We start from the raw sequence: 115,343 nt of genomic DNA, 5'->3' as shown, positions 1-115,343 counted from the left end.
CGCCGGCGAGCAAGCCGCCCAGCGACAACCCGAGATCGCCGTACAGGCTGGTCGCCAGCGCGAGCCCGACGATGCCGTTGTTGCCGCGGAAGGCGCCCTGGACGTAAACGCCGCGGTCGATCCGCGGTACCCGCCACCGCGCCCATCCCCAGATCAGAAAGAAGCCCGCCACATTGGCCAGCAGGAAATAGCCCAGCAAGGCCGGCTGCAAGGCCGTCTCCAGATCGGCGTTGTAGATCGACAGGAAGAGCAGCGCCGGCATGGTGGCGTTGAACACCAGGCTCGACGCCGTATTGATGAAGGCCACATCGATCGCGCCGAGCCGTTTCAGCACCATGCCCAGCAGCAGCATGGCGAAGACGGGCGTGGTGACGCTGAGGGTCTGGACAACTAGGGCAAGCATGGACGGCTCGGCAGACGGCTCGGCCGCACATGGTAAGAGAAAAAGCCGCCGGGTGAGCTCAGCCCGACCGCCGATCGCCGCGTATCGCCGAGGCGCCGATCAGCGCCGCACGGGGCGCTTCTGCAGCTTGCGCTGCAGCGTTCGGCGGTGCATTCCCAGCGCGCGAGCCGTCGCCGAGATATTGCCGTCGTGCTCGGCGAGCACGCGCTGGATGTGCTCCCACTGGAGCCGATCGACCGACATCGGATTCTCCGGCACCAGCGTCTCGAGATCGGCGTGCTTGGATAGCAACGCGGCCAGCACGTCATCGGCGTCCGCCGGCTTGCAGAGGTAATTGCAGGCTCCGCGCTTGATCGCTTCGACCGCCGTGGCGATGCTCGAATAGCCGGTCAGGATGACGACGCGCATCTCCGGATCCAGCTCCAGCAGCTTGGGCAGCAGCACCAGTCCCGAGTCGCCGTCCATCTTCAGGTCGAGCACGGCATAGTCGGGGGTGTCCTGCCTGGCCAGCACGAGGCCCTCTTCGGCCGAGCCGGCGATGCTCACGCGCAGACCGCGCCGGTCCATCGCGCGCGCCATCACGCGGGTGAAGGTCGCATCGTCGTCGACCAGCAGCAGATGGGGATGCTCTTCGCCGTCTATCAGGTGTTCGTCGCTCATTTCCGCTCCTCGCGTATCGATCAGGGACGCGTGGCCCCGTGGGGAAGCCGCAGCTCGGTCAGCGTGCCGCCATCCTCGTGGTTGTACAACTTAACGGTGCCGCCGGCGCGGGTCACGCTCGCCTGGCTGAGGAACAGGCCCAGGCCGAATCCCTTGCCCTTGGTCGTGAAGAACGGCCGCCCGATCTGCTCGGCAATCGCCAGCGGCACGCCGGGGCCATTGTCGCGGATGGTGACAGTGATCCACTGCGCGTCCCACTCCAGGCGGATGTTCAGGTTGTCAGGCGAGGCGTCCGTGGCGTTGTTGAGCAGGTTCAGCAGGGACTGGCTGAGGTCGGCCGGCGGCATCATGCGCGGCGCGCTGCCGCGCCCCTGGCACTCGAAGCGATAGGTCGCCTCGGGCCGCATGAGGTGCCAGCGCTTGAGCACCGATTCGACCCATTCGCGGGCCGTCTGCTCGAGAATCGCCTGGCGTCGATCCGCCTCGGCCGCGCGGACCAGGTGTTGCAGGCTCTCCTTGCACAGCTGGACCTGCGATTGCAGCAGGCCGAGGTCTTCGAGCAGGTGCGGATCCTGGTGCGTCTGGCGCAGCTCCTTGAGCAGCACGCTCATGGTCGCCAGGGGTGTGCCGAGCTCATGGGCGGCGCCGGCCGCCTGGGTCGCGACCGCCAGCAACTGCTGGTCGCGCATGCTCTCCTCGCGGCGCTGGGCCTGGAACTGCTCCTGTCGGCGCAGCTCTTCGGCCATGCGCGCGACGAAGAAGGTGATCAGCCCGGCGGCCAGCGCGAAGCTCAGCCACATGCCGTAGATCTGCAAGGTCGCGCGGTAGGAGCCGGGCAGGAACAGCGGGTCGTAGAGGAACAGCAGGAGCGTGTAGCCCGCCAGCGCCAACCCGCTCAGCACCACCGAGTACAGCCAGGGCAGGGTTGCCGCGGCGATGGTCAGCGGCACCAGGTAGTAGGACACGAACGGGTTGGTCGATCCGCCGGTGTAGTACAGCAGCACGCTGTGCACGATCAGGTCGACGGCCAGGTGCGCGGCGTATTCCAGTTCGGTGACGGGCCACGGGCCGCGCAGGCGCAGCGCGGTCGCCAGGCACAGCGCGCCGGACACGGCGAGGGTGACGCAGAGCGCAAGCCAGGGCAGCGGCAACAGGTGCGTCGCATAGGCCAGCCCGACCGAGCCGGCCTGCGCCGCCAGCACGAGAATGCGAATGAGCGTCAGGCGACGCAGGTTCTGACGACTCGCCGACAGCAGCTGGACAGGTGCGTACATGGGGGCTCCAAATGGTTCGGCGAGTATAACCAAGGCGCCCCGGACCCTATTGACATGTGGCAACGGGACGCAGAGAAAGACGGCTCCGGCATGCCGCCGAGGGCTCGCGCCCGTTCACGACCAGCAAAGGATTCGACCATGCTTTCATACCGCCTGTTGCCCAGCTGCCTGCTCGGGCTGGCCCTTTCGATCGCCGGAACCGCCGCCATGGCGGACGATGCGCTGCGCTACAACCAGGTGTCTCTGCACGCCGATGCCAGCACCGAAGTCGTCCAGGACCGCATGCACGTCACCCTCTACAGTGAAGCGCAGCAGGAGGATCCGGCCCAGCTCGCCGCGCAGACCACGCAGACGCTGAACGCGGCCTTGCAGAAGGCCCGCGCCCAGAAAGGCGTCACGGTCAGCCTTGGCAGCCGCCACAGCTACCCGGTCTACGGCGAAGACGGCGAGCGCATCGTCGCCTGGCGCGAGCGCGCCGAAATCCGCCTGGAAAGCACCGATTTCGCCGCCCTCTCCACCCTGACCGCCGAGTTGCTGAAAACGCTGAAGATGGGCGAGATGCACTTCAGCGTCTCCGAGGCCATCCGCAAGCAGAACGAAGAAGCCCTGATGAAGGATGCCGTGGCGGCCTTCCGCGCCCGCGCGCAACTGGCGACCGAGGCCCTCGGCGGTAGCGGCTACAAGCTGGTCAGCCTGAACCTGGGCAGCGAAGGCGGCATGCATCCGGTCAACCGCGGCTATGCCATGAAGTCCCTGATGGAAGCCGCACCGGTACCGGAAATAGAAGCCGGCACCCAGACCATCACCCTCAATGCCGACGGCGTCATCGAAGTCCAGATGCCGTGACCGCCGCCGGTGCCCGGTTCCGCCGGGCACCGCGTCCAGGGAGGCGCCAAGCCCAGCCCTGAAACGAAAAACTCCGCCGATCAGGCTGCGCAGAAACGTAGCGAGCAACGGCCAGGCAAGGACTGCACGTCCTCGCAAGCAGGCCTGGAAGCGAACTGCGCTCGCGTCCAAGCCTGTCTCGGCGCGGCCTAACCGAGCACAGTAGGTTTCACACAGCCTGCGAAGCGGGGCTTTCCTTGCAGCCTATCGGCCTTAGATGTAGTACGCCTTCAGCGGCGGGAAGCCGTTGAATTCCACCGCGCTGTAGCTGGTGGTATAGGCGCCCGTGGAGAACCAGTACAGGCGGTCGCCGCTGGCCAGGTTCAAGGGCAGGCCGTACTTGTAGTGCTCGTACATGATGTCGGCGCTGTCACAGGTCGGGCCGGCGATGACCACTTCCTCCATCTCGCCTTTCTTCTCGGTCCAGATCGGAAACTTGATGGACTCGTCCATGGTTTCGATCAGGCCGCTGAACTTGCCCACGTCGGTGAACACCCAGCGCTCGACCGCGGTGCGCGACTTGCGCGACACCAGCACCACTTCGGAGACCAGCACGCCGGCGTTGGCGATCAGCGAGCGGCCAGGCTCGAGGATGATCTCGGGCAGCTCGTCGCCGAAGTCGTCCTTCAGGAAGCGGATGATCTCGTCGGCGTAGGTGGTCAGGTCATTGGTCTTGGCAATGTAGTTGGCCGGGAAGCCGCCGCCCATGTTGATCATCTTCAGGACGATGCCGTCCTCTTCCTTCAGGCGCTCGAAGATCACCTTGACCTTGGCGATGGCGGCGTCCCAGACGTCGATGTCGCGCTGCTGCGAACCCACGTGAAAGGACACGCCGTAAGGCTCCAGGCCCAACTGCTTGGCGAGGATCAAGAGGTCCAGCGCCATATCGGTCTGGCAGCCGAACTTGCGCGACAGCGGCCAATCGGCGGTGTTGGAACCCTCGGTGAGGATCCGCACGTAGACCTTCGAGCCCGGCGCGGCCTTGGCGATGTTGCGCAGGTCGGCTTCGGAGTCGGTGGCGAACATGCGCACGCCCTTCTCGTAGAAGTAGCGGATGTCCTTGGATTTCTTGATGGTGTTGCCGTAGCTGATGCGCTCCGGGCCGACACCGGTGGCCATCACCTTGTCCAGCTCGTAGATCGAGGCGATATCGAAGTTCGAGCCCTTGTCGCGCAAAAGCTCGGTGATCTCGGTGGCCGGGTTGGCCTTGACGGCGTAGTAGATCTTGGCGAACGGGAAGTTGCCGACGAGCTGGTCGTACGAATCGCTGATGATCTTCGTGTCGATGACGACGAACGGGGTTTCACGCTCATCGGCGAACGCCTTCATCTTCTGGAAGGTTTCGCGCGGGTAGTAGTCTTCGATCTTGATCGACATGCAAGGCTCCAGTTGGCGGAACGGAAGAGTGAGCACGGGGTGGCGCGAGGCCGCGAACGTCTGACAGTTTCCCCATTTTGGTTCGCCTACTTCCCAAGGCACGTCGCCGAGCATCACCGGCCCCGGCGAACCCTGCGAGCCACGCTCTTCAGGTTCGAAAACCGGCAACCTCTCGTCGTCAGTACTTGAGCCGGATGGATCGTTTCCAGCATGGACGTTCGGGCGCGAACTTTAGAGCCACCGCCCCCTGAGATCAATTGAATCCAGGACAACGCCTGCAATTTCGCGGGACGAGCGAACCCCTTCTGTTGTAACCGACCGAGATGACCGCCTGATGTTCCGGTGGTCCGCCCGCCGGCACCCGCCGCCCTTCGGCCGTCGGGGACGGGCCGGGGGGCTTTGCTCTATAATCGCCGGCTTTTTTCCGACACGCATTCCAACCGGGACCGCCATGACCACCCAGGCCGCCGAAGTCGCGAAACGCCGCACGTTCGCCATCATTTCCCACCCCGACGCGGGCAAGACCACCATCACCGAGAAACTGCTGCTGATGGGCCAGGCGATCGCCGTGGCCGGCACGGTCAAGTCGCGCAAATCCGACCGTCATGCCACCTCCGACTGGATGGAAATGGAAAAGCAGCGCGGCATCTCCATCACCACCTCGGTGATGCAGTTCCCCTACCGCGAGCACATGATCAACCTGCTCGACACCCCCGGCCACGAAGACTTCTCGGAAGACACCTACCGCACCCTGACCGCCGTGGACAGCGCACTGATGGTGCTCGACGGCGGCAAGGGCGTCGAGCCGCGGACCATCGCCCTGATGGACGTCTGCCGCCTGCGCGACACGCCCATCGTGAGCTTCATCAACAAGCTCGACCGCGACATCCGCGACCCCATCGAGCTGCTCGACGAGATCGAGGCGGTGCTCAAGATCAAGGCCGCGCCCATCACCTGGCCGATCGGCTCGTACCGCGACTTCAAGGGCGTGTACCACCTCGCCGACGACAGGATTTACGTCTACACCCCCGGCCACGGTCACGAGCGCATCGCGACCAAGGTGATCGAAAAGCTCGATTCTGACGAAGCCCGCACGCACCTGGGCGACCTGTACGACCGCTTCGTCGATGAGCTGGAGCTGGTCCAGGGCGCCTGCCACGCATTCGACAAGGACGCCTTCCTCAACGGCGAAATGACCCCGGTGTTCTTCGGCACCGCGCTCGGCAACTTCGGCGTCGACCACGTGCTCGATGCGATTGCCGACTGGGCCCCGCGGCCGCTCTCGCGGGTCGCCAACGAGCGCAGCGTCGAGCCCACCGAGGAGAAGTTCACCGGCTTCGTGTTCAAGATCCAGGCGAACATGGACCCGAAACACCGCGACCGCATCGCCTTCATGCGCATCTGCTCGGGCAAGTACGAAAAGGGCATGAAACTGCGCCATGTGCGCACGAAGAAAGACCTGAAGATCGCCGACGCCCTGACCTTCTTCTCCAGCGAACGCGAAATGCTCGAAGAAGCCTGGGCCGGCGACATCATCGGCCTGCACAACCACGGCACCATCCAGATCGGGGACACCTTCACCGAAGGGGAAACGCTGGGCTTCACCGGCATTCCGCACTTCGCACCGGAGCTGTTCCGCCGCGTGCGCCTGAAGGACCCGCTCAAGTCCAAGCAGCTGCGCCAGGGCCTGCAGGAACTGGCCGAGGAAGGCGCGACCCAGGTGTTCTTCCCCGAGCGCAACAACGACATCATCCTCGGCGCGGTCGGGGTGCTGCAGTTCGACGTCGTCGCCAGCCGGCTGAAAGAGGAATACAAGGTCGAGTGCGCCTACGAGGCGATCAACGTCTGGTCGGCCCGCTGGATCGAGTGCAGCGACGAAAAGAAACTCAAGGAATTCAAGGACAAGGCCTACGAAAACCTCGCCGTGGACGGCGGCGGCCACCTCACCTACCTGGCCCCGACGCGGGTCAACCTCAGCCTGATGGAAGAGCGCTGGCCCGAGGTGAAATTCCGGGCGACGCGCGAGACGCATTAAGCAGGCGGGGTCCCGGTTCGCTTTCGTAGGAGCCCGCTTGCGGGCGATTGTGCACTGCGCCAAAAAAGCGATCGCCCGCAAGCGGGCTCCTACGCCATCCCCCTGCCGCGAGAACTGGAATGGATGCCAGCACTATCGCCCACCACGGTCGCGCCCTGCGCGCCGGCCGGTTCTCCGAACCCGGCCGCACCTATCTGCTGACCGCTGTGACACAGCATCGCCGGCCGCTGTTTCATGACGGGCGCCTGGCGCGCTCGCTTATCGCAGAAATGCGTCGCTTGCATGAGCAACGCGCCGGCCTTTCCCTCGCCTGGGTCGTGATGCCCGACCATCTGCATTGGCTGGTACAACTGGACAACATGCCGCTGTCCAGACTGGTGCTACAGCTCAAATCGCGTAGCGCCATCGCAATCAATCGAATCCACGGCACCAGCGGCCGGGTCTGGCAGAAGGGATTTCACGATCGCGCGCTACGCCACGATGAAGACGTGCTTACGGTTGCCCGCTACATCGTAGCCAACCCCCTACGCGCCGGCCTGGTCAACCGTATTGGCGACTACCCCTGGTGGGATGCGGCCTGGCTCTGAACCAGATGGATGCGCGTCCGGGCGCGCGGCGAGGCCCCATCGCCGGCAAGCCGGCTCCTACAAAAACCGCCCTGCCCACCGATAACACACACGCCGCTCAGCAGGCCCCCGCACAAAGACCAGCCATTCCCGCGCACCTTGTAAGAGCCCGCTTGCGGGCGATCAACGGCCAAACCGGCACGAACGTTCGGCGAGCGGGCCGAGCCCATCGCCGGCAAGCCGGCTCTTACAAAAACCGCCCTGCCCACCGATAACACACACGCCGCTCAGCAGGCCCCCGCACAAACACCTGTCATTCCCGCGCCTTTGTAGGAGCCCGCTTGCGGGCGATCAAAGGCCAAACCGGCACGAACGTTCGGCGAGCGGGCCGGGGCCCATCGCCGGCAAGCCGGCTCCTACAAAAACCGCCCTGCCCACCGCACCGGACCCAGCCACACTCCCTGTAGGAGCCCGCTTGCGGGCGATCAAAGGCCACGCCGATGCACGAGGCGCCTACACCGACCCACCCTGCGCCGCCCCGACTGCCAGCGGGTCGGCCTCGTTTCGCTTGATCATGGCGTAGATCACGCCGGTCAGCAGACTCCCCGCGGCGATGGCCAGCAGGTAGAGCAATGCGTGGTTGATCGCGTTGGGGATCAGCAGCACGAACAGCCCGCCGTGCGGCGCGAGGAGCTTGGCGCCGAAGGCCATCGACAGCGCACCGGTGAGCGCGCCGCCGGCGATGCTGGCCGGAATCACCCGCAGCGGGTCCTTCGCCGCGAACGGGATGGCACCTTCGGAGATGAAGCAGCAGCCCAGCACCAGCGCCGCCTTGCCGGCCTCGCGCTCGCTCTGGGCGAACTTGCGGCGAGCGAGCAGGCTGGCGATGCCCATGCCGATCGGCGGCACCATGCCGGCGGCCATGGTCGCGGCCATCGGCGCGTAGCTTTGCGACGCCAGCAGGCCCACCGAGAACGCATAGGCGGCCTTGTTGACCGGGCCGCCGAGGTCGATGCACATCATCGCGCCGAGCAGCAGCCCGAGGAGGATGGCATTCGAGGTGCCCATGGTGTCGAGGAATGTCGTGAGACCCGCCAGCATCTGCGCCACCGGCGCGCCGACGACGTAGATCATCACCAGTCCGGTGAACAGACTGGCGAGCAGCGGAATGATCAGGATCGGCTTGAGCGACTCGACGCTGGCCGGCAGCTTGACCCAGCGCACCACGGCCAGCGCCGAGTAGCCCGCCAGAAAGCCCGCGATGATGCCGCCGATGAAGCCGGCCCCGAGCGTGCCGGCCAACAGCCCGCCGATCATGCCGGGCGCCAGTCCCGGTCGGTCGGCGATGGAATAGGCGATGTAACCGGCCAGCAGCGGCACCATCAGTTTGAAGGCCGTCTCGCCGCCGATCATCATCAAGGCGGCTGCCAGCGTGCCTTCTTCCTTGAACGCCTCGATGCCGAAGACGAACGACAGCGCGATCAGCAAGCCGCCCGCCACCACCATCGGCAGCATGTAGGACACGCCCGTCAGCAGGTGCTTGTAGACGCCGGTTTTCTCCGGCTTGCGCTCGCTGTTGGCCGGAGCGCCGGCGCCCGCGAGAACGGCGGCCTCCTCCAGGGTTCGCTTGAGCGTCGCCTCCGGCTGCTTCAGCGCGACACCGGTACCGCAGCGATAGACCCGCTTGCCGGCAAAGGGCGTCACGTCGACCTCGATGTCGGTGGCCAGCAGCACGGCGTCCGCCTCGGCGATGGCTTGGGCGTCGAGCTGATTGCGCGCGCCGACCGAGCCGCGGGTTTCCACCTTGAGGTCGTAGCCGAGCTTGATCGCCGCCTGCTGCAAGGCCTCCGCGGCCATGAAGGTGTGGGCGACGCCCGTCGGGCAGGCCGTGACGGCCACTAGTCTGGGTTTGTCAGCGGGCGCGGTGGCAACCGGGGCATCAACGGCGCCGGCGTAGGGCTCGGCCGTCTGTTGCGCCTCGCGCAGGAAGGCCTCCGGGTCACGCAGGGCCTGCGCCGGCGTCGACTGGACCAGGCGTTTGCCGACGAAGCGATCCAACGCGAGCGGGCCGGTCTTGACCACCACCACCAGCTCCGCCTCGGCAATGTCGCGCTCGCTGAGCGGCGAGCCGATCGCCTGCGGGTCGTGCACTTCGACGCGCATCGACCAGCCGAGCCGATGCGCCGCCGCCTCCAGCAACCGGGAGGTCAGTACGCTGGTCACCATGCCGTTGGGGCAGGCGGTCACGATAAGAAGGTTCATGTCGGTTATCCCTTGTTCTTGTTCGGGCCAAGCGCCTGCACGGCGGTGGCGGCGTCGAGGTCGGCGAGGCCGGCGCGATCGGTGATGCCGAAGTCGATCTGCGCAACGGCCTGCGCGGCGATGGCGGTGGCCTGTCGCAGCGTGCGTTCGGGCGGCCAGCCTTCGAGCAGGCCGTGCAGCATGCCGGCGAGCAGCGAATCCCCGGCACCGACCGTGCTGACGACCTGCACCCGCGGGGGCGTCGAACGCCACTGACCTTCGGCGCCGAACCAGCTGACGCCGTCGGCACCGCGCGACACCACCAGGTGCGTCACGCCGGCGGCGAGCAGCCGGCCCGCCTCGTCGGCCAGCACCGCCTCGTCATCGAGCGCCCGGCCCGACACCTCGGCCAACTCGTCGAGATTGGGCTTGGCGAGCCACGGCCGCGTGCGCAACCCCGCGGCCAGCGCCGGGCCGCTGGTATCCAGTGCGACGGGCACGCCGTGACGCGCGATGCGCCCCAGCAGGTGGCCGAACCACAGGTGGTCGATCCCGCGCGGCAGGCTGCCGGCGACCACCACCGCGGCGTGGCCGGGCACGGTGGCATCGAGCCGCGCCAGCAGGGCGTCGCAGGCGGCCGGATCGATCATCAGGCCCGGCCCGTTGATATCGGTGACGCGCCCGTCGGCCTCGGCGAGCTTGAGGTTGCTGCGCGTCTGCCCAGGCACGCGGATGAAGCGGTCGTCGAACCCGCGCGCGGCGAACAGCGCCTCGAAGGGCTGCGGGTTGTCGGCCCCGAGAAAGCCCGTCACGGTCAGCGCATGCCCAAGATCGGCCAGCACCTGGGCCACGTTCAGCCCCTTGCCGGCCGCCTGCACGTGCAGCGCCTCGCCGCGGTTCACCTCGCCCGGCCGCAACGCCGGCAGCCGCACCGTGAGATCCCGTGCCGGGTTGAGCGTGACGGTCAGAATCTTCGCCATGCCTCAGCCCTCCAGCACATGGGCGCGGACTTCACGCGGCCCGGCCAGCGACAGCGCTTCGCGCGCCAGCACCTGACACCGGGCCAGTTCGAGTTCGCGCACCCGCGCCTTGACCAGCGCAATGCTGCGCGCCGAGACGCTCAGCTCATCGACGCCCAGGCCGACGAGCAATGGCACCGCGGCGGCGTCGGCCGCCAGCTCGCCACAGACGCCGACCCACTTGCCGTGGGCGTGCGCCGCCTCGACGGTCATCTGGATCAGCCGCAGCACCGCCGGGTGAAGCCCGTCGGCCTGGGCGGACAGCGTCGGATGGCCGCGGTCGATGGCCAGGGTGTACTGGGTCAGGTCATTGGTGCCGACGCTGAAGAAGTCGACTTCGGCCGCCAGCACCGGCGCCAGCAGCGCGGCGCTCGGCACCTCGACCATGATGCCGACCTGCAGATCGGGCACGGCGTACTCAGGCAGCAGCCGGTCGACCATGGCGCGGGCCTCGCGCCACTCCTCCACCGTGCCGACCATCGGGAACATGATCCGCAACGGGCGGGTGCCGGCCGAGGCCAGCAGCGCCCGCAACTGGGTCTCCAGCAGGGCCGGACGCTGCAGGCTCAGGCGAATGCCGCGCACGCCGAGGAAGGGGTTTTCTTCGGCCGGCATCGGCAGGTAGGGCAGTGGCTTGTCGCCGCCGACATCGAGCGTGCGCACCACCAGCGGGCGACCTTCGAGCGCATCGAGTACACGCCGGTATTCGGCTTCCTGGGTGGATTGGTCGGGGGCCTGCGCGTGGTCCATGAACACCAGTTCGGTGCGCAGCAGGCCGATGCCTTCGGCGCCCCGCTCGACGGCCTCCGCGGTCTCGCCGCTGGCGCCGATGTTGGCGACCACCTCGACACGATGGCCGTCGCGCGTACGCGCCGGTTCGAGCCGGCACTCATCGGCCAGCCGCTGGCGCTCGGCGCGCTGCGTCCGCAGGGCCAGGGCCCGCTCGAGCGCCGCATCGTCGGGCGACACCTGCAACTCGCCGCGATCACCGTCGAGCAGCAACGGCGTGCGCGAAGCCAGCGCCAGCACCTGCTCGCCCGCGCCGACCAGGGCCGGGATGCCGAGTGCGCGGGCGATGATCGCGCTGTGCGAGGTCGGCCCGCCGCGTGCGGTCAGGATGCCGGCGACGCGCTGCCGGTTGAGGGTGGCGACATCGGACGGCGCGACTTCGTCCATCACCAGGATGTAGGGCTCGTCCGGCGCCTGCTCGGACTCGGCGCCGACCAGGCAGGCCAGGACCCGGCGGCCGACATCGCGCAGGTCCGCGGCGCGCTCGGCCAGCAAGGCGTCATGCAGCGCCTCCTGCTGGCGGGCCGCCGCCTCGACCTCCGCCGCCCACGCCGCCTCGGCGCTCGCCCCGGTCTGCAAACGGACGGTGACGTCCTCGCGCAAAGCAGGGTCGCGCAGCATGGCCTGGTGGGTGGTGAAAATGTCGCGGATGCTGTCGATCTCCGCCTCGGCGATGAGCGCGCCGATCTCGTGGAAGACCTGCTCCAGCGCCGCATCCAGGCGCTTGAGCTCGACGTCCGGCGCCTCGCCACGCTCCGGGTAATGCAGGGCGACCGGCTTGCGCACCAGCGCCGGGCCGATGGCGATGCCGGGCGAGGCCGCGGTGGCTTGCAGGCGCGTGCCTGCCGCCGGCGGGCGCACGGCCGAGTCGAGCGGCGCGGCCGGCGGCTGCTCGGCCAGCGGCTCGCCACTGTCTTCGGGCAGCGGGTCCACCGCTTCGCCCAGTCCGTCACGTACCGCCGCCACGAGCGCCGGCAGGGCGCTCTCGGCGATCGCCGGCTCGGCGAGAAATTCCAGCACCTGGCCACGCTGGGCGCCCAGCGCCAGCAGTTTGCTTAGGCTCTTGGCCGACACGCCCGGCGCATCGGCGCCCGGCGCATCGGTATCGGCCATGCGCAGCCGGATCTCGCCATCGAACTGCTGCGCCAACTCCGTCAGCACCTTGGCCGGCCGAGCATGCAGCCCATGTGCGTTGGCCAACGGTACGCGCGCGCTCGGCCAGTCGACCGGCAGCTGGCCGCCGAGCGCCTGAACCACCGCGCGACTGGAGGTCGCCTGGCTGAGCTCGCCGGCCCGGCCCTGGATGAGCAGATCGCACAGCCGCTCGAGCATCGCCCGGTGCGCTTCGCCGAGGCTGGCCAGGCAGAACAGGCCCTCGACGGGCTGATCCTGATGAACCAGCGGACGCGCCGGGGTGACGAAGGCCAGCCCCGGTCGCTGCACCGCCTGGTCGCTGCTGAGCCACCACAGGCCCTGGCCCAGCGGCAGCGCCTCGTCGATCGGGAGCTGCTGACCGAAGCCCTGCGCCACGCAGTCGGCACGCTTGAGCAGGCGCACGCCCTGCCAGGCCAGTTCGTCGAAATCCTCGGCTTCAGTGTTCAGCGCGACCAGCTGGCCATCGAGGGCCAGTTCCTGCGGCGCGCCCTTGAGCAGGTCGATGATCTGGTCGGCGGTCTGTGCGTCGCGCAGCGCCTGGCTGAGGTCGCTCTCGCCCAAGGCGCGGGTCAGCAATTGCAGCAGCCGCAGGTGTTCATCCGAGCGCGCGGCGATGCCGATCGCCAGGTAGACGACCTGCCCGTCGCCCCAGTCGACGCCGCCGGGGACGTGCAGCAGCCGCACGCCAGTGCTGTGGACCTGATCGCGCGTCTCGGGCGTGCCATGCGGGATGGCGATCCCCTGGCCGAGGTAGGTCGAGCCCTGCGCCTCCCGTGCCTGAAGCCCGGCCAGGTAACCGGCTGCGACCAGACCGTCGGCGCTCAGCGCCTGGGCAATCTGCTCGAGCGCGGCGGGCTTGTCGGGGGCGGACTGGTGCATGCGGATGTGCTGCGCATTCAACTCGAGCATGGAATTCTCCTGTGCCCGGCGGGCGCGACCGGGGCCGGGCCTGGCGGCCTCGCGGGTCGGCGCCGGGTGTCTTGTTGTCGCCGGAGCGTTGCTGAAACGTTTCACCAAGACTGGCACGGTACTCAATCCTGAGCGATTCTTGAAGCCCCACGACTCAGCGACTTCGCAGGACGACCCTTGAAACTGACCGACATCGCCCGGCTCGCCGGAGTTTCCGTTACCACCGCCAGTTATGTGGTCAACGGTCAGGCGGCCCGACGACGCATCAGCCAGGCGACCGTCGATCGCGTGCTGGAGATCGTGCGTCAGCAGGGCTACCAGCCCGACCAGCAGGCCGCCGGCCTGCGCCGCGGCCAGTCGCGCACCCTCGGCTTCATCGTTCCGGACCTGGAGAACCCCAGTTACGCGCGCCTGGCCAAGTGCCTGGAGCGGATGGCCCGGCAACGTGGCTACCAGCTGCTGATCGCCAGCTCCGACGACGACCCGGACACGGAACGCCAGGTGCTGCGGGTCCTGCGCTCGCGTCGCTGCGATGCGCTGATCGTCGCCAGTTGCCTGCCGATGGGCGACGACACCTACCAGCGCCTGCTCAAGGCCGGCCTGCCGGTGGTCGCGGTGGACCGGGCGCTCGATCCGGCGGCATTCCATTCGGTGGTCAGCGACGACCGCGCCGCCGGCCGCGCCCTGACGGCCTCGCTGCTCGGCCGGCGGCCAAACCACATCGCCCTGATCAGCGCCCGGCCGGAGCTGCCCATCAGCCAGGCACGCGAGCAAGGGTTTCGCGAAGCACTGGAAGGTTTCGATGGGCGGGTCAGCGTCCTGCAAGCGGCCGAATTCAGCCGTGCCTGCGGCCGCGAGCAAGCCCTGGCCCTGCTCGACGCCCCGCTGCCGGATGCGCTGATCACCACCGCCTATGTGCTGCTCGAAGGCGTCTTCGACGCCCTCCACGAGCGCGCGCAGCTGTGGCCGGACGAGCTTCAACTGGCGACCTTTGGCGACGCCCAGTTGCTCGACTTCCTGCCGGTGCCCGTCAACGCCATCTCTCAGCAGCACGAGGCGATCGCCCGGCGCGTACTCGACGCGGCGCTGGCGGCGGTCGAGCAGGGCGAGTACCGGCCCGGCATCGAGGCCATCGAGCGTCTGTTGAAGCGGCGGCAGTCCGCGCTGGCGCCGGAGGCCGCACGCTTGCCCACATCGGTGTCCTGACGGAAGCTAGCCGCCCTCCCCGTCCTTGCGAGCCACGCATGAACCTCGACGCCATCACCCGCCGCCTTCACGCCATCCGCGACCGCAACGACTGGCAGCGCTTCCACAGCCCGAAGAACCTGGCGATGGCCGCCAGCGTCGAGATGGCCGAGCTGGTCGAAATCTTCCAGTGGCTGAACGAGGACGAGTCGCGCCGGCTGCCGGCCGAGGCGCTCGCGCATGCGGGGCAAGAGGTTGGCGACATCCTGATGTACCTGGTGCTGCTATGCGGCGAGCTGGGCATCGACATGGAACAGGCGCTGCTCACCAAGCTGGCCGACAACGAGCGGCGGTTCGCCCGATGAGCGACCGGCATTTCGACGCGCTGGCGGCCCGCTTTGCCGAGAAGATCTACGGCGGCGCCAAGGGGGCGATCCGCCTGGCCGTGTTGCAGGCCGATCTCAGCGAGGTGCTGCCGGCCCGACCACTGCGGGTGCTCGACATCGGCGCCGGGCTCGGGCACATGAGCCTGTGGCTGGCGCAGCAGGGCCACCGGGTCACCCTGACCGAGCCCGCCGTGCCGATGATCGAGGGCGCGCGCGAACGCTTTGCCGAGGCCGGCTGCGAGGCGACCTTCATTCAGGCGCCCTGGCAGGAACTGGACGAGGCGCTCGAGGGCACCTTCGATCTGGTGGTCTGCCACGCGGTGCTCGAGTGGCTGGCCGAGCCGCAGGCGATCCTGTCGCTCTTGCGGCGCGCGACCGCCGATGACGGCTGGCTGTCGCTGGCCTTCTACAACCGCGATGCGCTGGTCTATCGCAACCTGCTCAAGGGCCATTTCCGCAAGCTGCGCAGCGGCCGGCTGGCCGGCGAACGACAGAGCCTCACACCGCAGGAACCGCTCGATCCGCGCGAGCTGGCGGCGCAACTCGACCCGGCCTGGCGGGTCGAACGTACCAGCGGGGTTCGGGTGTTCCATGACTACATGCCGCCGGACTTCCAGGCGCGCACCGAGCCGGCCGATCTGCTGGAGATGGAGCTGGCGTACCGTCGCCACCCGGCCTTCGCCGGACTCGGGCGTTATCTGCATTGGTTGTGCCGGCCACGCTGAGCCGGCTCGGAGGACGCATGCTGCCTCGTCGCGCACACGGGTTGACGGCGCTGATGGCCGGGGCGCTGGCCGGCTGTCAGGGCGCCAACCCTTATACCGATCAGTCGGCGCCGCTACCGCCGGCCCCGGCAAATCCGCCAGCCGTCAGTACGACCTATCCGGCGGCGCCGCTCGACTATTCAAGCTATCGACACTGGACCTGGCGCACCCCGCCAGCGGGCACCGGCCCCATCAGCGCCAACACGGTGCAGGAGATCGTCGCCAGCGAACTGGACCAGCGCGGCTTGCGCCCCGCGCCCGAAGGTCGCGACGCGGGGCTCGCCGTCAGCGCGCAGCTCGCCACCGAGACGCGCATCCGCCAGGTCTACGACGACTACGGCGGGTACGGCGATTACGGCTATGGCTACGGCGGGTACGGACGCGGGCATTCCAGCATCGGCTTGTGGGGCAGCCCGAGGCCTCGTCTGCGCCAGTACGAGGAACAGGTTGCCGTGGTGCGCCTGAATTTCTACGACGCCGCCACCGGCCAGCAGGTCTGGAGCAATGGCGCCGAAGTGCGCGCCGGCGACAGCCAGGCCGAGCAGCGGGAGGCCTTGCGCGAGGCCGTCGAGAAGGCGCTGTCCAGCTATCCGCCTCGTTGAGCGAGGCCATGAGAGGAATCCGACGATGAAGCGACTTGCCCTGATCGGTCTCGCCGTCCTGCTGGCGGCCTGCCAAACCACCCAGGTCGAACGCGACTTCGACCCCAGCCGCGACTTTTCCAGCTACCGGCAATGGAGCTGGCGTGAGCCGGCGGTGCGCTACCAGCCCGACGACCCGCGCCTCAAGAGCGACCTGACCGAGCAGCGCATCCGCGACGCCGTCAGCCAGCAGCTCGACCAGCGCGGCCTGCGCCCGGCACCGGCGGGTAGCGAGGGCGATCTCGAGGTGCAGACCTGGATGATCGTCGACGACCGCGAGCAGCAGGTGACGACGCACTACAACAGCATGATCGGCCCCTGGTACGGCTACTGGGGCGGCCCCGGCATCGTCGAGTCGCGCACGCTCGACTACCAGGTCGGCACGCTGCAGATCGACCTGTACGACAGCCGCGACGGCAAGCTGGTGTGGCGCGGCAGCACCAGCCGCATCCTGCCGGCCGATCGGCCCGGCCCGCGTGCCCGTGCCGAGGCGATCAACCAGACCGTCGCCGAGGTGCTTTCGCAGTACCCGCCGAAGTGAGCACCTGGCGGTAGGGGCGCAGGCGCTCCGACCGCGTCGGGATGCCGAGCGCGCAGCGCCGGGTCATCGCCCGCCACGGCCGGGTGGCCTACACTGCGCGCCTTTCCCCGATCCCGACTACGGAGAACCCCATGCCCGCGATGCCCTGGTGGCTGCTCGCCCTGCCCTTCGCTGCCGGCGCCTGCCTGTCGTTGCAGGCCGGTATCAACGGACAGCTGGCCCGCCACCTGTCCAGCGTCATGGCCGCCTCGCTGATTTCCTTCGCGGTCGGCACCCTGCTGCTGTTCGCCGTCACCGCTGCGCAGCGGGAGCTGCCCGCGGTCGGCGCCTTCCGCGGCCTGCACTGGTGGCACTGGATTGGCGGTTTTCTGGGCGCGTTCTTTATCTTCACCGCGACGCTCGCCGGGCCGCGTATCGGCGCGCTGCTGTTCATGGCGCTGGTGCTGGCCGGTCAACTGTCGGCGGCCACGGTGCTGGATCACTTCGGCTGGGCCGGTTTTCGGCAGTCACCGATCAGTCTCGGCAAGGTCGCCGGGCTGCTGCTGATCTTCGGCGGCGTGTGGATGATTCGCCGCGGCTGAGCGCTCAGTCCTCGCGGACGAACCGGTAGAACAGGTTCGGTTCGCTGACCACGTACAGCCGGCCCTGATCGTCCAGCGTCAGCCCTTCGGCTTGCGGCACGCGATCGGCGAGGCCGGCAAAGCCGCCCCAGAGCGAGCGGTAGCTGACGAGTCGACCCTCGCCGTCCAGCTCCATCATCAGCCGGGACTCGTCGCTGAGCAGAAGCAGGTGGCCGCTCGCGGCGTCGTGATGAACCGACGACAGATCGCGCGCCATGTCATGGTCATCGAGCCAGGCCGAGCGGTCGGTGAGGGTGATCGCCGTGGCGCCGGTCGTCAGGCTGCGCCTGAGGCCGGCCACTTCCAGCAACTGGCGCGGCGAGTGCTCCTTGACCAGGAACAGCCGATCGCCCGCCGCGTCGTAATCGGCGCCCTCCAGGCCAGCGTTGCCAGCCAGTCCAAGCGCCAGCGAGAAGACCGCCGCCTCGGCCCGCAGCGGTGCCTCGGCCGTCGGGACCGGCACGACCACCAGCTTCTGGCTGCGCTCCTCGACCAGCAGCAGCCGGTCGTCACCCAGATAGGCCACGGCCTCGACATCGGTGAAACCGTCCAGCGGATAGCGGGCAAGCGTCTCGCCCTCCGGCGAGAGCGCCAGCAGCGTTTCAGGATTGTTCACCACGGCCCAGAGCTGATTGCGGTCGGCATCGGTGGCGGCAGCATGGCGGCGTCAGGTTGCAATCGGATGACCGCGCATCCCCAGAGCCGGGGTCGCCGTGATGGCACGCACCCCGCCGAACCCTGCCGTCCGGCAGACCGAATCACCCACGCAGGCCCTGTAGGAGCCGGCTTGCCGGCGATCGGGGCTGGGTACAGCCCTGCTATCCGCCGAATCGCCCGCAAGCGGGCTCCTACAGGTAAGCGCCACGGTTTGGGATTCTTCGTAGGAGCGAGCTTGCTCGCGAACCGGCGCGCGACCGCTGGTCCCGTAGGGTGCATTCGCGAAGCAATGCACCAGCCTCGCATCGGTGGTGCGCCGGCGGATTGTTCGCTGCGCTCCTGAATCCGCCCTACGGTTTGGCGTCGCCGGGTGGTCTGATCGCCCGCAAGCGGGCTCCTACAGAAAGCAGTGCGCCCGATGCTAAAAACCGGGCGCCGCGATGACGTAACCGTAGAGCGGTGCGACCGGCGTCCCGGAGCCGGGATCGCCGTGATAGCGCGCACCCCGCCGACCCTGTCGTCCGGCAGGCCGAAATCACGCACGCCGACCCTGTAGGAGCCGGCTTGCCGGCGATCGGGGCTGGGTTACAGCCCTGCGATCCACCGGATCGCCCGCAAGCGGGCATCTACAGGTAAGCGCCACGGTTTGGGCTTCTTCGTAGGAGCGAGCTTGCTCGCGAACCGGCGCGCGACCGCTGGTCCCGTAGGGTGCATTCGCGAAGCAATGCACCGGCCTCGCATCGGTGGTGCGCCGGCGGATTGTTCGCTGCGCTCCTGAATCCGCCCTACGGCTTGGCGTCGCCGGGTGATCTGATCGCCCGCAAGCGGGCTCCTTCAGAAGCAGTGCGCCCGGTGCTGGAAACCGGGCGTCGCGATGGCTTAATCGTGGAGCGGTGCGACCGGCGGTGCCGCGGTGCCGCGATGGACGGCCATCGCGAAGCGCCGCGGCCGGCGGCTCCGGTGTGGCGATCAGAGCCGGAAGCTGCCCATCTGGCGGCTCAGGTCGTCGGCCAGCGCGCTCAGCGCCTGGCAGTTCTCCAGGCAGCTCTGCACTTCACCGGCGGTGGCATGCGCCAGATCGGCGATGCCCTGCACGTTGCGAGTGATCTCCTCGGTCACCGACGACTGTTCCTCGGTCGCGGTCGCGACCTGGATGTTCATGTCGCTGATGCGCTCGACCTGATCGGTGATGGCCGCCAGCGACTGGCCGGTGCGCTGGCTGGATTCGACACCCGTAACGGTCGCGCTCTGCCCGGCCTGCATCGAGGTCACGGCGGTATCGGCGCCCTGCTTGAGTCGCGAGATCATCTTCTGGATTTCGTCGGTGGACGCCTGCGTGCGACTGGCGAGCGTGCGCACTTCATCGGCGACCACCGCGAAGCCGCGCCCCATTTCGCCGGCGCGCGCCGCTTCGATCGCGGCGTTGAGCGCGAGCAGGTTGGTCTGCTCGGAAATGCTGCGGATCACCGCCAGCACCTGGTCGATCGAGGCGACCTCGTCCGCCAGCTGGCCGACCGCCCCCGCCGCCTGGCCGATCTCGCCGGACATGCGTTCGATGTGCTGCACCGACTGGCCGACCACCTGCCGCGCCTGCGCCGCTTCTTCGCGGGCCAGCCGCGAGGCTTCGGCCGCCTGGCTGGCGTTGCGGGCGATCTCCTGGACGGTCAGGCCCATTTCGTTGACGGCCGTGGCGACCATGTCGGTCATGTCGTTCTGCCGGCCGGCGCGGTCGGCGGTGTTGTCGACCACCTGCGCCACTTCCTTGACCGCGACGCGCAGGCGTTCGCTGGTCGAGAGCACGTCACCGATCAGGCCGCGCAGGCTGCCGAGGAAGCGGTTGAAGCCACGCGCCAGGTCGCCGAGTTCGTCCGCACGACTCTCGTCGAGTCGACGCGTGAGGTCGCCGCCGCCCCCGCCGATTTCGACCAGTGCCGCGGTGACCTGCCGGATCGGCCGGGCCAGCCCGCGCGCCAGCAGGGCGACGAGGCCAAGGAAGAACAGGGCGATGGCGATGCCGACCGCGCAGGTCATCCACAGGGTGCGACGCGCCTCGGCGTAGATCTCGGCTTCCGGCACTTCGCTGACCAGCGTCCAGCCGAGCGTTTCGAGCGGCTGGGCGATCGCCAGGAATGTCTCGCCGTCTCGCTCGAAGGAAACCGCCTCGCTGCTACCCGACATCAGGCTCGCGGCGGCCTGATCGCCGGCCAGCCGGGTCAGCGGCGTCGCGCCGTTATGCTCGGCGTTGGGATGGACCTTGACCTGGCCCTTCCCGTCGACCAGATACACCTGGCCACGCTCGCCGAAACGGAAGTCGCGGATCATCTCCGACATGCTCGCCAGGCTGTAGCCGAGGCCGGCGATGCCCAGGGTGCGGCCGCCGGCGCTGATGCGCTGGTTGATGAAGAGCGTCGGCTGGCGCGTGGCCTTGTCGATGTCGATGTCGATGCGCCGCTCGATGCCGCTGTCGACCATGCCGTAGAACCAGGCATCGCGCGGGTTGCCACGCTCGAGCGTACGGGCGAGCCCCGCCTCGCTGTAATAGTTGCCGCTCTCGAGCACCGCGATGGAGGTCGTCAGGGCCTTCTGCTCCTGCTTCACCCCGGCGAGATACCGCGTGAAGGCGTCGGCCTGGTCGGAGCGCTCGCCCTCGACGAGCCAGTCCTGCACCAGGCTGTTGCTCGCGATCGAAGACGCGGCGGTCAGGGGGGCGGTCAGGGTGCGCTCGAGGTCGTTGCGAATCGAGGCGATGTTGGCCGGGAGCGCCTGTCCGACCAGGTAGCGCTCGGTCAGGCGGCTCACCACGCTCGAATAGATGGCGACCACGATGAGAATGCTGGTGAGCAGGGCCGCGCCCATGCTCCACGTCAATTGCCGCTGGATGCTGCGTTTCCAGAAATGCATGGGCTGACTCCGATCACTGCAAGGATTTTTCGTGTTGTATACAAAACTTTGTTACATGGAATTCATTTCGGCGGGCCCTTCATTTTCTTGAAGCATTTCGTCGACCACCGCACACCTCGTCATCCACGCCGCTGCGCCGCACGTCGGGAACTCGGCGCGGCGGCCGGCAGCCCAAGCAGCGAGGGTCGTGCGATGCGTACGCCATTTCTTTCTGAAGGAACGCAACATGCAGGTCGAAGGTTTTTTCGAATGGCTCGGCGCCGCACTGGGCACGGTGATCCGCTTTATCGTCGATGCGCTCGGCGGCTTCTTCGGCCTGCTGGCCGCGGCCGGCCACAACTTCCTGGAAGGTCTGTCGCGCACGCTGGGCATCGACCAGTCGCTGATCAGCCTGGCCGCCCTGGTGATCGGGCTGCTGTTGTTGATCGCGGCGGTGCGGGCCTTTTTCCGCCGCGCCATCGTCAGCGGCCTGATCCTGCTGCTGCTCGGTCTCTGGCTGTTGAGCTGGCTAATCCACTGAACCCGCGCGGCGGCCGGGTCGCCTGACGCGCAGCGGAACGGCGCCGTATAGTGGCCGCCGTTTTCCGACGCTGCGAACGACTGCCCCGTGATGACCGCTCTGCGCGATACCCTCCAGCATCGCCCGACCCACCGCCAGGTATGGTCGCTGGCGGCGCCGATGATGCTCTCCAACCTGTCGATCCCGCTGGTGGCGCTGGTCGACAGCGCCGTGGTCGGGCACCTGCCGCATGCCCACCAGCTCGGCGCAGCGGCGGTGGGTGCGGCGCTCTATGGTGTGATGGTCGGCAGTCTCGGCTTCCTGCGCATGGGCACCACCGGCTTCGCCGCGCAGGCAGCCGGCCGCGGTGATGGCGGCGCGCTGCGGGCGGTTCTGCTGCAAAGCCTGCTGCTCGGCCTGGGTCTGGCGGTCCTGCTCGGGGTGCTGGCCCTGCCGCTGAGCGAGCTGGCCCTGCGTGGCATGGCGCCGTCGCCGGCACTGGCCGGGCTGGCACGGGATTACTTCGGCATTCGCCTGCTCGGGCTGCCGGCTGCCCTGGCGAGCTATGCGCTGGTGGGCTGGTTTCTCGGCACGCAGAACGCGCGGGCCCCGCTCGCCCTGCTGCTGCTCACCAACCTCGTGAATGTCACGCTCGATCTATGGTTCGTGCTCGGCCTTGGCTGGGGCGTGGCGGGCGCGGCCTGGGCCTCGGTCATCGCCGAGTGGAGCGGCGCGTTGCTCGGGCTTGCGCTGGCCCGGCGGGTGCTGGCGCGTCATGCCGGTCGGCTGGCGGCGGACGCTTTGCGTCACTGGCGCAACTGGCGACCGCTGCTGGCGGTGAATCGCGACATCTTCATCCGCTCGCTGTTGCTGCAGGGCGTGTTCTTCCTGATCGCCTTCCAGGGCGCCCGGCTGGGCGACAGCACGGTCGCGGCCAATGCCCTGCTGCTCAATGGCCTGATGCTGACGGCCTACGCGCTGGATGGCCTCGCGCATGCGACCGAGGCGCTGTGCGGCCATGCGATCGGCGCCCGGGACCGCTGTGCGCTCGGTCGCGGGCTGGTGGTCGGCGGGCTGTGGTCCGGGGTGGTGGCGGCGCTGTTCAGCGGCGCCTTCGTGTTTGCCGGCGAAGCTTTCGTCGCGCTGCAAACCGACATCGAGGCCGTGCGCCGCGAGGCCCTGGCGCACCTGCCCTACCTGGCCGCCTTGCCGCTGATCGCGGTGGTGAGCTACCTGCTCGACGGTCTGTTCATCGGTGCCACGCGCGCCCGTGAAATGCGCGACAGCATGCTGCTGGCGGTGGCGTTGACCCTGCCGCTCGGCTGGCTGTTGCGCGGGCTCGGCAACGATGGCCTGTGGCTCGCGTTCCTGCTGTTCATGGCCTTGCGCGGCCTGTGCCTGGCCGTGCTGGCCTGGCGCCTGCATCGCCGCGATGCCTGGATGAACGGCGCGCACGCAGCGGCCGGGTGATTCCAAATTCCCGGCGAATCAGCCAGCATTGCCGTTCTTGCCACCTGCCCGGTCGCACCGGCCCGACGAAGGAATCCGACATGGCCTATGCCATCGCCGCCTACCTCCACTTTCTCGCCATCTTCGTGCTGTTCGCGCTGCTGGTGCTCGAACACCAGCTGTTCCGCCCGTCGCTGAGCTTCGAGCGCGCCCGCAGCCTGTTCCGCATCGACGTCGCCTTCGGTATCGCCGCCGCGCTGGTGCTGGCGACCGGCTTGGCGCGCGTCATCTGGTTCGGCAAGGGGCTGGAGTATTACCTGCAGAACAGCGCCTTCCACGCCAAGGTCGGGCTGTTCGTGCTGGTCGCCCTGCTGTCGATCTACCCAACCGTGACGTTCCTCGGCTGGCGGCGCCACCTCAAGGCCGGCCAGGCGCCGGCGCTGAGCGACGCGCGCGCACGCTGGGTGAAGATGACGATCCGCCTCGAGCTGCTGCTGTTTCTCTTCATCCCGCTGGCGGCAGCCCTGATGGCGCGAGGCATCGGCGTCATCGCCCGCTGACCGGCGGAATCTGACACCTGGCCGTCATGCGTGGCATCCTGCGCGTTCATGACGCAGCCTGGTGACGCCCTGCATGCCCGCTCCGCATCCTCATCGCACGCTGGAATTGCCAGCCGAGACCTACCGGGACCTGGTCAACGCCGTCGTCGATTACGCCATTTTCATGCTCGACCCCGAAGGCCACGTGGTCAGCTGGAATCTCGGCGCGGAGCGCATCAACGGCTACAGCCGCGAGGAAATCCTCGGCCAGCATTTCTCGGTCTTCTTCACGCCCGAGGCGCAGGCAGCCGGCATACCGGAAAAGGCACTGGCCAAGGCGCTCCGCGAGGGCCGTCATCAGGACGAAGGCTGGCGCCTGCGCAAGGACGGCACGCCGTTCTGGGCGCTGACGGCACTCGATGCGGTACGTGACGAGCGCGGCGAGCTGATCGGCCTAGCCAAGATCACCCGTGACATGACCGAACAGCGCCTGGCCCAGCAGGCCCTGCGCGACAGCGAGCGCAACTTCCGGCTGCTGGTCGACGGCGTGACCGACTATGCCATCTACCGGCTCGATACCGAGGGCCGTATCAGCAGCTGGAACAGCGGCGCCGAGCGCATCAAGGGCTACCGCGCCGACGAGGTGATCGGGGCGCACTTCTCGCTGTTCTTCGCCCCCGAGGACCGCGCCGCCGACGTACCAGGCCGCGCCTTGCGTGCTGCGCTCGAGCAGGGCCGCTTCAGCGCGGAGGGCTGGCGGGTACGCAAGAACGGGGAGCGATTCTGGGCGAGCGTGGTGGTCGACCCGTTACGCGACGAAGCGGGCCGGCACATCGGCTTCGCCAAGGTCACGCGGGACGTCACCGAGCGGCGGCTTGCCGAGGAGCGCCTCGAACAGGCCCGCCAGCAACTGCTGCAGTCGCAGAAGCTCGAAGCCCTCGGTCAGTTCACCGGCGGCCTGGCGCATGATTTCAACAACCTGCTGACGATCATCCGCGGCGCCGCGGATCTGGCCCGCCGACTCACCGAGGACCCGCGCCTGCTGCGTCAGATCGAATCGATTGGCCAAGCTGCGGAGCGCGGCGGCGACATCACCCGGCAGTTGCTGACCTTCGCTCGTCGTCAGCCGCTCAAGGCGCAGGTCATCGACCCCGGCGAGGCGCTGCGATCCTGCCTGCCGCTGCTCAAACAGTCGCTCCCACGCACGGTCACGCTCGCCTTGCAGGTGCCGGACGATCTGCCGCTGATCGAGGTCGATCCTGTCCAGCTCGAGCTAGCGCTACTCAACCTGACACTCAACGCCCGGGATGCCGTCGGCGATCCCGGCCGACTGACCCTCGATGCCGAATCCTGCACGCTGTCCGGCGCGCCCGACGGGCTCATGGGTCGCTTCGTCGCGATCCGCCTCGAGGACAACGGCAAGGGCATGTCCGAGGAGATTCGCGCCCGCGTGTTCGAACCCTTCTTCACGACCAAGGCGTTCGGCAAGGGATCGGGGCTCGGGTTGAGCCAAGTGCACGGTTTCGCCCGCCAGTCGGGCGGCACCGTTACCCTCGATTCACAGCCGGACCAGGGCACGACCGTCACGCTTTACCTACCGGTGCACGACGCCAGTACGACCGCCGACGAAACGACTGGTCGCAACAAGCGCGTGCTGCTGCTGGAGGACGACCGGAACGTCGCGGAGGTCGCGCAAGGCATGCTCGAAGCGATGGGCTACGACGTGCTGGTGGCGCACGAGCCCGACGAGGCGCTGAACGTGATGGACCGCGTGGCGCGTATCGACCTGCTGTTCAGCGACGTCGTGATGCCCGGCGGCATCAGCGGCCTCGAACTGGCCAACCGGCTGCGCGAGCGAATGCCCGAGCTGCCGGTGCTACTCACCACCGGCTACAGCGAAGTGGCACAGGGCAGCAACTACCCGCTGCTGCCCAAGCCGTACACCTACGAAAGCCTGGCTCGTGCGATCGAGGCGCTGGTCTGAGGCTCAGGGCGTCAGGTAGGACGAACGCGTCAGGCCGAGCCGAAGGGCGTCGATGTACTGCGTCCGCTCCTTGGGGCTGAGCCGGGCGCTCGCCACCTTGTCGCGGTAGTAGGTCATCAGCTCCTCCGGCGACAGGTGCACGTAGCGCAGCATGTCCTCGATGGTGTCGTGCGTCTCGATGCCGGCGTGGTAGAAGCTGCCGTCATCGCGCTGATAGACGTTCACCGAATCGGTATCGCCGAACAGGTTGTGCATGTCGCCGAGGATTTCCTGGTACGCGCCGACCAGGAACACGCCGAGAAAGTACTCTTCGCCCGGCGCGATCTCGTGCACCGGCATGCTGCTCTCGATGCTCTGTTCGTCGACGTAATGCTTGATCTTGCCGTCCGAGTCGCAGGTCAGGTCCTGCAGCACGGCGCGCCGCACGGGCTCTTCGGTCAGGCGCTGCAACGGCACGATCGGCAGGATCTGGTTGATCGCCCAGGTGTCCGGCAGGCTCTGGAACACCGAGAAATTGCAGATGTACTTGTCGGCCAGCTTGTCGTTGAGCTCGTCGAGCACCGCGCGATGCGACCGCTGGCGCGCCTTGAGCTGGTTGTACAGGCGGCGGCAGATGGCGAAGTAGCTCTGCTCGGCCAGCGCCTTCTGCGCCAGGGTCAGCTTGCCCGAGGCGTACTGCGCGGCCGCCTCGCTCATGTAGTGCGTCGCACGCCAGTAGGTCTCGGTGACCATCTCGGGATCAGTCGGGCCGAGCAGGTCGGCCAGCGCCTGGACGATGTCCGGCAGCTCGTCATGGTTCTCGATGTCGGGCGCGCGATCGTTGTGCCGCTCGAAGTCGGTGACCTGCATGACCAGCACGGCATGGTGCGCGGTCATCGCCCGGCCGCTCTCGGAGAAGATGTGCGGGTGCGGCAGTTCCTGCCGATCGCAGAACTCCTTGAGCATGCCGACCACCGTGCCGGCGTACTCGTCGATGTCATAGTTGATCGAACTGGCGTTGCGCGAATGGGTGCCGTCGTAGTCCACGCCCAGGCCGCCGCCGACGTCGATGTGGTCGACTGGCAGGCCCAGCGCGCGCAGCTCGGCGTAGTAACGGATGGCCTCGCGAAAGCCCTGGCGGTAGTCGGCGAGGTTGGCGATCTGCGAGCCCATGTGGAAGTGCAGCAGGCGCACGCCCTGGTCGATCCCGGCCTCGCGAAAGCGCTCGATGACGGTCAGCAGCTGCGCGGCCGACAGGCCGAACTTGGATTTCTCGCCACCGGTATCGGCCCACTTGCTCGACGCCAGCGAGGACAGCCGCACCCGCAGGCCGACCTGCGGCACCAGCTTGAGCTCGGCGGCCTCCTCGATCACCAGCCCGACCTCGGACATCTTTTCGATGACGATGAACACGTTGTGGCCGAGCTTCTGCCCCATCAGCGCCAGGCGAATGAACTCGCGATCCTTGTAGCCGTTGCAGACGATGGTTCCGCCCTTCGGCGCCAGCGCCAGCACGGCCATCAATTCAGGCTTGGAGCCGGCTTCGAGCCCGATCGAGACATTCTGCGTGGCGATGATGTTCTCGATCACCGCCTCCTGCTGGTTGACCTTGATCGGGTACAGGGCGGTGTACTTGCTGTGGTAGTCGAGCCGCTCGATGTTGGCGTCGAAGGCGCCGGTCAGTCGACGCACGCGGTCCTGCAGGATATCGGGGAAGCGCACCAGCAGCGGCAGGGACAGGCCCGCCTCGCGCAGCTGCTCGATCAGGCCGTTGAATTCGATCGGCGCGCCGTCCGGGCCGTGCGGACGCACTTCCACCAGCCCGTCGTCATTGATCGAAAAATAGCCCGCACCCCAGTGGCGAATGCCGTAGACGCTGCGGCTGTCCGCTGCGGTCCACTGGCTGCCGTCGTCTTTGCGTGTCTGTCTAACCGGCATCGATGCCTCCCCGGTGAAGCGAATGGACCCGCAAGCGATCGCCTGGGGTACTGATGATGTGTTGGAACAGCCCGGTCGAATGGAATTCACTGGGCATGACGGCCGCCGCGGCGAGTCGGCGAACCCGGCTCAGCCACCCGATCGCTTGGCCTTGATACCGCGCGTGGTCAGTTCGTCGAGCAGCAGCTGAACGTGATCGCCCTGGATCTCGATGACGCCGTCCTTCAGCGCCCCTCCGGTTCCGCAACGGCGCTTGAGGGCACTGGCCAGTTCCTTCAGTTCGGCCTCCGCCAGCGGAACCCCGCTGACGGTGGTCACGGTCTTGCCGCCGCGCCCCTTGGTTTCCCGGCGAACCCGTGCGACGCCGTCGCCCGCTGGCTGCGCGGGCGCGCCGCAGATGCAGGCGCCGAGCGGCTTGCCACACTCAGGGCAGTGGCGCCCCGCATCGGTCGAGTAGACGAGCCCGCCGAGCCCGGCGAGCGAAGTCGTTTTCTTGGCCACCGCCCTCTTCCTTCGATCGTTGCGCGCCCAGCCGGGCGACGAAGCTGCGGAATGTAGCAGCAACGCCGGCGGATGCAACGTCGCAGCGCTCGCGCGTCAGGCTCGTGCGGCGAGCCGGTCGGCCGGCGCATAGGGCGTCGGGTCGATGATCGGCGACTCACCGAGCATCAGGTCGACCAGCAACCGACACGACGCCGGCGCCAGCACCAACCCGTTGCGGTAGTGGCCGCAGTTGAGCCACAAACCCTCGACGCCGGACAACTCGCCTATATAAGGAACGCCATCGGGCGACCCGGGCCGCAGCCCCGCCCAATGCTGGGCCACCTCGGCCCCGGCCAGCGCCGGAAGCAGCGTCTGCGCCGTCGCCTTCAGGCTTTCCAGCGCCGTTTGCGTCGGTTGCTTGTCGAAACCGGTGCGCGCCAGGGTACTGCCAACCAGGATGTGGCCGTCGCGGCGCGGAATCGCATAGCGCCCCTTGGCCAGCACCATGCTGCCCAGCCAGTTCCGCTCGGCCTTGTAGAGGATCATCTCGCCTTTGACCGGTTCGACCGGCACCTCTAGGCCGAGCGACGCCAGCAGTTGCCCGCTCCACGCACCGGCCGCCACCACGACCCGATCGGCCCGCCGCTGGCCCTGCTCGGTCTCGACCCCGACGACACGCCCGTTGGCGGTCGTGATGCCGCGCACGGCGCAGCCTTCGACCAACTCGACATTGGGCCGCTCGGCCAACGCCTGGCGCAGGGCCTTGAGCAACCGGGGATTGCGCACGTTGGCGATCTCCGGCATGTGGACCGCCCGCTGATAACCCTCGCCCAGGCCCGGCACCGCGGCGTAGGCCTGCTCGATCGGCACCGCGCGCAACGTCCGTCCCTCGCGCTGCGCCCAGGCCAGCGCCTCGCTCTCATCATCCAGGTCCAGCCAGTACAGCCCCGTCGTGGTGACCTCCGGATCGATCCCCGTCTCGCCCAGCAACCGCTCGCCCAGCGCCGGGTAGTAGTCCTGCGACCAGTGCGCCAGGGCCGTTACCGCCGGTGAATACCGCCACGGATACAACGGCGACACGATGCCACCGCCTGCCCACGACGCCTCGCGACCGACCTGGCCCTGATCGAACAACACGATCTCCACCCCGACATCGGCCAGATGCAGGCTGGTAAGCAGGCCCATGACGCCGCCGCCGATGACTAGTGTTAGCTGCCCCACATTACGCTCCTAAGAAATGGGCCGCGGCTTGACATTGGCAAGCCCTCGGCCGAAAAGAACGCCCGCCAGGAAGGCGATCCGAACATTGGAAAGGAATCTGCACGTGAAAACCGTCCGTTATCGCGGCTTCACCCTCATCGAACTCATGGTGACCCTGGCGGTGCTGGGCATTCTGCTGGGCATCGCCGCACCGTCCTTCAACCAGACCCTCGAGCAAGCTCGTCATCGTACCCAGATGAACCAACTGCTGACCGATCTCAATTTCGCACGCAACCAGGCGATAACCAGCCGACAGCCTGTAACGCTTTGCGCGGGGCAGGATGCCTGCGACGGCAATGACCAATGGGTCGGGCGGATGATGATCTTTCGGGACCCTAACCTGAATGGACAATTTGACGCAGGCGAGACCTTGCTACAGGTCTCGGAGATCGGCGGGAGTCTGCACTGGAACTGGAGCAGTTTTCGCAACCAACCTCACCTGAGCTTCCGCACGGATGGTACGACCAATGACCAGAACGGCAGCCTTTCGCTCTGTCACGGAGGCGAAGTGCTCAAGGCCTTCAAGATCAACATCACAGGCAGAACGAGACTTGACTCACAGCTCGCTGACAACGACTGCGACTGACCTGCCGTACAGCGGATTAAACCGACCGGATGTCCGGTCGGTCGAGGAAGCCAGGCGGCAAAATCGCATCATTTCGCAACCTAATGAACCGAGAGCAGCTATGCGCGACTCCCGTGGTTTCACACTGATCGAACTGATGATTACCCTGGCGATCCTGGCAATCCTGCTCGGCCTCGCCGCGCCGTCGTTCCGCCAGATGATTGCCAATAACCGAACCCAGACCGCCGCCGACAACCTGATGACCGCCTTTCAGTACGCACGCTCCGAAGCCGTGCGCCGTGGCGTTTCGGTCGAAATCTGTCGGCGCAACAACGGGGCCTGCGCCAACGCGACGACGTGGGGCAATGGTTGGCTCGTAAGAATTCCTGATAACCCGGCTACCGTGGCAAACGAAACAACCGTATTGCGGGTATGGGATGCCACCGCCGGCGGCACGACCATCACCGGTCCCTCGCAAACGCTGACTTTCCTTCCAAGCGGCCTGCTCGCCGCTGCGCCTACGTCCGCTTTCATCGCCGCTCCCGCAAGCTGCGCCGGCCAAACGAATTACACCCTGACGCTGAGCGTCACCGGTCATCTTTCCCGTGCAAAAGGAACTTGCCAATGAGCCACGTCTCGCTCGCGCCGCCTGACCGTGAGCGCGGCGCCACCCTGATCGAAGTGCTGGTCGCGCTGCTGGTGCTGTCCATCGGTCTTCTCGGCCTGGCCGGCCTGCAGATGGCCGCGATCAAGAGCAACCACAGCGCCTATTACCGCTCGCAGGCCACGGTGCTGGCCTACGACATCACCGATCGCATGCGTGCCAACCGCGCCGACGCGCTCAACGGCGTATACGACACCGCCCTGACCAACGTGACCTGCGATCCCGATCTCGACGCGACGGGCACGCTGGCCGCAAAGGATGTCGCCGAGTGGCTCAATTCGCTGTCCTGCCTGCTCTCGAGCGATGCACGCGGCGGCATTACCCGTGTCGGCCGCGTCTTCACCATAACCGTCGAATGGGATGACAACCGCGGCCGCATCGAGAACTCGGCCGCTACCGATCGCGAAACCTTCGTTTACCGGACGCAGCTATGAACCAGAAAGGATGTTTTGCGCAGCGAGGGCTTTCCCTGATCGAGCTGATGATCGCCATGCTCATCAGCCTGCTGCTGCTGGGTGGGGTGCTTCAGGTGTTCCTTTCGAGCAAGGAGCTTTACCACACCAACACGGCGGTTGCGCGGGTGCAGGAAGCGGGACGCTTCGCAACGGAATTCGTCGCGTTCGATGTCAGGCAGGCGGGGTACAAGGGGGAATGTCTGGGAGAACCGGTCAACCATTTGAATCTGACCAGTGCCAGCGCCGATCTACGCAACGCCTACAGCACGAGCCCCGCAATCCAGGGCTGGGAAAACAGCAAGCCCGTGATTTTCGCGGCGACCGAGCAGACTCGAGCCGACACCGATGCGCTCATCGTTAAATATGCAGGTTCCGGTCTCCCCTTCGAGCCACAAGGCACACACCAGATCGGCGGACCCAACTTGGGCGTCGACGGCAGTACCGGGGCGTTTTCTGGTCAGATCGTAATCGCAGCCAACTCTACTGGCTGCGACATCTTCCAGAACACAGCAAACCAGCAGGCAACGACGTTCAACACCAGTGGCGGCAATGTCACGCCAGGCAACCGGAACGTTAACTGGAGTCAGTCCTATACCGAGCCGCTTTCCGCGTACATTCTGCAAAGCCACGTCTACTACATTCGCGACAACGCCGGTCGTCTGCCTTCCCTCGTTCGCAAAGCGCTCAGCCCTAGCCCACATGATGAGGAGTTGGTCGAAGGCGTGATCGATATGCAGGTCACCTATGGCCTCGACAAGGACGGCGACCGTCTGGCGGACGACTATGTAAAGGCCGGCACCAACAACCTCGTCGCATCGGGCGAGGGCGACTGGAACAAGGTCGTCTCGGCACGTATTTCGTTGCTGGTCGTCAGCCCTGAAATCAATGCGCTCGAAGAGCCGCAGGTTTTTGTGTACCCCGCCGTGGCGGGCATCGTTCGAGACGATGACTTCGCCACCTACGATGACGGCACCGTCACCATCAAGAACAACCGCATCGCCCAGGTCTTCACCACCACCGTAGCCATCCGGAATCGACTGCCATGAATCAAGGACGCCTCGGCCATGCCAACCAGCGCGGCGCCGTGCTGCTCGTCGCGCTCGTCATGCTTTTACTTCTGACCATCATCGGCATCGCCGCCATGCGCGATACCAACCTGCAGGAAAAGATGGCCGGCAACATGCGCGACCATAGCCTGGCCTTCCAGGCTGCCGAGGCCGGACTGCGCTTTGCGGAGCAGGAAATCAAGGATGACTACGACACGCTCATCAACGACGCCACCTATCCGATCAACGATGAAACGCCCGACGTGGTCACGTTCACGGCCTTCACGGGCGACGTTGCGGCCAAGCCGACCTACACCGTAACCCGCCTGCCTCACCCCGGTCCGCTCGACATGCAAGACATGATCAACCCTGAAACAGCCGGTGGCGGTTCGCTGGCCGCGGGTGAGTCGTTGATATTCGATTTTGTCCTGGTCCGTATCGAAAGCACCGGCACCGGCATGAGCGCCGACTCGAAGGTCACCCTTCGGTCCCTTTATTTCGTCGAGGAGTGACAGCAATGACGCGCTTGAACAGCAGCCGTCAGGCTCAAGGAAAGACCAACCATTGGCGCGCCCTGCTACTGGCCGGTAGCTCGCTGCTATGGACACTGGGTGCCAGCAGCGCCGCAGCCGACGTATCCCAGACCCCCCTGCTACTCGGTGGCGGGAATGTGCCAGGCAACCTTGCGCTGGTGCCGTCGGTGGAATGGCCGACGCTTCTCTCGGTGGCTAATACAGGTAACTACAGCTCTACCAACATCTATTTGGGTTATTTCGATTCCGCCAAATGTTACGTGTATGACGTAACGAACGAGTGGTTCGTACCAGAGGGATATGCCACTGCCCAAAAGTGCGGCGGCTCCAGGCAATGGAGTGGGAACTTCCTGAACTGGGCCGGCACGCCGACCATCGATCCTTTCCGAAGCGCCTTGACGGGTGGTTACCGTTATAAGGACGAAGTAGGACTAACTGTTTTGGAAAAAGCGCGACATACAGGCCAAAGCACTGCTGGGGATCGTACATCCGTCGAAAACGTACCCAGAGCAGAGATTGTAGGCGCCACGCCAGCCGGGACAAATTGGGAAAATTTCTACCTTCGCCTGAATAGGCTGGGGGTAGACATGCTATTTTCAAACTGGAATAACAAACTTGGCGACGACAACACCTCTAGATCAGAACAAATGCCGTACCCATCAGGCAGCGCTTATTGGGAAAATGGTCGACTCAAACCAAAAACCGGCTCAGGCAATACTTTAAAAAGTGTATTTCGTTTAAAGATACGAGTAAAAGTTTGCGTCCCAACGATGCTGGAAGCAAATTGCAAGCAATACGAAAATAATAGCTACAAGCCTGAAGGGCTACTTCAGCAATATAACGAAAGCATACGCTATAGCGTGTTCGGCTATCTAAACGACGGAAGTCAACTACGCGACGGCGGCGTATTGCGGGCCGGTCAAAAATATATAGGCCCACTTAAAAGGGAGCGCGGAGTAGCCGGCCAGACGAATAACGCCAGAGCCGAATGGGATAAGAACACCGGTATTTTGTTTACCAACCCGAACCCTGCCGACGCTACTGCAACCCAAACAGCATTTGGTCTTACGGTCAGCAATAGCGGGGTCATCAATTACCTGAACAAATTTGGTCAGCTAACTAACTATGATCACAAAAGCAATGACCCGGTAAGCGAGCTCTATTACGCCGCATTCCGGTATTTCCGCCACCCAACCGATGCAAACGGCAACTCGGTTGGCAATGTGCCTGAATATTCTACTCCGAGCCCGGCTCATACTATGATTTCAGGCGACACTAAAGATAAGTGGCTCGATGGCTTTCCGGTTATCACTGACTGGGATGACCCCATTCAATATGCTTGCCAGAAAAACGTAATCCTGGGTATCGGTGATACCAACACGCATGCCGACCGCAACCTGCCTCATGCAACAAAAAGCGACAAAGAACCAGCCACGCCGGCTCGAGTAGCAGCAGACAGCTTCAACGTATCGGATGCAACCGCAAGAGTTGGCATTATCGAAGGTGTTGACGTTAAAGCTACCTCTGCCGATACGTTTGGCGACTGCTGTAGCAATAATTCAGCCTATATCGCAGGCATGGCCTATCACGCCAACACTGTTGACCTTCGGGATGATATTATCGGCAAACAACTGCTCTCGACTCATTGGGTTGACGTTCGAGAAGGTGAGAAGCTCAAAGGCCGTGCAAAGAACCAATATTGGCTTGCGGCCAAGTATGGCGGATTTAAAGTTCCTGAAAAAGTCGAATTCGGTGATCCGTACGCTCGCACCGAAGCGCTTCCCAATAGCTGGTGGACTGATGGTGATCTTACCGAGGCAAAGGAGCTTCGCCCTCGCAATTTTTACGTAGCCAGTGATGCGACCAAGATGGTGGAAAGTCTGAAAACAGCATTCGCCAATATCGCCAAAGAAGTCAGCAGCACGACCGCCGCGCTATCGACGAACTCCACCCGGTTGGATACCGGCACAGCCGTCTTCCAGTCGCTGTTGGATAGCGCCGACTGGAGCGGCGATCTGCTCGCCAAGGCTGTTGCTACCGACGGAACGGTCGCTACCACGCCTTCCTGGCGGGCCGCGTCCAAGCTCGATGCGCTGACCAACGATCAGGCGCTTACACGAGACATCTTCACCTCAGCCCCGCCGACAACGGATATCGATACAGGCGCAGTACGCTCGACGACGGGCAGCCCCTTCACCTGGGCAGGTCTGACAGAGGAGCAGAAGCTGGCGCTTCGCGCTACGGCAGGCGGCACCCTGGTAACCGAGACGCTTGGCCAGCAGCGCCTTGAGTTCATCAAAGGTGACAGAAGTCAGGAACGAACCGATGCCAAACCGAACCTTCCGTTCCGTGAGCGCGCCAGCCGGCTCGGCGACATCGCCAACTCCGATCCGCAATACATACATAAGCCCAACTTCGGCTACGCGCAGTTGCCGGCGAGCGCAGGCTTCACTACCAGCACAGCCGCGGCCTACACCACTTTCCGCAATACCACGACCTATAAGAACCGTCCTCCGCTAGTCGTCGTGGGCGCGAACGATGGAATGCTTCACGGCTTCAATGCGAGCTTGGAAGGCGCAGGGGCTGGAACCGAGTTGTTCGCCTATGTCCCCAACGACGTTATCGATGACCTATACGAGCTGACCGAGCCCACTTATGCACATCGCTATTACGTGGACGGCACTGCCCGGCTCGGCGATGCATGGGTAGATGGCGCCTGGAAAACATTGGCGATCGGCTCCACCGGTGCCGGCGGACGCAGCATCTTTGCGCTGGACATCACCGATCCGGGGAACATGACCGCCGATAGCGTCCTCTGGGAATTCACCCATCCTGAAATGGGCTACACCCTCGGCCGGCCTAGCCTCGTCCCGCTTCCCAATGGCAAGTTCGGCGTCATCGTGACTAGCGGTTACGAGCGCAGCACTGAAACCACGGCAGGCTATGTCTGGGTTCTCGATGCCGCGGATGGCTCGATTCTCAGGCAATTCGACCTGCCGAATAGCGGTGACCTGGGTGCCCCGCTGGCTGTCGACCTGGACAATGATCGAGTCACCGACCGTATCTATATCGGCGACACGCAGGGCAATGTCTGGCGGCTCGACATCGAAGGCAGCAGTGCCACAGGGTGGGATGCGCCCTCTGCGCTGAAATCCGCTAATGCCATCACCCCATTGTTCATCGCGCTCGACCGCAACGGTGTCCGTCAGCCCATCACGGCGCCACTGGACGCGGCCTACACCAAGGATCGGGACATCATGCTGGTGTTCGGTACGGGCAGCTTCTACAAGACGACGGATAACGAGATACCCGCATCGCCGCAGGTCCAGTCGTTCTACGGAATCATCGATGGTGGCAGCCAGATCAGTGGGCGCAGCTCACTGCTGGAGCAGGAAATTCTCATTGAAAGATCAGGCACCAAACTTAATGGTCGCGGCATTAGTCAACGAGAGATGAGCGACAGCCATAAGGGCTGGTATCTGGACCTCGTGCTAAAGGGAGGCAACGCAAAAGGCGAACGTGTGATTTCACAGGCTCAGCTGGGTGGAAACCGCGTTACCTTCAGCTCCCTGATTCCATCAGACAACCCCTGCGATGCGGGCGGCCGTAGCTGGATCATGAGCCTCGACCTATCAACGGGGGGCCGTCTCGCCTACTCCTATTTCGACTACAACGGTGACGGCACGATTGATCAGAGGGACTACATCCAGCTCGAAGACGGCACCAAGATTCCGGTGAGCGGCATCTCGGACCCGGATGATGGTGCCGTGAAGGGCACCATTGGGCTGAATGACCGCAAGACGGGCAAGCGCTATCTCTGCTATGCAAGCTCGGCCGCCAGTGTAGGTAGTAACGGCGTCACGCCGGTGTGCATCGAAGTGATGGGCGACAATAACGATTCGAACCGGCTGTCATGGCACGAAGTGAGGCAGTAATGATGAAAAGACCAACCCTCTCACCCAAGCGCAACCGGGGATTCACCCTGATCGAGCTGATGATCGTGGTGGCCATCATCGGCATCCTCGCCGCGATCGCCTACCCCAGCTACCAGGAGTACGTGCGTAGCGCCAAGCGGGCCGACGCCCAGTCGGCTCTCATGCAGCTCTCCCAGTTCATGGAGCGCTACTACACCACCAACGGCCGTTATCTGACGGCGGCTGGCGCGGCGCCGGCGCTACCGTTCAGCGAGGCGCCGCGCGACGGCACGGCCAAAGCCTATGACCTGAGCTTTTCAGGCACGCCGACAAGCAGCACCTATACGTTGCAGGCGGTTCCGAAAAACTCGATGGCAGGCGATGACTGCGGAACCCTGACGCTGGCTCATACCGGTGCCAAGGGCCAAGCCGCCGGCGCAACGAGCGCCAAGTGTTGGAAAAATTAAAGCCGTGACGCAGAAAGGGCGCGCCAACTTTCAGGTTGTACGCGCCCTTTCCTGAATAGGCTCAAACAGCCCCGCCGTTACACCGCCTTCAGCCGCAGCTCCTTCGGCATCGAAAACGTCACGTTTTCCGGCCGCCCTTCCAGTTCGCTCGCGTCGCTCGCGCCCCAGGCCTTGAGCTGCTCGATCACGCCGCGCACCAGCACTTCCGGGGCGGAGGCGCCGGCGGTGATGCCGATGCGCCCGGCGTCGGCGAACCAGCCCTGCTGAAGGTCTTCGGCACCGTCGATGAGGTAGGCCGGAGTCCCCATGCGTTCGGCGAGCTCGCGAAGCCGGTTGGAGTTGGAGCTGTTCGGGCTGCCGACGACCAGCAGCACATCACACTCGGCTGCCAGCTGCTTCACAGCATCCTGGCGATTCTGCGTGGCATAGCAGATATCGTCCTTGCGCGGGCCGCCAATGCTCGGGAAGCGCGACCGCAGCGCATCGATCACACGGCTGGTGTCGTCCATCGACAGGGTCGTCTGCGTGACGAATGCCAGGGCTTCGGGATCCCGCACGCTAAGGCGTCCGACGTCGGCTTCGTCCTCGACAAGGTAGATCGCGCCGCCGTTACGGGTGTCGTACTGGCCCATGGTGCCCTCCACCTCGGGATGGCCCGCATGACCGATGAGCACGCACTCGCGCCCTTCCCGACTGTACTTGGCGACCTCGAGATGGACCTTCGTGACCAGCGGACAGGTCGCGTCGAACACCTTGAGGCCGCGGTTTTCCGCTTCGCGGCGAACCGCTTGGGAAACACCGTGGGCGCTGAAGATGACGATGGTGTCGTCCGGCACCTGGTCCAGCTCCTCGACGAAGACGGCGCCGCGTGCGCGCAGGTCCTCGACCACGAACTTGTTGTGCACGACCTCATGTCGGACGTAGATCGGCGGGCCGAAGACCTCCAGCGCGCGGTTCACGATCTCGATTGCGCGGTCGACGCCGGCGCAGAAGCCGCGGGGGTTGGCCAATGTGATCTGCATGCGTGTCGCCTCGTTACTCGCCGCCACGAACTCGCTCAGCACGCTTTGACGTCGATGATCTCGACGCGAAATTCGAGCGACTTGCCTGCCAGTGGGTGATTGAAATCGACCGTCACCTGACGATCGTCGAACTGCCTCACGACGCCGGGCAATTCGGTGTTCGCCGCGTCGTTGAAGATGACCAGCAGCCCTTCCGAAAGCTCCATGCCCTCGAACTGCTGTCGCGGCATGATCTGCACGTTCTGCGGGTTCGGCTGACCGAAGCCCTGCTCCGGCGGAATGTCCAGCGTGCGCTTGTCGCCGGCCTTGAGCCCGAACAGCGCCTGCTCGAAGCCCGGCAGCAGGTTACCGTCGCCCACCCGGAAGGTCGCCGGCTGCTTGTCGAAGGTGCTGTCGACCACATCGCCGTTGTCGAGCGTAAGGGCGAAATGAAGCGTGACTTCGGTGGCGTTGCCGATGCGCTGTTCAGCCATGAGCGGTTTCTCCGGTTTTGTTGCCCTTGAACATGTCCAGCGCCAGCATGATCGCGCCGACCGTTATGGCGCTGTCCGCCACGTTGAACGCCGGGAAATGCCAACGCTCCTGCCAGTGCACCAGGATGAAATCGACCACATGCCCCAGCACGACACGGTCGTACAGGTTGCCGAGCGCGCCCCCCAGCACCAGTGCCAGCGCAATGGCCAGCCAGGTCTCGCTAGGCTTGAGCCGCTTCATCCAGACGATCAGGACGCCGCTCACGACGATGGCGATCAGCGCGAACAGCCAGCGCTGCCAACCCGCCTCGGTCGCCAGAAAGCTGAAGGCGGCGCCGCGGTTGTAGGCCAGCGTCCAGCTGAAGTAGCCCGGCACGACCTCGATGCGCTGATACAGCTCGAGCAACCGCTCGAAGTACAGCTTCGTAGCTTGATCGATGGCGATCACCGCCACGCTGAGCCAGGCCCAGCGCAGTTTTCCAAGACTCATCGAGCGAGGCCCTCCTGCCGTACGAGGTGGTCAGGCATAGTGCCGCTCCTCGCCGGAGCCTTCGATGTTCTCGACGCAGCGACCGCAGATTTCCGGGTGCGCGGCATGCTGCCCGACGTCGGCGCGGTGATGCCAGCAGCGGCCGCACTTGGGGTCGTCCGACTTGCGCACGCTCAGCTTGAGGCCGGGCAACTCGCTCTGCACCGCGGTGGCCGGCGCCTGTTCGAGCGGCGCGATCGATGCCGCCGAGGTGATCAGAACGAAGCGCAGTTCTCCCTCCAACTTACGCAGCTGATCGGCCAGCGAGGCATCGGCATAGAGCGTCACCTCGGCCTGCAGGTTGCCGCCGATCGCCTTGGCCGCCCGCTGTTTCTCCAGCTCCTTGTTGACCGCCGCCTTGACGGCCATCACCTGCTCCCAGAACGAGCGGTCGAGCGGCGCATCGGCTGGCAGTTCGGCCAGGCGGTCGTACCAGGTGTTCAGCATGACGGACTCGTTGTGCTGGCCCGGCAGGTACTGCCAGATCTCCTCCGCGGTAAAGGCCAGGATGGGCGCGATCCAGCGGACCAGCGCCTCGGCGATGTGGTACAGCGCCGTCTGGCAGGAACGTCGCGGCAGGCTGTCGGCACCGGTGGTGTACTGGCGATCCTTGATGATGTCGAGGTAGAAGCCGCCCAGTTCCTGAACGCAGAAGTTATGCACCTTCTGGTAGACATTCCAGAAACGGTAGCTCGCGTAGGCCTCTTCGATTTCACGCTGCAACAGCAGCGTGCGGTCGATGGCCCAGCGATCCAGTGCGATCAATTGATCGTTCGGCAACAGGTCGGTCGCGGGGTCGAATCCTGTCAGGTTGCTCAACAGGAAACGCGCCGTGTTGCGAATACGGCGGTAGGCATCGGCGCTGCGCTGAAGAATCTGCTGCGACACCGCCATCTCGCCCGAGTAATCGGTGGCCGACACCCACAGGCGCAGGATGTCGGCACCCAAGGTATCGGTGACCTGTTGCGGTGCGATCACGTTGCCCAGCGACTTGGACATCTTTCGGCCATTCTCGTCCACGGTGAAGCCGTGGGTGAGCAGGCCCCGGTACGGGGCATGGCCATCAATGGCGCAGCCGGTCAGCAACGATGAATGGAACCAGCCGCGATGCTGGTCGGAGCCTTCCAGATACAGGTCGGCGCGCGGCCCCTGCTCATGACCCATCGGGTGCGAGCCGCGCATGACGTGCCAGTGCGTGGTCCCCGAATCGAACCAGACGTCCAGGGTGTCGGCGATCTTGTCGTACTGCGCAGCTTCATCGCCCAGCAGTTCGGCCGGATCGAGCTTGAACCAGGCCTCGATGCCCTCCTGCTCGACGCGCTTGGCGACTTCCTCCATCAGCTCGACGGTGCGCGGATGCAACTCGCCGGAGCTTTTGTGCAGGAAGAAGGGAATCGGCACGCCCCAGTTGCGTTGCCGGGAAATGCACCAGTCCGGGCGGCCAGCGATCATGCCGTGCAGGCGCGCCTGCCCCCAGGCCGGAACGAATTCGGTTTGGTCGATGGCGGCCAGGGCACGCTCGCGCAGCGGGGCGCCATCATGCGGCTGCTTGTCCATGCCGACGAACCACTGCGCCGTGGCGCGGTAGATCAGCGGCGTCTTGTGACGCCAGCAGTGCATGTAGCTATGGGTGATGCCGTCATGGCGCAGCAGTGCGCCGACCTCCTCGAGCTTGGCGACGATGGCCGGGTTTGCCTTCCAGATGAATTGCCCGCCGAAGAACGGGAGGGATTCGACATAAACGCCATTGCTCTGCACCGGGCTGAGGATGTCGTCGTTCTGCATGCCGTAGCGCTTGCAGCTATGGAAGTCGTCCTCGCCATAGGCTGGCGCCGAATGCACGATGCCGGTACCGGCATCCAGCGCGACGTAGTCGGCGAGATAGACCGGCGAGAGGCGGTCATAGAACGGATGGCGGAAGCGGATCAGCTCGAGCGCCTCGCCCTTGACCGTAGCGAGCGTACGCCCCTCGAGGCCGTACCGCTGCAGGCAGCTGTCGACCAGCTCCTCGGCGAGAACCAGCAGGCGATTGCCGACATCGACCAGCGCATAGATGAAGTCGGGATGAACGTTCAGCGCCTGGTTGGCCGGGATGGTCCAGGGCGTGGTCGTCCAGATGACGATGGCGGCGGGCTTGTCGAGCTGCGCCAGGCCAAAGGCGGCGGCCAGCTTGTCGGCGTCTTCGACGGTGAACGCGACGTCGATGGCATCCGACTTCTTGTCCTGGTACTCGACCTCGGCCTCGGCCAGCGCCGAGCCGCAATCGAAGCACCAGTTGACCGGCTTCAGCCCCTTGAACACGAAGCCCTGGCGAACCATTTCAGCCAGCGCGCGGATCTCCCCGGCCTCGTTGGCGAAATCCATCGTCTTGTAGGGATGATCCCAGTCACCGAGCACACCCAGGCGGATGAAGTCGGCCTTCTGTCCCTCGATCTGCTCGGCGGCATAGGCGCGGCAGCGCTCGCGCGTGAGGTCGGCCGGCTGGTTCTTGCCGAACGTCGTCTCGACCTTGTGTTCGATGGGCAGCCCGTGGCAATCCCACCCGGGCACATAAGGCGCATCGAAGCCCGACAGGGTCTTGGACCGAACGATCATGTCCTTGATGACCTTGTTCACGGCATGCCCGATATGGATGTTGCCGTTCGCATACGGCGGGCCATCGTGAAGGATGAACTTCGGACGTCCCTGACCAATCGCGCGCAGCTTCCCGTACAGACCGATGCTGTCCCAGCGCTGGAGCGTCTCCGGCTCGCGCTGCGGCAGACCGGCCTTCATCGGGAACGCCGTTTCCGGCAGATTGAGGGTCGCTTTGTAATCGGTCATCTCGGTCCTGACTAGGTAGAAGGTTGCTGGGTATGCCAATAGGCGCGCGCCGCGGCGAAATCCGCCTCGATCGCCGCTTTCAGCTCCGCCAGGGAATCGAATCGTCGCTCGTCACGCAGTTTGTGTCGGAACACCACCCGCAGCCTGCGCCCGTAGAGATCGGCGCAGAAGTCCAGGAGATGCGCCTCGAGGTGGGCCTGGCCATCGCTCTTGACGGTCGGCCGCATGCCGATGTTGGCCACGCCTTGGCGGGGGCGGCCATCGACCTCGACGCTGACCGCATAAACGCCGGCCAGCGGCGGACGACGGCGCTTCAGCTGGATATTCGCGGTCGGCGCCTGCAATTGCCGTCCGAGCTTCTGCCCGTGGAGCACACGGCCGCAGATGCTGTAAGGGCGCCCCAGGAGGCGCTCGGCCGTCGCCAGATCGCCCGCGCCAAGCACCTCACGAATGCGTGAACTGCTGACGCGCTCCCCCGAGACTTCGATGGTCTTGGCCGCCTCGACCGAGAAGCCTTCGGCCGCGCCGGCGCGCTGTAGAAAGGCGAAGTCTCCGGCACGATCGCAACCGAAGCGGAAGTCATCGCCGACCTCGAGATGGCGAATCCCAAGGCCATCGACCAGAACGGTTCCAACGAACTCGGCCGCGCTGAGCTCACGCAGCCGGCGGTTGAAGGCCAGGCAAAGCACGCGATCCACGCCGAACGAAGCCAGCAGCTCGAGCTTCTCGCGCAGACGCGTCAAGCGCGGCGGCGCCTGATCGGGTGAGAAGAACTCACGGGGTTGCGGCTCGAAAATCACCACGCAGCTGGGCAGGCCGAGTTCCGCCGCGCGCTCGCGCAGCCTCGCCAGGATTGCCTGATGCCCCCGGTGCACGCCATCGAAATTACCGATGGTGGCGACGCATCCGCCCAGCCGGGGACCTAGATTATGAAGACCTCGAACCAGCTGCATACCGCACTTCGCTTACAAAGTGGCCGATTATACGCATGACCTCTAGCTCACGGACACCCGGCCCCGCCTCAGTGCCGCAGGTGCCGGGGCCGCAGTCCGAGCAGCAGAAGGCCCGCAACGAACGCCAGGATGCCGACGACGACCAGCAGGGTAATGTGCAGGGCGCGACGCTCCCAGCCCCAGGCAAACCATTCCGCTACGGGCGCGCTGAGCCAGAGGATGGCTACCACCATCGCGACGCAGCCGCCAACCAGCCGCAAGCCAAACAGCCACCAGCCCGGCTCAGGCACGTAGACGCCGATCCGGCGCAGCCCCCATAACAACAGGAAGGCGTTGAGCATCGACGACAAGGATGTCGCTAGCGCCAGACCCACGTGCTGCAACGGCCAGATCAGGATCAGGTTGAAGGCCATGTTCGCCACCATGCAGGTCACCGCAATGCGCACCGGCGTCTTCAAATCCTGACGGGCAAAGAATCCGGGGGCCAACACCTTGATGAGCATGAACGCCAGCACGCCCAGCGCATAGGCTTCCAGCGCACGCGCGGACTGAATCACCGCTTCCTGACTCATGGCACCGTAGTGGAACAGCGCCGTGATCAGCGGCTCGGCCAGGATGGCCAGGGCGACGGCGGCGGGCAGGCCGACGAGCAACACCATCCGCAGCGCCCAGTCGAGCGTGCTGGAAAATCCGCGCGGATCGTCTCCGGCATGCTGACGCGACAGGCTTGGCAGGATGACCGTGCCGATCGCAATCCCGAAAGCCCCCAGCGGCAGCTCGGACAAACGGTCGGCGTAATACAGCCACGACACGCTACCGGTCTGCAGGAACGACGCCAGCACCGTGTCGAGCAGCAGGTTGATCTGGCTGACCGATACAGCGAAGAGCGCCGGCACCATCAACAGCATGATCCGCCGCACGCCGTCGTCGTGTCGCTTTACCCGCGGGCGCGGCAGCAAGCCAAGGCGTGCGACATAGGGCATCTGGAAGGCCAGCTGGGCAAAACCGGCGATGAACACGCCCCAGGCCAGCGCCTTGATGGGCTCCTCGAAATAGGGCGTCATGAACAGCGCCGACGCGATCATGCAGACGTTGAGCAACACCGGCGTGAAGCCCGGCACCGCAAAATGCCCGTAGGTATTGAGAACGCCCGACGTGAACGCGGTCAGCGAGATGAGCAGCAGGTAGGGAAAGGTAATGCGCAACAGCTCGCCAGCCAGCTCCAGCTTGGCCGGGTCGTCATGGAAGCCAGGCGCGAACAGCATGACGATATAAGGCGCCGCCAGCACACCTACCACGGTGATCAGGGTCAGGATCAGCCCCAGCATGCCGGCCGTGCGGTCGACCAGCAGTTTCACCTCGGCCAGCGAACGCTTCGTCCGGTATTCCGACAAGACCGGCACGAAGGCTTGAGCGAACGCACCCTCGGCAAACAGCCGCCGCAGGAAATTCGGAATCTTGAACGCGATGAAGAAGGCATCGGCCGCCGCGCTCGATCCAAAATGGCTGGCAACGACCATGTCCCGGACCATGCCAAGCACACGAGACAACAACGTCATCAGACTGACCACTGCGCTGGAGCGCAGCAGACCGGCCTTGGCGCTTTCTTTGGCCATACTGGGAAACCTGGAGAAAAATCGAGGGCTATGAGGGCGACTGCAAGCAAACTGCCTGAAGCTTGGGCAGTTAGGACAGATCAAGCGCCGGCGAGTTTAGCGAGCGGCCGCCTATCCGGCCAGTTCCAACGCCTGCACAGAGGGATTGACAATCCCCCTACCCGACGGCATGATTCGCGGCCTTATTTGTCTTGGCAATCCCAAAGTTTCGAGGAGTTCGACGGTGGCCAACAGCCCTTCCGCCAAAAAACGCGCAATCCAGGCTGAGAAGCGTCGCAGCCACAACGCCAGCTTGCGCTCGATGGTCCGCACCTACATCAAGAACGTGGTCAAGGCGATCGACGCCAAGGACCTGGAAAAAGCCCAGACCGCCTACACGGCTGCCGTGCCGGTGATCGACCGCATGGCCGACAAGGGCATCATCCACAAGAACAAGGCCGCTCGTCACAAGAGCCGCCTGAACGCTCACATCAAGGCACTCGGCCAAGCCGCCGCGTAACTGATGTCGAGATGAAAAAAAACCGGCCAATTGGCCGGTTTTTTTATGGCCTGCATCCGCTCAGCGGGCGGTCGGCCAAGGCACGATCGGTATCGCGGTCACCGCATTCTGCGGACTCCCCTCGATTACCCTGTCGCTATACACCAGGTAGACCAGCGCATTGCGCGCCTCGTCATGAAAGCGCACCACCTGCATGGTCTTGAAAATCAGCGAGGTGCGCTCTTTGAATACCACCTCACCATCCTCCAGCGGCGCCTCGAAATGGATAGGACCGACCTGCCGACAGGCGATCGAAGCCTCCGCCCGGTCTTCGGCCAGACCCAGGCCACCCTTGATACCGCCGGTCTTGGCGCGCGACAGATAGCAGGTCACACCCGCCACCTTGGGATCGTCGAAAGCTTCGACGGCGATCTTGTGATTCGGTCCCAGCCACTTGAAGACGGTATCGACCTCGCCCACTTCGCGTGCATGTGCCAGGCCCGGTAACAGAGCCAGCCCGGCGAACCAGATAGTCAGGCGCATTCGAACCTCACAGCACGATCATGTTGTCGCGGTGAACCAGCTCCGGCTCATCGACGTAGCCGAGCCGGGTCTCGATGTCATCCGATGCACAGCCCTGGATTTTCTGCGCTTCGGCCGCACTGTAGTTGGCCAGGCCACGCGCCACTTCCGAACCGTCCGGCGCGACGCAAACGACCATCTCGCCGCGACGGAAGCTGCCCTGCACCGCTCGCACGCCCACCGGCAAGAGGCTTCGATGCCCTTCGCGCAAGGCTCGGACGGCCCCTTCATCGAGCATCAGCACGCCGCGCGTCTGCAGATGCCCCGCCAACCATTGCTTGCGTGCCGCATGCCGGCTCCGCTCCGGCGCGAGCACGGTTCCGATGTTTTCGCCGGCCCGCAGACGCGCCAGGACCTGCTCGATTCGCCCCCCGATGATGACCGTATGCGCGCCGGAGCGCGCCGCCAGCCGCGCCGCACGCAATTTGGTCTGCATGCCGCCTCGCCCGAGCGCACCCCCGACACCACCCGCGACGGCATCGAGCGCCGGATCGTCCGCCCGTGCCTCGCTGATCAGGCGAGCAGAGGGATTGGTGCGCGGATCGGCATCGAACATGCCATCACGATCGGTCAGGATGACCAGCAGATCAGCCTCGACCAGATTGGCAACCAGCGCGGCGAGCGTGTCGTTGTCACCAAAGCGGATTTCATCCGTCACGACGGTGTCGTTTTCATTGATGACCGGCACCACACCCAGCGAAACGAGCGTCCGCAGCGTGCTCCGCGCGTTCAGGTAGCGCTTGCGGTCGGACAGGTCGTCATGGGTCAGCAGGATCTGTGCGGTATGCAGTCCATGCCGAGCGAAGCTGGATTCCCAGGCCTGGACCAGCCCCATCTGACCGATCGCTGCCGCCGCCTGCAACTCGTGCATGGCCTTCGGCCGGGCGGACCAGCCCAGGCGGCTCATGCCGGCCGCCACCGCGCCGGATGACACCAGCACCAGCTCGACGCCCGCCTCACGCAACGCAACCATCTGCCCAACCCAGGCCTGCATCGCACCCTGATCGAGACCTCGCCCATCGGCCGTCAGCAGCGCACTGCCAATCTTTACCACCCAGCGTTTCGCACCCGCCACCTTGTCTCGCATCGTCCAGCCGTCCGATCCACTCTGTCCGCAAACGAGCGACGCCATCCCGCGTCACTCACCTGTACGTCGGCGCGCACCGACACCTTCAGCGCACGTAGAAGATCTCGGCGCCACCCTCGTCATCGTCATCGTCGTCGAAGTCATCATCCAGATCGTCGACCGCCTTGACGCCTGCCCGGCGCAACGCCCGCTGGTCGTCCAATGCCTGCAGACGTGCGCGCGCCTCGTCTTCGATGCGCTGATCCAGCTCAGCCAGCGCCTGCGCATACTCAGGCTCTTCGGCCATCCGCAGGGTGCGCTCGTCGAGATAGCGCATGATCGCCTGGCTGAGCGCCTCGGTACCTTCGCGCTCCAAGGCGGAGATGACATACACCGGCCCTTGCCATTGGAGTCGCTCGACCACGGCCTTCAGGCGCTCCTCGCGCTCGTCGTCGAGCAACTGATCAGCCTTGTTCAGAACCAGCCAGCGATCGCGCTCCATCAAGGCAGGGCTGAATTTCTCGAGTTCAGCCAGGATGGTTTCAGCGGCGTCCGCCGGATCGCCACCATCCAGCGGCGCCATATCGACCAGATGCAGCAACAGGCGGGTGCGCGCCAGGTGCTTCAGGAAGCGAATGCCGAGTCCCGCCCCCTCGGCCGCGCCCTCGATCAGCCCCGGGATATCGGCGACCACGAAGCTCTTGTAGCGCCCAACGCTGACCACGCCGAGGTTGGGCACAAGCGTGGTGAAGGGATAGTCCGCCACCTTCGGCTTGGCCGCCGAGACGGCTCGAATGAAGGTACTCTTGCCCGCGTTCGGAAGACCCAGCAGGCCGACGTCGGCCAGCACCTTGAGCTCGAGCTTCAGGTCGCGCGCTTCGCCAGGCTTGCCGGGGGTCGTCTGCCGAGGCGCCCGGTTGGTGCTCGACTTGAACCGGGTATTACCCAAGCCATGCCAGCCACCTTGAGCGACGAGCAGGCGCTGCCCAGGCTTGGTGAGGTCTCCGATGATTTCCTGCGTGCCGGCATCAATGATCGTCGTACCCACCGGCACAGGCAGGACCAGATCGTCACCTTTTGCGCCCGTACACTCGGTACTCCCACCCTTTTCGCCGTTCGCAGCATGGAAGCGCCGGGTGTATCGGTAGTCGACCAGCGTGTTGAGATTCTCGTCTGCCTCGATGTAGACAGACCCACCGTCCCCACCGTCGCCGCCGTTGGGGCCACCCTTCTCGATGAACTTTTCCCGGCGGAAGCTCATCATGCCGTTGCCACCGTCACCGGCTTTTACAAAGATCGATACTTCATCGACGAATTTCATCGGTTACCTCCCGCCGCTGGAGCGGGCGCAAAAACATCAGAACTTAAGCGTAAGCGCCTGCGAGCGAGCCGCCACCTGGACGGCAGGCATCACAGCGCAACAGACCCTATGAGAGCCGCATGGTGCCAGAACCGCACCGATGCGCAGAAACAAAAAAGCCCCGTCGCAAGACAGGGCTTTCGTCGTGCAATCGCGATCAGGCCGCGACGACACTCACATAGCGACGACCGAACGCGCCCTTGACTTCGAACTTCACCACGCCTTCGACTTTGGCGAAGAGGGTGTGGTCCTTGCCCATGCCGACGCCGTAACCGGCGTGGAACTGGGTGCCGCGCTGACGGACGATGATGTTGCCGGCCTTGATGACCTGGCCACCGTACATCTTCACGCCAAGGCGTTTACTTTCGGAATCGCGACCGTTGCGGGTAGAACCGCCAGCTTTTTTGTGTGCCATGAGTTCAATACTCCTGTGTTGGATCCAGGCCGATCAGCCCTGGATACCGGTGATTTTGATCTCAGTGAACCACTGACGGTGGCCCTGACGCTTCATGTGATGCTTACGACGGCGGAACTTGATGATGCTGACCTTGTCATGACGGCCTTGAGCAACCACCTCGGCGGTCACCTTGGCACCATCGACGATCGGCGCGCCGATCTTTACGTCTTCGCCGTTGCCAATCAGCAGAACCCGGTCAAAAGTGACCGATTCGCCGGTCGCAATCTCAAGCTTCTCGACCTTCAGGAATTCGCCTTCGGCAACCTTGTACTGCTTGCCGCCAGTTACGATAACTGCGTACATCTAAATATCTCCGTTGATCCTGCTCACCCAGCGCTTGATAGGAAGTATTAGGGGCTGGCATGGCTGCTCGGGGCCGGATGAGACGCCCTTGCAATTGCGTAAGGCAGGGAAATGCCCAGGGAAAGTTCAGGGCCCGCGATTCTACTCAAGCGCCCTACCCTGCGCAAGCTCGCCGGGTGCTTCCTTGACAGCCCGTCGGCCGCCCCCCTAGCATGCCGCGCAACCAAGGACGCGCCCGTTGGTTATATGACGATCCGGCCCAGCGCGTCAGCGGGCTGTCACTGCCAAGACAGTGAGCCCTGCGTTGCCCCTCGCGCTCCTGGTGGCAGCCTGTCCGACGCGACGCCGATAGAAACGCTTCACCGGAGCAACCGCCCTGATGCAACCCCAGGCCTTCTATAACGTGGTGGCGGAAGACTTCGCCGCCGTCGACGGCATCATCCGCAAACAGCTCAGCTCCCGCGTGCCCCTGGTCGAGAAGATCGCCGACTACATCACGTCCGCGGGCGGCAAGCGACTACGACCGCTGCTCGTCCTCCTCGGTGGCAAGGCACTCGGCCTGGAAGGCGACCGCCTTCGCCTGCTCGCCGCGATCATCGAATTCCTTCATACCTCTACTTTGCTGCATGACGACGTGGTTGATATGTCCGGCATGCGGCGCGGCCGGTCGACCGCCAATGCGCTCTGGGGCAACGCGCCGAGCGTGCTGGTCGGTGATTTTCTGTATGCCCGCTCCTTCGAGATGATGGTCGAGCTGGATTCCATGCCGGTGATGCGCATCATCTCGCAAGCGACCCGCGTGATCGCCGAGGGCGAGGTCCTGCAGCTCAGCAAGGTGCGCGATGCCAGCACCACCGAAGCCATTTATATGGACGTCATCAAGGCCAAGACCGCCATGTTGTTCGAGGCCTCCTCCCATAGCGCCGCCACCCTGGCCGGCGCGGGAGCGGAGCAGCGCGAGGCGCTGCGGCAATTCGGCGATCGTCTGGGCGTGGCCTTCCAACTGGTCGACGACCTGCTCGACTACCGGGGCGACAGCGAGACGCTGGGCAAGAACGTTGGCGATGACCTCGCCGAGGGCAAGCCCACCCTACCGCTGATCTATACGATGCGCGAAGGAACCGCCCAGCAGGCGGAACTCGTCCGGCGCGCGATTCAGAAAGGCGGCATCGAAGACCTGGAGAGCATTCGCTCGGCTGTCGAGGCCGCCGGTGCGCTCGATTACACCGCCGCGCTGGCGCGAGACTTCGCCGACCAGGCGATCACCTGCCTGGATGCCCTCCCACCCAGCCCCTATCGCGAGGCAATGGTCGAGCTGAGCCGCTTTGCCGTAGCACGTACGCACTGATCCAAGGCCGCAGACCGAGGCTGCTCGACCAGCGCAGCCCTGAAACGCCTGCAGCACCAGCCGAAAGATCGATCGCCTCTTGCTATTTCGTTAATAGGATTTATTCTCATTTAACGAAATCATTGGAGGTGCACCATGACCTATCTGATCGATGCCTGGCTCGACCGCCCACAGCCCTATCTGCGGATACTCGATCGCCAGACCGGCGCCGTCTGCATTGCCCTCGACGAAGAAGCGCTCGGCGAGTTGCGCGATCAAGGCGACCTGGACGTCAGCCAACTGAGCACGAGCGAACCGGCAGTGCTAAAGGAACAGGTGCGCAGCCTGTTCCTGTTCTGCTATGCCAGAGAGCTTCGTCCCTAGGCGAGCCTTGGCCCAAGCTGCCTCGCCTCAGAGCACGTCGAGCAGTTCGACGTCGAACACCAGCGTGCTGTGCGGAGGAATGCTGCCCACGCCCTGCGCCCCATAGGCCAGCTCGCTGGGAACATACAGACGCCATTTGCTGCCCGCGTTCATCAATTGCAGCGCTTCGGTCCAGCCGGCAATGACACCTCCGACGGGGAATTCCGCCGGCTGGCCGCGCTGATAGGAACTATCGAAGACACTCCCGTCGATCAGGGTGCCGTGGTAATGCGTGCGCACGCTGTCTTCACGGGTCGGCCGCGCACCCTCGCCTTGCTGAATGACCTCGTATTGCAGGCCCGACGGAAGCACCACCACGCCTTCTCGCTTGGCGTTCTGCACCAGGAACTCGCGCCCTTCGCCTGCCGCTGCCTCAGCCTTGGCCTGCGCTTCGGCCTGCATGCGCTCGCGAATGACGCGGAAGCTCGCGTTCAGTGTTTCCGGCGCCACACGGCTGGCCGTACCGGCGAGGGCATCGCGCATGCCGATGATCACGGCCTCGAGATCGAGACCCGGAGGGGGATTGTCACGCAGCTGGTCGCCGAGCTGCCGGCCGATACCGTAGCTGACGCGGGTTTCATCAGTAGAGAAGTCGAAATCGCTCATGGTAAGTCCGCCAAAAAAGGGTCGGCAGACTAGCACAGCCGGCCGGGCATCGACGGGCCCGGCGTTCAGGCGACGATACTCAGGCCTCGGGGCGAGACTGCATCTTCAGCGCCGGGCGCCCACGTTCGGCGTTCAGGCGACGCAACTCTGCCTGCATATGCAATTGCCAGATGGAAGGCTCTTCAGCCTCGTCGTAGCCCTGCTCGCGCAGATTGGCGACGATCGCCTCCAGCACCGACTCCGCCTTGCGCGAGCCGTGAAACGGGCCCTGGGCCTTGATGGCGGTCGGTTGCGCCCCGGACATTCCCGCCGCGCACAGCAACGTCCAGAGGCCGTTGCCGCCGGCCAGGGGTTTGATCTCGCACTCTATCCGGGTCATGAAGCCCAGGCACTGGCGGGTCAGGCAGAGACTTTGCGACATGATGACGATCCTCACGCAGGACCCCGACCTGTCTGCCCGGTCGGGACCGAATTAGGCGACGGCTCCACAGCCGGCGACTCCTAATTGGAAAGACCCCACCGCCCGCACAACGTTCCGCTACGACCCACCACGCTATTGCTCCGATGCAGGCGTCTCGGCCTTGTCCTTCGCCTCGCGGTCGTCTTCGCCCAGCTCGATCTCGGCGATATCCCGAAGACGCTCCACGACACGGGCGTTGACGCTGCCGGACGGGAAACACCCCTTGTCATCCGCTTCACCGACGGGCTCGCCAACGAGCAGCCCCAACGCCTCGTCGACGTGGCGCACGGCATAGACGTGGAATTGCTCGCGACGCACCGCATCGAGCACCCGCTCGTCGAGCATCAGGGTGGCGACGTTGGCGAAGGGAACGATCACACCCTGCTCGCCGGTGAGACCGCGCGCTTCGCACAGCCGGAAGAAGCCTTCGATCTTCTCGTTGACTCCACCGACCGCCTGCACCTCGCCGAACTGGTTGATCGAGCCGGTAATCGCGAAGCACTGCTTGAGCGGCGTACGGGACAGCGCGGAAATCAATGCGCACACCTCGCCAAGCGAAGCGCTGTCGCCATCGACGTAGCCATATGACTGCTCGAGCGCGATGCTCGCCGAAATGGCCAGCGGAAATTCCTGCGCGTAGCGGCTGCCGAGGTAGCCGGTGAGGATCATCACGCCCTTGGAATGGATCGGCTGCCCCAGGTTGACCTCGCGTTCGATGTCGACGATGCCCGAGCCGCCCGGATAGACCGTCGCCGAGATGCGCGCCGGCATACCGAACGCCGAGTCGCCGACTTCCAGCACCGTCAGCCCGTTGCACTTGCCGATCGCCGCGCCCTCGCTGTCGATCAGGATCACGCCGGCGAGAATGTCTTCGAGAATCCGCGCCGAGACGCGGCCTGTTCGCGTCGCCTTGGCCTTGAGCGCACGCTCGATGTGGCCCACGTCGGTGACCTCTTCCTTGGCGACCTGGCGAATGAAATCCGCCTCGCTGACCAACTGGAACAGATCGCCGATACGCGCCGACAACCGCCCCTGGTGTTCGGCCAGGCGCGCGCTGTAGGTCGCCAGGCGCGCCACGGCGGCGGCGGTGAGAGGCGCCATGCCCTCTTCCGAAGTGCGGGTCTTGAGCAGTTGGGCGAACTGCTCGAGGCTGTCTTCGGCGAGCGGCACGTCATCGTCGAAATCGACGAGGATGCGGAACATCTCCTGAAAGTCCGGATCCAGCTCCTGCAGCGTGTAATAGAGCTGGCGCGAGCCGATGATGATGACCTTGACCTGTAGCGGAATGACCTCGGGCGTCAGCGTCACGGTCGCCAGCCGGCCCAGCTCGGCGAGCGGGGACTCCATCTTCAACTGGCGCGACAGCAGCGCACGCTTGAGCGCATCCCAGACGAAGGGTTCGCTCAGCATCTTTTCAGCTTCCAGCACCAGGAAGCCGCCGTTGGCACGGTGCAGCGCACCGGGGCGCAACTGGCGGTAGCTGGTGTAGAGCGCGCCCTGGTCGGTGCTGTATTCGATGCGGCCGAACAGGTTGTCGTAGGTCGGATGCGGCTCGAACACGACGGGCGCCCCGCCGCCGGCGGCATGGCCGACGACCAGGCTCGGGCTGTATTGCTCCTCGAGCAACGAGCGGCTCTGGGCCTCGGAGCGGTTGTCGTCGACGAGTTGCTCGGCCGCCGTCTTGAGCAGGTTGGCCTGCATCGCCCGCAGGTAGGACTCGACACCGTCGTTGCCCGCGTACTGCTCCATGAGCGGCGCCAACAACGGCTCGAGCGCCTGGGTAATGGTCTCGTCGTTGAGCTGGCGGAGCTGGTTGCTCGATTCACGCTTCCACTGCGGCAGGCTGGCCAGCTCCTCGTTCAGCCTTACCTCGAGCGCGGAAATGTCCGCGTGATAGCGCTCCCGGTCGGCCTCCGGCAGCTGGGCGAATTCGGCCTCGTCCATCGACTTGCCATCCTTCATCGGCGTGAAGGCGATGTTGGTGCTGTCGCGGTAGAGCGCGATCTCCTTTTCGAGCGCCAGCTTCTCGATCACGTCCAGCGCCTTGTCGTAGCGCTGGTTGAAGGCACGGTCGATCGCACTCTTCTTTTGCTGGAAGCTCGGATGCTCGAAGACGGCAGGAAAGGTCGCCAACAGGTTGCCTATGAGCTGGGCGATGTCCGCGGTGAATTCACTGGCCTGACCGGCTGGCAATCGCAGCACGCGTGGCTCGCGCGGCTCGTCGAAGTTGTTCACGTAGACCCAGTCGCTGGGCGTCTCCAGGCGCTTGCCTTCGGCTTTCAGGTAGCGATTGACGAAGGAGAAGCGGCCGGTTCCCGGCTCACCCATGACATAGACGTTGTAGCCCGGACGCGGCATCGCCACGCCGAACTGCAAGGCTTCGACCGCCCGTTCCTGGCCGAGCACGCCAAGGAAAGGCTCGAGTTCGTCGGTGGTCTGGAAGCTGAACTGGTGGGGGTGGAACGGACGGGTGAGCGCATCGGGCGCCAGGCGCGAGCCGGCAACGGATTGGGGCATCGGGGATCCTTGCATGGATGGCGTAGGCCACAGGAAATGCGGGCCATTCTGGCCCTGGCACCGATCGGCTGCAAGGAGTCGCCCCGGTCTCGGCCTGCCTGCCGAGACCGGGGCGCACCCAGTCAGGACTCGTTGCGCGCCTTGAGCAGGTCGCGGATTTCCGTCAGCAGCAGCTCTTCCTTGCTGGGCGCCGGCGGCGCCGAGGGAGCGACGGCCTCCTTGCGCTTGAGACGGTTGACGGCCTTGACGCCGAGGAAGATGGCGAAAGCCATGATGATGAAGTCGATGACGGTCTGGATGAACTTGCCGTAGTTGAGCGTGACCGCCGGCACCTCGCCGACCGCAGGCTTGAGCACCACCGCCAGGTTGGTGAAGTCGACCCCGCCGATCAGCAGGCCCACCGGCGGCATGACGATGTCACCGACGAACGACGACACGATCTTGCCGAATGCCGCGCCGATGATGATGCCCACTGCCATGTCCACCACATTGCCGCGTACCGCAAACGCTTTGAACTCGTTCAGCAACCCCATGATGCCCTCCTCATTGGCGCGCCCCGCGCCGCTGGCTTGCAGACTATAGCCGCGGCGCGCGGTTCCCGGTCAGGGCAGGCTTATTTCGGGCAGCGCCTGGAATGCTGGCTTGGTGAAGAGGTACCCCTGGAACAGCCTGACGCCCTGCTCGCTCAGGTAACGGTACTCGCCGGCCGTCTCGATGCCCTCGGCGATCACCTCGACGTTCAGTTGCCGGCAGAGGTCGATCATCGTCCGTGCCAGCACCTGGCGCACGGGGTCACGATCCACGTCACGAATCAAGTGCATGTCCAGTTTGATGATGTCCGGCTGGAAATCAGCCAACAGGTTGAGCCCCGCATAGCCGGCACCGAAGTCATCGATGGCCGTGCGAAAACCCATCTCGCGGTAGGAACGGAGGATATCGAGAAGATGGGCGGTGTCGCGCACCCGCTCCTGTTCGGTCACCTCGAAGATGATCCGATCGAGCGGGAAGCCAACCCGTTCGGCGGCCGCCAGCGTCGCGCGGATGCAGGTTTCCGGCTTGTAGACGGCGTTGGGCATGAAGTTGATCGACAGCCGCGCCGGCAGCGCCAGCCGGGCGGCCCATTCCAGCGCCGTGATGCGGCAGGCCTGGTCGAAACTGTAGAGGTTGTCGTCGGTCACGCGCGCCAGTACCTGTCCGGCGCCTTCCCCCGCCACGCCGCGCACCAGCGCCTCGTGGGCGAAGACCTGACGGTTGGCGACGTCGACGATGGGCTGGAACGCCATGCTGATGGAGAAATCGAGTGCCTGACCGTCAAGGCACGCCGAACAGCGTCCGGTGGAATGGGTCACGTGAAGAACTCCGCTGCATGCTGCCATTGGACAGCGTTGAATGGGCCGCTGTTCGAGCCGTCGCGACGTGAACAACAATTGATCGACATCATGTCGAGCCCGTGCCCGGAAGGCTAGTTTGGGCCACCCTTAAATCACGCCCCACGGAGCGCCTCATGCACGTCGAATACCATGCCGTCGGCAACGAAACCCCCGAACAATTCCAGCGCCTGAGCCAGCAGGACCCGGCCTTTGCCCGTCTTGCACAGCAGTTCGCCGACCTCGAACAGCGTCTGACGCAGATCGAGCAAGGCTCGGAGACGCTCGATCCCGCCTCGCTCACCGCCCTGAAGGACCAGCACGCCGCCCTGAAAGGCGACCTCGCCCGCCAGCTCAAGCGCGCGTCCGGGTCCTGTTGCGGCGGTTGCTGCGGCTAAGCGTCACCGAAGACGGCGCCACCCCGGCGCCGTCCTGCCTTGCCTTCCTCAGAACAACCCGCCGTAACGAAACCCCGTCCCGACCCAGACGAATGCAACCGCCGTCAGGGTAATCAGCACGATATGCACACCGAGCTGCGGCAAGCGCTGGCCATCCAGCCGCGGGATCAGCGCCAGACGCGCATGCACGCCGAGCAGGGCCGTCATGGCCAGCAGCACCAGCTTGGCCTGCACCAGGTGCGCGACCGGCACATCCGACAGCCACTGCGACGGCGCCAGCCAGAGCGTCGCGAGCCAGAAGCCGGTGACGATCTGCACGAGCAGCGCGGGAATCCCGATCCGCTCGTAGATCGCCTCGAACCCGCGGACCGGCGCGACATCGCGCGACCGCAAGGCGCCCGGCAGGATGCCGAGCAACAGCACCAGATGCCCGCCGACCCAGACGGTCGCCCCTAACAGATGCAGAAACAACAGATAGCGCATGTTCATCTCCCAACCGATGGCACCAGTCTGGCGCGCGCCTTCGTCGCGGTGGCTGATCGCGATCAAGAGCAGGCGTTATCATGCGTGCCCTTTTTCCTGCCCGGAGTTCCCATGGCCAAGGCCAAGCGCATGTACGGCTGCACCGAATGCGGCTCGACCTTTCCCAAATGGGCCGGCCAATGCGGCGATTGCGGCGCCTGGAACACCCTGGTGGAAACCGTCATCGAAGGCGCCGCGCCGCCCTCGGGGCGCGCTGGCTGGGCGGGCGACCAGGCCAACATCAAGACCCTGGCCGAAGTCAGCGTCGAGGAAGTGCCGCGCTTCTCCACCGCCTCCGGCGAGCTGGATCGCGTTCTGGGCGGCGGCCTGGTGGACGGCTCGGTGGTGCTGATCGGCGGCGACCCGGGCATCGGCAAGTCGACGATCCTCTTGCAGACGCTGTGCGCGATCGCCCAGCGCTTCCCGGCGCTCTACGTCACCGGCGAGGAGTCGCAACAGCAGGTCGCCATGCGCGCCCGCCGCCTGGACCTGCCGCAGGACAGGCTCAAGGTGATGACCGAGACCTGCATCGAAGCCATCATCGCCACCGCGCGACTGGAAAAGCCCAAGGTGATGGTGATCGACTCGATCCAGACCATCTTCACCGAGCAGTTGCAGTCGGCGCCCGGCGGCGTCGCCCAGGTGCGCGAGAGCGCGGCACTCTTGGTGCGCTTCGCCAAGCAGAGCGGCACGGCGATCTTTCTCGTTGGCCACGTCACCAAGGAAGGCGCCCTCGCCGGCCCGCGCGTGCTCGAGCACATGGTCGACACGGTGCTCTACTTCGAGGGCGAGTCCGATGGCCGCCTGCGCCTGCTGCGCGCGGTGAAGAACCGCTTCGGCGCGGTCAACGAACTCGGCGTGTTCGGCATGACCGACAAGGGCCTGAAGGAAGTCACCAACCCCTCGGCGATCTTCCTCACCCGCGCGCAGGAAGCGGTGCCGGGCAGCGTGGTCATGGCGACCTGGGAAGGCACCCGGCCGATGCTGGTGGAAGTCCAGGCGCTGGTCGACACCAGCCACCTGGCCAACCCGCGCCGCGTCACCCTGGGCCTGGATCAGAATCGTCTGGCCATGTTGCTCGCCGTGCTGCACCGCCACGGCAGCATCCCGACCTACGACCAGGATGTGTTCATCAACGTGGTGGGCGGCGTGAAGGTGCTGGAAACCGCGGCGGACCTGGCGCTGATGGCCGCGGTCATCTCCAGCCTGCGCAACCGCCCGCTGGATACCGATCTGCTGGTGTTCGGCGAAGTCGGCCTGTCGGGCGAGATCCGTCCGGTGCCGAGCGGCCAGGAGCGCCTGAAGGAAGCGGCCAAGCACGGTTTCAAGCGCGCCATCGTGCCCAAGGGCAACGCGCCGAAGGAGGCGCCCGCTGGGCTGCAGATCATCGCCGTGACGCGCCTGGAGCAGGCGCTGGATGCCTTGTTCGAATAATTCACGCCAGGCAGCGGAAGCGCTCGCGGTGGCGCCGTCCGCATGGTCAGTCGGGCTGCCCCAATGCCGCCAGCTCACGCTCGAGCAACGCCTCGTCGCCGAGATTGAGTTCGACCAGGCGGCGCAGATGGCTGATCGAGTCGAGGTCGAGGTGCTGGCAGGCAAGCCCGATCAGATCCTCGTGCGCGTGGGCGATGGTCACTTCCATGCGCACCAGGGCATCGTCGGCCAGCCGCACCCGCGCTTCGAGCGGGCGATCCGGCTCGGCGTCCCAGTCGGCCGGTCGGTGAACAAGCAATCCCTTGAGCGACAGGTCGTGTAGCGCCACGGTCCAGCGCCGCTCGCCCTGCACCAGCTCGGTGTCGGCGTCGAACGCGATGCGCTGAAAGCGTCGACGATCACTCTGATTTGCGCCCATCATCAGCTCCCTCTCGCCCTCTTCACTATAGTCCGCATCAGAGCCAGCGCCTGACGCGGCTGCGATAGGCCCGGTAATCCGCGCCGAACAGCTGATCGAGCAGACGTTCCTCGTGCACGATCACGCCCCGCTGCATCACCAGAACCAGCGCCGGCAGCAAAAGCCAGGGCCACAGGCTGCCCCACAGCAGGGCCACGCCACCGTAGATCAGGCTGTCGGCCAGATAGATGGGATTGCGCGAGACGCGGAAAGGTCCGTCGACCAGCAGCTTTCTCGGCGTGCCATAGGGATTGACCGTCGTGCGCCGACGCAGCATGAACAGGCCTGCCCAGAGCATCAACGCGATCCCGCCGCCGATCAGCAGCCATCCGAGCGCCTCGCCCCACGCCCCGGCCGGCAACCGCAAAGCCACGAGCCGGTCGCTCAGATAGGCCGCCCCGAGAAAGAACAGGTACACCAGTGGCGGCGGCAGTACCGCGCCGAACGTCATGCGCATGGTCGATTACCTCGAAGGCGTCCGCCTAGTCCGGCCAGAAAGCAAAAAGCCCGCTTGCGCGGGCTTTCCGATGACACCGTTTGCTCAGTTGCCGTAAACCGGGAACTTGGCGCAGACAGCTTCGACCTTGCCGCGAACCGCCTCGATGACGGACTCGTCGCCCATCTTGTCGAGGATGTCGCAGATCCAGCCGGCCAGGTCGCGGCACTCGGCTTCCTTGAAGCCGCGGGTGGTGACCGCCGGGGTGCCGATGCGCAGACCGGACGTGACGAAGGGCGAGCGCGGGTCGTTCGGCACGCTGTTCTTGTTGACGGTGATATGGGCGCGACCGAGGGCGGCGTCCGCGTCCTTGCCGGTGATGTCCTGCTTGATCAGGCTGAGCAGGAACAGGTGGTTCTGGGTGCCGCCCGAGACGACATCGAAGCCGCGCTGGATGAACACCTCGGCCATTGCCTGGGCGTTCTTCACGACCTGCTGCTGATAGGCCTTGAACTCAGGCTGCAACGCTTCCTTGAAGCACACCGCCTTGGCCGCGATCACGTGCTCCAGCGGGCCGCCCTGGGCGCCCGGGAAGACCGCGGAGTTGAGCTTCTTCTCGATCTCTTCGTTCTTGCGCGCGAGGATCAGGCCACCGCGCGGGCCGCGCAGGGTCTTGTGGGTGGTGGTGGTGACCACGTCGGCGAAGGGCACCGGGTTCGGGTAGACACCGGCAGCGACCAAGCCAGCCACGTGAGCCATGTCGACGAAGAGATAGGCACCGACCTTGTCGGCGATTTCGCGGAAGCGCGGGAAATCCAGCTTCTGCGAGTAGGCGGAGAAGCCGGCGACGATCATCTTCGGCTTGTGCTCGACGGCCAGGCGCTCGACTTCGTCGTAGTCGATCAGGCCCTGGTCGTTGATGCCGTACTGCACGGCGTTGTACAGCTTGCCGGACGAGGAAACGCTGGCCCCGTGGGTCAGGTGACCGCCGTGGGCCAGGCTCATGCCGAGGATGGTGTCACCGGCCTGCAACAGCGCGAGATAGACCGCGGCGTTGGCCTGGGAGCCGGCGTGCGGCTGGACGTTGGCGTAGTCTGCACCGAACAACTGCTTGGCGCGATCGATGGCCAGTTGCTCGACCACGTCGACGTGCTCGCAGCCGCCGTAGTAGCGCTTGCCCGGGTAGCCTTCGGCGTACTTGTTGGTCAGCACGCTGCCCTGGGCTTCCATCACCGCCGGGCTGGTGTAGTTCTCCGAGGCGATCAGCTCGATGTGGTCTTCCTGGCGCTTGGCTTCCTGCTCCATGGCAGCGAAAAGCTCGGCGTCGTACTTGGCGAGGGTCAAATCACGGCTGAACATGGCGGTCCCCTGGAGTCAGCTGGGCGGTAGGTAAGGTGTCGATCCTCGGGCCGTCGCGCGACCCGATTCGGAGGCGGCGAATTCTACCCTAGTCGCACGGCGGCCGGGTATGAGCACGGGTCATGGCGTGTACGAATGGCTTTCATCGACGCGCTCATCGGCAAACCCCACCGCCGAATGCCTGTCCACATGCGCCTCGAACCGGTCGGCCGGCATCGGTCGGCCGAGCAGGTAGCCCTGCACCTCGTCGCAGCCATGTGCACGCAGAAAATCGAGCTGCGCGCGTTGCTCGACCCCCTCGGCGATCACGCACATGCCCAGGCTATGGGACATGGCGATGATGGCGCGGGCGATCTGTGCGTCCTGCTCACCTTCGGGCAGGCCGTCGACGAAGCTGCGGTCGATCTTCAGCACATCGATCGGGAACTGCTTGAGGTAATTGAGCGATGAATAGCCGGTGCCGAAGTCGTCCACCGCGATAGACGGCCCGAGCTGCTTGAGCCCGGTGAGGATGCGCATCGCCTCGCCCACGTCGCGCATCAGGGTGCTTTCGGTCAGTTCCAGCTCGAGCGACTCGGGCGCAATGCCGCTGACTTCGAGGATCTTGGCGACGCGCTGGCCGAGCAGCCCATCGCTGAACTGCCGCGCCGACAGGTTGACCGACACCTTCGGCACCGGCACGCCGCGCGATTGCCAGTCGCCGATCTGCCGGCACGCCTCGCCGAGCGCCCAGTCGCCGACCTCCACCACCAGGCCGATTTCCTCCAGCACCGGGATGAACTCACCCGGCAGCAGCAGGCCACGGGTCGGATGCTGCCAGCGCAGCACCGCCTCGGCCCCGGTCAGGCGCTGCCCATCGGCACTGAACTGAGGCTGGTAGTGCAGCAGGAACTGACGCTGCTCGAGGGCGTGGCGCAGGTCGCTTTCCAGCTCCAACCGTTCCAGCGCGCTGGCGTTCATGTCGCTCTGGTAGAACTGGAAGTTATTCTTGCCGCGCTCCTTGGCGTGGTACATCGCGGTGTCGGCGTTCTTCATCAGCTGGCTCAGCTCGGCGCCATCCTGCGGACCGAGCGCGATGCCGATGCTGGCGGTGACGAAGAACTCCCGCCCGGACAGCACGAACGGCGTCGACAGGCTCTCCAGGATGCGTTCGGCCACATGCACCGCGCGCGTCAGGGCGGAATCGCGGTCGCGGCACGGCTGAAGCAGCAGCGTGAATTCGTCACCGCCCATGCGCGCGACCGTATCCTCCACCTCGACGCAGCCGGACAACCGCACGGCGACTTCCTTGAGCATGCGATCGCCCGCGGCATGCCCAAGCGAATCGTTGATCGGCTTGAAGCGGTCCAGGTCGAGAAACATCATCGCGACCCACTCACCGCGCCGCACCGCCTGTTGCAGGCTGCCGTGCAGGCGATCCTGGAACAGCGTGCGGTTGGGCAGCTGGGTGAGGTTGTCGTAGTAGGCCAGGCGGTGGATGCGCTGTTCGCTGGCCTTGCGCTCGCTGATGTCGCTGAAGAAGCAGACGTAGTTCATCAGGTCGTCTTCTTCGTCGCGCACCGCCGTGATCCCGACCCAGCACGGGTACGGCTCGCCGCCGCGCCGCTTGAGCCACAGCTCGCCCTCCCAGCTGCCGCGCTGCTGCAAGCGTCCGAACACGAAGCCCAGCTGCTCGACCTGCTGCCGGTCGGCGCTGAGCATGTCGGGCGTCTGGTCGATCACTTCGTCGCCGCGGTACCCGGTGATGCGGGTGAAGGCATCGTTGACCTGGACGATGTAGCCGGCCGGATCGGTGATCACGATGGCCGCCGTCGAATTCTGAAAGACGGTCGCCGCCATGCGCAGGTCCTTCTCGGCGCGGCGCTGCGAGCTGACGTCGCGACCGATGCACAGCAGTCCGCCGAAACGGTGATGCTCGCCGGGGATCAGCATGATCCGCAGCTCGACCGGCACCGGGCGGCCGTGCAGCGTCTGGCAGTCGAAATGCAGCGTCTCGCTGGCCAGGCGTCGACGCAGCTCGGCCATGCGCGACGGATCGCCCGCGGCATGCCGTGCGGCGCGAATGATCGCGTTGAAGCGCTCGACCTGCAGCGGGTTGGTGACGATGCTGGCCAGCCCGTTCTCCGCCGCCCAGCGCTGCGTGTAGCCCAGCACGCGCTCGACCGATGGACTGATGTAGTCGATGCGCAGCTCGTTGTCGGTGGTGAAGATGATGTCGCTCAGGCTTTCGGCGAGCATCCGGTAGCGCCGCTCGCTGGCGCGCAGCGAATTGCTCGAGTGGATCTGCCCGGTGCGATCGCGGGCGATGCCGACCAACTGTGCCACCCGCCCCTGCGCATCGCGCGCCAAGACCTTCTCCGAGATGCTGAACCAGCGCCATTGCCCGTCGCTGTGCCGCCAGCGCAGCAGGCATTCGAGCTCACGGCCATCGGGCAGGGAGCGCCGCAGATTGACCAGGCGCCAGGCGTATTCGCGGTCGTCCGGGTGGGTCACCCGCTCCCAGAAGGCGTTCGGTCCGGGCGCCTTCTGCTCCGGATCGTAGCCGAGCTGGGCGGCGAGGCTCTGGTTGCTGAACAGCACCTGCGCGGTCGCCAGGTCGTGGACGTAGAGGGTGTCGGGCACCGTCCCCAGCACCTTCGCCCAGAATCGCTCGCGCTCGGCGAGCGCCTCCTGGGCCTGATGCTCGACCGTCACGTCGCGCAGCACCCAGAGAAACCCGGCAGCCTGCCCGTCGTCGGGGTGCAAGGCACGGCGCGTGAGCGTGTAGCAACGCGATTCGCCGCGCAGCGTCAGCCACATCGGTTCCAGGCAGAAGTCGTCATCCGGGTTGGCCGGCGTCAGCGCCAGCGGATCGACGTCCGGCAGCAGATCGGCCAGCGTGTGATGGCAGGCCTCGCGCTGGCGGATGCCGAAGGTGTCTTGCGCCGGCGCGTTGAGAAAGGACAGACGACCGTCGAGTGCCGTGATCAGCACGCACTCGTCAATACCGTCCAGCGCCTGGGCGGCATGCCGCATGGTCTGTCGGGCGACCAGCCGGCCGCGCATGCCAGGCAGCCGGATCAGCAGCCGGCGCGCCACGGTCCACGCGCGCGAAGGCCATCCTGGGCGGGTTTCGTCCATGCGGGAGTGGTCAGGTCTGGCCACGCTGGAGGTCCAAGAAGTGAAAGATCGAAGGTGGCGGGCACCGACTCGCTAGGATGCCCTCGAAGCCATCAAAGTGCCAGCACTTGGCGACCAACCGCACACACCCGCGGTCGCCGCAACTGTGACCGGGTCCGTCCAGCCCGGTTCGCTCGCTCGTCGCCTCGCGCCGGCTTACTATGCGCCGCGACGCTGCCGGAAACGACTCACGCCACGCGCATGGCCTCGCCCCTGGGCCAGAGCCGCGACCGGTCGCGCCTTCGAACACTCGCGAACGCCCGCGAACCAGGACAACCATCCATGAACACGCTGAATCTTTTCGGTGCTGCCGCCGCATTGACGCTGTTGGCCGGCTGCACCGCCGCTCCCGAGGCGCCGGTCACCACCGCCGCACCGGCGCAGGCCAAACAGGCTTTCGTCGACGACCTGCTGCACCGTATGACGCTCGAGGAAAAGATCGGCCAGCTGCGGCTGATCAGCATCGGCGGCGACATGACCCGCGAGCGGCTCGCCGACGAGATCGCCGCCGGCCGCATCGGCGGCATCTTCAACAGCGTCACCCCGGCCGACAACCGCCCCCTGCAGGACGCGGCAGTCAGCCGCAGCCGGCTGCACATTCCGCTGTTCTTCGCCTATGACGTGATCCACGGCCACCGCACCATCTTCCCGATCGGCCTCGGCCTCGCGTCGAGCTGGGACATGCAGGCCATCGCCCGCAGCGGCCGCGTCTCGGCCATCGAAGCCAGTGCCGACGGGCTCGACATGGTGTTCGCACCGATGGTCGACATCACCCGCGATCCGCGCTGGGGACGCACGTCGGAAGGCTTTGGCGAGGACCCGCACCTGGTTTCGGAGATCGCCCGCACCCTGGTGGATGCGCTGCAAGGCGAATCGACGAGCGACGCGGACAGCGTCATGGCCAGCGTCAAGCACTTCGCCCTCTACGGCGCGGTGGAGGGCGGGCGCGACTACAACGCGGTCGACATGAGCCCGATGCGCATGTACCAGGATTACCTGCCGCCCTACCGCGCCGCGGTGGAGGCCGGTGCCGGCGGGGTGATGGTCGCGCTCAACTCGATCAACGGCGTGCCCGCCAGCGCCAACCGCTGGCTGCTGCAGGACCTGCTACGCGACGACTGGGGCTTTGACGGCGTCGCCATCAGCGACCACGGCGCGATCGCCGAACTCATCAAGCATGGCGTCGCCCGCGACGGACGCGAGGCGGCCAGGCTGGCGATCGAGGCCGGCATCGACATGAGCATGGCCGACGCGCTCTATCTGCAAGAGCTGCCCGGACTGGTCGCCTCGGGCGACGTCGCCGAGGCCACGATCGACGCCGCCGTGCGCCGCGTGCTGGGCCTGAAATACGACCTGGGGCTGTTCGCCGACCCCTACCTTCGCATCGGCAAAGCGGCCGACGACCCGGCCGACATCAATGCCGAGAGCCGCCTGCATCGCCAGGCCGCGCGGGAAGTCGCGCGCACCTCGCTGGTGCTGCTGGAAAACCGCAACCGGACCCTGCCCCTCGACCGGCACGCCACCATCGCCCTCGTCGGGCCGCTCGCCGACGCGCCGATCGACATGATGGGCAGCTGGTCGGCCGCTGGCGTAGCCGGGCAATCGGTCACCCTGCGCGAGGGTCTGCAACAGGCGATGGACGGCAAGGGCACGCTGATCCACGCCCGCGGCGCCAACATCACCGACGACGCGCACGTGGTCGACTACCTGAACTTCCTCAACTGGGATCGCCCGGAAGTGAAGCAGGACCCACGCCCGGCCGAGGTCATGATTGCCGAGGCAGTCGCGGCGGCGAAGCGGGCGGACGTCATCGTCGCGGCCGTCGGCGAATCGCGCGGCATGTCGCACGAGTCGTCCAGCCGCACCCGCCTGACGATCCCGGACAGCCAGCGCAAGCTGCTCGAGGCGCTGAAGAAGACCGGCAAACCGCTGGTCCTGGTGTTGATGAACGGCCGACCGCTGGCGCTCACCTGGGCGCAGCAGAACGCCGATGCGATGCTGGAAACCTGGTTCAGCGGGACCGAAGGCGGCCATGCGATCGCCGACGTGCTGTTCGGCGACTACAACCCGTCGGGCAAGCTGCCGATTTCCTTCCCGCGCTCGGTCGGGCAGATTCCTACGTACTACAACCACCTGCGCGTTGGGCGGCCCTTCATCGAAGGCAAGCCCGGCAACTACACCTCGCAGTATTTCGAGGAACCCAACGGGCCGCTCTACCCGTTCGGCTACGGCTTGAGCTACACCGATTTCAGCCTCTCGCCGGTACGGCTGTCGCAGCGCACACTGCCGCACGACGGCACCCTGGAGGCCAGCGTGACGCTGCGCAATACCGGGACGCGCGCCGGCGCCACCGTGGTGCAGCTGTACATCCGCGACGAGTCGGCCTCGGTCATCCGGCTGGTGAAGGAACTCAAGGATTTCCGCAAGGTGCACCTCGAACCCGGCGCAAGCACGGTGGTGCGGTTCGAAGTCGATCGAAACGACCTGAATTTTTTCGACGCCCAGTTGCGGCGCGTCGCCGAACCGGGAGAATTCAGCGTGCAGATCGGCCTGGACTCCGAGGCGGTCCGGCACGCCAGCTTCGAACTTCTCTGAGCGCCTGGAATGCGCCCCCGCACCTTGTCTGCGATCTCCCCGTTTTAAATCCCGAACGTGATGGGCGGAAACAATCGCCGCTCGTCACGGACTAACCGCAGTCTTCCCGAGTTCCGGAGAATGTCTGATTTGAACTTGCCTCGCTTGCACCCGACCCGTACGAAATGGAATGACCGCTGGCTGCGGCTAGGCGCGTTTTCGGCGCTCATGCTGCTGGCCGGCCAGGCCTCGGCGTTCAGCCTCGAAGACGTCGCCGACAAGGCGCAGGAACTGGCCGAACGCCCCTACGAACCCCCGCAGAGCAACCTGCCGGACGTGTTCCGGGACATGGCCTTCGCCGACTATCAGCAGGTGCGTTTCAAGGAGGAAGAGGCCTACTGGAGCGACCTGAAAACCCCCTTCAAGCTGATGTTCTACCACCAGGGCATGCACTTCGACGTGCCGGTGAAGATCCACGAGGTCACCGCGACCGACGTCAAGGAGATCGAATACGACCCCGAGCAGTTCGAATTCGGCGGCGTGAAGGTGCCGCCCGAGTCGCTCGAAGGGCTCGGCTATGCCGGCTTCAAGGTGCTCTACCCCCTGAATGAAAAGCGCAAGCTGGACGAGCTGATGAGCCTGCTCGGGGCGAGCTACTTCCGTGTGGTCGGCAAGGATCAGGTGTATGGCCTGTCCGCACGCGGCCTGGCCATCGACACTGCGGTGGCGGCTGGTGAAGAGTTCCCGGCGTTCCGTGAGTTCTGGATCGAGCGTCCCCAGCCTGACCGCGGCAGCGTGGTGATCTACGCCCTGCTCGACTCGCCCCGGGCGACCGGCGCCTACCGCCTGGAAGTCGACCCCGGCAAGGACAGCACCGTCGACGTCGACGCCAAGGTGTACCTGCGCGAGCCGGTGGAAAAGCTCGGCATCGCCCCGCTGACCAGCATGTACCTGTTCGGCGAGAACCAGCCCAGCAAGCAGGTCAACTACCGCCCCGAACTGCACGACTCGGACGGCCTGGCCATCCATGCCGGCAACGGCGAATGGATCTGGCGTCCGCTGAACAACCCCAAGCGCCTGGCCATCAGCAGCTACATGGTGGAGAACCCGCGCGGCTTCGGGCTGATGCAGCGCGATCGGCTGTTCACCCACTACCAGGACCTCGACGACCGCTATGAGCTGCGCCCCAGCGGCTGGGTCGAGACCGAGGGCGACTGGGGCAAGGGCCATGTCGAACTGATCGAAATCCCGACCCCGGATGAGACCAACGACAACATCGTCGCCTTCTGGGTGCCCGAAGAGCAGCCCAAGCCGGGCGAGGCGCTGGAGCTGAACTACCGCCTGCACTTCACCATGGACGAGCCGGCGCTCCAGGACCCGTCGCTCGGCTGGGTGTCGCAGACCCGGCTGTCGGTCGGCGACGTCAAGCAATCCAACCTGATCCGCAAGCCGGACGGCACCACCGCACTGATCGTCGACTTCGTCGGCCCGGCCCTGGCCAAGCTTCCGCAGGACGCCCCGGTGACGACGCGCATGAGCATCGATGACAACGCCGAGCTGGTCGAGAACAACCTGCGCTACAACCCGGTCACCAAGGGCTGGCGCATGACGCTGCGCTTCCGCATCAAGGACCCGGTGCGCCCGGTCGAGATGCGGGCGGCCCTGGTCGAGGGCGACAAGACGCTCTCGGAAACCTGGAGCTACCAGATGCCCGGCCAATGAGCGAGTCGACGGGTATGAACCCTACGTCTAGCTATCTCGACGAACTGGGCCTGACCGAGGCCCAGCGCAGCGCCGTCGCCGACGCGGTGCCGGACGAGGCCGGCCAGCCGGCCGTGTCCGACGTGTTGCGGGCGCTCGGCGACCATGCACCGGACGAGGCGCCGGTCTCCGAGACGCGCACTGCGCTGGACGCGGTCGAGGCGCGCCTGCGCCTGGGCTGGGGCGATGTGATCGATCACGGCCGCAGCACCGACCACCAGGGCCGCTTCTGCCTGACCTCGACCCCGCCGATCGTGCGGACGCGGATGGTCCCCGAGCCCTGGCACACCAACATCCTCAGCCGCGGCTGGCACAAGCTGTTCGGCCGCAAGCCGAAAAAGCAGCGAATCAGGCTCGCCGACGCCCCACCGATGTCCGAGGCGCGCTGGCGACAGGTCGCCAGCTACCGGCGCCTCGCCCTGCTGACGCTGATGCTGGTGCAGACCGTGATCGCCACCTGGCACATGAAGGCGGTGCTGCCCTATCAGGGCTGGTCGCTGGTCGACATCCAGATGGTGGCCCAGCAGCCCCTGATCGAATCGGCGCGACAGATCCTGCCCTATGTCGTGCAGACCGCCATCCTGGCGCTGTTCGCGCTGCTGTTCTGCTGGGTGTCGGTGGGGTTCTGGACGGCGCTGATGGGGTTCGTTCAGCTGCTCAAGGGACGCGATCTCTACAACATCTCGGCCAGCAGCACCGGCAACGAGCCCATCCCGCCCGACGCCCGCACCGCGCTGGTGATGCCGATTGCCAACGAAGATGTGCCGCGCGTCTTCGCCGGCCTGCGCGCCACTTACGAATCGCTCAAGGCCACCGGTGAATCGCAGCACTTCGACATTTTCGTGCTCAGCGACAGCAACGACCCGGACATCTGCGTGGCCGAGCAGAAGGCCTGGCTGGAGCTTTGCCGCGATGTCGACGGCTTCGGCCACATCTTCTATCGCCGTCGCCGCCGCCGGGTGAAGCGCAAGAGCGGCAACATCGACGACTTCTGCCGGCGCTGGGGCAGCAGCTACCGCTACATGGTGGTGCTCGACGCCGACAGCGTGATGAGCGGCGATTGCCTGACCAGCCTGGTGCGGCTGATGCAGGCCAATCCCGGTGCGGGCATCATCCAGACCGCGCCGAAGGCCTCGGGCATGGACACCCTCTACGCGCGCATGCAGCAGTTCGCCACCCGCGTCTACGGCCCGCTGTTCACCGCCGGCCTCAACTACTGGCAGCTCGGCGAATCCCATTACTGGGGCCACAACGCGATCATCCGCGTGAAGCCCTTCGTCGAGCACTGCGCACTCGCGCCGCTGCCCGGCACCGGCGCGTTCGCCGGGGCAATCCTCTCGCATGACTTCGTCGAAGCGGCCCTCATGCGCCGCGCCGGCTGGGGCGTGTGGATCGCCTATGACCTGCCGGGCAGCTACGAGGAACTGCCGCCGAACCTGCTCGACGAACTCAAGCGCGACCGCCGCTGGTGCCACGGCAACCTGATGAATTTCCGGCTGTTTCTGGTCAAGGGCATGCACACAGTGCACCGCTTCGTGTTCCTCACCGGGGTGATGTCCTACCTGTCGGCGCCGCTGTGGTTCCTGTTCCTGGTGCTGTCGACCGCGCTGCTGGCGATCCATACGCTGATGGTGCCGGAGTACTTCCTGCAGCCGAACCAGCTCTATCCACTCTGGCCACGCTGGCACCCGGAAGAGGCCATCGCGCTGTTTTCCACCACCATGGTCCTGCTCTTCCTGCCCAAGCTGCTGAGCGTGGTGCTGGTCTGGATCAAGGGCTCGAAGGCGTATGGCGGGCCGGTTCGGCTGTTCCTGTCGCTGCTTGGCGAGACGCTGTTCTCTGTATTGCTGGCGCCGGTGCGCATGCTGTTCCACACGGTGTTCGTCACCGCGGCCTTCCTGGGCTGGTCGGTGCAGTGGAATTCGCCGCAGCGCGCCGACAACGCCACGCCCTGGGGCGAAGCCTTCCGCCGGCACGGCTCGCAGATGCTGCTCGGGGTCGTCTGGACCGCCGGCGTCGCCTGGCTGGACCCGGCCTTTCTCTGGTGGCTGGCGCCGATCGTGGTGTCGCTGATCCTCGCCGCGCCGGTCTCGGTGCTCAGCAGCCGGACCCGTCCGGGGCTGGCCGCCAAGCGTCGCCAGCTGTTCCTGATTCCCGAGGAATACGCCCCGCCACGCGAACTGGCAGCGACCGACGAGTACCTCCATCTCAACCAGGCCAACGCGCTGCACCATGGCTTTCTCGCCGCCGTCGTGAACCCGGTCTACAACGCGCTGGTCTGCGCGATGGCGCGGGCGCGGCACGCCAAGGTCGTACCGGCGGCCGAGGCGCTGCGTGAAGCACGCATGAAGGAAGTGCTCGACGCCGGTCCGGACGGGGCGGCCGAGGCGACGCGCTGGCGTCTGCTGAATGATCCCGACGGCATGGCGCGGCTGCACCTGTCGATCTGGACCGACCCACGTCACGGCACCTGGCGCGAGGCCTATCAGGCGCGCTCGGGCGAGGTGCCGCAACCGGCCGCCGCGCAACACCTCGACGCTCCGGCCTGAGAACGAACCCGCCCTCGCCTCCTGTTCACAGGGCACACGGCGGGTTCGATCGCACAGGGCACCGGTCCTGGCTGCCGGTAACGGCGGCCTCGTCTGATTCTGCGGACCGGCCCGCCGGCATCCAGGCGTCCAGGGCGCTGTCGTCACTCATCGCCCGGCCGGGGTTGGCCGATTTCGCCCCGTCGGTACCGGGACCATAGGTATCGGCCGGCAGCTGTCATACACTCCGCGCCTTTGATTCAACTGCTTGCGAGGGCTTCAACTTGGCTCAATACGTCTACACCATGCACCGGCTGAGCAAGGTCGTTCCGCCGAAGCGTGAAATCCTCAAGAACATCTCCCTGTCGTTCTTCCCGGGCGCCAAGATCGGCGTGCTCGGCCTCAACGGCGCGGGCAAGTCCACGCTGCTGCGCATCATGGCCGGCGTCGACACCGAGTTCGATGGCGAAGCCCGCGCCATGCCGGACCTGAACGTCGGCTACCTGCCGCAGGAGCCGCAACTCGATCCCGACCGCACCGTGCGCGAGATCGTCGAAGAGGCCGTCAGCACCATCAAGGATGCCCAGGCCCGTCTCGACGAGGTCTACGCCGCCTACGCAGAACCCGATGCCGACTTCGACAAGCTGGCCGCCGAGCAGGCCAAGCTCGAGGCCATCCTCCAGGCCTCCGACGGTCACAACCTCGAGCGCCAGCTGGAAGTCGCCGCCGACGCCCTGCGCCTGCCGCCGTGGGACGCCAAGATCGGTCACCTGTCCGGTGGCGAGAAGCGCCGCGTCGCGCTCTGCCGTCTGCTGCTGTCGGCCCCCGACATGCTGCTGCTGGACGAACCGACCAACCACCTGGATGCCGACTCGGTGGCCTGGCTCGAACACTTCCTGCACGACTTCCCCGGCACCGTGGTGGCCATCACCCACGACCGCTACTTCCTCGACAACGTCGCCGGCTGGATCCTCGAACTCGACCGCGGCCACGGCATCCCCTACGAGGGCAACTACTCCGGCTGGCTGGAATCGAAGTCCGCCCGCCTGGCCCAGGAAGCCAAGCAGGAGCAGTCCCACGCCAAGGCCATGAAGGCCGAACTGGAGTGGGTACGCCAGGGCGCCAAGGCGCGCCAGGCCAAGTCCAAGGCCCGCCTGCAGCGCTTCGAGGAACTGCAATCGCAGGAATTCCAGAAGCGCAGCGAGACCAACGAGATCTACATCCCGGCCGGCCCGCGCCTGGGCGACAAGGTCATCGAGTTCAAGAACGTCACCAAGGGCTACGGCGATCGCGTGCTGATCGACGACCTCTCGTTCAGCGTGCCGAAGGGCGCCATCGTCGGCGTGATCGGCGGCAACGGCGCGGGCAAGTCCACGCTGTTCCGCATGATCACCGGCAAGGAGCAGCCGGACTCGGGCGTGATCGAGATCGGCGATACCGTCGAGATCGCCAGCGTCGACCAGACCCGCGAAAACCTCGACGGCAACAAGACCGTGTGGGAGCAGGTGTCCGATGGCTTCGACATGATCAAGGTCGGCAACTACGAGGTGCCGTCGCGCGGCTACGTCGGGCGCTTCAACTTCAAGGGCGCCGACCAGCAGAAGTTAGTCAAGGACCTCTCCGGCGGTGAGCGCGGCCGCCTGCACCTGGCGCTGACCCTCAAGCAGGGCGCCAACGTGCTGCTGCTCGACGAACCGTCCAACGACCTCGACGTGGAAACCCTGCGGGCGCTGGAAGAGGCGCTGCTGGACTTCCCCGGCGCGGCGATCGTGATCTCCCACGACCGCTGGTTCCTCGACCGGATCGCCACGCACATCCTCTCCTACGAGGACGACTCGAAGGTGGTGTTCTTCGAGGGCAACTACACCGAGTTCGAAGCCGACCGGAAGAAGCGCCTGGGCGAGGCGGCCGCGCAGCCCAAGCGGGTGAAGCACAAGAAGCTGGCCTGAGGGTCGCCTGGTTGTAACCGAAGCCCCGTACTGGAAGCAGTGCGGGGCTTTTTTGGCTTTGGCGTAAGCCCGCCGCGTTTTTCTCGCTCGGCCTACCGATTGCGCCCTGCACGGCGCTAAGCGTTGGAAGAACTTGTAGGAGCCCGCTTGCGGGCGATGCTTTTGCTTCTGTTTCTTGGCGTCTCGCTGAGGTGTTTGGACGCAGCGCTTTCCTCGGCCCGGACTGCAGATTGCGCCCAGCACGGCGCGGAATGCTGGGATGCTGGGATGCACCGTAGGAGCCCCTTGCGGGCGATGCTCTTGTCTTTTGGCTTCACGATCTGGGGTTTCGGACGCCGCGCTTTCCTCGGCCCGAACTACCGATTGCGCCCTGCACGGCGCGTCACTTTTGCCAATCGCGGCAAAAGTAACCAAAACCGCTTGCCCCTGCATCCGGCCCCGGCTTTGCCGGGGTCCCCTCGCTCCGGTGCCGTTCCAGGGGCCCGCCACGAAGGGCCATCCATGGCCCTCGCGGCTCTCGCGGCATCCCTGCCGCTCGACCCCTTCCACGACACCTGCGCTCGGCCTGCTGAAGGGGCGAATTGGTGTGGCCTGATGGTTTTGGTGTGGCAAAGCCAGAAGCGAAGCAGAAAAGCAGAAAGCGCAGCGTTGCGGTCTCGAACGCGAGACATCCGTAGGGTGCATTCGCGAAGCAATGCACCGGCTTCGCATCGGCGGCGGCCCCGGCGGATTGTTCGCTTCGCTCCTGAATCCGCCCTACGTCTGTGATGCAGCCATCACCCAAACGTCAGCCGCCGTAGGGTGGAAAACCGCAACGCGTTTTCCACCGCTTGCACGTCAACGAAGTTTTTACTTGGCTGCCCCATGTTGTGCCCAACCGGCGCGTGCTCAGGCTTTTGATTTCGCTTGCACCTCACTCCCTGACCACTCGGACCAACCCCCCTTTCATCCGGCCGAACGCAGGCGTTGCGCAGGGGGACGCGAGGCAGGACGCCGAGCGAGGCGCGGCGGGCAGGGACGTCCCGTCGTGACGCGCCCCCGGAGCGGCGCCGGAGTGAGGGAAGTCTTCGCACAGCGAAGACCCGGATGATGGGGTCGCCTTCTCTTTGGTTACTTTCTCTTGGCGAGACAAGAGAAAGTGACGCGCCGCGCAAGGCGCAATCTGTCGTCCGGGCCGAGGAAAGCGCGGCGTTCGAAGCGCCTGAGCGAGATGCCGAGAAACAAGAACAAAAGCATCGCCCGCAAGCGGGCTCCTACATGCGTCCAAAATTCCGGCGCCGTGCAAGGCACAACCTGCAGGCCCGGCCGCGGAAAACGCGGCGTCAGCGCTGACCGAAGAAAGCCAGAACAATCCCCTCCCACCACCCCAAGCACCAAAAAGGTGCTTCCTACGCTCAAGGCTGGTTGCTAGAGTCGACCTCCCTTTTTCCCGGCCGTCCGACAGGACGCGCCTGTCGAGGACCTTCCCCATGAGCCAAACCATCGATAGCTTCATGGCGCGCCTGAAGCAGCGCGACCCCCATCAGCCCGAGTTCCATCAGGCCGTCGAGGAAGTCGTACGCAGCCTCTGGCCCTTCCTGGAAGCCAACCCGCGCTATCTCCAGGCCGGCATCCTGGAGCGCATCGTCGAGCCCGAGCGCGCGATCATGTTCCGCGTACCCTGGATCGACGATCAGGGCCGCGTGCAGGTCAACCGCGGCTTCCGCATCCAGATGAGCAGCGCCATCGGCCCCTACAAGGGCGGTCTGCGCTTCCACCCGTCCGTGAACGTGGGCGTGCTGAAGTTCCTGGCGTTCGAACAGGTCTTCAAGAATTCGCTGACCTCGCTGCCGATGGGCGGCGGCAAGGGCGGCTCGGATTTCGACCCCAAGGGCAAGAGCGACGGTGAAGTGATGCGCTTCTGCCAGTCGTTCATGAGCGAGCTGTACCGCCACATCGGTGCCGACCTCGACGTACCGGCCGGCGACATCGGCGTCGGGGCGCGCGAGATCGGCTTCCTGTTCGGCCAGTACAAGCGCCTGTCCAACCAGTTCACGTCGGTGCTGACCGGCAAGGGGCTGGCCTACGGCGGCAGCCTGATCCGCCCGGAAGCGACCGGTTACGGCTGCGTCTACTTCGCCGAGGAGATGCTCAAGACCCGCCACGACAGCGTCGACGGCAAGCGGGTAGCCATCTCGGGCTCCGGCAACGTGGCGCAATATGCGGCGCAGAAGGTCATGGAGCTGGGTGGCCAGGTCGTCTCCCTGTCCGACTCGGGCGGCACGCTGCACCTGCCTGACGGGCTGACCGACGAACAGTGGGCCTACCTGATGGACCTCAAGAACGTCCGTCGTGGACGCCTCGAGGAAATGGCCCGGCACTTCGACGCGACCTTTCTACCCGGCGAACGTCCCTGGGGCCTGGCGTGCGATATCGCCCTGCCGTGCGCGACGCAGAACGAGCTGGACGGCAACGACGCGCGCACCCTGCTGGCCAACGGCTGCACCTGCGTGGCCGAAGGCGCCAACATGCCCTCGACGCTCGAAGCGGTGGACCTGTTCATCGAAGCGGGCATCCTCTACGCACCGGGCAAGGCGTCGAATGCCGGCGGCGTGGCCTGTAGCGGCCTGGAGATGAGCCAGAACGCGATGCGCCTGCACTGGACCGCCGGCGAGGTGGACACCAAGCTGCACGGCATCATGCAGTCGATCCACCACGCCTGCGTGCAGCACGGCGAGCGCAACGGCCGGGTCAACTACGTGGACGGCGCCAACATCGCCGGATTCGTGAAGGTCGCCGACGCCATGATCGCCCAAGGCGTCGTTTGATCGACCCGCCACGGTCGGTGCGGGACCAACCCGCCTCGGCCGCTTCAAGCGGAAGACTTGAGCGCCACCCTGCAGGGCACGGTTTCACAGCAACAACGTAGGGCGGGTTCAGGAGCGCAGCGAACAACCCGCCAAGCGGACAGCGTCACGGCCTGCGTGCACCCGCAAAGGCGGCGCGGCCTACGCACAAGCCATCAACCCTTCCTGGGCTTGTTTCCGAAGCCGGGTGTTTTGCGCACGGTTTTGACGTTGGGCTTCTCGCCTTCCTCGAACCAGTTGCCGAGGTGGATCTTGCCCTTGCCCGCGCCGGGCACGGTTTTCTGCTTGGGCTTCTTCGGTTTCTTCAGCACGACCCCGCCCGGCGCCGTCTCCGGCACGCGGTGATCCGGCACGAAGCCCGGCTCCTCCTCGCGGCGCAGGGTCTTGCCGATGAGCGTTTCGATGGCCGCGAGCAGCTCGACCTCATCCGCCGCCACCAGCGAGATCGCCTCGCCGGTCGCCCCGGCGCGCCCGGTACGGCCGATACGGTGCACGTAATCCTCGGCCACCGTGGGCAGGTCGAGATTCACCACGCACGGCAGGTCGTGGATGTCGAGCCCACGGGCCGCCACGTCGGTGGCCACCAGCACCCGCAGCTCGCCGGCCTTGAAGCGCTCCAGTGCGCGCAGGCGGGACGGCTGCGGCTTGTCGCCGTGGATCGATTCGCTGGCGACGCCCTGCTGTTGCAGCTCCTCGACCAGCACATCGGTGCCCTTGCGGGTCTTGGCGAACACCAGCACCTGCGGCCAGCCGTGTGCGGACAGCAGGTGCAGGAACAGCTCGGCCTTGCGCTTCTTGTCCACCGGGATCAGCCATTGGCGCACGCTGCTGGCGGCGGCGTTACGCGGGCTGACCTCGACGCGCGCCGGATCGCGCAGCAACTCGCCAGCCATCTGCCGGATCGCATCGGAGAAGGTCGCCGAGAACAGCAGCGTCTGGCGCCGCCTCGGCAGCGCCGCGAACAGCTCGTCCAGTTCACGGGCGAAACCCAGGTCGAGCATGCGGTCGGCCTCGTCGAGCACCAGCGCCTGCAACTGCCCGAACGTCACTGCGTTCTGCCGATACAGATCGAGCAGCCGGCCGGGTGTCGCGACCAGCACGTCGACGCCCTTGCGCAGCGCCATCATCTGCGGGTTGAGACTGACCCCACCGTAGACGGCGTAGCTGCGCAGCGGCAGGTCGCGGCCATAGGCGAGAAAGCTCTGCTGGACCTGCTCGGCCAGCTCGCGCGTCGGCACCAGCACCAGGGCGCGCACGCTGTTGGCGGCGACGCGCGGGCCTTCGAGCGTCAGTCGCTGCAACAGCGGCAGGGCGAACCCGGCGGTCTTGCCGGTGCCGGTCTGGGCCGCGGCCATCAGGTCACGGCCCTTCAGCACGGGCGGTATCGCAGCGCGCTGGACCGGCGTCGGCGTGTGGTAGTCGAGGCTGTCGAGCGTGCGCAGCAGCGGCTCGATCAGGCCCAGCGAGGAAAAGCTCATGGCGGCAGCCCGGATCCGATAAAGGGCGCCGATTCTAGCAGCCGCCCCGGCCGTCGGTGCTGCCATCGGGGCGGCGCTTGGGCTAGAGTGGCGGCCATTTTTTCGACATGCCCACGCCGATGACCGTCGTCACCATCCTGCGCGATGCCTGGTTCTTCTACCGCCGTCACTTCCTGCGCATCGCCATGCTCTGCATGCCGCTGATTCTGGCCGAGAGCCTGGCCCGCCACCTCACCGGCGAACTGGTCACCGAACGGCTCGCCATGCAGGACCTGCTCATCGGCCTGCTGTTCTACCCGCTCTACAGCGCGGCGCTGATCCTCTATCTCGACGCGCGCAGCCGGGGCCATTCACCCACGGCCGGCCAGCTCTACAGCCGTGCGCTGGCCCTGTGGCCGCGCATGGCGCTGCTGAGCGCGATCGCCAGCCTGCTGATCCTGTTCGGTGCGTCGTTGTTCGTTCTGCCGGGCATCTGGATCATGGTCAAGATCGCCTTCGCCGAGTACCTGCTGGTCCTCGAAGGCCGCACACCCCTGCGCGCCCTGGCCGACAGCATGCGCCTGACCCAGGGCCGCTTCCTGCTGGTGCTCGGCTGCGCCCTGGCGGTGCTGGTGCCGCTCTGGGCGCTGGACATCTGGCTCGCGGCCAGCCTGCCGGACGCCGGCCGGGCACTGCTGCCGACCCTCGCGCTCGACGCCCTGCTGGGCGTGGTGCAACTGTTCGCGACGGTGGTGATGTTTCGCTGCTTCATGCTGAGCCTGGCCGCAGGCGAGACCTGAGACCGGCCGGTCATCGCGTCGAAGCTGCTCCGAGGACGGAAATCCGCCATGCTGGCACCTGGCCGGCATCCGAGGTGGACGCCAGCCTTGTCTTGCTTCGGAGCCGCTCATGATCCGCTCACCTCGCCTGCTGATGGCGCTGACACTGCTGGTATCGCTTTGGCGTCCCGCGCACGCCGAACTGCCGGTCCTGCGGATCGGCTATTACGATTTCCCGCCGTCGATCTACACCGACGCGGCCGGCGCCACCCACGGGCCGACCGCCGAGGTGATGCGCAAGGTGGCTCATCAGGCGGGCTACGAGCCGTACTTCCGCGCCCTGCCCAGCGCCCGCCTGTACGCCGCCCTGCGCGATGGCAGCGTCGACGTCTGGCCCGGCGCGACCGGCAAGCCGGAGCTGGCGCCGCATACGCTCGAGGGGCGCAACCTGCTTGGCGAGGTGGACATCAACCTCTACCTGCGACCGGGCAGCGCCTTGCCGCACAGCCTGGACGCGCTGCCGGGCGAGGGGTTGATCGTCCTCAACGGTTACAACTATGCGCCGCAGGTTCTCGAACGCCTGCGACGGCCGGGCATGCGCCTGCACAAGGCGAGCAGCCACGTCGCCGCGCTGGAAATGCTGCTGCACGGCCGCGGCGACTACCTGCTCGACTACGGCATGCCCGCGAGCCAGGCGCGCCGGGCGCTGGGCGTGCCGGAGTTGCCGTCGCTGCCGGTGCGCACGCTGCCCATCCGCTTCATCGCCTCGCGTTATGCGCCGGATGCGGCCGCTCTGCTCGAACGGCTCGACCAGGCCTATGACGCGCTGGATGCGGCCGGCGTCGATCTCCGCGTCCCATCGCGCTGATCAGGTCCCGCGCGGCTTGGCGCGGGCGGTGGGCTCGGCGATCAGCGGATCGTCCGGCCAGTAATGCTTGGGATAGCGGCCCTTGAGGTCTTTCTTCACCTCGGCATAGGTGCTGCGCCAGAAGCTGGCCAGGTCCTGGGTGACCTGCACGGGCCGCCGCGCCGGCGACAGCAGATGCAGCAGGACGACCTGCCGCCCGCCGGCGATGCGCGGCGTGTCCGACAGGCCGAACAGCTCCTGCAGGCGCACCGCGAGCACCGGCGGCGTCTCGCTGTAGTCGAGGCGAATGCGCGAACCGGACGGCACCTCGACGTGCGTCGGCGCGAGGGCGTCGAGTTCGCGCGGCAAGGGCCAGGGCAACCGTGTGGCGAGCATGGCGGCCAGATCAAGCTGGGCGAAGTGCGCCAGCCGCGTGACCCGCCCGAGGTAGGGCGCGAGCCAGTCTTCCAGGCATGCCAGCAGCGCGTCGTCACTCACGTCCGGCCAGCGGCTGTCGCCGTCCGCGGCACGATCCAGCTGGCGTAGCAGCATCACCCGCGCCTGCCATTGGCGCAGCTCCGGCGTCCAGGGCAGCAGCGCCAGGCCCTTGCGCCGGACCAGTCCGACCAGGGCCTGGCAGCGCGCCGCTTCATCCAGGCCGGGCAGCGGTTCACAGGCGACCACCAGCTCGCCGACCCGCCGCTGCCGCTCGGCCCGCAGGGCACCTTCACGCTCGTCCCATTCCAGCGCGTCGACCACGCTGAGCTGTTCGGCCAGCACGCCGTCGAACAGCGCCGGGTCGAGTGCTGCCGCCCGGTAGATGCGTTCATCCCGCTGTCCCTGGCGGCTGCCGAGCTCGGCGATCACCAGCCAGGGCGACTTCATCAGGGCGTCCGGCTCGCCGAAGCGTGCCGCGCGACCGTTGGCCAGCCGATAGTCGTCGCCGTCCTCGCGTCGCTGGCGAGCCACCCGGTCGGGATAGGCGAAGGCCAGCAACGCGCCGAGCCAGCGGGGGTCGTCCGCCGCGAACGGTGGCCGCCCGGCCGGCGAGCGCAACAGGCCGGTGAATTGCCGGGCGAGCTGCCGCACGCGCTGCACGCCACCGTCGCGCGGCTGCGATTCGAGCAGCGCCAGCCGCGACGCCAGGTCCGCGCCGCCACCGCGCTGGATGTCCCGCTCGACCAGCAGCGCAGCGAGATCCGCCGCCAGTCGACCGAGTCCCAGCGCCTGGCCGCGCAGCAACAGGTGAGCGATGCGCGGATGGGCCGGCAGCTCGGCCATGGCCTGGCCATGCGCGGTCAGCTGCCACTGGCCCGCGTCGCTCCGCCGCGCGGCACCCAGCCGTTCCAGCAACGCCTGGGCCTGGGCGTAGGCCGCCGGCGGTGGCGCATCGAGCCAGACGAGTTCCTCCGGCGTCGCGCCCCAGCGATCGAGCTGCAAGGCGAGTCCGGCGAGGTCGGCCTGGAGGATTTCCGCTTCGCCGTAGGCTACGAGCTGGTCGTGCTGCGCCTGCGACCACAGCCGGTAGCACACGCCCGGCGCCAGGCGTCCGGCACGTCCGGCCCGCTGCGTGGCCGAGGCGCGCGAGATGCGCCGGGTGTCCAGCCGCGTCATGCCGCTGCCCGGGTCGAAGCGCGGCACTCGCGCCAGTCCGGCATCGATCACCACGCGCACGCCGTCGATGGTCAGGCTGGTCTCGGCGATGTTGGTCGCCAGCACGACCTTGCGTCGCCCGGTCGGTGCCGGCTCGATGGCGGTGCGCTGGGCCGCGAGCGTCAGGTCGCCGTGCAGCGGGCAGAGCAGCACCTCGTCGCGCCCGGCCAGCGCGTCGTCGAGCAGCGCCTGGACCCGGCGAATCTCGGCCTGGCCGGGGAGGAACACCAGCACGCTGCCGGTCTCGTCGGCGAGCGCCTGCATGACCGTTTGCGCCACCCGCGGCTCGATCCGCTCGCCCGGCTGGAATGGCGCGCCCCAGCGCACCTCGACCGGGTGCAGGCGGCCTTCGCTGCGCACCACCGGCGCATCGCCGAGCAGGCGCGACAGGCGCTCGCCCTCCAGCGTCGCCGACATCAGCAGCACCTTCAGCGGCTCGTCGCGCAGCAGGTCGCGGGCGTTGAGGGTCAGCGCCAGTGCGAGGTCGGCGTCGAGGCTGCGCTCGTGGAATTCGTCGAAGATGACCAGCCCGACCCCCTCGAGCGCAGGGTCGTCCTGCAAGCGCCGCGCGAGGATGCCTTCGGTGACCACCTCGATCCGCGTGTTCGGCCCGACCCGACTGTCAAGCCGGATGCGATACCCCACCGTCTGCCCGACCGCCTCCCCACGCTCGCTCGCCAACCGCTCCGCCGCGGCGCGGGCCGCCAGCCGGCGCGGCTCGAGCATCAGGATCGAGCGCCCCGCGAGCCACGGCTCGTCCAACAAGGCGAGCGGCACCCGCGTCGTCTTGCCGGCGCCGGGCGGCGCTTCGAGCACCGCGTCGTCGCGCTGGCGCAGGGCCTCGCGCAGGGCGGGCAGGACGTCATCGATGGGTAGCGGCTGCATGCGAGGCTCCGGAACGGCGGGCCGGCATTATAGGCGCCGCCGCCCGGTCGCGAGCGCAGCGGACGTAAGGCCCCGAGGCCGCGGCGAACGGCCGCTGCGGGCGCGGGGTCCGATATGGAGCAATGCCCTCGGCGCCTTGTATAGTCGGCGCGATTCTTCAAGGAGAACCACCATGCGTACCCGTACTCGTGTCATCGGCGGCGTCCTGGCCGCTGCGCTGTTCACCCAGCTGTCGGCCTGCGGCACGCTCCTCTACCCGGACCGCCGTGGCCAGATCGAAGGGCGCATCGACCCGGCGGTCGCCGTGCTCGATGCCATCGGCCTGCTGTTCTATGTGATCCCGGGGCTGATCGCCTTCGGCATCGACTTCGCCACCGGCGCCATCTACCTGCCCGAGGGCGAATACAGCGTGGCGCCCGAGCGCCTGCAGGAAGCGGTCGGCGAAGACGGGCAGATCGACACGGCGCGCCTGAAAGCCATCATCGAAGCGGACACCGGTCGCAGCCTGCCGCTCGACGATCCGCGCCTGATCCGCCACCAGGGCAGCCTCGAGCAGCTGGCGGCGTACGGCCTGCGCCCCGCCGCGTGATGCACGCACGTGTCGGCGAGCGGTCCGGTCGCTGCGCAGCGTCGCAGGGGCCGGGTCGGCTCCGCCGTGCAGCCGGCGTCGATAGCTCGTCGACCAGACGATGAACACCCACCCGAGCCACGCCCGGCTGATGCGGCAGGCAACCGGCGCCGCACTGGCGGTCGCCCTGTTGCTGGCCGCGGCCAAGGCGGTGGCCTGGTGGCTAAGCGGCTCGGTCAGCCTGCTCGCCGGGCTGACCGATTCGCTGCTCGATGGCGCCGCCTCGCTGCTCAATCTGCTGGCGGTGCATTACTCGCTTCGCCCCGCCGATGACGACCACCGTTACGGTCACGGCAAGGCCGAAGCGCTCGCCGGGCTGGGCCAGTCGGCGTTCATCTGCGTCAGCGCCGTGCTGGTCGGGCTCCAAGGCATCGACCGCCTGCTGTACCCCCAACCGCTGTCCGCACCCGGCCTGGGCATCGCCGTGATGGTGGTGTCGCTGGGCGCAACGCTGGGCCTGCTGGCGTTCCAGCGCCATGTGGTGCGGGTCACCGGGTCCACGGCGATCCGCGCCGACTCGCTGCATTACCGCTCGGACCTGCTGCTCAACAGCGGCATCCTGCTGGCGCTCGTACTCGCCGGGTACGGCTGGGACCGCCTCGATGCGGTGTTCGGCGTCCTCATTGCGCTGTACATCTTCTGGAGCGCGCTCGGCATTCTGCGCGAGGCCTGTTCGGTGCTGATGGATCAGGAGCTGGACCCGGCGGTCGCCGAAGAAATGCACCGCCTCGCCTGCGCGGTGCCAGGCGTGATCGGCTGCCATGACCTGCGCACCCGCATGTCCGGCACGCGCTGGTTCGTCCAGCTGCATCTGGAGTTGCCCGGCGAGTTGTCGCTGGCCCGCGCGCATGACCTCTGCGAGGCCGTCGAACAGGCGATCGAGCGGGCCTATCCAAAGGCCGAGGTGCTGGTGCATCCCGATCCGCAGGACGTGGTCGAGCGCGCCCGCGCGCGGCGCTGACGGGCCGCTCGCCGAGGCCAACCCCCGGAAACGAAACAGGCTGGACAGTGACCACACGACCTGGGTCGTCACTGTCCAGCCTGTCCGCATGGCCGGGCCATCATGCAGCGGGTCGCTGCCCCTTCTCGCCGCGCCTCATGAGCGCCGCGTGCCCGGAGCGACGACCTCGGTAAGGTCGAAGGAAGCCTGGCCGGGGTGGCCGAATGGCGGCGGGCCGGCTTCGATGTCCTGGGCGGGAAGATGAAGCCAGGCTACGCCCGACCGAGCGGCAGGCGCTTGCTAAAACTGCCGAGGAACGTGCGCCTTGCGCAATTTATCGTCGCCAGCGCAAGCTAACGCGCAACCAGGACTCCAAAGGCACTCTCGATGAGCAAGCTGGACCGCTACGACCTGAAGATTCTCGATGAATTGCAACGCGACGCCCGCATTTCCAACCAGGAGCTGGCCGAGCGCATCGGGCTGTCGCCGTCGCCCTGTTCGCGGCGCGTCAAGCAGCTGGAAGACGACGGCTACATCGCGCGCCAGGTCGCCCTGCTCGACCGCAAGAAGATCGGCCTGACGCTGACCGCCTACGTGCTGATCGGCATGGATCGGCACACGCCCGAGCGCTTCGAGCACTTCCAGTCGGTTATCCGCAAATGCCCGCAGGTGCTCGAATGCAGCCTGGTCACCGGGATGGACGCCGACTATCAGCTCAAGGTGGTGGTGCCCGATATGGACCACTACCAGCAGTTCCTGCTCGGCACCCTGACCCGCATCGAAGGCGTCACCAGCGTGCGTTCGAGCTTCGTCCTGCAGCAGATCCTGTCCAGCACCCAGTTGCCGCTCGAGCACCTGCGCAGCTAGGCGCGCGTATACTGCGCCGCGCTGCGGCAAGGCGTCGCCGCGATGGAGCGGACGACGCCCGCGCCGGTCATACCTGACATAGCCTTCGATGGAGTGTGCGATGGATCCGGAAGTTTTCGAGAAGTGGATGATGATCATCCTGGTGGGCGGGCTGATCGCCTTCATGGCCTTCATCATCTGGGACCTGGCGAAGAAGTCCAAAGCCGGCAAGCTCGGTACGGCCATTCTCTTCCTGGGTCTTGGCCTGTGCCTGTTCGCCTTCATCGCCAAGCCGGTGATCGGTTACATCGTCGAGATGACGCGCGGCATTCCCCATTGAGCCATTCCGGTGAACGACGGCGCGGCCTTGTTCATCGGCGAATCAATCCTGGACGTCCGTCCGGGCAGCAAGGTGGAAAAGCGCTTTGCGCGTTTTCCACCCTACGTTGGCTGATGTTTGAGTGATTGCTGCATCACAGACGTAGGGCTGATTCAGGAGCGAAGCGAACAATCCGCCAACGACGCTGCCGATGCGAAACCGGTGCATTGCTTCGCGAATGCACCCTACGGCTGGCAGGCGTTCGGACTCCACCCTCGCGCCAACGGCTCAGCACAGCCCACCTGTAGGAGCCAGCTTGCTGGCGATCAGATCACCCGGCGGCGCCGAACCGTAGGGCGGATTCACGAGCGCAGCGAACAATCCGCCAGGCCCGGCACCGCGCAACGCCTGATGTTCGAGTGATTGCTGCGTCAACCTGCAACAGACGTAGGGCGGATTCCGGAGCGAAGCGAACAATCCGCCGGGGCCGCCGCCGATGCGAAACCGGTGCATTGCTTCGCGAATGCACCCTACGCGTGGTTGCCCCCGCTCGAGACCACAACGCTGCGCTTTCTCTTTTTCAGCTTTGCTTCTTGCTCTTCACACCCAAACCATCAGGCCACACCACTCGCCCCTTCAGCAGGCCGAGCGCAGGTGCCGTGGAAGGGGTTGAGCGGCATGGATGCCGCGAGAGCCGCGAGGGCCATGGATGGCCCTTCGTGGCGTGCCCATGGAGCGGCACCGGAGCGAGGGAACCCCGGCAAAGCCGGGGCCGGATGCAGGGGTCGCCTTCTCTTTGGTTACTTTCTCTTGGCGAGACAAGAGAAAGTGACGCGCCGTGCAGGGCGCAATCGGTAGTTCGGGCCGAGGAAAGCGCGGCGTCAAAAACTCCAGGCCGTAAAGCCAAAAGACAAAAGCTTCGCCAGCAAGCTGGCTCCTACGGACTCCCCTGATCTTGTGACGGGGCGGTACGGCCTACCGGCGGGCGTCTAGAAGCCGGGCCGAGGAAAGCGCGGCGTCTGAAACTCCTGATCGCAAAGCCAAAAGACAAAAGCTTCGCCAGCAAGCTGGCTCCTACGGACTCCCCTGATCTTGGACGGGGCGGTACGGCCAACCGGCGGACGTCTAGAAGCCAGGCCGAGGAAAACGCGGCGTCTGGAACTCCAGACCGCAAAACCAGAAGACAAAAGCTTCGCCAGCAAGCTGGCTCCTACGGACTCCCCCTGATCTTGTGACGGGGCGGTACGGCCAACCGGCGCCACTCACCTTCGCGCCTCGACCTCGCGCCATTCGCCGGGCGCCAGGTCATCGAGCGTCCAGTCGCCGATCCGCACCCGCACCAGCCGCAGCGTCGGCAGGCCGACCGCGGCGGTCATGCGTCGCACCTGACGGTTGCGCCCCTCGCGGATCACCAGCTCCAACCAGTGGGTCGGCACCGACTTGCGAAAACGCACCGGCGGGTTGCGCGGCCATAGGGCCGGCTCGTCCAGCCGGCGCGCCTCGGCCGGCCGCGTCGGCCCGTCGTTGAGCTGGACCCCGTCGCGCAGGCGTTGCAGCTGCTCGTCGCTCGGCTCGCCCTCGATCTGCACCCAGTAAGTCTTGGGCAGCTTGTGCCTGGGATCGGCGATGCGCGCCTGCAACTGGCCGTCGTTGGTCAGCAGCAACAGGCCCTCACTGTCGCGATCCAGCCGCCCGGCGGGGTAGACGCCGGGCACCTCGATGAAATCCTTGAGCGTCGCCCGGCCTTGCGCGTCGCTGAACTGCGTCAGCACATCGAAGGGTTTGTTGAACACCAGCAGCCGCGGCGTCGCGGGTGGCGGCTTGAGCGGGCGTGACGCGCCCCGGACGGGTGGGCGACGCTTGGCAGGGGGGCGGGGCGTACGAGGCATGGACGGCTGACCGGCTGAAGGCCGGTCATGCTAGGCAGCCCCGGCGCGCCTCGCAAGCCGCGCCGGCGCGATGCACGAGGGCGATCGCCTCACTCTTCGACCCGCTTGCGAACGATCTTGCCGTCTTCGACCACCGCCATCGTCGTCGGGGTGATGAAGCCGCCGTCCTCGGTGATGCCCTGGATGGCGTAGAGGTTGTACTTCGGCTCCAGCGCGGCGATGGCCTCGCCCATCTTCGCCCGCACCGCCTTGGGCTCGGTGCTGCCGGCCAGCTGCATCGCCTTGGCCAGCACGTGGAAGGCCAGGTAGTTGTAGGCCGCCTCGGAGCCCGGCACCTTGCCGTGCGCCTGCTTGTAGCGATCGACGAAGGCCTGCGCGACCTCGCTGTCGTACTCGGACAGCGGCACCACGCCGACCGCGCCTTCGAGCATGTCCAGCCCGCCGGTGACCTCGGCGATCTCGTCGAGCTTGGCCTGATCCATGACGATGAAGCCGCCGCCGAAGCCGAGCTGACGCGCCTGCTGGATGACCAGCCCGGTCGGCTCGGACGCCCCGCCGACGAACATCACGTCCGGCCCTTCGGCGATGACACGGCTGACGCCGGTGTAGAAGTCGGTCGACTTGTTGTAGTCCATCGGGTTGCTGGCGACGATCTCGCCGCCCTTCTCCTTCCACGCCTCGGTGATCATGTCGGTCCAGATCTTGGCGTATTCATGGGTCGCGCCGGCCACGCCCAGCCGCTTGCCGTAGTGCTCGAGCGCGTAGTCGGAGAAGGAATCGACGTAGTTGCTGAACTCCGGCGGAATGCGCACCGTGAGCGGGTTCTTCTGCGCGGTGACCGATGGCACGCTGGTGTAGGCCATGATCAGGAAGTCGTCGTCGACGTTGAAATCCTGCAGCGCGAACACGCCGCCGGTATGCGGGACGAACACCGCCTCGACGCCCGATTCCTTCACCAGCCGCTTGGCGTTGGTCGCCGCCTGGCTGGGCGAGTACTTGTCGTCCAGGCTGATCAGCTCGACCTGATAGGTGTCCTCGCCGATCTTCAAGCCGCCGGCCTCGTTGACGTCCTCGACCGCCATGCGCAGCCCCGAGAGGGTGTTCTCGCCATACAGGGCGGCGCCGCCGCTCAGCGGGCCGGTGAAGCCGATGTGCAGCGTCTTGTCTGCCGCCAGCGCCGGGCCTCCGATGCCCAGCGCCAGTGCGGTGGCCACGGCCAGTGCCTTGAGGTTCTTCATGTGGGTCTCCTGTGCTGATTCGCGGGTCGCCGTCAGGCGCCGATATAAGCCTTGCGCACCGCCTCGTTGCCGAGCATCGCCTGCTGATCGCCTTCCATCACCAGGCTGCCGCCCTCGATGACGTATGCGCGGTGGGCGATCTTCAGCGCCGCGAAGGCGTTCTGTTCGGCCAGCAGCACGCTGGTGCCGCTGCGATTGATGCGGGTGATGACCTCGAACATCTGGTTGACCACCAGCGGCGCCAGCCCGAGCGAGGGTTCGTCGAGCATCAGCAGGCGCGGCCGGCTCATCAGCGCGCGGCCGATCGCGACCATCTGCTGCTGGCCGCCGCTGAGCGAGCCGGCCGGTTCGTCCTTCTTCTGTTCGAGGATCGGGAACAGCGCGTACACCTCGCGCAGGTTGCGCCGGTTGCCCTCGCGGTCGCGCCGGTGCAGGTAGGCACCGAGCGAGAGGTTTTCCTGCACGGACATCTGCGGGAACAGCTTGCGCCCCTCGGCGCACTGCACCACGCCGGCACCGACCAGCCGGGAGGGCTTGAGCCCGTCGATCCGCTGGCCTTCGAGCGTAACGCGGCCGGCGGTCGGCTTGAGCAACCCGCTGATGGTGTTGAACAGCGTGGTCTTGCCCGCGCCATTGGCGCCCAGCAGCACCACCAGCTCGCCGGCACCGACCTGCATCGAGACGCCCTTGAGCGCCTTGAAACTGCCGTAGCACACCTCGACCGCCTCAAGCTGCAGCATCGTGATCGCTCCCCAGGTAGGCCTCGATGACGGCCGGGTTCGCCTTGATTTCGGCCGGCGTGCCTTCGGCGATCTTCTCGCCGTAGTTGAGCACCATGATCTTGTCGGCCAGGCCCATGATCATGTCCATCTTGTGTTCGATCAGGCACACGGTCAGCCCGTGCTCGGCCATCTTGCGGATCAGCCGGGCGAGGCCTTCGGTCTCCTCCGGGTTGACGCCGGCGGCCGGTTCGTCGAGCAGCACCAGCTTCGGCTCGGTGGCCAGCGCCAGGGCGAAGGCGACGCGCTTGCGCTCCTCCTGCGAGATGTCGAGCACCACCCGGTTCTCCAGGTGCGCCAGCCCGACGAAGTCCAGCGCCTCGCGGGCCTTTTCCCGGCACTCGCGTTCTTCGCGCTGCAAGCGGCTGGAGTTGATCAGCACGTCCCACAGCCCGGAGCGCGTGCGCAACCGGTGACCGACGATGAGGTTGTCGAGCACGGTCGCCTGCTCGAACAGGTGCGTGGTCTGGAAGGTACGGCCGACGCCCAGCCGCGCCACGCGGTCGCAGCGCAGGCGCGACACGTCATGGCCGTCGATCAGGATGCGTCCGGAGGTCGGCTTGCGCAGGCCCGAGATCAGGTTGAAGAAGGTGCTCTTGCCGGCGCCGTTCGGCCCGATGATGGCGTTGATCTTTCGCGCCTCGAACTCGACGCTGACGTCGTGCACCGCCGCCAGTCCGCCGAACATCTTGGTCAGTTTCTCGACCTTAAGCATGGGGCTTCACCTCCGTGCCGGACATCCCATCGACGCCCGGCCGCGCATCGGCGCGCGCCGCTTCGGCGTCCTTGCGCAGCTTCCAGCCGAGGAAGGTGCCGACCACCCCGCGCGGCATGAAGATCACCAGCACCACGATCAGCGGGCCGAAGATCACCATGCGGTAATCCTCGAGGAACTGCAGCGATTGGGTGATCCACACCACGCCGACGGTGCCGGCGAGCGGCCCGAACAGCGTGCCGAACCCGCCGATCAGCAGGTAGGTAATCATGTCGAAGGTGTGGTTGGGGTTGGCCTCCTCCGGGCCGATGAAGCGGATCATCGAGGCGTAGAGCGCGCCCGCGACGCCGGCGTAGGTAGTCGACAGCACGAAGGCCAGCACCTTGTTGCGCATCAGGTCGATGCCCAGCGACTGGGCCAGCGCGTCGCCATTGCGGATCGCCATGAAGGTGCGGCCGAGCAGCGAGGACGCCAGTCGGCCGGCAAACCAGATCGCCAGCACCAGAAAGCCCAGCGCCAGGTAGTAGAACGGGCGCGTCTGGCTGAAGTCGACGAGCCCGAAGCCATCCGGCGCGGCGATGCCGCGGATGCCGATGGCGCCGTGCGTCAGCGCCTCCCACTTGTCGATCAGCAGGTAGATGATGAAGCCCACGCAGAGGGTGAAGATCGCGAAGTAGTGCTCCTTCAGCCGCAGCGAGACGACCCCCACCGCCGCCCCGAGCGCCGCCGAGACCAGCCCGGCGGCGAGAAACGCCGGCCAGAAGTTCCAGCCGTGATCGCTCGTCAGGATCGCCAGGGCGTAGGCGCCGACGGCGAAGAACCCGCCGTGCGCCAAGTTCAGCTGGCCGCAGTAGCCGGTGATGATGTTCAGCCCGTACACCGCGATCGCCCAGATGAAGGCGGTGGCCATGACATAGACCTGATACTCGCTGCTGGCCACGAAGGGAAAGCCCAGCGCCAGGGCGAGCAGCACCCAGCGGGCGGCGGGATGGGTGAACAGCGAAGCGAAGCGGCGCATCAGTGAGCCCCCTTGGCGAACAGCCCGGTCGGCCGGAACGAGAGGATCACCACCAGCAGGCTGAAGGCGATGATGTCCTTGTAGTCCGACGACAGGTAGAAGCCGCCGAAGCTCTCGGCGAACCCGAGGATCATCGCCCCGACGATCGCACCGGGAATGCTGCCCATGCCGCCGAGCACGATGATGACGAAGGCCTTCATGATCACCAGGTGCCCCATCGCCGGGTACACCAGGTTGATCGGCGCATAGAGGGTCGCGGCGAACGCGGCGAGCATGCCGGAGATGGCGAACGTCAGCATCGCCACCCGGTTGGCGTCGATGCCGACGAGAAAGGCGCCCTCGCGGCTCTGGGCCATGGCGATGATGGTCGAGCCGAGCATCGTCTTGCGCAGGAACAGGTGCAGCGCCAGCATCAGCGTGAAGGCGCCGACGATGATCAACAGGCGCTGCTCGGGGATGATCAGCCCGTCGAAGCGCAGGATGCCGCCGAACGGCGAGGCCATGCGGCGGAAGTCCGAGCCCCAGAACATCTGCACCACCGCCTCGAGGAACAGCAGGATGCCGATCGCGGCGATCTTGTCGTGGATTGGCGGTGCGTTGCGCAACGGGTGGAACACCAGCCGCTCGCACAGCATTGCCAGCACGGCGACCACGCCGCCCGACAGCAGCATCGCGATCCAGTAGTGCAGGCCCAGGTCAGTCATGAAGAAGTACGAGGCGAAGGCCCCGACCATGTACAGCGCACCGTGGGCGAAGTTGGGGATGTGCAGGATGCCGTAGACCAGCGTGAGCCCGAGGGCGACCAGCCCGTAGATGCTGCCGAGCGTCAGGCCGTTGAGCACCTGCTGGAAAAGTAGATTCAAGGCGACGTTACTCCGGCGATCTTGTTGTTGTTCTGCCGCGCCTGGCGCATGCACCGGGCCCGGGAGTCGCTGTCGTGCCGCAGGATTCGGCGCCGGCCAGGCCCGCGCGTACGGCTCGTCGAATTGACCTTGGCACCGGCTTGGCGAACCGTCAAACGAGCCACGTCGAACCAATGCCCGGCCATAGAAACCAATGATGGTGGCGCGAAGCCGGCAGCCGTGCAGCCGTCGTTGCACACGCCGCTGCTGATCCATCGGCTTGCGCGCAGTAAGCTCCCGAGGTCGGCCGTCGCATGGCGGCCCCACGCACAGACATGAGGTCCTGCATGAACAACGTCATCTTCATCACCGGCGCCACGTCGGGTTTCGGCCGTGCCACGGCACGTCGCTTCGCCGAGGCCGGCTGGTCGCTGGTACTCACGGGGCGCCGCCGGGAGCGTCTCGAAGCGCTGCGCGACGAGCTGGCGACGAAGGTCGCGGTCCATATCGCACCGCTGGACGTGCGCGATGCCGTGGCGGTCAAGCGCGTGGTCGACGAGCTGCCCGAAGCCTTCGCCCGAATCCGTACGCTGGTCAACAACGCCGGCCTCGCGCTCGCGCCGGAGCCGGCGCAGAAGGTCGCCCTGGCCGACTGGCACACCATGATCGACACCAACATCACCGGCCTGGTCAACGTCACCCACGCGCTGCTGCCCAAGCTGCTGGAAACCGGCGCGGGCGCGACGATCGTCAACATCGGTTCGGTTGCCGGCGCCTGGCCCTATCCGGGCGGCCACGTGTACGGGGCGAGCAAGGCCTTCGTGAAGCAGTTCGGCTACAACCTGCGCTGTGACCTGCTGGGCACCGGCGTGCGGGTGACCGACATCGCCCCCGGCATGGCCGAGACCGAGTTCACCCTGGTGCGCACCAAGGGTAACCAGGAGGCCTCCGACAAGCTCTACCGCGGCACCACGCCGCTGAGCGCCGAGGACATTGCCGAGCAGATCTACTACGTCGCCACGCTGCCCGACCACATCAACATCAACCGCCTCGAAGTGATGCCGACCCGCCAGGCGTGGTCGCCCTTCAACATCGATCGCGACAGCTGAGGGCCGCGCCGGCTCCCGCTGCTTGGCATGCGCGGGGCGGCGCGCTCGACCGGCCCGCTTCGCGGCGGTCCATGCGCGGCCGCCTCGCCCAGCTTCACCTCACAGCAAGGGTTTTCCATGCAGATACGCGATGCCCAGGACGCCGATCTCGCCGGAATCCTGGAGATCTACAACGATGCGGTGCTCAATGGCACGGCGATCTGGAACGACCACCCCGTCGACCTCGACAACCGCCGTGCCTGGCTCGCCGAGCGACGCGAGCAGGGCTATCCGGTGCTGGTCGCGCTCGGCGACAACGAACACGTCTGCGGCTACGCGAGCTTCGGCCCGTGGCGCCCGCATGACGGGTTCCGGCACACGGTCGAGCACTCGGTCTATGTGCGTGACGGCCAGCGCGGCAGCGGCCTGGGTCGCCAACTGATGCAGGCGCTGATCGACCGCGCTCGCCAGCTCGGCAAGCACGTAATGGTCGGCGCCATCGAGAGCGAAAACCGCGCCTCGGTGCACATGCACCAGCAGCTGGGCTTCATCCACGTCGGGCAGATGCGCCAGGTCGGCTGCAAGTTCGGCCGCTGGCTCGACCTCACCTTCATGCAGCTGGTACTGACACCGGGGCGCAAGACGCCCTGATCGCCGGCTGGCCAGGGTCGCGCCCTCGCATGTTAAAGTCGCCGGCCCGCTTACCGATTCGGAGCTCGGTTAAGGATGGAACGTTCGGTCGGCCAGGATCTGGCCGCGGTTGCGCGCATCAGCGCCGTGCCCGCCATCTTGCAGGTCATCAGCGAAACCACAAGCATGCGCTTCGCCGCCGTCGCGCGTGTCACCGAAGATTCATGGACCGCCTGCGCGGTGTACGACCGGCTCGACTTTGGCCTCCAGGCCGGCAGCGAGCTCGACATCGCCACCACGCTGTGCAAGGAAGTCCATCTGGCGCACCGGCCGATCATCATCGGCAACGTGAGCGAGGACCCGGACTACTGCGGTCACCACACGCCGCGGATGTATGGCTTCCAGAGCTATATATCGGTGCCTGTCTATCGCACCGACAATACCTTCTTCGGCACCCTCTGCGCGCTCGACCCGCTGCCTCGCAACCTCGACACGCCCACCACCCTGCCCATGATGGAGTCCTTCGCGCGGCTGCTCGCCTTGCAGCTCGAACGCGAGGAGGCCTTCAGCGAAACCGAGGCGGCGCTGACCGACGCCCGCGCCACGGCCGATCTGCGCGAGCAGTTCATCGCCCTGCTCGGGCACGACCTGCGCAATCCGCTCTCGGCGATCACCTCCGGTTCGGAGCTGCTGTTGCGGCGCAGCGAAAACCCGACGATCAACCACATCGCCAGCCAGATTCTGTCGGCCGCCCTGCGTGCATCGCGGCTGGTGGACGACGTGCTCGATTTCGCGCGCGGTCGCCTCGGCAACGGCGTGCCGCTCGCCGTCAGCCAATGCGACGACCTGCACCTGACCCTGCGCCAGGTGGTGGCGGAAATCCAGGCGGCGTACCCGGACCGCTCGATCACCGCTTATATCGGCGCGCTCGGTTCACTGCGCTGCGACCGCGACCGACTGGCGCAGCTCCTGTCGAACCTGCTGGCCAACGCCGTTGCACACGGCGCCAGGACGGGTCGCATCGAGGTCGTCGCGCTTCGTGAAGGCGACCTGCTGACGGTGGCGGTGAGCAACGAGGGAACGCCGATTCCGCCGGAGCGGCTGCAGGGCCTGTTCCAGCCCTTCTGGCGATCGAGCGACGAGGCGCCCAAGAGCGGGCTGGGGCTCGGGCTCTACATCGCCGCCGAGATCGCCCGCTCGCATGGCGGCGCGATGCAGGTCGAGTCGACCGAAGCGGCCGGCACCACGTTCACCTTCGTCATGCCGCTGGCGCCGGATCAGCGCAGCTGACTGTCCTTGCTGCCGCGACGGTTGTAGCCGCTGGAGACGGCCTCGTCGCGGTCACGCTCGCGCTGGCAGGCGACGCACAGCCGCACGCCTCTGACCGCGGCTCGCCGGGCCTCCGGGATCGGCTCGCCGCAGTCTTCGCAGTGCGTCAGACCCTCGCCGTCGCGCAATCGGCTGCGCGCACGCCGGATGCCGTCTTCCACGGTGCTGTCGATCTGCTCCTGCACCGCGCCCTCGCCCGCCCAGCCGTTGGCCATGTCGCACCTCGTTTCACCCGTGCCTGTTCATGAGACCTGCCGCCGGGGCGAGGTTCACACGGCCCGGACGCCGCTAGTCCTGGACGACCGTCGCCTTCCGGCCCGCCGTGCGAAACCGCAGCGCCGCGTTCGCCACCGCCAGCAGGAAGAACGCCGCGCCGAAGCCGTACAGCAGGCCCAGCCCGCCGCCGTCGAACAGCCAGGAGCCGAGCACCGGCCCGGTGGCCATGCCCATGAAGCGGAAGAAGTTGTAGGCACCGACCGCGGTGGCCCGGTTGTCGGTGTAGAGATCCATCAGCAGGCTGGTCTGCACCGGCAGGGACAGGCCGAGGAACAGCCCGAACACCGTCACCGCCACCACCAGCGCGGCAAGCGACCACTCGGCCACCAGCAGGAACAGCAGCAGGCTCAGCGCGTTGAGCGTGGCGGTCGCCAGCAGCATCGGCCGCGCACGCCAATGCGCCAGAATCCGTCCGCCGCTGAAGGTGCCCAGCACCACCGCGAGCGACAGCGGCAGGAACACCAGCCCCTTCTCGCTGGCGCTCAGGCCGTAGACGTCATCCAGCACGCGCGGCATGAACACCAGGTAGTTATAGAAGGCGTAGTACTGCACGAAACTCAGCAGGATGATCGCCAGGCCCTGCCGGTCGGCGAGGATGTCGAGGTACTGGCGCGGATGGAACGCGCGCGCCTGCACCTGCGCCGGGCGCGTCTCGCGCAGCCGCCAGGCGACCAGCGCGAGCACGGCCAGGCCGACGACGACCAGCAGCAGGAAGACATGGTGATAGTCGAAGTGCTCGCCGACGAAGCCACCCGCCACCGGCCCGAGCACCGGGCCGAGCGCCACCATCATCTGGAAACTGCCCATCGCCCGGCCACGGGCAGGCCCTTCGAAACAGTCGCCGATGACGGTGACCGCCACCACCGCACCCGCCGCGATGCCCACGGCCTGCAACGCCCGGAACACCAGCAGCGCCTCGATGCTATCCGAGAGAAAACAGCCCAGCGACGCCGCCACGTAGATCGCCAACCCCAGCAGCAGGATGGGTCGGCGGCCGCGGCTGTCGACCAGCGGGCCGTAGACGATCTGCATCCAGGCCAGCACCAGCGTGAAGATCGAGATGCTGAGGTTGATCAAAAACGGCGTGGTCGACAGCGCGCTGCCCAGCTCCGGCAGGATCGGCGCGTAGACCGTCTGGGTGAAGGGGCCGAGGAAGGCGGCGACGCCGACCAGCAGGGTGATGCCGCGCTGCGCGGCCGGCAGCGAGGCCGTCACTCCATGACCCGCATGTATTTTTCGGCCCAGACCATGTACTCCTCGGCGGTCGAGTATTTCACCGACAGCTCCGAGGCGCTGAGGTCGTAGGCGTCGATCTGGCGCTGCTCGCGCAGGCAGTCGTAGGTCGCCTTGATCGCGGCGAAGTAGGCCGCATGGCCGTTGACCACCACCCGCACGCCCATCCGCGCCAGGCGCTCCCGGTCACGCAGCTTGGGGTTGCCGTAGGTGACCAGCATCAGCGGGATGGCGAGGTGGCCGGTGACCCGCTCCAGGTGGTCGAAATCCTCGATGCCGACCAGGCAGATGCCGTCGGCGCCAGCCTTTTCATAGGCGCGGGTGCGGGCGATGACCTCGTCCGGGCCGATCACGCCGGCGTGGGTGCGGGCGAAGATCGCCATGTCCGCATCGACCCGCGCCTCGAGCGCCGCGCGGATCTTGCCGACCGCCTCGGGCGTTTCGATCAGGTCGGTGGACTTGTGGCCGAATTTGGCCGGCAGCAAGGTGTCCTCGATGGTCAGCGCGGCGATGCCGGAGCGCTCCAGTTCGGTGATGGTGCGCATCACGTTGAGCGCGTTGCCGTAGCCGTGGTCGGCATCGGCGATCACCGGCAGCCGCGCGACGCGGCCGATGCGCACGGCCTGCTCGACGAACTCGCTGAGGGTGATCAGCGCGAAGTCCGGTGCGGCGAGCACCTGCAGCGAGGCGACCGAGCCGCCGAGAATGCCGAGTTCGAAGCCGAGGTCCGCGGCGATGCGCGCCGACATCGGGTCGAACACGGAGGCGGTGGCATAGCAGTCGCCGGACGCCATCAGACGGCGGAATTCGCGGCGCAAGGTGTTGTGCGAGATGGGTTGCATGTCGGTATCCCTCGAGTGATTCGTTCGGGCCTTCTCCCTTCGGACAGGGCGAAGGCCGGGTTCGATCCGGGTCAGGCCTGGCGTTGCAGGTAGGCCATGTACAAGCCGCTGCTGGCGATGATCGCCATGCCGAGCAGCGCCGTGGCGTCCGGCACGTGACCGAAGAAGACCAGGCTGACGAGCGCGGCGAAGGCGATCTGCGCATAGGTGAACGGCGCCAGGGTGGCCGCGCTGGCAAAGCGGAACGCATGGGTCAGCAGCAGGTGCGCGACCGTCGCCAACAGGCCGAGCAGGACGATCGACAGCCCGTCGACCAGCGACGGCGCCTGCCATTGGAACGGCAGCGCCGTGCCCAGGGTGACGCTGCCGATCACGGCGGTCAGGAAGTTGCTGGTCACGGCGTGGTCGGTGCCGCCCAGTCGGCGCGTCAGTATCTGATAGACGGTGAAGCACAGCGCCGCCGCCAGCGGGAACAGGATCGCCGGCGTGAACAGCGCGCCACCGGGCCGGACGATCACCAGCACACCGGCCAGCCCCAGCCCGACGGCGACCCAGTGGCCGCGGCGAATCGGCTCGCCCAGCCAGGCCGAGGCCAGGGTGACCAGCACCGGCGTCAGGAAGATCACCGCGGTCGCCTCGGCCAGCGGGATGTAGCGCAGCCCGGTGACGAACAGCAGGCTGATCGCCACCAGACTCAGGCCCCGCGCCAGCTGCGCCAGCGGGCGGCCGGTCCGCACCAGGCCGCCGCGCATGCTCGGCCCGAACACCGCGAGCAGCAGCAGGGTCTGCATCATGTAACGGCCCCAGATCACCACCAGCAGCGGATTGCCGGCGGTCAGGTGCTTGGCCAGCCCGTCGTGACAGGCCAGCAGCAGCGTGGCGGTCAGGATGAGCAAAATGCCGAGAAGCGGTCGGTGAGCGATCAAAAAGATATCCAGGCGAATTAGTTAGCCGGCTAAGTTTACCGACGTCGGTCGGCAAATGCCCGACGTCGCGACGGGCCGGCGCCACCGGCGAGTCGCGCCCGCTATTCGAATTCGCCCGGAACCGCCCGTCAAGAAGCAGGCGCCAAAAGCTCAGAAACCGACGAACGGACGCGGCCACCGCGCTTGGCTGGCTATCCTCCCGATTGCTCATTCATCACGGCCGCGCCAAAGGCTCGGCAGGCAAGGACGCCCGCGCGCCGCCGCGACGATCGGAACCCCTCATGACCCGGCTCTTGACCCCGCTTCTTCTGCTGCCACTGCTCATCACCGGCTGCGCCCAGCCCCAACGCATGGAACGCGAGCTCGGCGACTTCGACCTGACGCTGGGCACGAGCCCCTCGCGCAGCATGGCGCAGGGCCTCATTCAGCCAGCGCGCATCGGCGCCTTTCACGGCGGATTCGACCTGACTCACGCCGACGGCTGGTACGTCGGCGGCTGGGCGCCGAGCATGGGCGTGCGCGACGAATCATTGCTGGAGCTCAATGCCTACGCCGGCGTCTTCCAGCCACTGGACGAGCGCTTCGGCTACGAACTCGGCGTGATCCAGTACAGCCTTCCCGAGATCGACGTCGAGCGACACCAGTTCTACAGCGGCCTGACCCTGAACGACCACCAGCTCGGCGCCGCCGTGACCTATGCGGCCGACCGCACCGACGGCACGCTGCTGCTCGATCTCGCCTTGGCGAACCCGTTCGGGCTGGACCTGCGCGTCAAGCTCGGCACCCACCTGCTCGAGCAGCCGGTGATGATCGGCACGCGACCGATCGACGCATTCGAGGACTGGTCGCTGAGCCTGTCGCGTCCCTGGAATGGCGCGCGGCTCGACCTCTCCTACAGCGGCACCAGCTTGCAGGGCGCGGGCTGCGCCGCCTATTCCGGGCAGAACGCCTATTGCCAGGATTTCTGGAAGCTCAGCCTGGTGCACGCCATGTTCTGAGGCGGCTCGTCGGCTCGCTTCTAGCCGTCATGAGCCTTCGGGTATGATCCGCGCCCCTGCCGGTCGGCCAGCCCGCCCGGTGTCGTTCGAGCCCGTTTCATGTTCACCGTCCGAAAGATGCACGCGCGCGACATTGCGCACGTGCTTGCCATCCAGCACGAATCCTATTCCTCCGACATCCTGGAAACCGAAGCGGTCATCCGCGCCCGCCTGAGCGAAGCCGGCGAGCATGCGCTGATCGCCGAAGATGCCGACGGCGTCTGCGGCTACCTGTTCGCCTACCAGTCGCGGGTCGGCAAGGTGACGCCGCTCGACGGCGCCTTCCAGCCGCACCCGCAGGCCGACTGCCTGTACCTCCACGACCTGGCCGTCGCCCGCCGCGCCGGCGGCCGCGGCATCGGCCCGGCGCTGGTGCAGCACAACCTCGGCCAGGCCAAGGCCCGCCGCATGCGCTATTCGGCGCTGGTCTCGGTACAGGACTCGCACGGCTTCTGGTCGCGCCTGGGCTATCGCCGGCACGACGAGCTGGAGCAGCCGCAGGCGAAGAACCTGGCGTCATACCGCATCCCGGCGGTCTACATGGTGCGCGCGCTGCACGACTGAGCGACGCGCACACCGCTGGCCCTGCGACGCTACAGATCGCCCTCCGCCAGGTCGTCGGGCCAGACGCCTGCCGGAGCGACGAAATAAATCGAAACATTCATGGAACCCGAGCGCGCCCTGCGACCCCAAACCTGAGTCACCCCGCCAGTCTGCTGGCGGCCGCTCATCCACCGGTCACAAGGGAGGAAGCGCTACGTGTCTGCGTCTCCAAACGCCCACGGCTTCGCCTATTGGGCACTCAAACTCTTCGCCGTCATCGTCGCGCTGATCGGCCTGGCACTCGCCGCGGGCGGGCTCTGGCTGATCGCGCTGGGCGGCTCCTGGTACTACCTGCTCGCCGGCGCCGGCATGCTGGTTTCCGGCGCGCTGATGTTCATGCAGCGCATCAGCGGGGTCTGGCTGTACTGGCTGGTATTCGCCGGCACCCTCGTCTGGGCGCTGTGGGAAGTCGGGCTCGAGCCCTGGTCGCTGCTGCCGCGCTTGCTGGCGCTGGCCGTGATCGCCCTGCTCAGCCTCGCCTTCGTGCCGATGCTGCGCCGCCCGGTCGGCAGGGAGGCCCGGACATGATTCGTTCGCTCGCCTTGCTCTGCCTCGCCCTTGCCTGGTTGCCAGTCACGCACGCCCAGACGCCCGCCGACCCGTCGCTGGAGCCGGCTACGACGGTGGCGCCCGCCACCACCGGTGGCGAACCCGGCCCGGCCGACTGGATGGCCTATGGGCTCGATATCGCCGCGACCCGCTACTCGCCGCTCGACCTGATCAACCGGGACAACGTCGCCAACCTGCGCCCGGTGTGGGGTTACCGTACCGGCCACCTGCCCGATCAGGAAGTGGTCGAGAAGAAGTGGGCGCCGGAAACGACGCCGCTGAAGATCGGCGACAACCTCTACCTGTGCGACGCGCTGAACGTGCTGGTGTCGCTCGATGCCAGCACCGGCCGCGAGCGCTGGCGCTACGACCCGCGGGTGTCGACCGATCACATCCCCTATTCGGCGACCTGCCGCGGCGTCAGCTACTACGAGGTGCCGGACGCACCCCAGAGCGCACCCTGCAAGCGGCGCATCATCGAAGGCACGCTGGACGCCGAGCTGGTCGCGGTCGATGCCGATACCGGCCAGCCCTGCGCGGGCTTCGGAAACGGCGGGCACGTCGACCTGATGGAGGGCATGGGCGACTCGGTACCCGGCTACGTCGCGGTGACATCGCCGCCGACCATCGTCCGTGGTGTCGCGGTGGTCGGCCATCAGGTCCTCGATGGGCAGAAGGAAGACGCGCCGTCCGGCGTGATTCGCGGCTACGACGCGGTTACCGGCGAGCTGGTCTGGGCCTGGGACATGGGCCGCCCCGGCGAAAGCGGCCTGCCGGAAGGCGACGAGGTGTACACCCGCGGCACCCCGAACGCCTGGACGACCTTCACCGGCGACGAGGCGCTGGGGCTGGTCTACGTGCCGATGGGCAACTCCGCGGTCGACTACTGGAGCGGCAACCGCCGCCCGTTCGAGAAGCCCTACTCGACCGCGCTGGTGGCCATCGACGTCACCGACGGCGAGGTGCGCTGGGTCTTCCAGACGGTGCACAACGACGTCTGGGACTATGACCTGGGTTCGCAGGGCACGCTGGTCGACTTCCCGGTCGAAGACGGCCGCACGGTGCCCGCGGTGATCCTGCCGACCAAGCAGGGCGACATCTACGTGCTCGATCGCCGCACCGGCGAGCCGCTGACGCCGGTCGAGGAGCGCCCGGTGCCGGCCAGCCCGCTGCCCGACGAAACGCTGTCGCCGACGCAACCGTTTTCCGTCGGTATGCCCTCGCTGCCGCGCGAAACCCTCACCGAGGCCGACGCCTGGGGCGTCACGCCGTTGGACCAGCTCTGGTGCCGCATCCAATTCAAGCGCGCCAATTACCAGGGCATGTACACGCCGCCGAGCGCGGACCGCCCCTTCATCCAGTACCCGAGCTACAACGGCGGCAACGACTGGGGCGGCGCGGCCGTCGATACGGCGCGCAACATTCTGGTGCTCAACTACAACCGCATCGCCATGCACGACCAGCTCATTCCGCGCGAGAAAGCCAACGAAAAGGGCATGGTGCCGCTGGGCGTGCCCGGCGGCACCACCTCGTCCGGCGGTTCGGTGCCGCAGGCGGGATCGCCCTATGCGGTGTCGATCTCGGCCTGGCGCAACGGATTCACCGGCATTCCCTGCACCCGACCACCCTTCGGCGGCATCATGGCGATCGATCTCAAGACGCGCGAAGTACTGTGGAACGAGCCGCTCGGCACGGCCCGCCGTAACGGGCCGTTCGGCATCCCGTCGCACCTGCCGCTCACCATCGGCACGCCGAACAACGGCGGTCCGGTGATTACGGCGGGCGGGCTGATATTCATCGCGGCGGCGACTGACAACCTCATCCGCGCCATCGACATCGATACCGGTGAGGTCGTATGGCAAGACGTACTGCCCGCCGGCGGCCAGGCCACGCCGATGACCTATGAGGTGAACGGGCGCCAGTTCCTGGTGATCGTCGCCGGGGGCCACCACTTCATGGAGACGCCGGCGGGCGATTACGTGGTCGCCTACAGCCTCCCGGCCAAGGGCGACCCGAAGCTGCCGGACTTTCTCAAGGACTGACGTACCACGGCCGCGCCCGGCGCAGTGTCGGCGAGCCGCTAGCGGAACGGCGGCTCGTCGAAGCTGCGCAGCTTGCGCGAGTGCAGCGAGTTGAGCTGGCTGCGCAGCAGGTCCACGGCGGTGATGCCGATCTTCAGATGCTGGCTCACCGCGCGTTCGTAGAAGGCATTCGCCGAGCCCGGCAGCTTGATCTCGCTGTGCAGCGGCTTGTCCGACACGCACAGCAAGGTGCCGTAGGGCACGCGCAGGCGATAGCCCTGGGCGGCAATGGTGCCGCTTTCCATGTCCACCGCCACCGCGCGCGACAGGTTGATCAGCGGCCGCTCCTGCGCCCAGCGCAGCTCCCAGTTACGGTCGTCGTAGGTCAGCACGGTGCCGGTGCGCAGGCGGCGCTTGAGCGCTTCGCCCTTCTCGCCCGTGACCTGCGCGGCGGCTTCCTGCAATGCCTGCTGCACCTCGGCTAGGGCCGGCAGCGGAATGTGCGGCGGCAGCGCACGATCGAGGATGCCGTCGCGACGCATGTAGGCATGCGCCAGCACGTAGTCGCCGATCGTCTGCGACTGACGCAGCCCGCCGCAGTGGCCGATCATCAGCCAGCAATGCGGGCGCAGCACGGCGAGGTGATCGGTGATGTTCTTCGCATTCGACGGCCCGACGCCGATGTTCACCAGCGTCACCCCGTGACCGTCCTCGGCGATCAGGTGATACGCCGGCATCTGATAGCGATGCCAGAGCACGCCGTTGACGATGCTCTGCGCGGTCGCCTCGTCGGTGCCGCGCTCGATGCTGACGTTGCCCGGCAGGACCAGGCGCACGAAGCGCGAATCGCTGTGCAGCTGCTCGAGCCCGTGCTGGATGAACTGGTCGACGTAGCGGTGGTAGTTGGTCAGCAAGATCCACGGCTGCACGTGGCGCCAGTCGCTGCCGGTGTAGTGCACCAGCCGGCGCAGCGAGAAATCCACCCGCGCGGCGTCGAACAGCGCCAGCGGGAAGGGATCGGCATGCTCCCAGTCGTACAGGCTGTCGGCGATGTCATCGGTCGCCGCCGAGAGGTCGGTGCTCGGGAATACCCGCGCCAGCTCCGCCGCGGTCACACCGGTGCCGGCCAGCTCGTCGCCCTGCTCGACCACGTAGGGATAGGGAATGGCCTGCTCGCTCAGGCCGACCTCGACCTGCACGGCGAAATCCTTCATCAGCGGCCGTAACTGATCGAGCAGGTAACCGCGAAACGCCGCCGGGTGCGTGATGGTCACGCTGTAAAGCCCCGGCGTCTGCACCTTGGCATAGGCCCGCGTGCTCGGCGGCGCGTCGGCATGGCTGCGGTAATTCAGCCGCAACTGCGGGTAGCGAAACAGCGCCCGCTCCTGCGCCGTCGGCTCCAGCCGCTCCTTCACATAGCGCTTGAGCGCCTGGCTCAGCGCGGAGGTGGCCTGTTTGTGCAAGGCCTCGAGCCGATCAACCGCCTCCTCGGCGGTCTGCGTTACGACAAAGACTTTCGAGTCGATCTTCACGTTCTGGCGTTTCCGTCTGGATTCCTGCGCCTATCTTGCCCGCCGCGCATGACGGGAGATAGCACCCGCGCAACCACTGCGCGATAGACGCGGAGGCCGTGAGGCGAGTTCCTTGTGGGTGGTGCGGAGTACGACAGCTCGTGCGCTACCAGTACAGGGTTATTCGGCTCATCCCCGCTTCTGCGAGGAATGCGTGGCAGGTGCCCGATTGCCAGAGCTGCCAGACCGTTCATCCCCGCGGGGTGGGGAACACCACTCGATCGTTCATAGTCGCTCCCTCAATGGCGGTCATCCCCGCAGGCGCGGGAACACGACCTGGAACATTTCGGCAGCGAGCTGGGCCGCGGTTCATCCCCGCGGGCGCGGGGAATACTGTGGGTATACAGCTGGATTACCCTCGGCGGACGGTTCATCCCCGCGGGCGCGGGGAACACGGTGACCTATGGCCATTGATGCGTATGTGGGTCGGTTCATCCCCGCGGGCGCGGGGAACACGCCGCCAAGGGTCAGCGTCCGCCGAAATCGCGCGGTTCATCCCCGCGGGCGCGGGGAACACTGGATGACAGCGCCGACCTTCCGGCTGATGTACGGTTCATCCCCGCGGGCGCGGGGAACACCTGCCATTCGGCGCCAACGTAGCCGCACTGCCCGGTTCATCCCCGCGGGTGCGGGGAACACACAAGCCTGGCTCCGAGCCGTCTCTCGCGGACCGGTTCATCCCCGCGGGTGCGGGGAACACGTGGCAGTAGTACATGTGCACAGCCTCCGATGCGGTTCATCCCCGCGAGTGCGGGGAACACACCAAAATCTGAAACAGGCATTAGCGGCACTCCGGTTCATCCCCGCGGGTGCGGGGAACACGAACGGTTAAGGCGCGCCTGCATCTCGCTGGCCGGTTCATCCCCGCGGGTGCGGGGAACACTACGAGATCGACGGCCATCGCTACAGCGTCCGCGGTTCATCCCCGCGGGTGCGGGGAACACGCCGATACGTTTGGCGTAATACTGGCCTGGTACGGTTCATCCCCGCGGGTGCGGGGAACACCTGATGGCGCTGTCTGGCCAGGCCGCGCAGTACGGTTCATCCCCGCGGGTGCGGGGAACACCCTACGGCAAGGTCAACCGCGCTGTGATCGACCGGTTCATCCCCGCGGGTGCGGGGAACACGCCATCAACCGTCGTACCCCCGTGTTTTTTAACGGTTCATCCCCGCGGGTGCGGGGAACACGGCCTCGACCTCGCCCAACGGGCGATTAGTCGCGGTTCATCCCCGCGGGTGCGGGGAACACGCTCGCTGATACCAAGCAGGCGGCGTAAGGTTCGGTTCATCCCCGCGGGTGCGGGGAACACGCCCTCTGTTTCTAAGGAATAGCCGATGAAAACGGTTCATCCCCGCGGGTGCGGGGAACACGCGGGCAGGCCCCGAAACCATCAGTTCCGGGCCGGTTCATCCCCGCGGGTGCGGGGAACACGAAAACGTCTACTCCGTCGCGCGCCTCTGCCAGCGGTTCATCCCCGCGGGTGCGGGGAACACGACCTGTTGTTTGTTGCCTTCCCAATCCATCGCGGTTCATCCCCGCGGGTGCGGGGAACACGTGAGCCTCGGTGATCGCTGCTCGACGTACTCCGGTTCATCCCCGCGGGTGCGGGGAACACGATGGTTCGGCTGGACTGGCTGAACGAGCTGAGGGTTCATCCCCGCGGGTGCGGGGAACACCACATATTCCGTCCCTGCCGAAGATGGCGATGCGGTTCATCCCCGCGGGTGCGGGGAACACCCCTCACACATCGCCCGCTCATGCGCCCTACGCGGTTCATCCCCGCGGGTGCGGGGAACACACGGACAGAACCGCGATCCGGTTCGTGTCGGCCGGTTCATCCCCGCGGGTGCGGGGAACACGACCGTTCGGCCTGTAGCACGTTCATAATCATCGGTTCATCCCCGCGGGTGCGGGGAACACTGCTCTTCCAGCACGCCAGCTAGGCTGTCGGCCGGTTCATCCCCGCGGGTGCGGGGAACACGACCTTGGAGAAAGGCCGAACAAGGACACCATCGGTTCATCCCCGCGGGTGCGGGGAACACGCGTACATCTTCTGCGTCATCCGCTCGCCGGTCGGTTCATCCCCGCGGGTGCGGGGAACACAACAAGGCCGAATGCCCATGAAGGACAGCGAGCGGTTCATCCCCGCGGGTGCGGGGAACACGTAGCCGACTGAAACGTGTTTGCGGATTCCGTCGGTTCATCCCCGCGGGTGCGGGGAACACAAGCGTTACACCTAAATGCCTGATTTATAAGGCGGTTCATCCCCGCGGGTGCGGGGAACACCTGAATCACGTTGTCCATAATTCCTTCCGTTCCGGTTCATCCCCGCGGGTGCGGGGAACACTATTCGGGCGAATGGCTGTGGCCGATACCATCCGGTTCATCCCCGCGGGTGCGGGGAACACGAGTGGCCAATGTGACCTGATTCGAGGCCAAGCGGTTCATCCCCGCGGGTGCGGGGAACACACCTCGGCCGGCTACAAGATCGGCACCCTGCGCGGTTCATCCCCGCGGGTGCGGGGAACACGCCTCTGAGCCAGTAGAATTGATAAAAACAACCGGTTCATCCCCGCGGGTGCGGGGAACACTTGCCGCACGCCGTAGGCCGTGCTCTCGGTGTAGGTTCATCCCCGCGGGTGCGGGGAACACGGGTTCATACGTTTTGGGCAGACATTGTGCGCCGGTTCATCCCCGCGGGTGCGGGGAACACGCACCCAGGCACCCGTTCAGTGTTTCAACGGGCGGTTCATCCCCGCGGGTGCGGGGAACACGGCGATGACACCTATGCAAGCGTCCTTCAGGGCGGTTCATCCCCGCGGGTGCGGGGAACACGCGTGAATGGCGGCAGGCCGTACAAGGCAAGCAGGTTCATCCCCGCGGGTGCGGGGAACACGAACGAGTAACGCCATGCCTGCCGTGACCCGACGGTTCATCCCCGCGGGTGCGGGGAACACACCGCCACCCGCCTCGATATGCGTGTCGATCGCGGTTCATCCCCGCGGGTGCGGGGAACACGCCTGATCATCGCCGCCTGCCTGCTGCTCACCCGGTTCATCCCCGCGGGTGCGGGGAACACACGTACGCACCCGCCCCACCGGTCGCGGCACCCGGTTCATCCCCGCGGGTGCGGGGAACACGGGATTCAGGATCAATCCTCAAACGGGTCAACCGGTTCATCCCCGCGGGTGCGGGGAACACGAGCGCGAATCGTTTGGCGACACAACCAAGGCCGGTTCATCCCCGCGGGTGCGGGGAACACCACCCTGCCCTCACTGAACGCCTGAGCATCGACGGTTCATCCCCGCGGGTGCGGGGAACACACCAAACGTAACCGTTTGTTCATAAAGAAGAAAATCGGCTACAAGAACTCTACCGGGTTTTCTTGTTAAAGATCGGAGTCTTGTATGGGCTGGAAAGCGACCAGCCTGAGGCCGTCGTAGTCGATGGGTTCACGGCGGTTGGCGCCGAGCGTCTGGAAGTCGTAGCCGGACTCGCTCTTGCTCGCCCAGGCCATCACCGCGTTGCCGTCCTCAAAGCCCGCTTCGAGGTGCTGCCAGATCATCTCGCGGGTGCGTCGCGAGACATCACCGATATAGACACCGGCACGCACCTCGAGCAGCCAGATTGCGAGCCTGCCGCGCAAGCGGGGCGGAACGTTCTCGGTGACGACGACCAAAAACGTCATTTACTTCGCCCTGTGCCCGGCATCGCCGTGGCTTTCGGGGTTTGGGATGGCTGGCGGGACGGACTCTGGCGGTGCTTCGGGTGGATGGATACCACCGGCTGCCAGCACTTCCTCGATCAGCGGGATGATACGGCCGAGCAATTTGTCCGAACGGAACAGGTCGCGGCAGGCGATCCGTACTTCTCGCTCAGGCTCGGCCGGCGACTTGGCGGCAATGCGAAAAGCCAGCGGCACCACGGTTTCGAATTTGAACAGGTCCGCAATGTCGTAGACAAACGACAGCGGCTTGCCCGTGTGGATGAAGCCGACGGCCGGCGCATAGCCTGCGGCCAGTACGGCTGCTTCGGTGATCCCATATAGGCACGCCGTGGCTGCGGACAGGCAGCGGTTGGGAATATCCGCCGCGTCCCACTGGTTGCGGTCGTAATTGCGCGCGCGCCAGTTCACCTTGTACTGCTGCGCCAGCAGTTTGTAGGTACCGCGCACGCGCGCGCCCTCGATGCCGCGCAATTGCTCGACGCTGCGTCTGGCCGGCGCCGGTTCGCCGAAGCGCACCTCGTACATCTTGCGCACCACCTTTAGCCGCAGGTCGTCATCCAGCGCCAGCTTGGCCTGGTAGAGCAGACGATCGGCCCGCGCGCCGCCCGGCTGGCCGCTGGAGTACAGCCGCACGCCCGACTCACCGACCCAGACCAGCAAGGTGCCGACGGTCGCTGCCAGGTTCACTGCCGCATGGGAAATGCGCGTGCCCGGCTCGAGCATGATGCAAGCCACCGCCCCGACCGGGATGTGCTTGCGCACGCCGTTCTTGTCGATGACCACGAAGGCGCCGTCGAGCACGTCGATCTGTCCGTAGTGGACGAACACCATGGAGATGCGGTCCTTCATGGGCAGCGGCTTGAGCGGCGGCAATAGCGTCGAGGCCATGTCACTCGGCCTCGCCTGCGGACAGCCGCGACAGCCCTTGCCCAACCAGGACACGCATCTGCCGGATGGCCAGTTCGTTCAGCTTTTGCAGCCGCTCCGCCTGGACGACGCCCTGCTCGATGAAATGCGCATTCATCGACTCCAGGTTGGCCAGGCAGACGAGTTGGTGCACGTTGGCGTGGTCGCGGATGTTGCCCTTGAGCGCCGGATTGGCGTCCCGCCACTCGCGCGCGGTGACCCCGAACAGCGCCACGTTCAGCAGGTCGGCCTCGCTGGCGTAGACCTGGCTGGTCTGCTGCTTGGTCAGGGTGTCCGGAATCAGGTTCTCGCGGATGGCATCGGTGTGGATCAGGTAGTTCACCTTGGCCAGATTGCGCCGAATGTCCCAGCCCAGCTGCTGGAACTCCTGTTCCTTGAGGCGCTGGAATTCCTTGATGAGGTAGAGCTTGAATTCCACCGAGATCCAGCTGGCGAATTCGAAGGCGATATCTTTCTGGGCGAAGGTGCCACCGTAGCGGCCGGCTCGGGAAATCAGGCCAATGGCGCCGGTCTGCTCGATCCATTGTTTGGGCGTGAGGGTGAAGCTGTTCAAGCCGGCCTGTTTTCTAAACCCGTCGAATTCGACGGGTTTAAACACCGGGTTGTTGAGCTGCTCCCAGATGCCGAGGAACTCGATGGTGTTGCGGTTGCGCAGCCAGTTGCGGATCAGGTCATCGGTCCGCTCGTTGTTCTTGAAGCGGGCGATGTCGGTGATGTTGATGTACTCGATACCATCCTTGGTGGTGGTGCCGATCTGCTGGTCGAGGACCTGGAGTTTGGCTTTCATCGGTTTCTTCTCTGTCAGTTATGTCAGCCAATCCTTGCCAGGCTGAGCAAGCCGCAACCGAATGCCTTGCCGGGGCCGATGCCCGACTGGAGTGCACCGGCCAGGAGCGAGACATCGTTCGGCCAGAGCAGGCCTTCATAGCAGGCCCGTTGAAGGCTGATGCGCATATCGCGCTTGCGGGTCTCCAGCAAATCGCTACTGGTAACCAGCACACTCTCGACCGCAAAACCCAAGCGAGCCCCCTGCCGACCCAGCCAGTCGAGCTGTGCCGTCTCGGTAGCCAACCCGTAGCGCTTGCCTTCGCGGGTTACCGTAGGGTTAGCCAGCAGCCGGAACCGGTAGCGACCGCCCGCCTGGACGAACCGCTCGACATCGACATGCTTAGTCTCGGGCGCGCCTTTCAAATAACCCGGCAACGCCGTAAGTGCCGACCAGTCAGGCTCTGCCTGTGCCTGGACGAGCACAACCGGTGCATCCCAAGCCCCACCTGGCTCGAGCCGCCAAAGAAAACGCGGAGGCGTCTGTTCAGCGTCGCGGACAAAGGCTCGAACCAAAGTGCGATGCAAGTCGTACGGGCTGCTCAGATCGCGACGCGCCTGGGCGCTGCGCGGGTCAAGCGCCAATCGGGTCAGAAACATGCTCGCCTCCTGCGAACGAAACGGACTTGACGAAGCGAGGACCGAAGCGGCGCTCTGCGAAGGGTGCTACCGGCTGATCCAAACGGATCGAGCCTTCGCTGGCATGCTCGATCGCGCCACGTAGCGAAATCGGACGCTCTCCATGCCCAGGCAGGAAGGGGTAGCACTCCAATGCTTCGAACAGGGGCGAGGCAACCAATCCATCCGGAAGATGTACGGGCAACCCGGGCACGAATCCCTTTCGGCCCAATGCGAGCGGCCAAACTGGATTCCTTACGGCAGCATGCAAACGCTCGAGCAACGCTTGATCTTCGCCTTCCAGACCGACCAAAAACACCGCATCGGACAGGTAATAACGCGGGCTGACCACAGTACGCCCGAGATCGGCCTTGCCTGTTGCGGCCACGACCACGCCAGTGGCCGTCTGGTAATCACGCATCGGCACGCCTTCCCGGTCGACTCGCACGCCCATCCGCAAGGCAGCCAGGTCCTCCACTGGTTCCTTGCGATCCCGGCCGAGCGCGGCGCATAGCAGGCCGACCACGCCGGACTTGGACGGCTCGAGCCCGGTATCGCGCTCGTCGAAGCGGCTGGTGGTGCCCCAGGACTGCATCGGCCCCTGCAGGCGCAGCAGCAAGGTGGGCATAGTCAGGCCTCCAGTTCGGAAGCGACCGATTCGCGCACCCAACCGGCCAGCGCAGCCAACGACGGCAATTGGCCGCCTTTTTCGGCAGGCCACCCGCCAGTCAGGTCGAGGCAGGCCCACTGATCGGTCGACGCGGCGTAATAGCTCGAAAGCTTGCCTTCGTATTCGGCGAGCCTTTCTACCGACTGCCCGGTGAGCGACTTGTCGGGGCGTGGCGCCACCGGTTTCTCGAAGGCATTGGCCAGGTTGAGCGGAGCCTCGTGCCGGAGGCACACACCCACGAACTCAGGGGCATTATGCGCAGCAAAGCTGTTCTGCTTGCCCGTGGGGATTGCCCGCACCATGGCTTGGGCAAAGGCCTCTAGCGCAGCAAGGGTCAGGTCTCGGTCGCTTTGCAGGTTGCTCAGCAACTTACGGACATCCAGCACTGCGTAGCGATACAGCGTGGCCGAATTGAACTCGACCTGTCCGATCATGCCCGCGCCGCTTTCTTCCGGCCCGCCCATGTCATCCACCGCAGTGAAGTAATCGAAGTCGCGCTCGACCCGGTGAGTGCTAATGGCGTGGGCGACCTGGCATGCCGCATCCCGGTTGGCTTCCGGCATATCCGCCAGCATTCGACCGAACAGGGCGACATCCACAGCCTTGCCACCGTCGAGCAAGGACTTGGCCTTCTTTACGACTTCCAGCGGCAAACTGGCCTTGGCGTCCTTTTTGCTTTTCTTGTCGCCCCCGGCAGCCAGTTCTTCCCAGTGCTGTTCGATCAACGCGGCAAAGCCGTTAATTTCATTCTCACCAAGGAACAGCAGGTATTCGGTCTTGCCGTCGTCCTTGAGCTTCAGCCCGGCGGCCCCCAGGGCGACCTCGATCTTGCCGGCCGCTTCTTCTGCATCGCGGTTGGTCAGGCGTTCCAGCAGCAACGACCTCAGTTTCTTGGTGCGCACGCCGCGATGAGCAACCGGGATCAGCTCGTGCTCGCTCGCCGCAAGGCGTATGGCCCGCTTGAAGCACTGGCTGCTGACCCTTGCCCGCCGCTGGCCACCGAAAATAGCGTCTTTGGGTGCGCCGGTGTCGTCACGGTTGAGGTTGGAAGGCGCGAAGTTCTGGATCAGGTGGAATTCGAGGAACAGGCCCATGCTCAGTCGTCCTTTTCTTGGCTGTTGGTGTTGTTGGCGTTATCAGAAATATTGGCGCGGTAGAAATCGCGTGCCCATTGCTGGCGGACCCGGTCGCGCTGTTCGGGGGCGTAGGCGTTCAGCCAGTACTTGAGATCATCCAGCAACCGGGCAAAGTCGAAACCGATGTCCTCGGCTGCCAGCAGGCTGATGGCCTGGCGCAGATACTCGGCGACGTTTTCTGCATCGGCTCCCAGCAAGGCGATGAAACGCTTCTCCACGCTGGGCGAACTTTCGCGCGCACGCCACAGCTCACCAAAGGCAGCGGCGAAGCTCTGCGCGGCGTTTTGCGGATGGCGTGCGTAGAGTCCCGCCGTCAGGTACAGCGCCAGACGCCACGGCGAACGCGGCGACTGCTCGGCACTGGCGAAACGTTCAACGTAGGGGTATGCCTTCTCGTAGGTGCCAGGTTCGAACGCAAGGCTGTGACGTAGCGCAGCCATGGCGCCGCGGTTGGCCTGGCCAAGCGCCTTCAAATGATCGACGAATCGCAGCGCACACTCGCTCATGTCATGCCTCCTTGGCAGGTGGGTTTTCTAGATTCGGCAGGAGTTTGTTCAGCAACGCTGCTACGCGCGGCTCGTGTCGGGCAATCGCACGCAAAGCCAGCGGGGAGCGTCCGATGCCGTTTTGCACGGCCGTCCAGGCCTGCCGGGCGCTGGTGCGCAATGCCTCGCTCCAGAAAGCGTCGGCGATGTCGCCCCGCCCTTCACCCAGCGCAAGGAGCACTGCGTGCAGGGAGCGTTCGGCATGGGCAAAGAAGGTGGCCGACAACGGCCCGTTATCAACCAGCGCACGGGCGCGAGCGCGGGTGTCTTTGCTGGATGGGTCCGGCAAGGTGTCGGCCAGCAGGCCCGTCGCGATTTTGCGCAGTTCACTGAAGAGCGCTTCAGCCTCGGCAACCAGTTTCCGTAACCGGTTGGCCTTGTTCGCATCGGCCAGCAACACGGCGGGCAGGGCAACCCGTTCCGAACGCCAGCGCAGTAGCTTGGCTTGGTCGCTGGCCAGGCCGGCCACGAGAACCGGTTGGTAAACACCGTCAAAGCTGTCGTGCAGGCTCATCGCATGCGTGAGGACAGCCGCCGGCCTGGCCGCCGTACCGCTGATGTCCGGAACCAGCGCCGGGAGATCACGCCAGAGTGAACGCCCTTCCGTGAAGCTCAGCCGAACAAGGCCATTGCTTCCGGCTCGATAGCTGGCCATAGGGTCCGGCGCGTTCGGATCGTCCCCCAGCGCGAACCCGGCGGCGAAACGCAGCCACCGAATATTGCCACTGGCCTCGCGCAGCAACAGAACGGCACGGCTCTGGCGGGTGTAACGGTCATTGGGCCCTGTCGCAAGCACGGGATCACCGCTTAGCTCGGTGATGCTCAGAGCGTCCCGCTCCCAGGCAGGCAGGTCATCTATGCCTCCCTTTGGCTCTGGGTGCAATGCCAGGCACAGCGTCTGTTGTAGCGTTGCCCCAACAGGCAATACCGCAGCGGTGTTAACCAGCGCGCCGGCTTTATCGGAACCACGCACAACCTTCACCAATCCGCCCGGCGTGAATTGCAGAAAACCGAGCAAGGTTCCCAGCGCATCGGCAGGCGTGATCTCAAGCGGCGCATCGTCCAGCGAGTGGTCGAACACTACCGGTGTGTTGCCGCTGGCACTCGCCAGCGCAATTTGCGTCCAGGGCTTGCGCTTGTCCCGCGTTTCATCAGCCGTGGCCAGCGCCGCCACTTGCATGAATGGATGTTCTGGATGAAACAGCCAGAACCGTTCGCGCCAATGCTCGAGATACTCATGAATCTCAGCCACCGGCAGTCCGTCGCGGTACCAACGGCGGCGATCCATGTCCTTCCAGCCGCCGAAGGCCCGACCCTGCGCCCGATGGGTGATCGCCAGCAACAGTCGATACTCGGCGATCAGGCTGGGCGGCGCCGTTTCGGCCAGCGCGACGATCTCCCCAGACCGCTCGAACAGTTCCAGCAAGCCGAGCCGAGTAACGCCACCACCCGCCAGCTGTACCGGTAGCCAGGGCTCGTCCAGAAGATTGATGGCCTTGCTCATAGGGTTCCCTCTTGCGCTTGCTGGTGCTCATAAACAAGCCCCAGCTCCTCATCCAGCCGCATACTCAAACCATCCAACTCATAGCGCCCATCCTTCAGCGGCAAGGGATAGCAGTGTTTCAGCAGCGCATGTCCGGTGAACGCCAGCGGCGCTTCGCCCGCTCGGAAATGCGCGACCACGGCCTTGCGTGAAAGCTTGAATTGCCGGGCGTATAGCCGGCGAGCCGTGTCGTCATCCACCGGCTGATCCGGCTGGAAGCAGGGTGCGCCAGCATCGACTTGCCATCCATGCAGACCTACCCGCACCGGGATCAGCGTGACCGACTCCAGCCCCAGGCGGGTGCGGTTGGTAAGGCCGATGCCGTCGCCCTCCTCGTTGCCGTGGGGCTTCCCCGCATAGGCATGCTGCGGCTCGGCCAAGGGATCTATGGCGATGTTCACTGAGCGCATGCGCTGATCACCCGACTTAGCAAGATACTCACCGAACGTGTCGACCTCGATGAACTGCCTCGCCTTTTCCTCCAGGTCGTCTGGCAGCGGCCCGTCCAGGTCATACACCACCTGGACCAGTCGATCGATATCGCCCGGCAGATGCAGCTCCTGCTCACGAGACAGCAACGCCCAGGTCCGACCGAGAATGTAGGCGTCGTAGACGTACTGCCAGGCGGTTTCCTTGAGGTCTGGCAGCTTGGCGCCATCCAAGCCGGCAACATGCAAGCAGGCGCCCTGATGCATGGGGGGCCGCTCTCTCATGTGCCGATGCAGCCGCCCGGCCCGCTGCAAAAGAAGATCGACCGGCGCAAGGTCACTGAGCATGAAATCGAAATCCAGATCGAGCGATTGCTCTACGACCTGGGTGGCGATCAATAGCGCCTTCTCCGGCCGTTGGCCATCCGGACCGAACAGCCCGAGCACCCTGCGCTCCCGATCGTTACGTTCGTCGGCCGGAAAGCGTGCGTGGAAAAGCAACAGGCAGACCGAGCCATCAAGGCGCTCGCTTAGCGTCCGGTACAACGCCTGGGCCCGATCGACCGTATTGACGATCAGCGCGCCGCACCCGCCACCGTCCAGCAGCTCACAGGCACGTGCAGCCAGGGCCTCCAGCGTCTCGCCCATGGCCGCCAGGCGGATCGGAGCGAGTGGGCGCGCCTCAAAATGCTCGCCACGCGCGCCTTTCTGATCAGCGAGCATCACACGTGGATAGGGCAGCTCCGGGGCGCCGCCAGCCGGAATGCCCCAGGCTTTCAGCAAGGAAGTCCGCCGCCGCTCCGGCAGGGTGGCGCTCATCAGCACGACTGAACTGCCCAGCGCCTTGAGCCAGCACAGCAGGGACTCGATCAGCCCGTGGGTATAGGTGTCGTACGCATGCACCTCATCCAGCACCACGACCCGGTTGCTCAAGCCCCAGAGTCGCACGAAGTGGTGTTTCACGTTGAGAACGGAGAACAGCGCCTGGTCGACCGTACCGACGCCATAGGGTGAAAGCAGTGGTCGCCGACGCTGGGAAAACCAGGCAGACGCGGAAAGACTCGCTCCGCTTGAATGATCGACACCTCGCAGGTGCTGAACATCCTCATTTAGCGTGGCGCCACCGTGTACAAGCTGCACGTCGAGCGGGCCGTCCGCGAAGCCCTCAAGAAACGTCAACGTCCGCTTGAACATCGCATTGCCGGTCGCCTGGGTCGGCAGCGCCATATACAAGCCCCGATGTCCGTTCGCCGCCTGTAGCCGAAGATGGGCAAGAAAGGCCAACTCCGTCTTGCCCTCCCCCATTGGCGCTTCCACCAACAGCAGCGCAGGCCCTCTCACATCGCCGAGCAGGCGATCACCCGACTGCTGCAAGGGCCGGGCCGACACACCCTGCCGGTTGACGATACGCGCCAGCAACGCGTCGGCAGACCAATGACCGGTCAGCAACGGCCGCATCTCCCCCCAACCGATCCGCTGGAGAGCACCTTCAGCAAGTTCCTGAGCGTTACGGTAGTAGTCATGAAGGTCAACTTGCCGTTCGCCGAGGGAAAACCACTCTGGGTTCGACGCAATCCAGTCGGCCACACTGGTAATCCCTGCCAGCCAGTTCACCGCTGGCAGATCGAGCTCGTCGAGCACGGGAGTCCCCTCGGGAGCCAAAACGGACCAGAACGCGTCGAGGATCGCCTGTCGCGCATCCGCCCATTGGCGCCCGTCATCAGGACGCGCCTGTTCAATCTCGGGCCGCAGGAAGTGGTAGCCGTGATGGGCGCTGATCGCCTGCAACACATGCCGGACCCAGTCAGTCTCTGCACCGCTGCACCGCTGCAAGCCAGCGCCCAGCAACGCCGCGGTTGCGCAGGAGTGGTTGGTCACATCGCAGGCACGCCTATCGAACGGCAGGCCAGCATTCCGATCGGCATCCTGGCCTTCTTCCCACTTGGCTTGAAAGCCGGGAATCGCCTTGCCGTAGTCATGCAGCCCGGCCAGTGCAGCTATCCAGCGTGAGATGCTCGCTTGAGGCAAACCGAATGACCCGGTCAGCCAGCCGCGAGTGGTCTCGGGTTCCAGCGTCAGAAGGGTTTCGGTCACTGCAGCAACATCGAGCAGATGGGCCAACAAACCATGCCCCGCTCCTTCGCCGCTTTTTGCCCAAATCGTCCGTGCCTGCGTCGACAACTGCGAGAACCGCAACTGCTCCTTCATTTTTCGCACCTGCTCGCGTCCTTGCCTGCGAGGCAGCTAATCACCAGAAGGTGAAAGACGGAAGTCTGTATGTAAAGACAGGTGAATTTTTCGGTCACATTAGCGGGCATCCGGGCCGTTTCTAAAGCCATTCAGGAGGCACCGTGCAGAAAAATGTGTCAGCTAAGCGCGCATATTCAGGTCGCAGATACGAGCCAGGCGTCAGCCACTTCTCCCGACCAGCGGGTCGTTACCGGCAAGGCACCGACGGCAACGCTCCAGCCACGCTCGGCATCTTCGGTGACAATCAATCGTGGCACCTGGAAGCGCCGCCTCTGCGCCATCCCCCAGGTACTTAGCCAAAACCGAGTCTCTTGCCCGGACAAATGCCGACCGGCTTCCTGATACGCCATCCACGCCGCCAGGGCTTCTTGCTTGAAGCTCTCATGCGCTTCACCCCGCTCTACAAAATGCGGGGCATCACCCACGCTCCAGCGAGACGAGCCTTGGCGCAGGCTGGCCAGTTACCGAAGGCGGCTTTTCAGCTCATCGCCGAGCTTGTTGGAATCTGCCACGGATACATCCTCCGGTACTCAACGCTATTACACGGTTCATCCCCGCGCCTGCGGGGAACACTACGGCTACTGCCAACGTGAAGGCGTGATCCGCGGTTCATCCCCGCGCCTGCGGGAACACTACTGCATCGAGCACGGCCGTACGTCGCTGTTCGGTTCATCCCCGCGCCTGCGGGGAACACGTGCATCAGGACACCCAGCACGCCGTGTTCGGCGGTTCATCCCCGCGCCTGCGGGGAACACTTGATCTGCACAAGCGGGTTGCCCTGGGCGTCCGGTTCATCCCCGCGCCTGCGGGGAACACGAACACGTCGCGGCCGAGTTCCGGGCCGCAGGCGGTTCATCCCCGCGCCTGCGGGGAACACCGAAGTCGCCGCGCTGCAGGCCCGACAGGTCGCGGTTCATCCCCGCGCCTGCGGGGAACACGCTACTGCAAGGCGACTGGCGGACAAGGTGTGCGGTTCATCCCCGCGCCTGCGGGGAACACGCTCTCTGGATTGAATGAACCGAGCAGGCCGCAGGTGTTGTGGTCAACAAAATCTGGACACTGGTTTAGGTTTATCCGGCCAGCGATTCGGCTTGCGCTGGCGTTCTGTATCCGTTGTAACTGTGTGGTCGCTGATGGTTGTAGTAGTTCGTCAGGTAGCGCAGCA

Annotated in this window: 97 protein-coding genes, 1 pseudogene and 2 CRISPR repeat arrays (1 of these 100 running past the window's edge); of the genes and pseudogenes, 43 read left to right on the top strand and 55 right to left on the bottom strand. The window is 66.0% G+C overall.

The features are described from left to right. From D7325_RS14495 to D7325_RS14485, 3 genes are all read right to left on the bottom strand, one after another. Positions 1-403, bottom strand: the 5' end (the start) of a protein-coding gene (locus D7325_RS14495) for an AEC family transporter (protein ID WP_120996824.1). The gene continues 539 nt to the left of window position 1, outside the view; 403 of the gene's 942 nt are visible here — the first part of the coding sequence; it begins with the start codon at positions 401-403; the stop codon falls past the left edge of the window. 99 nt (positions 404-502) lie between these two features. Beyond that, positions 503-1,063, bottom strand: coding sequence for a response regulator transcription factor (locus D7325_RS14490; RefSeq protein ID WP_120996822.1), 561 nt, complete (start codon positions 1,061-1,063; stop codon positions 503-505). A 20-nt stretch (positions 1,064-1,083) separates the two neighbouring features. After that, the gene (locus D7325_RS14485) at positions 1,084-2,337 is read right to left on the bottom strand and encodes an ATP-binding protein (protein ID WP_120996820.1); all 1,254 of its coding nucleotides are present in this window, start codon (positions 2,335-2,337) and stop codon (positions 1,084-1,086) included. A 156-nt stretch (positions 2,338-2,493) separates the two neighbouring features. Between D7325_RS14485 and D7325_RS14480 the strand changes: the two genes are divergently transcribed. Beyond that, positions 2,494-3,183, top strand: a complete 690-nt coding sequence (locus tag D7325_RS14480; RefSeq protein ID WP_425452320.1) for an SIMPL domain-containing protein — start codon at positions 2,494-2,496, stop codon at positions 3,181-3,183. A gap of 252 nt (positions 3,184-3,435) precedes the next feature. Here D7325_RS14480 and D7325_RS14475 read toward each other — a convergent pair whose 3' ends face one another. Next, positions 3,436-4,599, bottom strand: coding sequence for a type III PLP-dependent enzyme (locus D7325_RS14475; RefSeq protein WP_120996816.1), 1,164 nt, complete (start codon positions 4,597-4,599; stop codon positions 3,436-3,438). A gap of 451 nt (positions 4,600-5,050) precedes the next feature. Here D7325_RS14475 and D7325_RS14470 point away from each other — a divergent pair, with 451 nt between their 5' ends. Together D7325_RS14470 and D7325_RS14465 are read left to right on the top strand one after the other, a co-directional pair. Then, on the top strand, positions 5,051-6,634 hold the full coding sequence (locus tag D7325_RS14470; RefSeq protein ID WP_120996814.1) for a peptide chain release factor 3: 1,584 nt from the start codon (positions 5,051-5,053) through the stop codon (positions 6,632-6,634). Between the two features lie 119 nt (positions 6,635-6,753). Then, entirely contained in the window at positions 6,754-7,221 is a 468-nt protein-coding gene (locus D7325_RS14465) for an REP-associated tyrosine transposase (protein WP_120996812.1), read from the top strand. Between the two features lie 492 nt (positions 7,222-7,713). Here the strand turns inward: D7325_RS14465 and D7325_RS14460 are convergent, their stop codons facing one another. Genes D7325_RS14460 through ptsP form a run of 3 tightly spaced genes read right to left on the bottom strand, consistent with a single transcriptional unit; the run spans position 7,714 to position 13,313 of the window. Further along, the gene (locus D7325_RS14460) at positions 7,714-9,462 is read right to left on the bottom strand and encodes a PTS fructose-like transporter subunit IIB (RefSeq protein ID WP_120996810.1); all 1,749 of its coding nucleotides are present in this window, start codon (positions 9,460-9,462) and stop codon (positions 7,714-7,716) included. 5 nt (positions 9,463-9,467) lie between these two features. Next, positions 9,468-10,421 carry a 1-phosphofructokinase gene (gene pfkB, locus D7325_RS14455; protein ID WP_120996808.1) on the bottom strand — a complete coding sequence of 318 codons (954 nt, stop codon included), beginning with the start codon at positions 10,419-10,421 and terminating at the stop codon, positions 9,468-9,470. Positions 10,422-10,424: 3 nt separating this feature from the next. Next, positions 10,425-13,313, bottom strand: coding sequence for a phosphoenolpyruvate--protein phosphotransferase (gene ptsP, locus D7325_RS14450; protein ID WP_120996806.1), 2,889 nt, complete (start codon positions 13,311-13,313; stop codon positions 10,425-10,427). A gap of 177 nt (positions 13,314-13,490) precedes the next feature. Between ptsP and cra the strand changes: the two genes are divergently transcribed. From cra to D7325_RS14420, 6 genes are all read left to right on the top strand, one after another. Further along, positions 13,491-14,519 carry a catabolite repressor/activator gene (gene cra, locus D7325_RS14445; protein ID WP_120996804.1) on the top strand — a complete coding sequence of 343 codons (1,029 nt, stop codon included), beginning with the start codon at positions 13,491-13,493 and terminating at the stop codon, positions 14,517-14,519. 38 nt (positions 14,520-14,557) lie between these two features. Continuing rightward, positions 14,558-14,863: a nucleotide pyrophosphohydrolase gene (locus D7325_RS14440; protein ID WP_120996802.1), complete on the top strand. Its 306-nt coding sequence runs from the start codon at positions 14,558-14,560 to the stop codon at positions 14,861-14,863. Beyond that, positions 14,860-15,609 (top strand): methyltransferase domain-containing protein, encoded by a 750-nt coding sequence (locus D7325_RS14435; RefSeq protein WP_120996800.1) that lies wholly within the window; start codon positions 14,860-14,862, stop codon positions 15,607-15,609. Before D7325_RS14440 ends, D7325_RS14435 begins: the two co-directional genes overlap by 4 nt. Positions 15,610-15,626: 17 nt before the next feature. Then, the gene (locus D7325_RS14430) at positions 15,627-16,250 is read left to right on the top strand and encodes a DUF4136 domain-containing protein (RefSeq protein WP_177431802.1); all 624 of its coding nucleotides are present in this window, start codon (positions 15,627-15,629) and stop codon (positions 16,248-16,250) included. A 25-nt stretch (positions 16,251-16,275) separates the two neighbouring features. Beyond that, the gene (locus D7325_RS14425; RefSeq protein WP_120996798.1) at positions 16,276-16,830 is read left to right on the top strand and encodes a DUF4136 domain-containing protein; all 555 of its coding nucleotides are present in this window, start codon (positions 16,276-16,278) and stop codon (positions 16,828-16,830) included. Positions 16,831-16,961: 131 nt separating this feature from the next. Further along, entirely contained in the window at positions 16,962-17,411 is a 450-nt protein-coding gene (locus D7325_RS14420) for a DMT family transporter (protein ID WP_120996796.1), read from the top strand. A gap of 4 nt (positions 17,412-17,415) precedes the next feature. Here the strand turns inward: D7325_RS14420 and D7325_RS14415 are convergent. Both D7325_RS14415 and D7325_RS14410 read right to left on the bottom strand, forming a co-directional pair. Further along, positions 17,416-18,096 (bottom strand): annotated as a pseudogene (locus D7325_RS14415) (SdiA-regulated domain-containing protein); the annotation flags it as partial. Between the two features lie 980 nt (positions 18,097-19,076). Beyond that, a complete protein-coding gene (locus D7325_RS14410) occupies positions 19,077-21,008 on the bottom strand; it encodes a methyl-accepting chemotaxis protein (RefSeq protein WP_120996792.1) in 1,932 nt (643 codons plus the stop codon). A 226-nt stretch (positions 21,009-21,234) separates the two neighbouring features. On the opposite strand from D7325_RS14410, the gene D7325_RS14405 reads away from it, so the two are divergent. The 4 genes from D7325_RS14405 (at position 21,235) to D7325_RS14390 (ending at position 25,479) form a co-directional block, all read left to right on the top strand. Next, positions 21,235-21,528: a hypothetical protein gene (locus D7325_RS14405; protein WP_120996790.1), complete on the top strand. Its 294-nt coding sequence runs from the start codon at positions 21,235-21,237 to the stop codon at positions 21,526-21,528. A gap of 90 nt (positions 21,529-21,618) precedes the next feature. Then, complete coding sequence (locus D7325_RS14400) at positions 21,619-22,977, top strand: MATE family efflux transporter (protein ID WP_120996788.1); 1,359 nt, start codon at positions 21,619-21,621, stop codon at positions 22,975-22,977. 80 nt (positions 22,978-23,057) lie between these two features. Continuing rightward, positions 23,058-23,516, top strand: coding sequence for a DUF2214 family protein (locus tag D7325_RS14395; protein ID WP_120996786.1), 459 nt, complete (start codon positions 23,058-23,060; stop codon positions 23,514-23,516). Positions 23,517-23,589: 73 nt separating this feature from the next. Then, complete coding sequence (locus D7325_RS14390) at positions 23,590-25,479, top strand: hybrid sensor histidine kinase/response regulator (RefSeq protein ID WP_120996784.1); 1,890 nt, start codon at positions 23,590-23,592, stop codon at positions 25,477-25,479. 3 nt (positions 25,480-25,482) lie between these two features. Here the strand turns inward: D7325_RS14390 and speA are convergent, their stop codons facing one another. The 3 genes from speA to thiO form a co-directional block, all read right to left on the bottom strand. After that, the gene (gene speA / locus D7325_RS14385) at positions 25,483-27,396 is read right to left on the bottom strand and encodes an arginine decarboxylase (RefSeq protein ID WP_120996781.1); all 1,914 of its coding nucleotides are present in this window, start codon (positions 27,394-27,396) and stop codon (positions 25,483-25,485) included. A 129-nt stretch (positions 27,397-27,525) separates the two neighbouring features. Then, on the bottom strand, positions 27,526-27,897 hold the full coding sequence (locus D7325_RS14380; protein WP_120996779.1) for a translation initiation factor Sui1: 372 nt from the start codon (positions 27,895-27,897) through the stop codon (positions 27,526-27,528). Positions 27,898-27,993: 96 nt separating this feature from the next. Then, positions 27,994-29,100, bottom strand: a complete 1,107-nt coding sequence (gene thiO, locus D7325_RS14375) for a glycine oxidase ThiO (RefSeq protein ID WP_120996777.1) — start codon at positions 29,098-29,100, stop codon at positions 27,994-27,996. Positions 29,101-29,203: 103 nt separating this feature from the next. On the opposite strand from thiO, the gene D7325_RS14370 reads away from it, so the two are divergent. The 7 genes from D7325_RS14370 to D7325_RS14340 all read left to right on the top strand — a co-directional run bounded on the left by D7325_RS14370 (position 29,204) and on the right by D7325_RS14340 (position 36,783). Further along, a complete protein-coding gene (locus tag D7325_RS14370; RefSeq protein WP_245962091.1) occupies positions 29,204-29,725 on the top strand; it encodes a GspH/FimT family pseudopilin in 522 nt (173 codons plus the stop codon). Between the two features lie 100 nt (positions 29,726-29,825). After that, positions 29,826-30,332: a GspH/FimT family pseudopilin gene (locus D7325_RS14365; protein WP_120996773.1), complete on the top strand. Its 507-nt coding sequence runs from the start codon at positions 29,826-29,828 to the stop codon at positions 30,330-30,332. Further along, positions 30,329-30,802 (top strand): type IV pilus modification protein PilV, encoded by a 474-nt coding sequence (gene pilV, locus D7325_RS14360; protein WP_120996771.1) that lies wholly within the window; start codon positions 30,329-30,331, stop codon positions 30,800-30,802. The genes D7325_RS14365 and pilV overlap by 4 nt, the downstream gene beginning before the upstream one ends. After that, the gene (locus D7325_RS14355; protein WP_120996769.1) at positions 30,799-31,869 is read left to right on the top strand and encodes a PilW family protein; all 1,071 of its coding nucleotides are present in this window, start codon (positions 30,799-30,801) and stop codon (positions 31,867-31,869) included. Before pilV ends, D7325_RS14355 begins: the two co-directional genes overlap by 4 nt. Next, positions 31,866-32,381, top strand: a complete 516-nt coding sequence (locus D7325_RS14350; protein ID WP_120996767.1) for a pilus assembly PilX family protein — start codon at positions 31,866-31,868, stop codon at positions 32,379-32,381. The genes D7325_RS14355 and D7325_RS14350 overlap by 4 nt, the downstream gene beginning before the upstream one ends. A 5-nt stretch (positions 32,382-32,386) precedes the next feature. Continuing rightward, entirely contained in the window at positions 32,387-36,337 is a 3,951-nt protein-coding gene (locus tag D7325_RS14345; RefSeq protein WP_120996765.1) for a pilus assembly protein, read from the top strand. Positions 36,338-36,339: 2 nt separating this feature from the next. Then, on the top strand, positions 36,340-36,783 hold the full coding sequence (locus D7325_RS14340) for a type IV pilin protein (RefSeq protein WP_120997065.1): 444 nt from the start codon (positions 36,340-36,342) through the stop codon (positions 36,781-36,783). Between the two features lie 77 nt (positions 36,784-36,860). On the opposite strand, the gene ispH is transcribed toward D7325_RS14340, so the two are convergent. The 6 genes from ispH to murJ form a co-directional block, all read right to left on the bottom strand. Continuing rightward, positions 36,861-37,805, bottom strand: a complete 945-nt coding sequence (gene ispH / locus D7325_RS14335; RefSeq protein WP_120996763.1) for a 4-hydroxy-3-methylbut-2-enyl diphosphate reductase — start codon at positions 37,803-37,805, stop codon at positions 36,861-36,863. A gap of 35 nt (positions 37,806-37,840) precedes the next feature. Beyond that, complete coding sequence (locus D7325_RS14330) at positions 37,841-38,278, bottom strand: FKBP-type peptidyl-prolyl cis-trans isomerase (RefSeq protein WP_120996761.1); 438 nt, start codon at positions 38,276-38,278, stop codon at positions 37,841-37,843. Then, positions 38,271-38,768, bottom strand: a complete 498-nt coding sequence (lspA, locus tag D7325_RS14325) for a signal peptidase II (RefSeq protein WP_120996759.1) — start codon at positions 38,766-38,768, stop codon at positions 38,271-38,273. The genes D7325_RS14330 and lspA overlap by 8 nt, the downstream gene beginning before the upstream one ends. Positions 38,769-38,798: 30 nt before the next feature. Next, a complete protein-coding gene (ileS, locus tag D7325_RS14320; protein ID WP_120996757.1) occupies positions 38,799-41,630 on the bottom strand; it encodes an isoleucine--tRNA ligase in 2,832 nt (943 codons plus the stop codon). Between the two features lie 11 nt (positions 41,631-41,641). After that, a complete protein-coding gene (gene ribF / locus D7325_RS14315) occupies positions 41,642-42,583 on the bottom strand; it encodes a bifunctional riboflavin kinase/FAD synthetase (protein WP_120996755.1) in 942 nt (313 codons plus the stop codon). Between the two features lie 68 nt (positions 42,584-42,651). Next, entirely contained in the window at positions 42,652-44,199 is a 1,548-nt protein-coding gene (gene murJ, locus D7325_RS14310; RefSeq protein WP_120996753.1) for a murein biosynthesis integral membrane protein MurJ, read from the bottom strand. A gap of 223 nt (positions 44,200-44,422) precedes the next feature. Here murJ and rpsT point away from each other — a divergent pair, with 223 nt between their 5' ends. Further along, positions 44,423-44,698, top strand: a complete 276-nt coding sequence (gene rpsT, locus D7325_RS14305; protein WP_120996751.1) for a 30S ribosomal protein S20 — start codon at positions 44,423-44,425, stop codon at positions 44,696-44,698. Positions 44,699-44,758: 60 nt separating this feature from the next. Here the strand turns inward: rpsT and D7325_RS14300 are convergent, their stop codons facing one another. The 5 genes from D7325_RS14300 to rplU form a co-directional block, all read right to left on the bottom strand. Continuing rightward, a complete protein-coding gene (locus D7325_RS14300; protein WP_120996749.1) occupies positions 44,759-45,220 on the bottom strand; it encodes a CreA family protein in 462 nt (153 codons plus the stop codon). A gap of 7 nt (positions 45,221-45,227) precedes the next feature. Continuing rightward, on the bottom strand, positions 45,228-46,346 hold the full coding sequence (gene proB, locus D7325_RS14295; RefSeq protein ID WP_120996747.1) for a glutamate 5-kinase: 1,119 nt from the start codon (positions 46,344-46,346) through the stop codon (positions 45,228-45,230). 85 nt (positions 46,347-46,431) lie between these two features. After that, a complete protein-coding gene (gene cgtA / locus D7325_RS14290) occupies positions 46,432-47,646 on the bottom strand; it encodes an Obg family GTPase CgtA (protein WP_120996745.1) in 1,215 nt (404 codons plus the stop codon). 196 nt (positions 47,647-47,842) lie between these two features. Next, positions 47,843-48,100, bottom strand: coding sequence for a 50S ribosomal protein L27 (rpmA, locus tag D7325_RS14285; protein WP_120996743.1), 258 nt, complete (start codon positions 48,098-48,100; stop codon positions 47,843-47,845). Between the two features lie 33 nt (positions 48,101-48,133). Further along, positions 48,134-48,445 (bottom strand): 50S ribosomal protein L21, encoded by a 312-nt coding sequence (rplU, locus tag D7325_RS14280; protein WP_120996741.1) that lies wholly within the window; start codon positions 48,443-48,445, stop codon positions 48,134-48,136. Between the two features lie 379 nt (positions 48,446-48,824). Between rplU and D7325_RS14275 the strand changes: the two genes are divergently transcribed. After that, positions 48,825-49,793, top strand: a complete 969-nt coding sequence (locus D7325_RS14275; protein WP_120996739.1) for a polyprenyl synthetase family protein — start codon at positions 48,825-48,827, stop codon at positions 49,791-49,793. A gap of 135 nt (positions 49,794-49,928) precedes the next feature. After that, positions 49,929-50,156 (top strand): PA4570 family protein, encoded by a 228-nt coding sequence (locus D7325_RS14270; protein ID WP_120996736.1) that lies wholly within the window; start codon positions 49,929-49,931, stop codon positions 50,154-50,156. 27 nt (positions 50,157-50,183) lie between these two features. On the opposite strand, the gene bamJ is transcribed toward D7325_RS14270, so the two are convergent. From bamJ to D7325_RS14245, 5 genes are all read right to left on the bottom strand, one after another. Then, positions 50,184-50,801: a BamJ family beta-barrel-assembly machinery protein gene (gene bamJ / locus D7325_RS14265; protein ID WP_120996734.1), complete on the bottom strand. Its 618-nt coding sequence runs from the start codon at positions 50,799-50,801 to the stop codon at positions 50,184-50,186. A 79-nt stretch (positions 50,802-50,880) separates the two neighbouring features. Beyond that, positions 50,881-51,222 carry a PA4575 family protein gene (locus tag D7325_RS14260; RefSeq protein WP_120996732.1) on the bottom strand — a complete coding sequence of 114 codons (342 nt, stop codon included), beginning with the start codon at positions 51,220-51,222 and terminating at the stop codon, positions 50,881-50,883. A 132-nt stretch (positions 51,223-51,354) separates the two neighbouring features. Next, positions 51,355-53,778, bottom strand: coding sequence for a Lon protease family protein (locus tag D7325_RS14255; RefSeq protein ID WP_120996730.1), 2,424 nt, complete (start codon positions 53,776-53,778; stop codon positions 51,355-51,357). 122 nt (positions 53,779-53,900) lie between these two features. Next, positions 53,901-54,311, bottom strand: coding sequence for a large-conductance mechanosensitive channel protein MscL (gene mscL / locus D7325_RS14250; RefSeq protein WP_120996728.1), 411 nt, complete (start codon positions 54,309-54,311; stop codon positions 53,901-53,903). A 69-nt stretch (positions 54,312-54,380) separates the two neighbouring features. Then, positions 54,381-55,154, bottom strand: a complete 774-nt coding sequence (locus tag D7325_RS14245) for an EAL domain-containing protein (protein WP_120996726.1) — start codon at positions 55,152-55,154, stop codon at positions 54,381-54,383. Positions 55,155-55,282: 128 nt separating this feature from the next. On the opposite strand from D7325_RS14245, the gene D7325_RS14240 reads away from it, so the two are divergent. Beyond that, the gene (locus D7325_RS14240; protein ID WP_120996724.1) at positions 55,283-55,543 is read left to right on the top strand and encodes an HP1242/YdcH family protein; all 261 of its coding nucleotides are present in this window, start codon (positions 55,283-55,285) and stop codon (positions 55,541-55,543) included. Positions 55,544-55,591: 48 nt separating this feature from the next. Here D7325_RS14240 and D7325_RS14235 read toward each other — a convergent pair whose 3' ends face one another. Next, on the bottom strand, positions 55,592-56,026 hold the full coding sequence (locus tag D7325_RS14235) for a CopD family protein (RefSeq protein WP_120997063.1): 435 nt from the start codon (positions 56,024-56,026) through the stop codon (positions 55,592-55,594). A 111-nt stretch (positions 56,027-56,137) separates the two neighbouring features. Between D7325_RS14235 and radA the strand changes: the two genes are divergently transcribed. Then, entirely contained in the window at positions 56,138-57,499 is a 1,362-nt protein-coding gene (gene radA, locus D7325_RS14230; RefSeq protein WP_120996723.1) for a DNA repair protein RadA, read from the top strand. 46 nt (positions 57,500-57,545) lie between these two features. On the opposite strand, the gene D7325_RS14225 is transcribed toward radA, so the two are convergent. The 4 genes from D7325_RS14225 to D7325_RS14210 all read right to left on the bottom strand — a co-directional run bounded on the left by D7325_RS14225 (position 57,546) and on the right by D7325_RS14210 (position 62,766). Next, positions 57,546-57,917 (bottom strand): PilZ domain-containing protein, encoded by a 372-nt coding sequence (locus D7325_RS14225; protein ID WP_120996721.1) that lies wholly within the window; start codon positions 57,915-57,917, stop codon positions 57,546-57,548. Positions 57,918-57,954: 37 nt separating this feature from the next. Then, positions 57,955-58,413, bottom strand: coding sequence for a methyltransferase family protein (locus D7325_RS14220; protein ID WP_120996719.1), 459 nt, complete (start codon positions 58,411-58,413; stop codon positions 57,955-57,957). An 84-nt stretch (positions 58,414-58,497) separates the two neighbouring features. Continuing rightward, the gene (glyA, locus tag D7325_RS14215) at positions 58,498-59,751 is read right to left on the bottom strand and encodes a serine hydroxymethyltransferase (RefSeq protein WP_120996717.1); all 1,254 of its coding nucleotides are present in this window, start codon (positions 59,749-59,751) and stop codon (positions 58,498-58,500) included. 120 nt (positions 59,752-59,871) lie between these two features. Beyond that, a complete protein-coding gene (locus tag D7325_RS14210; protein ID WP_425452319.1) occupies positions 59,872-62,766 on the bottom strand; it encodes a sensor domain-containing protein in 2,895 nt (964 codons plus the stop codon). Positions 62,767-63,192: 426 nt separating this feature from the next. Between D7325_RS14210 and bglX the strand changes: the two genes are divergently transcribed. The 5 genes from bglX (at position 63,193) to gdhA (ending at position 74,529) form a co-directional block, all read left to right on the top strand. Next, positions 63,193-65,505 (top strand): beta-glucosidase BglX, encoded by a 2,313-nt coding sequence (gene bglX, locus D7325_RS14205; protein WP_120996713.1) that lies wholly within the window; start codon positions 63,193-63,195, stop codon positions 65,503-65,505. 207 nt (positions 65,506-65,712) lie between these two features. Further along, the gene (locus tag D7325_RS14200) at positions 65,713-67,206 is read left to right on the top strand and encodes a glucan biosynthesis protein G (RefSeq protein ID WP_120996711.1); all 1,494 of its coding nucleotides are present in this window, start codon (positions 65,713-65,715) and stop codon (positions 67,204-67,206) included. Between the two features lie 14 nt (positions 67,207-67,220). Next, on the top strand, positions 67,221-69,794 hold the full coding sequence (gene mdoH / locus D7325_RS14195; RefSeq protein WP_120996709.1) for a glucans biosynthesis glucosyltransferase MdoH: 2,574 nt from the start codon (positions 67,221-67,223) through the stop codon (positions 69,792-69,794). 263 nt (positions 69,795-70,057) lie between these two features. After that, positions 70,058-71,722, top strand: a complete 1,665-nt coding sequence (gene ettA, locus D7325_RS14190; RefSeq protein WP_120996707.1) for an energy-dependent translational throttle protein EttA — start codon at positions 70,058-70,060, stop codon at positions 71,720-71,722. Between the two features lie 1,469 nt (positions 71,723-73,191). Further along, entirely contained in the window at positions 73,192-74,529 is a 1,338-nt protein-coding gene (gene gdhA, locus D7325_RS14180; RefSeq protein WP_120996705.1) for an NADP-specific glutamate dehydrogenase, read from the top strand. 194 nt (positions 74,530-74,723) lie between these two features. Here gdhA and rhlE1 read toward each other — a convergent pair whose 3' ends face one another. Continuing rightward, positions 74,724-76,046, bottom strand: a complete 1,323-nt coding sequence (gene rhlE1 / locus D7325_RS14175; protein WP_120996703.1) for an RNA helicase RhlE1 — start codon at positions 76,044-76,046, stop codon at positions 74,724-74,726. 119 nt (positions 76,047-76,165) lie between these two features. Here rhlE1 and D7325_RS14170 point away from each other — a divergent pair, with 119 nt between their 5' ends. Both D7325_RS14170 and D7325_RS14165 read left to right on the top strand, forming a co-directional pair. Continuing rightward, a complete protein-coding gene (locus tag D7325_RS14170) occupies positions 76,166-76,825 on the top strand; it encodes a hypothetical protein (protein WP_120997061.1) in 660 nt (219 codons plus the stop codon). Between the two features lie 109 nt (positions 76,826-76,934). Continuing rightward, positions 76,935-77,672, top strand: coding sequence for a substrate-binding periplasmic protein (locus D7325_RS14165; protein ID WP_177431801.1), 738 nt, complete (start codon positions 76,935-76,937; stop codon positions 77,670-77,672). Here D7325_RS14165 and hrpB read toward each other — a convergent pair whose 3' ends face one another. Then, a complete protein-coding gene (hrpB, locus tag D7325_RS14160; protein WP_120996701.1) occupies positions 77,673-80,189 on the bottom strand; it encodes an ATP-dependent helicase HrpB in 2,517 nt (838 codons plus the stop codon). Between the two features lie 172 nt (positions 80,190-80,361). On the opposite strand from hrpB, the gene D7325_RS14155 reads away from it, so the two are divergent. The 4 genes from D7325_RS14155 (at position 80,362) to D7325_RS14140 (ending at position 82,943) form a co-directional block, all read left to right on the top strand. Continuing rightward, entirely contained in the window at positions 80,362-80,778 is a 417-nt protein-coding gene (locus tag D7325_RS14155) for a polyribonucleotide nucleotidyltransferase (RefSeq protein ID WP_120996699.1), read from the top strand. Positions 80,779-80,878: 100 nt separating this feature from the next. Further along, on the top strand, positions 80,879-81,778 hold the full coding sequence (locus tag D7325_RS14150) for a cation diffusion facilitator family transporter (RefSeq protein ID WP_120996697.1): 900 nt from the start codon (positions 80,879-80,881) through the stop codon (positions 81,776-81,778). A 366-nt stretch (positions 81,779-82,144) separates the two neighbouring features. Next, positions 82,145-82,624: an Lrp/AsnC family transcriptional regulator gene (locus D7325_RS14145; RefSeq protein ID WP_120996695.1), complete on the top strand. Its 480-nt coding sequence runs from the start codon at positions 82,145-82,147 to the stop codon at positions 82,622-82,624. 100 nt (positions 82,625-82,724) lie between these two features. Continuing rightward, complete coding sequence (locus D7325_RS14140; RefSeq protein ID WP_120996693.1) at positions 82,725-82,943, top strand: DUF2788 domain-containing protein; 219 nt, start codon at positions 82,725-82,727, stop codon at positions 82,941-82,943. A gap of 1,241 nt (positions 82,944-84,184) precedes the next feature. Here the strand turns inward: D7325_RS14140 and D7325_RS14135 are convergent. The 6 genes from D7325_RS14135 to D7325_RS14110 form a co-directional block, all read right to left on the bottom strand. Then, positions 84,185-84,811 carry a pseudouridine synthase gene (locus D7325_RS14135; protein WP_120996691.1) on the bottom strand — a complete coding sequence of 209 codons (627 nt, stop codon included), beginning with the start codon at positions 84,809-84,811 and terminating at the stop codon, positions 84,185-84,187. Positions 84,812-84,900: 89 nt separating this feature from the next. Then, positions 84,901-86,049: an ABC transporter substrate-binding protein gene (locus D7325_RS14130; RefSeq protein WP_120996689.1), complete on the bottom strand. Its 1,149-nt coding sequence runs from the start codon at positions 86,047-86,049 to the stop codon at positions 84,901-84,903. A 32-nt stretch (positions 86,050-86,081) separates the two neighbouring features. Continuing rightward, positions 86,082-86,789, bottom strand: coding sequence for an ABC transporter ATP-binding protein (locus tag D7325_RS14125; protein WP_120996687.1), 708 nt, complete (start codon positions 86,787-86,789; stop codon positions 86,082-86,084). After that, positions 86,776-87,543 (bottom strand): ABC transporter ATP-binding protein, encoded by a 768-nt coding sequence (locus tag D7325_RS14120; protein WP_120996685.1) that lies wholly within the window; start codon positions 87,541-87,543, stop codon positions 86,776-86,778. The genes D7325_RS14125 and D7325_RS14120 overlap by 14 nt, the downstream gene beginning before the upstream one ends. Beyond that, complete coding sequence (locus tag D7325_RS14115; RefSeq protein WP_120996683.1) at positions 87,536-88,561, bottom strand: branched-chain amino acid ABC transporter permease; 1,026 nt, start codon at positions 88,559-88,561, stop codon at positions 87,536-87,538. Before D7325_RS14115 ends, D7325_RS14120 begins: the two co-directional genes overlap by 8 nt. Further along, positions 88,561-89,424, bottom strand: coding sequence for a branched-chain amino acid ABC transporter permease (locus D7325_RS14110; protein ID WP_120996681.1), 864 nt, complete (start codon positions 89,422-89,424; stop codon positions 88,561-88,563). The genes D7325_RS14115 and D7325_RS14110 overlap by 1 nt, the downstream gene beginning before the upstream one ends. 326 nt (positions 89,425-89,750) lie before the next feature. Here D7325_RS14110 and D7325_RS14105 point away from each other — a divergent pair, with 326 nt between their 5' ends. The 3 genes from D7325_RS14105 to D7325_RS14095 all read left to right on the top strand — a co-directional run bounded on the left by D7325_RS14105 (position 89,751) and on the right by D7325_RS14095 (position 92,411). Then, the gene (locus D7325_RS14105) at positions 89,751-90,512 is read left to right on the top strand and encodes an SDR family NAD(P)-dependent oxidoreductase (protein WP_120996679.1); all 762 of its coding nucleotides are present in this window, start codon (positions 89,751-89,753) and stop codon (positions 90,510-90,512) included. A gap of 117 nt (positions 90,513-90,629) precedes the next feature. Further along, positions 90,630-91,142 (top strand): GNAT family N-acetyltransferase, encoded by a 513-nt coding sequence (locus D7325_RS14100; protein ID WP_120997057.1) that lies wholly within the window; start codon positions 90,630-90,632, stop codon positions 91,140-91,142. A gap of 75 nt (positions 91,143-91,217) precedes the next feature. Then, positions 91,218-92,411, top strand: a complete 1,194-nt coding sequence (locus D7325_RS14095) for a GAF domain-containing sensor histidine kinase (protein WP_120996677.1) — start codon at positions 91,218-91,220, stop codon at positions 92,409-92,411. Here the strand turns inward: D7325_RS14095 and D7325_RS14090 are convergent. From D7325_RS14090 to D7325_RS14075, 4 genes are all read right to left on the bottom strand, one after another. Continuing rightward, positions 92,399-92,665, bottom strand: a complete 267-nt coding sequence (locus D7325_RS14090; protein WP_120996675.1) for a DksA/TraR family C4-type zinc finger protein — start codon at positions 92,663-92,665, stop codon at positions 92,399-92,401. The two genes, D7325_RS14095 and D7325_RS14090, sit on opposite strands and share 13 nt — an antisense overlap. 73 nt (positions 92,666-92,738) lie before the next feature. Continuing rightward, complete coding sequence (locus D7325_RS14085) at positions 92,739-93,941, bottom strand: MFS transporter (protein WP_245962089.1); 1,203 nt, start codon at positions 93,939-93,941, stop codon at positions 92,739-92,741. Then, positions 93,938-94,801 carry an isocitrate lyase/PEP mutase family protein gene (locus tag D7325_RS14080; RefSeq protein WP_120996673.1) on the bottom strand — a complete coding sequence of 288 codons (864 nt, stop codon included), beginning with the start codon at positions 94,799-94,801 and terminating at the stop codon, positions 93,938-93,940. The genes D7325_RS14085 and D7325_RS14080 overlap by 4 nt, the downstream gene beginning before the upstream one ends. A 71-nt stretch (positions 94,802-94,872) precedes the next feature. Continuing rightward, a complete protein-coding gene (locus tag D7325_RS14075; RefSeq protein WP_120996671.1) occupies positions 94,873-95,727 on the bottom strand; it encodes a DMT family transporter in 855 nt (284 codons plus the stop codon). A 281-nt stretch (positions 95,728-96,008) separates the two neighbouring features. Between D7325_RS14075 and D7325_RS14070 the strand changes: the two genes are divergently transcribed. From D7325_RS14070 to D7325_RS14055, 4 genes are all read left to right on the top strand, one after another. Beyond that, positions 96,009-96,725: a TorF family putative porin gene (locus D7325_RS14070; RefSeq protein ID WP_120996669.1), complete on the top strand. Its 717-nt coding sequence runs from the start codon at positions 96,009-96,011 to the stop codon at positions 96,723-96,725. Between the two features lie 117 nt (positions 96,726-96,842). After that, positions 96,843-97,328: a GNAT family N-acetyltransferase gene (locus D7325_RS14065; protein WP_120997053.1), complete on the top strand. Its 486-nt coding sequence runs from the start codon at positions 96,843-96,845 to the stop codon at positions 97,326-97,328. 195 nt (positions 97,329-97,523) lie between these two features. Continuing rightward, positions 97,524-97,895 (top strand): glucose dehydrogenase, encoded by a 372-nt coding sequence (locus D7325_RS14060; RefSeq protein WP_120996667.1) that lies wholly within the window; start codon positions 97,524-97,526, stop codon positions 97,893-97,895. Continuing rightward, positions 97,892-99,958 (top strand): pyrroloquinoline quinone-dependent dehydrogenase, encoded by a 2,067-nt coding sequence (locus D7325_RS14055; RefSeq protein WP_120996665.1) that lies wholly within the window; start codon positions 97,892-97,894, stop codon positions 99,956-99,958. Before D7325_RS14060 ends, D7325_RS14055 begins: the two co-directional genes overlap by 4 nt. A gap of 38 nt (positions 99,959-99,996) precedes the next feature. Here the strand turns inward: D7325_RS14055 and amn are convergent, their stop codons facing one another. The 10 genes from amn to cas3 all read right to left on the bottom strand — a co-directional run bounded on the left by amn (position 99,997) and on the right by cas3 (position 114,136). Continuing rightward, positions 99,997-101,469 (bottom strand): AMP nucleosidase, encoded by a 1,473-nt coding sequence (gene amn, locus D7325_RS14050; RefSeq protein WP_120996663.1) that lies wholly within the window; start codon positions 101,467-101,469, stop codon positions 99,997-99,999. Positions 101,470-101,813: 344 nt separating this feature from the next. Further along, positions 101,814-104,832: a CRISPR direct-repeat array (repeat unit 29 nt; unit sequence CGGTTCATCCCCGCGGGTGCGGGGAACAC). 65 nt (positions 104,833-104,897) lie between these two features. Continuing rightward, positions 104,898-105,197 carry a type I-E CRISPR-associated endoribonuclease Cas2e gene (gene cas2e / locus D7325_RS14045; protein WP_120996662.1) on the bottom strand — a complete coding sequence of 100 codons (300 nt, stop codon included), beginning with the start codon at positions 105,195-105,197 and terminating at the stop codon, positions 104,898-104,900. Continuing rightward, positions 105,198-106,124 (bottom strand): type I-E CRISPR-associated endonuclease Cas1e, encoded by a 927-nt coding sequence (gene cas1e, locus D7325_RS14040; RefSeq protein WP_218565187.1) that lies wholly within the window; start codon positions 106,122-106,124, stop codon positions 105,198-105,200. Position 106,125: 1 nt separating this feature from the next. Beyond that, positions 106,126-106,950 carry a KilA-N domain-containing protein gene (locus D7325_RS14035; protein ID WP_120996660.1) on the bottom strand — a complete coding sequence of 275 codons (825 nt, stop codon included), beginning with the start codon at positions 106,948-106,950 and terminating at the stop codon, positions 106,126-106,128. Between the two features lie 23 nt (positions 106,951-106,973). Continuing rightward, positions 106,974-107,588: a type I-E CRISPR-associated protein Cas6/Cse3/CasE gene (gene cas6e, locus D7325_RS14030; protein WP_120996658.1), complete on the bottom strand. Its 615-nt coding sequence runs from the start codon at positions 107,586-107,588 to the stop codon at positions 106,974-106,976. Continuing rightward, complete coding sequence (cas5e, locus tag D7325_RS14025) at positions 107,563-108,234, bottom strand: type I-E CRISPR-associated protein Cas5/CasD (protein ID WP_120997049.1); 672 nt, start codon at positions 108,232-108,234, stop codon at positions 107,563-107,565. Before cas5e ends, cas6e begins: the two co-directional genes overlap by 26 nt. A gap of 2 nt (positions 108,235-108,236) precedes the next feature. Next, entirely contained in the window at positions 108,237-109,370 is a 1,134-nt protein-coding gene (cas7e, locus tag D7325_RS14020) for a type I-E CRISPR-associated protein Cas7/Cse4/CasC (RefSeq protein ID WP_120996656.1), read from the bottom strand. A gap of 2 nt (positions 109,371-109,372) precedes the next feature. Next, positions 109,373-109,918 carry a type I-E CRISPR-associated protein Cse2/CasB gene (casB, locus tag D7325_RS14015; protein ID WP_120996654.1) on the bottom strand — a complete coding sequence of 182 codons (546 nt, stop codon included), beginning with the start codon at positions 109,916-109,918 and terminating at the stop codon, positions 109,373-109,375. 1 nt (position 109,919) lies between these two features. Next, positions 109,920-111,461 (bottom strand): type I-E CRISPR-associated protein Cse1/CasA, encoded by a 1,542-nt coding sequence (casA, locus tag D7325_RS14010; RefSeq protein ID WP_120996652.1) that lies wholly within the window; start codon positions 111,459-111,461, stop codon positions 109,920-109,922. Next, a complete protein-coding gene (cas3, locus tag D7325_RS14005) occupies positions 111,458-114,136 on the bottom strand; it encodes a CRISPR-associated helicase Cas3' (RefSeq protein ID WP_120996649.1) in 2,679 nt (892 codons plus the stop codon). The genes casA and cas3 overlap by 4 nt, the downstream gene beginning before the upstream one ends. 586 nt (positions 114,137-114,722) lie before the next feature. Continuing rightward, positions 114,723-115,177: direct repeats of the CRISPR family, unit length 29 nt; unit sequence CGGTTCATCCCCGCGCCTGCGGGGAACAC. Positions 115,178-115,343: the final 166 nt, after the last annotated feature.

Origin of the sequence: Stutzerimonas urumqiensis, from assembly GCF_003640395.1 — a bacterium.
In the GTDB taxonomy this organism is placed as follows: domain Bacteria; phylum Pseudomonadota; class Gammaproteobacteria; order Pseudomonadales; family Pseudomonadaceae; genus Stutzerimonas; species Stutzerimonas urumqiensis.
The sequence above is the reverse complement of the archived record's forward strand: the minus strand, read 5'-3'. Positions and strand labels throughout refer to the sequence as shown.

What these genes read in the sequence shown, in the direction of transcription:
- D7325_RS14490 (WP_120996822.1), bottom strand. Translation starts at nt 1,063, where the DNA reads ATGAGCGACGAACACCTGATAGACGGCGAAGAGCATCCCCATCTGCTG.
- D7325_RS14485 (WP_120996820.1), bottom strand. Translation starts at nt 2,337, where the DNA reads ATGTACGCACCTGTCCAGCTGCTGTCGGCGAGTCGTCAGAACCTGCGT.
- D7325_RS14475 (WP_120996816.1), bottom strand. Translation starts at nt 4,599, where the DNA reads ATGTCGATCAAGATCGAAGACTACTACCCGCGCGAAACCTTCCAGAAG.
- D7325_RS14470 (WP_120996814.1), top strand. Translation starts at nt 5,051, where the DNA reads ATGACCACCCAGGCCGCCGAAGTCGCGAAACGCCGCACGTTCGCCATC.
- D7325_RS14465 (WP_120996812.1), top strand. Translation starts at nt 6,754, where the DNA reads ATGGATGCCAGCACTATCGCCCACCACGGTCGCGCCCTGCGCGCCGGC.
- D7325_RS14460 (WP_120996810.1), bottom strand. Translation starts at nt 9,462, where the DNA reads ATGAACCTTCTTATCGTGACCGCCTGCCCCAACGGCATGGTGACCAGC.
- pfkB (WP_120996808.1), bottom strand. Translation starts at nt 10,421, where the DNA reads ATGGCGAAGATTCTGACCGTCACGCTCAACCCGGCACGGGATCTCACG.
- ptsP (WP_120996806.1), bottom strand. Translation starts at nt 13,313, where the DNA reads ATGCTCGAGTTGAATGCGCAGCACATCCGCATGCACCAGTCCGCCCCC.
- D7325_RS14440 (WP_120996802.1), top strand. Translation starts at nt 14,558, where the DNA reads ATGAACCTCGACGCCATCACCCGCCGCCTTCACGCCATCCGCGACCGC.
- D7325_RS14435 (WP_120996800.1), top strand. Translation starts at nt 14,860, where the DNA reads ATGAGCGACCGGCATTTCGACGCGCTGGCGGCCCGCTTTGCCGAGAAG.
- D7325_RS14430 (WP_177431802.1), top strand. Translation starts at nt 15,627, where the DNA reads ATGCTGCCTCGTCGCGCACACGGGTTGACGGCGCTGATGGCCGGGGCG.
- D7325_RS14425 (WP_120996798.1), top strand. Translation starts at nt 16,276, where the DNA reads ATGAAGCGACTTGCCCTGATCGGTCTCGCCGTCCTGCTGGCGGCCTGC.
- D7325_RS14420 (WP_120996796.1), top strand. Translation starts at nt 16,962, where the DNA reads ATGCCCGCGATGCCCTGGTGGCTGCTCGCCCTGCCCTTCGCTGCCGGC.
- D7325_RS14410 (WP_120996792.1), bottom strand. Translation starts at nt 21,008, where the DNA reads ATGCATTTCTGGAAACGCAGCATCCAGCGGCAATTGACGTGGAGCATG.
- D7325_RS14405 (WP_120996790.1), top strand. Translation starts at nt 21,235, where the DNA reads ATGCAGGTCGAAGGTTTTTTCGAATGGCTCGGCGCCGCACTGGGCACG.
- D7325_RS14400 (WP_120996788.1), top strand. Translation starts at nt 21,619, where the DNA reads ATGACCGCTCTGCGCGATACCCTCCAGCATCGCCCGACCCACCGCCAG.
- D7325_RS14395 (WP_120996786.1), top strand. Translation starts at nt 23,058, where the DNA reads ATGGCCTATGCCATCGCCGCCTACCTCCACTTTCTCGCCATCTTCGTG.
- D7325_RS14390 (WP_120996784.1), top strand. Translation starts at nt 23,590, where the DNA reads ATGCCCGCTCCGCATCCTCATCGCACGCTGGAATTGCCAGCCGAGACC.
- speA (WP_120996781.1), bottom strand. Translation starts at nt 27,396, where the DNA reads ATGCCGGTTAGACAGACACGCAAAGACGACGGCAGCCAGTGGACCGCA.
- D7325_RS14365 (WP_120996773.1), top strand. Translation starts at nt 29,826, where the DNA reads ATGCGCGACTCCCGTGGTTTCACACTGATCGAACTGATGATTACCCTG.
- pilV (WP_120996771.1), top strand. Translation starts at nt 30,329, where the DNA reads ATGAGCCACGTCTCGCTCGCGCCGCCTGACCGTGAGCGCGGCGCCACC.
- D7325_RS14355 (WP_120996769.1), top strand. Translation starts at nt 30,799, where the DNA reads ATGAACCAGAAAGGATGTTTTGCGCAGCGAGGGCTTTCCCTGATCGAG.
- D7325_RS14350 (WP_120996767.1), top strand. Translation starts at nt 31,866, where the DNA reads ATGAATCAAGGACGCCTCGGCCATGCCAACCAGCGCGGCGCCGTGCTG.
- D7325_RS14345 (WP_120996765.1), top strand. Translation starts at nt 32,387, where the DNA reads ATGACGCGCTTGAACAGCAGCCGTCAGGCTCAAGGAAAGACCAACCAT.
- D7325_RS14340 (WP_120997065.1), top strand. Translation starts at nt 36,340, where the DNA reads ATGAAAAGACCAACCCTCTCACCCAAGCGCAACCGGGGATTCACCCTG.
- ispH (WP_120996763.1), bottom strand. Translation starts at nt 37,805, where the DNA reads ATGCAGATCACATTGGCCAACCCCCGCGGCTTCTGCGCCGGCGTCGAC.
- D7325_RS14330 (WP_120996761.1), bottom strand. Translation starts at nt 38,278, where the DNA reads ATGGCTGAACAGCGCATCGGCAACGCCACCGAAGTCACGCTTCATTTC.
- lspA (WP_120996759.1), bottom strand. Translation starts at nt 38,768, where the DNA reads ATGAGTCTTGGAAAACTGCGCTGGGCCTGGCTCAGCGTGGCGGTGATC.
- ileS (WP_120996757.1), bottom strand. Translation starts at nt 41,630, where the DNA reads ATGACCGATTACAAAGCGACCCTCAATCTGCCGGAAACGGCGTTCCCG.
- ribF (WP_120996755.1), bottom strand. Translation starts at nt 42,583, where the DNA reads ATGCAGCTGGTTCGAGGTCTTCATAATCTAGGTCCCCGGCTGGGCGGA.
- murJ (WP_120996753.1), bottom strand. Translation starts at nt 44,199, where the DNA reads ATGGCCAAAGAAAGCGCCAAGGCCGGTCTGCTGCGCTCCAGCGCAGTG.
- D7325_RS14300 (WP_120996749.1), bottom strand. Translation starts at nt 45,220, where the DNA reads ATGCGCCTGACTATCTGGTTCGCCGGGCTGGCTCTGTTACCGGGCCTG.
- proB (WP_120996747.1), bottom strand. Translation starts at nt 46,346, where the DNA reads ATGCGAGACAAGGTGGCGGGTGCGAAACGCTGGGTGGTAAAGATTGGC.
- cgtA (WP_120996745.1), bottom strand. Translation starts at nt 47,646, where the DNA reads ATGAAATTCGTCGATGAAGTATCGATCTTTGTAAAAGCCGGTGACGGT.
- rpmA (WP_120996743.1), bottom strand. Translation starts at nt 48,100, where the DNA reads ATGGCACACAAAAAAGCTGGCGGTTCTACCCGCAACGGTCGCGATTCC.
- rplU (WP_120996741.1), bottom strand. Translation starts at nt 48,445, where the DNA reads ATGTACGCAGTTATCGTAACTGGCGGCAAGCAGTACAAGGTTGCCGAA.
- D7325_RS14275 (WP_120996739.1), top strand. Translation starts at nt 48,825, where the DNA reads ATGCAACCCCAGGCCTTCTATAACGTGGTGGCGGAAGACTTCGCCGCC.
- D7325_RS14270 (WP_120996736.1), top strand. Translation starts at nt 49,929, where the DNA reads ATGACCTATCTGATCGATGCCTGGCTCGACCGCCCACAGCCCTATCTG.
- bamJ (WP_120996734.1), bottom strand. Translation starts at nt 50,801, where the DNA reads ATGAGCGATTTCGACTTCTCTACTGATGAAACCCGCGTCAGCTACGGT.
- D7325_RS14260 (WP_120996732.1), bottom strand. Translation starts at nt 51,222, where the DNA reads ATGTCGCAAAGTCTCTGCCTGACCCGCCAGTGCCTGGGCTTCATGACC.
- D7325_RS14255 (WP_120996730.1), bottom strand. Translation starts at nt 53,778, where the DNA reads ATGCCCCAATCCGTTGCCGGCTCGCGCCTGGCGCCCGATGCGCTCACC.
- mscL (WP_120996728.1), bottom strand. Translation starts at nt 54,311, where the DNA reads ATGGGGTTGCTGAACGAGTTCAAAGCGTTTGCGGTACGCGGCAATGTG.
- D7325_RS14245 (WP_120996726.1), bottom strand. Translation starts at nt 55,154, where the DNA reads ATGGCAGCATGCAGCGGAGTTCTTCACGTGACCCATTCCACCGGACGC.
- D7325_RS14240 (WP_120996724.1), top strand. Translation starts at nt 55,283, where the DNA reads ATGCACGTCGAATACCATGCCGTCGGCAACGAAACCCCCGAACAATTC.
- D7325_RS14235 (WP_120997063.1), bottom strand. Translation starts at nt 56,026, where the DNA reads ATGCGCTATCTGTTGTTTCTGCATCTGTTAGGGGCGACCGTCTGGGTC.
- radA (WP_120996723.1), top strand. Translation starts at nt 56,138, where the DNA reads ATGGCCAAGGCCAAGCGCATGTACGGCTGCACCGAATGCGGCTCGACC.
- D7325_RS14225 (WP_120996721.1), bottom strand. Translation starts at nt 57,917, where the DNA reads ATGGGCGCAAATCAGAGTGATCGTCGACGCTTTCAGCGCATCGCGTTC.
- D7325_RS14220 (WP_120996719.1), bottom strand. Translation starts at nt 58,413, where the DNA reads ATGCGCATGACGTTCGGCGCGGTACTGCCGCCGCCACTGGTGTACCTG.
- glyA (WP_120996717.1), bottom strand. Translation starts at nt 59,751, where the DNA reads ATGTTCAGCCGTGATTTGACCCTCGCCAAGTACGACGCCGAGCTTTTC.
- D7325_RS14210 (WP_425452319.1), bottom strand. Translation starts at nt 62,766, where the DNA reads ATGCGGCATGCCGCCCAGGCGCTGGACGGTATTGACGAGTGCGTGCTG.
- bglX (WP_120996713.1), top strand. Translation starts at nt 63,193, where the DNA reads ATGAACACGCTGAATCTTTTCGGTGCTGCCGCCGCATTGACGCTGTTG.
- D7325_RS14200 (WP_120996711.1), top strand. Translation starts at nt 65,713, where the DNA reads ATGCTGCTGGCCGGCCAGGCCTCGGCGTTCAGCCTCGAAGACGTCGCC.
- mdoH (WP_120996709.1), top strand. Translation starts at nt 67,221, where the DNA reads ATGAACCCTACGTCTAGCTATCTCGACGAACTGGGCCTGACCGAGGCC.
- gdhA (WP_120996705.1), top strand. Translation starts at nt 73,192, where the DNA reads ATGAGCCAAACCATCGATAGCTTCATGGCGCGCCTGAAGCAGCGCGAC.
- rhlE1 (WP_120996703.1), bottom strand. Translation starts at nt 76,046, where the DNA reads ATGAGCTTTTCCTCGCTGGGCCTGATCGAGCCGCTGCTGCGCACGCTC.
- D7325_RS14170 (WP_120997061.1), top strand. Translation starts at nt 76,166, where the DNA reads ATGACCGTCGTCACCATCCTGCGCGATGCCTGGTTCTTCTACCGCCGT.
- D7325_RS14165 (WP_177431801.1), top strand. Translation starts at nt 76,935, where the DNA reads ATGATCCGCTCACCTCGCCTGCTGATGGCGCTGACACTGCTGGTATCG.
- hrpB (WP_120996701.1), bottom strand. Translation starts at nt 80,189, where the DNA reads ATGCAGCCGCTACCCATCGATGACGTCCTGCCCGCCCTGCGCGAGGCC.
- D7325_RS14155 (WP_120996699.1), top strand. Translation starts at nt 80,362, where the DNA reads ATGCGTACCCGTACTCGTGTCATCGGCGGCGTCCTGGCCGCTGCGCTG.
- D7325_RS14150 (WP_120996697.1), top strand. Translation starts at nt 80,879, where the DNA reads ATGAACACCCACCCGAGCCACGCCCGGCTGATGCGGCAGGCAACCGGC.
- D7325_RS14145 (WP_120996695.1), top strand. Translation starts at nt 82,145, where the DNA reads ATGAGCAAGCTGGACCGCTACGACCTGAAGATTCTCGATGAATTGCAA.
- D7325_RS14140 (WP_120996693.1), top strand. Translation starts at nt 82,725, where the DNA reads ATGGATCCGGAAGTTTTCGAGAAGTGGATGATGATCATCCTGGTGGGC.
- D7325_RS14135 (WP_120996691.1), bottom strand. Translation starts at nt 84,811, where the DNA reads ATGCCTCGTACGCCCCGCCCCCCTGCCAAGCGTCGCCCACCCGTCCGG.
- D7325_RS14130 (WP_120996689.1), bottom strand. Translation starts at nt 86,049, where the DNA reads ATGAAGAACCTCAAGGCACTGGCCGTGGCCACCGCACTGGCGCTGGGC.
- D7325_RS14125 (WP_120996687.1), bottom strand. Translation starts at nt 86,789, where the DNA reads ATGCTGCAGCTTGAGGCGGTCGAGGTGTGCTACGGCAGTTTCAAGGCG.
- D7325_RS14120 (WP_120996685.1), bottom strand. Translation starts at nt 87,543, where the DNA reads ATGCTTAAGGTCGAGAAACTGACCAAGATGTTCGGCGGACTGGCGGCG.
- D7325_RS14115 (WP_120996683.1), bottom strand. Translation starts at nt 88,561, where the DNA reads ATGCGCCGCTTCGCTTCGCTGTTCACCCATCCCGCCGCCCGCTGGGTG.
- D7325_RS14105 (WP_120996679.1), top strand. Translation starts at nt 89,751, where the DNA reads ATGAACAACGTCATCTTCATCACCGGCGCCACGTCGGGTTTCGGCCGT.
- D7325_RS14100 (WP_120997057.1), top strand. Translation starts at nt 90,630, where the DNA reads ATGCAGATACGCGATGCCCAGGACGCCGATCTCGCCGGAATCCTGGAG.
- D7325_RS14095 (WP_120996677.1), top strand. Translation starts at nt 91,218, where the DNA reads ATGGAACGTTCGGTCGGCCAGGATCTGGCCGCGGTTGCGCGCATCAGC.
- D7325_RS14090 (WP_120996675.1), bottom strand. Translation starts at nt 92,665, where the DNA reads ATGGCCAACGGCTGGGCGGGCGAGGGCGCGGTGCAGGAGCAGATCGAC.
- D7325_RS14080 (WP_120996673.1), bottom strand. Translation starts at nt 94,801, where the DNA reads ATGCAACCCATCTCGCACAACACCTTGCGCCGCGAATTCCGCCGTCTG.
- D7325_RS14070 (WP_120996669.1), top strand. Translation starts at nt 96,009, where the DNA reads ATGACCCGGCTCTTGACCCCGCTTCTTCTGCTGCCACTGCTCATCACC.
- D7325_RS14065 (WP_120997053.1), top strand. Translation starts at nt 96,843, where the DNA reads ATGCACGCGCGCGACATTGCGCACGTGCTTGCCATCCAGCACGAATCC.
- D7325_RS14055 (WP_120996665.1), top strand. Translation starts at nt 97,892, where the DNA reads ATGATTCGTTCGCTCGCCTTGCTCTGCCTCGCCCTTGCCTGGTTGCCA.
- cas2e (WP_120996662.1), bottom strand. Translation starts at nt 105,197, where the DNA reads ATGACGTTTTTGGTCGTCGTCACCGAGAACGTTCCGCCCCGCTTGCGC.
- cas1e (WP_218565187.1), bottom strand. Translation starts at nt 106,124, where the DNA reads ATGGCCTCGACGCTATTGCCGCCGCTCAAGCCGCTGCCCATGAAGGAC.
- D7325_RS14035 (WP_120996660.1), bottom strand. Translation starts at nt 106,950, where the DNA reads ATGAAAGCCAAACTCCAGGTCCTCGACCAGCAGATCGGCACCACCACC.
- cas6e (WP_120996658.1), bottom strand. Translation starts at nt 107,588, where the DNA reads ATGTTTCTGACCCGATTGGCGCTTGACCCGCGCAGCGCCCAGGCGCGT.
- cas5e (WP_120997049.1), bottom strand. Translation starts at nt 108,234, where the DNA reads ATGCCCACCTTGCTGCTGCGCCTGCAGGGGCCGATGCAGTCCTGGGGC.
- cas7e (WP_120996656.1), bottom strand. Translation starts at nt 109,370, where the DNA reads ATGGGCCTGTTCCTCGAATTCCACCTGATCCAGAACTTCGCGCCTTCC.
- casB (WP_120996654.1), bottom strand. Translation starts at nt 109,918, where the DNA reads ATGAGCGAGTGTGCGCTGCGATTCGTCGATCATTTGAAGGCGCTTGGC.
- casA (WP_120996652.1), bottom strand. Translation starts at nt 111,461, where the DNA reads ATGAGCAAGGCCATCAATCTTCTGGACGAGCCCTGGCTACCGGTACAG.
- cas3 (WP_120996649.1), bottom strand. Translation starts at nt 114,136, where the DNA reads ATGAAGGAGCAGTTGCGGTTCTCGCAGTTGTCGACGCAGGCACGGACG.